We start from the raw sequence: 115343 nt of genomic DNA on the forward strand, positions 1-115343 counted from the left end.
GCTAGCGCCTCATCGTAGCGCTTTAGTTCATGTAGAGTAATACCGCGATTTGACCAGACTTCATGATTATTTTTATCGAGACATAAAGCCTTGTCATATGATGCTAGCGCCTCATCGTAGCGCTTTAGTTCATGTAGAGTAATACCGCGATTTGACCATGCTTCAGCATAGTCAGGATTAATCTCAATTGCCTTGTCATATGATGCTAGCGCCTCATCGTAGCGCTTTAGTTCATGTAGAGTAATACCGCGATTTGACCAGACTTCATGATTATTTTTATCGAGACATAAAGCCTTGTCATATGATGCTAGCGCCTCATCGTAGCGCTTTAATTCATTAAGAGTGGCACCTTTATTAAGCCAGGCTAAATTTTGATCTGGATTTAGCAATACCGCCCTATTGAAATAATCAAGTGCTAAATCATAATCATTTGACTCATTTGCGATTAAGCCTAAGTTCATGAAAGTTTCAGGATTATCTTCCTCTAATTCCATTGATTTTTCAGAGCACTGCTTCGCCTCTGAATATTTCTTGAGCTTAATTTGTGTTGCAGCTAAATTCGTGAGAGTCGAAGTCCTATCCGGAACTAATCTTAAAGATTCCAAGAACTTATATTCTGCCTCCTGAAATGAGCCTCTCTCAAGGAGATCTATCCCCTCGAAGAAGCATTTCTTTGCTAACTCAAAATTGTCCACAATAATTGCCTTGATTCATTTGTATTTTTGAACTCTAAGTCAACGGATTACTTAAATTAAGCAATCAGTACCTGTGGTTTTCGCCCAGAGGCTGTGCGGTTCTGACCTGCCAAATCGAGGTGAACCTGAATATCTATTAAACCCGCAATTTTCATTAGATCCACTACGGCTTCAGATTGATCAAAGCCGTGCTCAACAGCAATCAGCCCCCCAGGCTTTAAGAACTTATCCGCATCTGAAATGATTGCTTCGAGGCAGGTAAGACCGCTACTGAAATCAGTCAAGGCAGATTCAGGCTCAAACCTGAGATCCCCTTGAATGAGGTGTGGGTCTTGATTAGCAATATAGGGTGGATTACTGATAATCACATCAAACTGGTTTTCTGGATCTATTGCTTCGTACCAGTTGCCTTGTCGAAACTCAACCTGAGACATTAGATTGAGGGTTTGAGCATTTTGCTTCGCAATAGCCAGAGCTTCGGCCGATTGATCTGTTGCAATCACTGCTGCTAGTGGGCTTGCGCTTGCAATAGAGAGTGCAATGGCACCAGAGCCAGTACCCAGGTCTAATACCTTAGTGGGTTTATTAAGATTAGCGATTTCAGCAAGGGCAATATCTACTAAGAGTTCAGTTTCTGGGCGGGGAATGAGTACACCAGGACCTACCTGTAACTCAATATTATGAAAGCCCTTTTTACCCAAGATATAGGCAATCGGTTCACCATTAACTCTTCTGGAGACCAGGCTTTGCCATTCTTCTTGCGCCGCTATATTGAGCATCATATCGTCGCGAGACAGCAAAGCTGATCTAGGTAGCTGATAGTGTTTCTCTAGCAGGTGCGCTAGCAATATGCGGGCCTCGTTGGCTGGTAATACGCAGTTACTCAGCAGGTAACGTAAAGGCTGGCTAGCACTCATCCTATTGGTTAACTGTCGCCAAGGGCTGCAAGGAGTTCTGCTTGATGCTCGGAGGCTAAGGCATTGCAAAGATCATCGAGATCGCCGTCCATCATGGCATCAATCTTGTAGAGCGTGAGGTTAATACGGTGATCGGTTATCCGGCCTTGTGGAAAGTTATAGGTCCGAATACGATCACTACGATCCCCTGAGCCAACGAGTGACTTTCTGGTTTGCGCTTCAAGCTGATGCTTTTCCCGTTCGCGAGCATCCATGATGCGCGAGACGAGAACCTTCATCGCTTGATCGCGATTACGATGCTGACTGCGGTCATCTTGGCACTCAACAACTGTACCAGTCGGCAAGTGGGTAATACGCACCGCAGAATCGGTTTTATTAATATGTTGACCGCCAGCACCTGAAGCTCTAAAAGTATCAATACGTAGTTCGGCAGGATTAATTTTGACGGCCTCTAACTCGTCCGCCTCAGGCATCACTGCTACCGTACAAGCCGATGTATGAATACGTCCCTGAGTTTCTGTTTGGGGTACGCGTTGCACGCGGTGACCACCAGATTCAAACTTGAGGCGGGAATAAACAGATTGACCAACGAGACGTAAGACCACTTCTTTGTAGCCCCCAAGATCAGATTCAGCGGCGTTCACCACCTCTACTTTCCAGCCCTGACGTTCTGCAAAGCGCGTATACATCCGGAGCAAGTCGCCCGCAAAGAGTGCGCTCTCATCCCCACCAGTACCCGCGCGAATCTCTAAAAAGACATTACGCTCGTCATTCACGTCTTTAGGTAATAGTAGTTTTTGAAGAACGCCTTCAAGCTCTTCCATAGTGGCTTGAGCCTGCTTTTGTTCTTCATCAGCAAAGTCCTTCATCTCAGGATCTTTGCGCATTTCTTCTGCAGCTTGCGCATCTGCCTCAGCTTGTTTGTATAGACCAAATTGCTCCACTACCGTTGCAATATCAGAATGCTCACGCGTGAGCTTCCGATAGTTATCCATGTCTTTCGTGGATTCTTCGGTAGTTAATAAGGAATTGAGTTCGGCTAAGCGTGTATCTAGGTGGTCTAGCTTAGCCCGCATGCTGGGCTTCATCTAATGGTCTTCTGGCTTGGAATGCGAGGCGAATAATTTTGGAAGCAACTTGATCAGGGCGTCACGCTCAGCGCCATTGGAATGTTGTAAAGCATGTAGTGAACCATGCAAGAACTTATTGGTTAAGCCTTGCGCCATGGCATTGAGAACTTCCTGGGGATCATCGCCGCGCATTAATCTTTTCATGGCGCGATCGAGTTCGAGCTGTCTGAGATGTTCGCCTTGTTGCTGAATATCTTGAATGAGTGGAACCGTCTTACGACCCTGCATCCAATGCATAAAGTTACCAACACGATCTTCAATGATGGCTTCAGCCTGACTTACTGCGGCTTGACGTAAGGAGGCACCGGTTTGAATCATTACACCTAAATCATCGACTGTATAAAGGTAAACATCATTTAAGCGGGCGATCTCTGGCTCGAAGTCACGTGGCACAGCTAGATCAATCATCACCATTGGTTTATGGCGACGTTGCTTCAATGCACTCTCCACCATGCCTAAGCCAATAATGGGAAGTGATGAGGCGGTGCTAGAAACAATGATGTCAAATTCGTGAAGTCGATTTGGGAGTTCAGACAACTTGAATGATTCTGCTTCAATATCTTGAATAGAAATTGAGTCTGCTAATTCTTGTCCGCGTTCAATAGTGCGGTTAGCGATGGCAACGCCTTTAGGCTTATGCGCTACAAAATGCGTTGCACATAAAGTGATCATGTCACCAGCACCGATAAACAGAACGCGTTGGTCGGTAATGCTTTCAAAAATACGTTCAGCTAGTCGAACAGATGCAGCGGCCATCGAAATCGAATGAGCGCCAATCTCGGTTGAGCCACGAACTTCTTTGGCGACAGCAAAGGTTTTCTGAAAGAGTTGGTTGAGATAAGTGCCAAGTACGCCGGCATCATTTGCAGTGCGCACAGCATCTTTCATCTGACCCAATATTTGGGTTTCACCAATCACCATAGAATCTAATCCACAGGCCACTCTAAAAGCATGGCGTACCGCATCTGATTGCGGTAGTGAATAAATGTGAGGCTGTAAGCTACTGGGAGCCAGTTTTTGAGTTTTTGCTAACCAATCAAAAGTTGCTTCATGCAAGAGGCTGGCAGCATCAGCATCATTAGCAGCGCAATAGACCTCAGTGCGGTTGCAGGTAGACAAAATAGTGGCTTCTGGCAGGCCGGCCTGATTCGCGCCAACGAGATGTTGGCGAAGATCGTGCAACGCTTCTTGAAGAAATTCAGGGTCAAAGGCGACCTTTTCCCGAATGGCGACCGGCGCTGTGTGATGATTGATGCCGAGTGTCAACAACTTCATAATGGTGATTATAGATTTGATAGCAGCAACAATGGGGGTAGCAATGGGGTTATTGGCTTTTCTGGTGATCGGCGGCTTAACTGGGGCATTCGCCTTGGTTTTTTACCCTGGGGCGAGATCAGCTAAGCCCAGCGCCAAGAAACTCCTCATGGGCGCCATCATTGGGTGCCTGTCTGCTCTGACTAGCTCCTATTTAGGGCAATTTACAGGCTTATTTCAGTCGGGTCAGATGCTGGAATGGCTCAGTGCCATAGGGGCATCTTGCCTTGTGGGCTGCCTCTACGCGGCAGTAAATCATTAGTTAAATAGGATAGATTGAGGGGCAGTACTAGGGTTTTGTCCATATGTGGGAACCCAGCAAATAGGGGTTTCGTGGTGCTTCACTAGCCACTCATTAGCCTTCGTGAAATGCCCGCAACTTGCCTTTGCTCCCGGCTGTAAAAAAGGTCGATCTGTTTTGTAGACCCCCAATCCAGAGGGATGGGAGGATTTCAGAATCAATTGATCCTGGGCAGGCTCAATGAGGGGTAGCTTAGATTGGGCATGACCACCCCATAGCATCCACACTAAATGGGGCTTTTGCAGAGCCAAGGCGCTAATCAGTCTATCGATTAGGGATTTCCAGCCCAAGTTCGCATGGCTAGCAGCTTCACCCAATTTGACGCTGAGGGCGGTATTGAGCAGCAGTACGCCTTGCTCAGCCCAAGTGTGGAGATCGCCATTGGGAAGGGTGCCAAAGCCCTCTAGTGACAGCGCCTTGCTGATATTACGTAAGGAGCTAGGAAATTCTCTGGAATTAGTCGGAATATTGCTTGGAATGGAAAAAGCCAAGCCTTGAGCAAGTCCTGGAGAATGATATGGATCCTGTCCTAGGATCACCACTTTGACTTTAGCAACTGGCGTCAGTGCAAGCGCTTTAAAGAAATTTTGGGGCTCCGGGCGAATCTTTTCTACATCTTGATTGAGTTCACTCCTGAGATTGGTCTGTAGCACTTGCCATTCAGGAGATTCGAAATAATCCCCAAGAAGGGCTCGCCAATCTTCAGGAATATCAGCCGCAGAAAACGAAAACATTACTCAGCTGGCGAGAGGGCGTATTGGGTTGGAATTTGATCATCCTCAAGCACAACCATGCACTCATGCTCTAAGTCATCCCGGTAAAAGCAAATCTGAATCACCTGACCTGGGATTAATCCAGATAAAACCTGATCCCAGCGAGCAGTAGTAATCCGCTCACCATTGATGCTGGCAATCAGATCTCCTGCAGCCAGCCCTGCTAATTGCGCGGCTCCACCATCGAGTACATGGGTTACCTTGAGCCAGCCACTAAGCTCAGAATGGCGTAATCCTAATTGAAGTTTGATCTGCTCAAGCTTGGAAAGAGTTCTATGTTTTACTGAAATCGTTTTTGGATCCAGCCATTTCTGGATTGGAATATCTTCAAGGCCAAAAATATAGCGAGCTTTAAATTCATTCCAGGTTTTGCTGAATCCAGCGCCCAGCAGTGTGAGTATCAAGTCATCTAAGCCATCTTCAGCAATACCATCTAGCGTAACTCCATGGGTTTGCCAGATGAGCCGCATCAAGTCATCCAAGGATTGACGATTGTTTGTGAAAGCTCGTATCTTGAGATCTAAGCCTAGGGCGAGTAACGCCCCCTTACCGTAATAACTCACGACTGCATTGGGCGTGTTCTCATCAGCTTGGTAGTACTTAGTCCATGCATCAAATGAGCTATCCGCTAAGCTTTGCTTCAATCTTCCTGGCCCACGCAGAATGCCATTCCAATTATTAGCTACTAGCTTGAGGTAGGTTTTGAGGTCGATCCGTTTGCTGCGAAAGAGTTGCAAGTCGTCGTAGTAACTCGTAAAGCCTTCAAAAAACCACAATAAGCGCGTATGGTTTCTGCGATCGAGTTGATAGGGTTGGAACGCTATAGCCTGAATACGCTTCACTAACCATGCATGAAAATACTCGTGACTACAGAGACCCAAAAACTCACGATAGGATGACTCGTCCAAAAGGGTATTTACTAGGGGGAGCTGATCGCGACGGCAAAGTAAAGCGGTGCTATTGCGATGCTCAAGCCCACCATATCCAAAAAGAACGGCATTCACCAAAAATAAATAATTCTGGAAGGGCGCTTCCTTTGTCTTGGGTTCAAAGAGATTGATGGTGCAGGTGCAGATAGCTTGTAGATCAGTTGCTAAACGCTCCAAATCCAGTTCATGAATGCAACCCTGAATCGCCATACTATGAGATACGCCATTCGATTTCCAATGGGCAATTTGAAACTCGCCCATAGCAATCGGATGATCAAGAAGATCATCATAATTTTTTGCTAGATAAAATCCGTAGCCCTGACTATCTACTTTGGCTGGCTGCAAGCCCGTCTGAACGGTCCAATGATTTGCGCAAGTATCTTTGGGTGGAATCAATACCAGAGCGCATGGCAAAGACTCCTGACCCTTGACTGCCAAACATAAACTGCTTGGATTGATAAACGCACGTTCAGTATCCAGATAGGCTGCGCGTACGGAAGAATCAAAAGCATATACCGTGGTGAGAATATCTACCGCTCCTGCTAGCTTGGGTAAGCGCCACTGATCGTTATCGATCCGTTCTAACACCAGCGCTTCATTCGGGTTATCAACTGCAAATGCTTCAATCGTTTCAATTTGCTTACTGAAGTCTCGGATCAAATAACTCCCCGGAATCCATGCGGGCATTTGCAGGATCTGTCCATTAGGTAGGGGATTTTCAATGCGTAACTTCACATGAAAGCGGTGTCCATGCAGGTCTGCCGACCAAATGGTGTAGTGGATTGCAGGTAGGTCAGAGGTATTCAATTTGCTCATCAGCATCAGTTATTACTTCAGACTATTAAATTTCTTTTCAATGTCGGTGATTTGGACGGCGCCAGGAAAACGGCTGCCATCAGTAAAGAAAATAGTAGGGGTGCCTGTAATGCCATAGGTTTTGGCAAGGGCCATATTTTTATCTAGAGGAGTAGCGCAGTCACTTCTTCCACTTGGTGCTACGCCATTGATCATCCAATCAATATAGGCTTTTTGAGGATCAGTGGAGCACCAAATCTGTTTAGATTTTTGTGCTGAGTCCGGTGACAGAATGGGAATTAAGTAGGTATAGATAGTGACGTTGTCTAACTGCTGCAATGATTTTTCTAAGCGCTTGCAGTAGCCGCAATTGGGATCGGAGAAAACGGCTATCTGACGACTGCCATTGCCACGTACTGCTTTTAAAGCATTTGCAGTGTTGAGGTCTGACCACTTAATGCGATTCAGGTCTGCTTGCTTTTGCTCGGTGATATTTTTACCTGTGGCGATCTCAATGATTTCACCTTGGATTAAATATTTACTATTCGCATCGGTATAAATAACTTCATTCCCAATGAGCACCTCATAAATACCAGGGATGGGTGAGGCAGAAACACTTTTAATTTTGGTATTGGCCCCAATTTTCTTTTGTAGTTCAGTGCGAACTTGTTGCTCCGATTGCGCGTTGACCGTGCCCGCTAAAAAAGTGAGTAAGAAACTTACAGCGATAGCAGAAAATAATTTATTCAAAATCAGCATCTCCGAGGGCGCGTTCAATGAGGCGCCGTTTAATAAAGTGACTACGATTAACCATGCCTAAACCCCAGTTGCGTAACTGCCTTTCAGTGCTACTGCTTGCTGAGAATAGCTTCTTGAGTTTGTCTGTTAGCCAAAGCAGTGCGCTGGTATCGCCTTGACGTTGGCGCTCATAACGGCGCAATAAAACTTTATCGTTTGGCAGGCGAAAGGATTCTCGCTTGCTTAAGATATTTAACAGTGTTGCCACATCTCGCAATCCCAAGTTCAAGCCTTGTCCGGCTAACGGGTGCATTACATGGGCAGCATCTCCAATTAAGACAATTTTTGGATTTTCTTCTGGGCCAATAAAACGGCTTGCCCGAATTCTTCTCAATGGAAAAGCGGCTGGGGCTGAATTCAACCTGAGTTCTCCAAGCTGAGTGACGATTGCCCCACCTGCAATACGGGAAAATGTATCAGCCCATGCAGCTTGATCTAATTTTAAAAGTTCAGCAGCATTTTCAGGTGAGGTTGACCACACCATAGAGACTTGTTTGTTTGGCAATGGCAACATCGCCACAATATCCCCGCCTGGCAAAAACCATTGATAGGCTGTTTCCAAATGGGCATTGCTACAAATCCAATTAGCCACCACGGCGCTTTGTGAGTAGCTTTCTTCTTTTGTGGAAATACCCAACTCAGAACGTATGGGTGAATTGGCCCCATCCGCAGCAATCACTAATTGGGCATGCACGGCAGAACCATTTTTTAGATGAAGGCTTACTCCATCCCAATCTACTTGAATGTTTTCCACGGCATCGCTGATGCGCTCTAATTTATTTTGGAAGCGTGAGGCTTGATCTAGGGTGTGCTCGATGACATTGGATTCCCCAATCCAAGCTAACTGGGGTGTCCCCGCTTCAAAAGCAGATAGGTGAAGCTCATCTTGTTTTTCTCCGCGATCGCCAAAAATCCGCATATCTCGCACAGGCTGCATGCGGCCATGATCAATCGCATCCCAAATCTGTAGATGGGCTAGTAATTTTTGGGTGCTGGGAGAAAAAGCGTAAATACGTTGTCCCCATTGGTCTCCTTGGGGAACGGCAATAGTTTGCTCTAAGTCAGGGGCAATTTGAATTGTTTGCAGACCAAGCTGAGCTAGGCCCAAGGCGCAAGCCTTACCCGCTATGCCTCCACCCACCACTACGACATCGACTCTCCGTATTTGGGAGGTATTTTTGGGTAATTTAGCTGACGTATTTTGATGAACTTCTGACATATCTCGATGATATCGAAACTAGCCCTTTACAATACGGCTATGTCTTTGAAATGTGGCATCGTCGGCCTGCCTAACGTCGGCAAATCTACCCTCTTTAACGCGCTTACCAAGGCTGGGATCGCGGCGGAAAACTATCCTTTCTGCACGATCGAGCCTAATGTGGGTGTGGTCGAGGTTCCTGACCCCCGTCTTGCCGCTTTGGCTGAGATTGTGAAGCCTGAGCGCATCCTGCCTGCAGCTGTCGAATTTGTCGATATTGCGGGCTTGGTGGCCGGAGCATCCAAGGGTGAGGGCCTAGGAAATCAATTTTTAGCCAATATTCGTGAAACTGATGCCATTACCCATGTGGTTCGGTGTTTTGAGGATGCTAACGTGATTCACGTAGCCGGAAAGATCGACCCGATATCAGATATTGCGGTGATTGATACCGAGCTCGCTTTATCAGACCTCACTACTGTTGAGAAAACCCTTCAACGCTCAAGTAAGGCTGCCAAGTCAGGTAATGACAAAGAGGCAGCTGCTTTGGTGGCCGTACTGACCAAGGTGCAAGCCCATTTAGATCAAGCTCAGCCCGTGCGTAGCATGAAGCTGACTGAAGAAGAAAATCTTCTCTTGAAGCCACTTTGCTTAATCACTGCAAAGCCGGCGATGTATATCGCCAACGTGAAAGAAGATGGCTTTGCTAATAACCCTCATTTAGAAGCTGTGATTGAGCATGCTGCTAAAGAGGGTGCCCCAGTAGTGGCGGTGTGCGCAGCAATCGAAGCTGAGATTGCCGATCTAGATGATGCTGACAAAGTTGAATTCTTGGCTGACCTCGGAATGGAGGAGTCTGGATTGGATCGCGTGATTCGTGCGGGCTATAAGTTATTGGGTTTACAGACCTACTTTACGGCCGGCGTTAAAGAGGTTCGTGCCTGGACAATTCATCAAGGCGATACCGCTCCGCAGGCTGCCGGGGTGATTCATACGGATTTTGAGCGCGGCTTCATTCGTGCGCAAACCATTGCATTTGAAGACTTTGTCCAATTCAAGGGCGAGTCTGGCGCAAAAGAAGCTGGCAAGATGCGTGCCGAGGGCAAAGAGTATGTCGTTAAAGACGGTGACGTCTTGAACTTCCTCTTTAACGTCTAAAACAGCGCCGCTAAATAAAAAAGCCCTTAACTAGTAAGGGCTTTTTTATTTGCTTGAGAATATTTAGCTAGCTTTGACAGCCTTTTCTAGGCACTTGGAAATTTCTTCATAGCGCTTGATGGCAGCCTTACTGGGAACCACCTCTTTTTTCCGCCCATCTTCATTCGCGGCCATCTTGATATAGCCCATGGCGCTGAGGTTTTTCAGTCGCCCATGAAGAGTAGCCTGGGAGCCAAGCTCGGAAAGGGAAATAAGATCCCCCACCAAAATGGACTGTTTGGCATGAAAGCTCAGAATGATCTTATCTAGAAGACTTTCTTCAATATAGTCGAGCTTTTTCCCAGGATTGATGCGGTCAAGAACATCAATCAAGTTTAGAAATCGAATGTAGCAAGAAGATTTAATGGTGGACATATCTTTATATCAGTGATGTTTAAGGCTATGAGCTTTACAGCTAATACTAGTATATTCCCTAATTCATGGACTGGTAGTATGAGCTAATACTTCAAAAATAACCATGCCAATTGTCATGAAAAGAATATTCCTTGAATCGACTACAGGCTTCCTGGTTAGTGTGTTGGCCTATACGGCTTTATTTTATTTAAATAATTGGTTAACAAGCTACATTTCCTACGGTTTAGGCGTTAATTGGGTATATCTTCCTGCCGGCCTTCGCTTATTTCTTACTTTGATCTTTGGGTTGCCAGGCGCCCTGGGAATAGCCCTCGCATCATTTCTGATTAGTTATTTAGGCGAATTCCCACATGAGCTCACAACCTGCATCGGTGTGGGGCTGATTTCTGGTTTTGCGCCCTATCTAGCCAGAATCTTTGTATTAAGCAATCTCAAGATCTCACCCGATCTGGGTAACTTGAGTTTGCCTAAGTTGGCCATGTGCACCCTGATTTATGCGGCGCTAAGCGCGGGATTACATCAATGGTGGTTTGCAGTCCGGGGGCTAGATCAGACCGGAAGTATTAATCACTTCTTTGTCATGCTGATTGGTGATGTGCTCGGCACAATACTGCTCGTTGGACTGATTAAAGGCGGCCTAGATCTGCTCAAGCCCTCTAAGCTTGCTTAGTTAAATAACTCACTTAAGGCTGCGCCTGGATCTTCTGCCCGCATAAAGGCCTCGCCTACCAAAAATGCATTGATCTGATGATCGCGCATCAACTGCACATCGGCACGACTCATGATGCCCGATTCAGTCACTAGAGTTTTTCCTGCTGGCACCATCGATAATAGGGATAAGGTGGTTTGAAGGGTTACTTCAAAAGTTTTTAGGTTGCGATTATTAATTCCAAGTAGCGGAGTTTTCAATTCAAGCGCTTGCTCTAATTCAGGGGCGTTATGAACTTCTACGAGTACATCAAGACCTAGTTCATGAGCACAAGCTTCTAGCTCTTTCATTTGATTAAGATCTAAGCAGGCCACAATCAGCAAAATAGCATCAGCACCAATCGCACGCGCTTCATAGATTTGGTAAGGGTCGATCGTAAAGTCTTTGCGTAAAACTGGAATACTGCAAGCAGCCCGTGCGGCCTGAAGGTAAGCATTGGCTCCCTGGAAATAATCTTTATCTGTGAGAACGGACAAGCAAGCTGCACCATGATTTTCATAGGACAGTGCAATTTCACCTGGTTGAAAATTCTCTCTCAAGATTCCTTTGCTAGGACTGGCTTTTTTAATCTCGGTAATCACACCAGCTTTACCTACCGCAATCTTTTTTTCGATAGATTGAATGAAGCCCCGAGGCTTTAATGCCGCATCTCGATTATTTTCTTCGGCTTGATCGCGTTGATTGGCTAAAGAGATTTTTTTTGAATCTGAGGTGATCTCAATTTTTTTGGTAGAAACAATTTTGTCGAGAATGTCGCTCATGGGTATCTTAATTAATTTTGGGTGGCAGCCACGAATTGGTCTAGTTTTTGAAGGGCGGCGCCAGATGCAATAACTTCTTTTGCCATCTGAATACCGCTAGCAATACTAGGTGCCACATCGCCTACATACAATACCGCGCCAGCATTAAGACAGACAATATCACTCGCGGGGCCAGGCACTTTGTTGAGCACATCTAAAACAATCGCTTTAGATTCTTCGGCATTGGCAACTTTAAAACTATTGGTTGGAGCGGTGCTCAAGCCATAGTCTTGTGGATGAATTTCATATTCACGGACCTGGCCATCCTTTAGTTCGCCTACGAGAGTGGCGCCCTCAAGAGAGATCTCATCTAAACCGTCGCGGCCATAAACCACTAATGCATGATCCATACCCATGGCTTGTAATACGCGCGCCTGAATACCTACTAAATCAGCATGAAATACGCCCATGAGGATGCGCTTGGCATCGGCTGGGTTAGTTAGTGGGCCTAAGATATTGAAAATCGTACGCACACCCAAATCTTTACGAATCGGCACAACATTTTTCATAGCAGGGTGATGGTTCGGTGCAAACATAAAGCCTGCCCCCACCTCGGAGATGCATTTGGCTACTTGCTCTGGTGATAGCGATAGCTTCACGCCAAGAGACTCCAGAATATCTGCGCTTCCTGATTTACTGCTCACACTGCGATTGCCATGCTTAGCAATTTTTGCGCCGGCAGCTGCTGCAACAAACATAGCAGCCGTAGAAATATTAAAGGTATGAGCGCCGTCACCACCAGTTCCCACTACATCCACTAAATTTTTTCTATCTTCAACGTGTACTGGTGTCGCAAATTCGCGCATCACTTGAGCGGCGGCGGCAATCTCGCCAACAGTCTCCTTTTTGGTGCGTAGCGCAACTAGAAGGCCGGCGACCAATGCAGGTGGCATTTCACCGCTCATGATCAGACGCATCATGGCAGTCATCTCATCATGAAAGAGTTCACGATGTTCAATGCAACGTTGCAATGCTTGCTGAGGAGTAATAGGCATAGGGATCGACTGAATACTGTTGAGTTATTTGGCTTGCAAGAAATTCTTAAGCAGCGCATGACCATGCTCAGAAAGAATAGATTCTGGATGAAATTGCACACCCTCTACCGCCAATTCTTTATGGCGTACGCCCATGATTTCACCGTCGGAAGAAGTAGCTGTTACTTCAAGCACTGCAGGTAATGTACTCTTTTCAATCGCGAGGGAGTGATAACGAGTTACCTTGAATGGGTTTGGCAGATCTTTGAAAACGCCAACACCCGTATGATGAATATCATCTGTCTTGCCATGCATTACTTTTTGGGCGCGGATAATCTTCCCGCCAAAGGCTTCGCCAATGGCTTGGTGTCCAAGGCAGACACCAAGGATCGGAATCTGACCAGCATAACGTTGAATAGTAGCTACTGAAATCCCTGCTTCAGCCGGGCTACATGGCCCTGGTGAAATACAAATACGCGCAGGATTGATTTTGGCAATTTCTTCAACAGAAATCTCATCATTGCGAAAAACTTTGACCTCTTCCCCGAGTTCTGCAAAATACTGAACGAGGTTATAGGTAAATGAATCGTAGTTATCAATCATGAGGAGCATCGAGTCCTCCTTGTACTAAATCTGCCGCCATTAATACCGCTCTGGCCTTGGCTTCGGTTTCTTTCCATTCTGCAGTGGGATCAGAGTCGGCAACCACTCCAGCACCTGCTTGCGAATGCAATACGCCATCACGAATGACACCAGTGCGAATGGCAATCGCCACATCCATGTCGCCTGAGAAAGATAGGTAGCCAACCGCACCACCATAGACGCCACGTTTCACAATTTCCATTTCATCAATAATTTCCATCGCCCGAATTTTTGGGGCGCCCGATAAAGTACCGGCTGGGAAGGTTGCGCGTAAGACATCCATATTGCTCATATTGTCTAGCAATTCACCTTCAACAGAACTCACGATATGCTGAACATGAGAATATTTCTCGATCGACATGGAGTCAGTTACTTTAACTGTGCCTGTCTTTGCAATGCGTCCTACATCGTTACGAGCCAAGTCAATCAACATGACATGCTCGGCAATTTCTTTAGGATCGGCTAGCAATTCTGTAGCAAGACGCTCATCTTCTTCTGGTGTGGCGCCACGTGGGCGCGTACCCGCTAAAGGCCGAATCGTCACAATCTTCTGACTCTTACGTTGTTCTTGGCGTACTAAGATTTCTGGCGAAGAGCCCACTACCTGCAAATCACCAAAGTCGTAGAAATACATATAAGGCGATGGATTTAAAGAGCGCAATGCCCGATAAAGAGCAAGCGGCGACTCTGTGAATGGTTTGCTGATGCGCTGACCAATCACCACCTGCATGCAATCGCCAGCCAAAATATATTCTTTGGTTTTAAGAACGGCATTTTCAAAATCTGCCGCTTTGAACTTGCGTATCAATTCTGTTTTGGTGCTGGGTAGAGATGCTGGCATGCTCACAGGCTTGCTTAAGCAAGCTAGCAATTCTTTTAATCTAGCTTGGGCGGTCTCAAAACTATTGGCAACACCAGGATCGGCATACACAATCAAATAAATGCGACCTGCAACGTTGTCGATTACCGCTAACTCTTCAGTCAACATGAGTTGAATGTCTGGTACACCTAATTCATCTGGCAAATTGTGTTTTGCTAAACGCGATTCAATATAGCGAACCGTGTCATAACCAAAGTAGCCTGCAAGTCCACCACAGAAGCGGGGGAGACCGGCTTGCACTGCTACCTTAAAGCGCTTGAAATAAGCATCTACAAAATCCAATGGATTGTCGTGATTTGTTTCAATCACTTTGTCATTAAAGAGCACTTCAGTCCGTGGCGTATTTGGTGTGCCTACGGTTCTTAATACAGTTTTAGCAGGCAGGCCAATAAAGGAGAAGCGACCAAAGCGCTCACCACCTAAAACAGACTCCAGTAAGTAAGTGTTTTTTTGTCCAAAGGCTTGGGTGAGCTTGACGTACAGCGAGAGTGGTGTCTCTAAGTCCGCTAAAACCTCTTTCACCAATGGAATGCGATTGAAACCCTGTTTTGCTAGGGCTAAAAATTCTTCGTGCTGCATTACACTTTTCCTGACGTCGCTAATTCTGCGCGCATCGCTGTAATCACGTCGGCATAATTTTCTTTGCCAAAGATTGCGGAGCCAGCAACAAAGGTATCTGCACCAGCTTGAGCTACTGCCGCAATATTGTCGACCTTTATTCCACCATCGACTTCAAGACGAATATGACGCCCCGTTTCTTGTTGGTGACGATCTAAGCGTGCCCGAACTTGCGCAATTTTATTGAGAGTGCTCGGGATAAAGGATTGACCACCAAATCCTGGGTTCACGGACATTAGTAAAACGAGATCAAGTAGTTCCAGCGTATGGTCTAGGTGATCAAGTGGAGTAGCTGGATTTAACACTAAGCCCGCCTGACAACCTTGGTCTCGAATTAAATTAATTGTGCGGTTCACGTGAGGGCTAGCCTCTGGGTGAAAGCTAATCAGGTTTGCCCCCGCTTTTGCAAAGTCAGGAATTAGACGATCCACCGGCTCCACCATGAGATGAACATCGATCATGGCTGGCTTGCCATCTTTTCTTGCATGGGGGCGAATCGCCTCGCAAACCAAGGGGCCAATAGTGAGGTTGGGAACGTAATGGTTATCCATCACATCAAAGTGAATCCAGTCTGCGCCCGCCAAGAGAACATCTTGAACTTCTTTGCCTAGACGGGCAAAGTCAGCTGACAAAATGGAGGGGGCGATGACAAACTGGCTATCTGAGGGTGATTTCTGGCTATCCATCCCTAGATTCTAGCTTGCAGTTGACCTTAGGATGGAGCAGAATTCGAGCATGAATCCTCATGAAATCAGCATTACGGTCAAAACCCAGTATTTGCCCGACCAGTCGGACCCCGATAACCGCCAGTTTGCGTTTGCCTATACCGTCACTATCCGAAATACCGGTATGGCCAGCATTCAGCTCATTGCCCGCCATTGGTTCATTACCGATGGGGACAATGATGTCCAGGAGGTCCGTGGCCTAGGGGTGGTGGGTCAGCAACCCCTATTAAGGTCTGGAGAACAGTTTGAGTACACCAGTTGGGCTACTTTACCCACTCCGGCCGGCACGATGCGCGGTGAGTATTTCTGCGTTACTGAGGAGGCTCAGTTTTTCCAGGCCCCAATTCCAGAATTTGCCTTGGTAATGCCTAGAACTCTGCATTGAGCTTTCAAGCAAACTCTATTTTTTGCCCTTACCAGTCCAAAGGACAATAAAGAGCAGGAGGGCTAAAGCTAGGCCTCCCTCTACCGCAAACAAGATCATTGGGTATTCATCGAGTAAATTGGCAATCATGATTTCTATATCCAAATTAATGAGTCGCGAGAATACTGCGCGATTTCTTCTCTGCAGTGTATTCGTTATCAGTATTGCTAGCTTATTGGCAGCTTGCTCCACCCCCTCTACCCGAGGATCTGGCTACCGCTCTGGTGGTAGCGCTCCATCTGCTTACAGCTCTTCGATCGCCAGCTTTCGATCGGTCTCATGGCAAGACTTACCTGGCTGGCAGGAGGATGATTTAACGCAGGCTTGGCCAGCTTGGCTCAAGAGTTGTGACGCCTTGCGTAAACGCAATAGCGAGATTAACTGGCGCCAGGTGTGCTCCCAAGCATCGGCAATTTCAGGTCGAGACCAGCAATTGATTCGCCAATATTTTGAGGGGAACTTTCAGGTATATGAAGTTCGCAACAGTGCTACTGGCAATGAATCTGGGCTGATCACAGGCTATTACGAGCCAGTCATGAATGGCTCTCAGACCCGCACAGCTACTTATACGGTTCCCTTGTACGGCCTTCCCAGCGCTTGGAGAGGCTCTAAACCAAACCCCGCTCCTACTCGTGCAGACTTAATGAGTTCTGGAGTGCTGAAAGGTTCAGAAATCGCCTGGGTGCAAGATCCTGTGGCCGCCGCTTTTATGCAAATCCAAGGCTCTGGAAAAATTCGTTTGGAAGATGGGCGCGTATTGCGACTTGGTTTTGCCGGCACCAACGATCAGCCATTTAAGTCTTTTGCGCAGTGGTTACTAGATCGCAAGGAAATTACCCGAAGTGAGGCCACGATGCAGGGCATTTCCGCATGGGCCAAGCGTAACCCGAGTCGCGTAGAGGAGATGTTAAATGCCAATCCTCGCTTTGTATTCTTCAAAGAGCTGCCAGGTAATGTCAGCGCTGATCTAGGCCCCAATGGTGCTTTGGGTGTGCCATTAACGGCTGAACGCAGCATTGCTATTGATCTGAAGGCCATGCCTTTAGGGGCGCCGGTATTTTTAAATACAACTAAACCTTTAAGTAGCCAAGGCTTGCAAAAATTGGTGATGGCTCAAGATACGGGTAAAGCCATTGTGGGCGGGGTGCGGGCGGATTACTATTGGGGATCAGGTGATCCCGCGGGTGAATTAGCGGGACGCATGAAGCAAGATGGCAAGATGTGGCTATTGTTACCGCGCTGAACCTATTTTTTGAAAGAGATTGATGACTTACAACACCATATTGACCGAAGTAGATGGCAAGGTTGCCGTAATTACTCTGAATCGCCCTCAGGTATTGAATGCTCTGAATGATGAGCTCATGGATGAGTTAGGCGCCGCGCTCTTAGGTTTTGATGCTGACGACAATATTGGATGCATCATCGTCACTGGTAGTGAAAAAGCATTTGCTGCTGGCGCAGATATTGCGACGATGGCGAAGTATGGATTTGCCGATGTATATCGCGGTGACTTTATCTCTCGCAATTGGGAGGAGATGAAAAAAGTGCGTAAGCCAGTCATTGCAGCGGTATCTGGTTACGCCCTTGGCGGCGGTTGTGAGCTGGCGATGATGTGCGACACCATTATGGCGGCCGATAGCGCTAAGTTTGCACAGCCAGAAGTGAAATTGGGAATCATTCCGGGCGCTGGCGGCACTCAGCGTTTACCACGCGCAGTCTCAAAAGCAAAAGCAATGGACTTGGCTTTAACTGGTCGCATGATGGATGCCGCTGAAGCCGAACGTTCAGGCCTTGTAGCTCGTATTTTCCCTCAAGCGGATTTATTGAAAGAAGTTAAGGCAATCGCTAAGACAATCGCTGATATGCCATTGTTGACTGCAATGATGGTGAAGGAGGCAATTAATACCGCGTATGAAACAACACTCTCAGAAGGCATTCACTTTGAGCGTCGTTTGTTCCACTCTTGCTTTGCGACCAATGATCAAAAAGAGGGTATGGAAGCTTTTATGGAAAAGCGCCCAGCTAAATTTACCAACTCCTAGAACAATTTAGTACGCGGGACTGGTTTATTTTTCTAAGTAGCGTTGAGCTAGCTTGACCCAGTAACTCACGCCAACAGGAATCAATGCGTCATTAAAGTCATAAGAAGGATTGTGAAGATGGCATGGACCCATGCCATGACCTACCGCGCGGTGATCGCCATCACCATTACCTAAGAAGACATAACAACCGGGCTTCTCAAGCAACATAAATGCAAAGTCTTCGGCGCCCATAGTGGGGTCGATAGAAGTATTGACGTTTTGTGCCCCAACTAATTCACTCATTACTTCGCTGGCAAATTCCACTTCTTTGTCATGATTAATGAGTGGGGGGTAGTTGCGATTAAAACTAACCTCTGCTTGACAGTCAAATGCGCTAGATACATTGTGCGAGATTTCTCTCAAGCGTTGCTCAATCAAATCCAAAACTTCGATAGTGAAAGTGCGCACAGTTCCGCCGATAAAGGCGCTATCCGGAATGACGTTGCTCGTTTCACCTGCATGGAACTGCGTTACCGATAAGACCGCTGCATCCACTGGACGTTTATTGCGCGTAATGATGCTTTGTAGGGCTTGCACAACTTGAGCGCCCGCAAGAACGGGATCAGCGCTGTTGTGTGGCAAGGCGGCATGGCCTCCCTTACCTCGGACGGTGATTTCAAAAGTATTGCTTGAAGCCATCATCGGACCAGAAGTCACACCAAAATGACCTTCAGCAAGTCCTGGCCAATTGTGCAGGCCAAAGACGGCATCACAAGGAAATTGTTTGAATAGGCCATCATTAATCATTTCTTTTGCGCCAGCACCACCTTCTTCTGCTGGCTGAAAAATAAAAATGACTGAGCCTTTGAAATCGCGATGATTAGAGAGGTATTGAGCGGCACCTAAGAGCATGGCAGTATGGCCATCATGTCCACAGGCATGCATCTTGCCGGGATTCTTTGAAGTGTGTTCAAAGTTATTGTGCTCTTGTAGTGGCAGCGCATCCATATCTGCGCGTAAGCCGACCATTTTTCCAGGACCTAGGTCTCCGTCAAGTCTACCAACAACCCCCGTTTTTCCGAGGCCGCGATAGACTGTGATGCCCCAACTCGAAAGTGCTTCCGCTACGAGATCGGACGTGCGGTTTTCTTCAAAGCGCAATTCTGGATGCGCGTGAATATTGCGGCGAATCTCTTGAATGGCTGATGCGGAGTCGATGATTTCTGGAAGTAATCGCATAGCTTCATCTTATCTGAATTTAATGGGGCAGTTTTATATGCTCTGCAGCAAATCGTAAGGCCTCTAGTGAGTAGGGGGCATTCTGCGGTTTCTGAAGCTGCGCGGGTAGAGTGGGAATGACGCCTAAAAAAGGCGCAAAAATGCGGTCCTTCAAAGTTTGAATATTTTCCTCTAGGAGGGACATTTCCTCTGAAAGCGTATTAGCTACCCAGCCGGCAATAGTTAATTGACGCGACGCAATTGCTTCGCAAGTGAGAAGGGCATGGTTAATACACCCCAAACGCATACCCACAACGAGAATGACTGGTAAATCCATTGCCTGCGCAACATCACCCAAATCTTCCTGTTCGTTGAGGGGAACTAAAAACCCGCCTGCGCCCTCTACTACTACAGCATCAAATTCTGCGGTCAATGCATTGAATTCATCTAGGATGAGGGTGGCATCTATGCGAACATCACTTTTTTGAGCAACCAGATGCGGAGCAGCTGCTTCATCTAAAACAAAAGGGCAAAGACTTCGTTCATGTAGGTTCAGTCCTGAGGCAATACGCAATGTCTCTAGATCTTCGTTGAGTTTTTGCCCGCTGGCATCAACATAGGTACCAGCTACCACGGGTTTAAAGCCGATTGTGGGAATACCAGCTTCCCTCAATTTAAGAATGAGCGCCCCGCTAAGTAAGGTTTTGCCAACTTCAGTATCCGTGCCAGTGATAAAAAAACCAGTAGATGTGATTGGTGTCATGAATGATTCTCTACTGTTTTCTCAATCATTTTCAACGTCTGGATTAGCTCACGTAAGTCATCAACGCTATGGTTGGCGGAAAAGGTAATGCGTAGACGAGAGCTACCAACGGAAACGGTAGGTGGACGGATTGCCGGAATCCAATAACCAGCTTCATCTAAGAGCTTGGCTACTGCCAGTGCGTTAGCATTACTTCCTAAAATTACTGGCTGAATTGGTGTGGATGAGGCAATTTTTTCCCAGTTTGTGAAGGACATTTCATCGCGCCAAATTTGGATCAGCTGATTTAATTTTTTGCGACGTGCAACGCCTTCATTGCCCTCGATAAGTTCTAAACTTTTAAGCAGGGTATGCGCAATCGCTGGTGGTGTTGCTGTGCTGTAAATATAGGGACGACCCTTTTGAATGAGCCATTCAATAAAAGACGCACTTGCGCAAATAAATGCACCGCTGACCCCAGCTGCTTTACCTAGCGTACCGATATAAATAATTCTTTCTGACTGCACGCCTGATTGCTCCAGAATGCCATGACCCTGTTCGCCGAGCACACCAAATCCATGGGCATCATCCACCATTAAGAGCGCATCATATTGTTCTGCAATATGAAGTAGTTTCTCTACGGGCGCGATATCCCCATCCATGCTAAAGACACCGTCGACCACAATCAACTTAAGTGGGAGAGTGTCTTGCTTTAATGCTTGCTCTAGTAAAGGGAGATTTTGGTGATCGAATAAGGTCACCTTAGCTTTAGTTTGCGCACTCGCTAGGCGCACACCATCAATCAATGATGCGTGATTCAGTTTGGCTGAATAAATACTGACTTGACCCTGCTCTGCAAGTCTTGCAAGTCCAGTAATCGCATTAATATTTGCGAGATAGCCAGTGCTAAAGAAAAGCGCTCTTGCATTGGGAATATATTTACGCTCACAAGCGGCTAATTTTTTTTCAAGCAAGTCATGCGCAATGCTATGACCGCTAATCAGGTGTGATGCACCACTACCCACCCCATATCGTATTGCGCCTTCCGCCAGCGCAGTAATTAATTCAGGATGATTTGCTAGGCCTAAGTAGTCATTGCTACAAAAGGCTTTGAGTTCTCGCTGATCAACGCGGGCCCTGGTATCACAGGGTGTCTCAGTAGTACGCAGTTTGCGTCTCAGTAATTGCTCATCTAGGTCGGCAATCTGATGCTCTGCCATAACGCGAGCTTTAAAGCGTGTACTCATGCCAGCACCTGATCTAGAGCCCGTTTTACAGAAGCACCCATTTGCATTGCTTCATCAGCGGAGAGAATGTATGGCGGCATGACATAAATCGTATTGCCAATTGGTCTGATGAGGATGCCCTCAGCCAGGCTTGTTGAAAACATCTCGCGCGAAAAAGTATTGCTACGCTGAAGTACTTCCGGTTTGATATCAAATGCCAAGATCATGCCCTGTTGACGCCAATGTTCAATACGAGGATCTGTCTTTGCCCAAGCAAACGCATCAGCGAGATCTTTGCTACGTTCAATATTCTTTTCAAGAACAGATTCAGTTTCAAAGATATCTAAACAAGCAAGGGCTGCAGCGCAGGCCAGTGGATTGCCGGTATAGGAATGCGAGTGCAAGAATCCTCGTTGCATTTGATCGCCATAAAAGGCTCGATATATTTTGTCAGTCGTCATAGAGAGCGAAAGAGGAAGGTAGCCACCACTGATGCCTTTAGACAGCGTTAAGAAGTCTGGCCAAATTCCCGCATGCTCGCAAGCAAAAAACTTTCCTGATCGCCCGCAACCTACCGCTATTTCATCGGCGATGAGATGAATGTTAAAGCGATCACAGAGCACTCTTACTAGACGTAAATATTCTGGAGAGTACATTGCCATTTGCCCAGCACATTGAACCAGTGGCTCAACAATCATTGCCGCAATATTTTGATGCTCCGCCTCAAACAGTCCCTCTAATTTTTTGGCGGCATGTTTGGCAACATCATCAGCACCTTCACCAGGCTGTGCTTTTCTTGAATCTGGTGAGGGTACGGTAAAAACATCTTGCAATAGCGAGCCGTAAGCTTCCCGAAAGATCGCAACATCGGTTACTGCCAATGCACCTAAAGTTTCGCCGTGGTAACCATTTTCTAGGCAGACAAATTTTTTCTTTTGTGGCTGATCATTGAGTCGCCAGAAGTGATGACTCATCTTTAATGCGATCTCTACTGCAGACGCGCCATCAGATGCAAAAAACACGTGGCCCAAATGTCCTTGAGTTAAAGCAGATAGTCTCTCCGATAGCTCAACTACAGGAGGGTGGGTAAATCCCGCGAGCATGACATGCTCAATTTTTTCAAGTTGCCCAGTAATGGCTTGGTTGATGCGTGGATTGGAGTGGCCAAAAAGATTGGTCCACCAAGAGCTAATGCAATCGAGCAGAGCATTTCCCTTGTCATCAAAGAGCCAAGCACCCTTGCCCTTAGTAATGGCAATTAATGGCAATGACTCGTGATGCTTCATCTGAGTGCAGGGATGCCAAACGGCCTCTAGGCTGCGATCAATCAGGGAGGTTTGATTTGGATCAGAAATAAGCTTCATGTTTGGTATTTGACCACTAGTTTTTCCTAATCAAGGCCTGTATCTGTTATGTTTATGCCTTGAATTGATCTATTTTCTGGAATTCGACCATGCAGGCTACCCAAACTACTGAAAAACCCCTCACCCAAGTCAAGTCTCAAAAGGATTTGCATAAAGAGGTCGACGCATCGGGTGCTTGGTCGGTCGCCCAGATTGAGGCCTTATTTGCCCTCCCATTCAGTGAGTTGATGTTTAAGGCGCAAGAGACCCATCACGCTAACTTCCCTGATGGTGATGTGGAGCTGGCGACGCTCTTGTCAATCAAGACCGGTGGTTGCCCTGAGGACTGCAGTTATTGCCCTCAGGCGGCTCGTTATGACACGGATGTAAAGGCCAATAAGCTCCTGGATCTGGATGAGGTGCTTGAGGCTGCTAAGGCTGCTAAAGCGGCTGGCTCGAACCGTTTCTGTATGGGCGCTGCTTGGCGGGAGCCTAAAGACCGCGATATTGAAAAAGTAGCTGCCATGATTAAGGGCGTTAAGGCCTTGGGCCTTGAAACCTGCGCCACTCTGGGGATGTTGGAGGCTAATCAGGCTCAAGCCCTTCAAGAGGCGGGCTTAGATTTCTATAACCATAATCTAGACACCAGTGAGGACTTCTATCGCTCAGTAATCTCCACTCGGGGCTATCAAGATCGTTTGGACACCATTTCGAATGTGCGTGCCGTAGGCATGTCAGTGTGCTGTGGCGGCATCGTGGGTATGGGTGAATCCCGTGAGCAACGTGCTGCTTTCTTAGCCCGTTTGGCCAATTTAAGCCCGTATCCTGAATCAGTGCCGATCAACCATTTGGTGCCAGTAGCGGGAACCCCATTGGAAAATCAAAAGCCCTTGGATCCGCTGGAATTTGTGAGAACCATTGCTGTGGCCCGCATCACCATGCCCCGTGCGCGAGTGCGTTTATCGGCGGGTCGCCAAGAGCTTGGTAGGGCAGTTCAGGCCATGTGTTTCCAGGCTGGCGCCAATTCTATTTTCTATGGTGAGCAACTGCTCACTACCGGTAATCCCGAGGCAGAACAAGACCGTGAGCTCTTGGCCGAGCTGGGTTTAAAGACTAAGCAAAGCTGCAAAGCAGAGGTTTTGGTCTAGTTTCTGCAAGCCCATGGCGCTAATCGATCGCTTCATTATTGAGTTTGATACGGCTTTACGTTCGGTAGTTGGGGGTGCCCATGCCCATCGTCCAACCCCTGGTTCGGATAAGCAATCTACTGGTCTGTTGGATGCCAAAGAGCGGGAGCATGCCGCTGGTTTAATGCGTGTCAATCATGTGGGAGAAGTCTGTGCTCAAGCCCTCTACCAATCTCAAAAATTAGTAGCTCGTAATCCTGAAATTCGACAGATGTTTGATCACTCCGGCCAAGAGGAAATGGATCATTTAGCCTGGTGCGAAACGCGCCTCCAAGAATTGGGTTCGCACGCCAGTTATCTCAACCCAATTTGGTACGCCGGATCCTTTGCGATCGGCTTGGCTGCTGGCTTAGCGGGTGATAAGTGGAGCCTGGGATTTGTTGCTGAAACAGAAAAGCAAGTAGAGAATCACCTCGAGAGTCATCTCGAAAAATTGCCTTCAGAAGATGAGCGCTCTCGTGCCATTGTTGATCAAATGCGTATCGATGAAATTGAGCATGGACAGGCCGCCATTTCTGCGGGCGGTGCGGTCTTGCCAGAGCCGATTCAGAAGTTAATGCAGGTAATGTCAAAGGTCATGACGAGTACTGCTTACAAAATCTAGTTCTAGATTAATTATTTTGGGTATTTCTAATTAGAATACTGTTTATTAACACAGTATATTTGCTTATTATTAAGCTAAATAGCTAAGACCTATTCTTAAGTATATTTTCCAAGCTGTTGTTTCAAGTAGCATTTTTATAAGCACCATTTTATCAACACATGACGCTAAGTGTTTGTAATCACTAGGAAATTTCCTAAAAAATTACCCAAAAACACTTGACCCTCTTATTGCGATCCTCTAAAGTGGGAGGAAGTGTGAAAAAGTGGGGTAAATAGTGTTTCAAGGTGCGTCAGCTCTCAATTTAGATGCAAAAGGCCGCATGTCTGTGCCGGCAAAGCATCGTGACGCCTTGTTAGTTCAGGGTGAGGGCCGAATTACGCTCACAAAACACCCTGATGGATGCCTACTGCTGTTCCCTCGACCTGAATGGGAAACCTTTCGCTCCCGCGTCGCGCAATTGCCGATGGATGCCCATTGGTGGCGTCGAATCTTCCTTGGTAACGCTGCGGAAGTGGATTTGGATAGCGCAGGAAGAATTTTGGTGAGCCCAGAGTTGCGATCAGCTGCTGGCATTGAAAAAGAAGTGATGCTGCTCGGAATGGGTAGTCATCTAGAGCTGTGGGACGCCGCTACTTACGCTACAAAAGAACAGGCTGCCATTGCACAAGGTATGCCTGAAGCCCTGAAGCAATTTAATTTTTGATGACAGGGTGCCATGAACATAACTCATCGCCCAGTATTACTGGCCGAGGCGGTGACGGCGCTGATCAGTGGCCCACGCATCAACTCTCCCGAAGCTTCGAATCTACTCTTGATCGATGGAACCTTTGGGCGGGGCGGCCATACCCAGGCGCTACTTTCACAACTACCTGCGAGTGCTCGAATGATTTCATTCGACAAGGATTTGGATGCGATCGCGGTGGCAGAAAAAATCAACGACTCGCGTTTGCGAATCGTGCACGACAGTTTTGCGCAGATGGATCAGTACGCGGAGCCAGAATCCGTCGATGGGATTTTGTTGGATCTGGGAATCAGCTCTCCACAAGTAGACGAGGCGCATCGCGGCTTTTCCTTTCGGAAGGATGGTCCGCTCGATATGCGCATGAACACGGATCACGGTTTGACGGCAGCAGAATGGTTGGAGCGAGCATCACCAGAGGACATCACACGCGTGATTAAGACTTATGGTGAAGAGCGTTTTGCGTTTCAGATCGCTAAGGCTATTGTGGCAAAGCGAGAAGAGGGCTTGTCGCCAAAAACAACCTTGCAACTAGCAAGCTTGGTAGCTAGTGTTGTTCGTACAAGAGAAGTGGGGCAAGATCCTGCCACCAGAACTTTTCAAGCGCTACGTATTTTTATTAATCGGGAATTAGAGGATCTAGAGCTCGGATTAAAAGCTGCACTCAAATTATTGAAGCCAGGCGCGCGTTTGGCGGTAATTAGTTTCCATTCTCTAGAAGATCGTATTGTGAAGCAGTTCTTGCAGTCACATGCCAAGGTTGAGATACCGCGCGGTTTGCCCGTTCGCGATAGAGATCTACCCCAAAGTGCCCTAGAGATTATTGGCCGCGTAAAGCCAAGCGCTGAAGAAGTTAGGGAAAACCCCCGCGCTCGTTCGGCCATCATGCGCGTTGCTGAAAAACGCGCAGGAGTATTCGCTTGAACCGCGCAACGCTCACCTTGCTGGTATTGCTATTAGTCTGCGCACTATCTTTGGTGGCGGCACAGCAGCGTGCGCGTAAATTATTCATCTCCTTAGAGCGCGCACAAATTGAAGAGCGCAAATTAAACCAAGACTGGTTGCGCCTGGAGTATGAGCAGCGCAACTTATCTAAGTCTGCGCGGATTCGCGATGTTGCTCGCAATCAGTTACACATGGTTCCCATATCTCCAGAGCGTACTTTGTACTTGAAGGAGGCTAGATGAGGCCAGTAGGTTTTTCAACTACGCCTAATTTAGTGTTGCGTCTGCCAATGTGGCGGTCACGCCTAATGCTGTTTATGTTGTTCTTTGTATTCATGTTGCTGCTGATCCGCGCCTTCTGGATTCAGGGTCCAGGAAACGCCTTCTATGAAGCGAAGGGTGTACGCGGTACACAACGCGAGTTGGAGCTGCCGGCTTCCCGCGGAAAAATATTGGATCGCAACGGCCAAGTGATTGCTACGAGCTTAGAAGCTAAGTCAGTAATTGCCTATAACGATACTGTGCCCGATGATTTGTCTGCAGATAAGGTGCAGAAGTTAGCCAGCCTTTTGCAGATCAGCGAATCTGAGTTGCGGAAAAAACTAAAGGAAGAGCGCAAGCAGATTTTCTTGAAGCGCCAAGTTGACCCAGAAGTGGCACAACAAATTAGGCAATTAGAAATTCCTGGTATCGGCCTCAATAATGAATACCGTCGCTTTTACCCAGAAGGTGAGGCGATGGCACACGTCGTTGGCTTTACCAACGTGGAAGATCGTGGTCAAGAGGGTATGGAGCTCTCTAGAGAAAAAGAGTTGGCTGGACATCCGGGCGCGCGTCGAGTGGTAGTAGATCGCCTAGGCCGTGTTGTTGAGGATGTTGCGATTTTGCAGTTGCCGCAAAATGGTAAAGATTTGCAACTTTCTATTGATAGCAAGATTCAGTTTCTGGCTTATAACGCTGTTAAAAATGCAGTCGAGCAGCATCATGCAAGTGCAGGTGGTGCAGTCGTGCTAGATACCCAGACTGGTGAGATCTTGGCTTTAGCAAATTACCCAAGCTATAACCCTAACGATCGCAAGAAGTTAACTGGTGAGCAGTTGCGTAATCGCGTTTTAACTGACACCTTTGAACCTGGTTCGACCATAAAGCCATTGACTGTGTCAATTGCTCTAGAAAAAGGCGCTATTACTCCCAATACCAATATGGTAATTGGCGCCAAATATTTAGTTGGTCCAAAACCAATTACGGATACCCATCCTTACGGCAACTTGACTGTCGCTCAAATTATTCAAAAGTCTAGCAATATTGGTACAGCCAAAATTGCGATGAACAATCTATCTACAGAAGAGATGTGGAATTTCTACACCTCTGTTGGTCTGGGTCAGGCGCCCAAGATTGGCTTCCCTGGTGCTGTAGCGGGTACCGTGCATCCTTTTAAAAAATGGATGCCAACTGATCAGGCGCGGATTGCGTTTGGATATGGTATTTCAGCTTCGCTCTTTCAGGTGGCTCGTGCTTACACTATCTTTGCTCGTGATGGCGAATTAGTACCTCTCACAATTGAACGCAGTCCAGACTTTAAGCCTGGTACGCATGTCATTTCGGCTAAGACGGCAATTGAGATGCGCGGCATGATGGAATCCGTGACCGAGCCTGGTGGCACCGCAATCAAAGCGCAAGCCGAAGGTTATCGGGTTGGTGGCAAAACAGGTACAGCGCATAAATTAGTGGGTAAGGGCTATGGCAATAAGTACCGTGCTTACTTTGCAGGTCTAGCGCCAATTAGTGCGCCACGCATTGTGGTTGCCGTCATGATTGATGAGCCGACTGGCGGAAGTCACTATGGCGGTGACGTTGCCGCACCAGTGTTCTCTACTATTGTGAGTGAGACTCTGCGTACCTTAAATGTGTTGCCAGATAGCAATGTCAAACAGATGGCGCTGCAGGATAAAAATCCTGCAGAAATGCAGAGTGCTGCAGTCAAAACAAATGCAGCGGTTTTAAAAAGATGATGGCAATGGTAAATATTGAACCCCATCTCTTGATATCGCATTTACGTGATCTCACATCAGCGGATGCAAAAGTCACTGCTGATAGTCGTCAAATTCAATCTGGCGATATCTTCTTTGCATATCCTGTTGGTCATGGCAATGTCTTAAGGGATGGCCGCGATTACATTACGGCTGCTTTGGCAAATGGTGCAGCAGCAGTTGTATTCGATCCTGCTGATGGCGTTGCCAATGAATACTTAGATCGTCCAGAATGTTTTGCTGTTGAGAATTTATCAGCTATGGCTGGAGAGCTCTGTGCAGAGTGGTATGGCTACCCAAGCAGAAGATTAAATGTCATTGGCGTTACAGGTACCAATGGCAAAACCAGCATTACCCAATGGTTAGCGCAGGCTTTGGATGAACCTAGCCATCGAGCAGCAGTATTGGGTACTTTGGGTGCTGGATTCCCGGGTGCGCTGATTCAAACTGGATACACCACGCCAGATGCGCCGCGCTTACAAACTCAATTAAAAGAATTGCTTGATGCGGGTGCGCAGCAGCTTGCCATAGAGATTTCCTCTCACGCATTAGATCAAGATCGTATCGCTGGGCTGGATGTGCGCAGTGCAGTATTTACTAATTTGACCCAAGATCACTTAGATTATCACGGGACGATGGGGGAGTACGCTGCGGCAAAAGCAAAACTGTTTCAGTTGCCGCAACTTGAAAATGCCATTATTAATTTTGATGATGTATTCGGGCGCGAATTAGCTATGAAGCTTCTTGCTGGCGATGGTCCAAAAGTATGGGGCTACGCATTAAGCGGGAATGCATTTGCTGGATTTGAAAAATTTGGCGATTGTCTGAAACGAGTGTATGCAGAAAATACTCTATTTACAACTGCGGGTTATGAATCTCAATTCAACTGTGATACCTTAGGCTCCAGCGCTGTTCAGCTTGCGGTATTGGGAGAATTTAATCTCAGTAATTGCCTTGCTGTTTGGACAGTCCTATTGGCTCAAGGCTTGAGTCCAGACGAGGCTTCTAAGCGCATGAGTAAGTTGAGTGCTGTTCCTGGCCGCATGGAGTTGATGCGTTTGAATAAAACGCCGAAAGCTGAGGGTCCACTAATTGTTGTGGACTACGCACACACACCAGACGCTCTCAGCAAAGCTTTAAACGCATTGCGCCCCATTGCAAATCAACGTGATGGAAAGTTATGGTGTGTATTTGGTTGTGGTGGGGATCGAGATTTAGGCAAGCGCCCCCAAATGGGTCATGTAGCTCAAGAGTTTGCCGATCATATTGTGATTACGAGCGATAACCCAAGATCCGAAGATCCGAAGTCCATTATTACGATGATTCAATCTGGTATGTCAGGAAATTTGGCGAATGTTCAAGCACTGCCAGATAGAGCGGCCGCCATTATGGCCGCCGTTCGACATGCCGATATTAAGGATATTGTTTTGGTCGCTGGGAAAGGGCATGAGTCCACTCAAGAAATCAATGGCAAGAAATTTGATTTTTCCGATCATGAGCATATTCGTTTGGCAGCTGGGGGTGGCATATGAGTAAGCCGATGACTACTCTTGCTCAAGTGCATGCCATGCTGCCAGACAGTCAGTTGATTCACGCTGATAAAGAGTCTGCTCGAGCAATTCCCATTTCTTGTGTGGGCAGCGATAGTCGTCAGATTCAATCTGGTGAATTATTTATCGCCTTATCGGGTGAGCGTTTTGATGCACATCATTTCTTGGGTGAGGTCGCCACTGCAGGCGCTAGTGCAGCGCTCATTAGCGATAAAGAGGCATGCCCAGAAAATTTGCCCGCAGTGTATGTTCAGGATACAAAGCAAGCTTTAGGTGAATTGGCTAAAGCATGGCGTGCGCAATTTTCTATTCCAGTAGCTTTGGTAACCGGATCTAACGGGAAGACCACCGTAAAAGAGATGATTGCTTCAATCTTCAAGGCGGCTGCTAGTGAAGAGTGCACGCTAGTCACCAAAGGTAATTTAAATAACGATATTGGTCTGCCTTTAACCTTACTACGCATGCGATCAACCGATCGTTTAGCCGTCATTGAATTGGGAATGAATCACCCTGGTGAAACCGCAGAGCTCGCCGTCATTGCTCAGGCCAATATTGCTTTAATCAACAATGCACAGCGCGAGCATCAAGAATTTATGGCGACTGTAGAAGCCGTTGCAAAAGAGCATGCAGCTGCCGTGACTTCTCTTCCTGCGGATGGTGTCGCAGTATTCCCAGCGGATTCTGAATTTTCTGATCTTTGGTATCAAGCTGCCGCTGGACGCAAGGTAATTGACTTTGCTTTATCTACTGACGCTGCTTTAGCCAGGGCTGCTGTAACTGGCAAGTTGTTGGCTAGCGGAAGAATTGAGATTTCTACGGAACTCGGCAAGATTGAGGTTCAGCTCAATACCTTGGGAAATCACAATGTACGTAATGCATTAGCAGCGAGCGCAGTTGCTATAGGTGCTGGTTTAAGTTTGGAACAAATTAAAGCGGGTCTGGAATCTTTTGTCCCAGTAAATGGACGTATGCAGTCAAAGCCTTTAAATGCAGGTCGTACTTTGATTGACGATAGTTATAACGCTAATCCAGATTCTGTCAGGGCTGCTATTGATGCGCTCAAACAATCTGGAAATGCTTCCTGGTTGGTATTGGGGGATATGGGTGAAGTAGGCGATCAAGGCCCAGCGTTTCATGAGGAAGTTGGCGCCTATGCTGCTGAGCAGGGCATTAGTAGGTTATTCGCTCTCGGTGAGCAGTGCAAATTCGCAGTGCAAGGCTTTAATGAATCACAGAAAACTCAGTCCGCTAGCGGTGCTGCGCATTTCACTACCTTGGATCAGTTACTTGAAGAGCTCAATGTGGCATTGGCACATCAAGATTCAAGTAAGCAAACGCATTTAGATATTTTGGTTAAGGGATCTCGTTTTATGCGTATGGAGCGTGTAGTACAAGCCTTATTAGAGGAGGCTAAAACATGCTCTTAATATTGGCTCAATGGTTGCAAGATGATTTTGGATTTTTCCGAGTCTTTAACTACATCACTTTTAGAGCGGTGATGGCAACAGTGACGGCGCTCCTGATTGGCTTGGCATCCGGCCCATGGGTTATTCGGAAGTTGACTGCATTAAAGATGGGGCAGGCAGTTCGCACAGATGGCCCACAAACCCATTTAGTGAAATCTGGCACGCCTACGATGGGTGGTGTATTAATTCTTTTGGGTATTTTTATCTCCTGCGTGCTGTGGGCCGATCTGAGCAATCGCTTTATTTGGATTGTGATGATTGTGACTTTTGGATTTGGCATGGTGGGCTGGGTGGATGACTACCGTAAGGTGGCGCGTAAAGATCCCAAAGGAATGGCCTCAAGAGAAAAATTCTTTTGGCAAACATTAATTGGTTTGTTTGCGGCAATTTATCTAGCCTTTTCTGTATCTGAGGTCAATAACCTTAAGGTCTTACAGTTATTTTTTGATTGGCTTAAGAGTGGCTTTGCTTTGGATCTGCCAGCTAAATCAAACTTGCTGATTCCTTTCATGAAAGAAATCAGTTACCCATTGGGCGTCATGGGATTCATTATCTTGAGTTTCTTGGTCATTGTCGGCAGTAGTAATGCAGTGAATCTCACTGATGGACTCGATGGTCTAGTGATCATGCCCGTAATATTGGTTGGAGCGGCACTAGGTGCTTTTGCTTATGTGATGGGTAATGCGATTTACGCTAAATATTTACTGTTTCCTTATATTCCTGGCGCAGGCGAACTCATGATTTTCTGCGGGGCCATGGGTGGGGCAGGCTTGGCGTTCCTTTGGTACAACACACATCCTGCCCAAGTATTTATGGGTGATGTTGGTGCGCTCGCATTAGGCGGTGCACTCGGTACTATTGCCGTTATTGTTCGCCAAGAAATCGTACTCTTTGTAATGGGTGGGATCTTCGTGGCAGAAACACTATCAGTGATGCTGCAAGTTTTCTGGTTCAAATTTACCAAGAAGCGTTTTGGTGAAGGCCGTCGCATTTTTAGGATGGCACCACTGCATCACCATTTCGAATTAGGTGGCTGGCGCGAAACACAAGTAGTGGTTCGTTTCTGGATCATCACCATTCTATTAGTTCTCATTGGCCTCTCCAGCCTGAAATTACGGTAAGCCAAAGAATATGCATAACCTAGATCAAGCCTTCGCTAACCCTGCTCTCACCGCAGATGAGGGTTATCAAGCACCCCAACATTTCTTGATATTAGGATTGGGAGAATCTGGCTATGCCATGGCCAAGTGGTGTTTGCGGAACGCTGCACAGGTCAGCTTGGTAGATACGCGTGATCGTGAAAAGCTAAATGAGCGACAAAGAGCTTGGTTAGCAGATCTTGAATTTGCAGGGCTTAAAGAAAGTTATTTTGGGCCTCTGGATGATGTTAATTTAAAAAATATTGATGTCATCGGAATTAGTCCTGGTTTATCGCCACTGCAAGAACCAACCGCTTCTTTCCTGGCTAAGGCGCAAGATTTGAGCATTGATATCTGGGGAGAGTTGGAATTCTTTGCCAGAGCTATTGCTGCGTTGGATCGCATGGCTCAAGTTGAACAGTCTCAATATAAGCCTGCTGTACTAGCCATCACCGGCACTAATGGGAAGACAACAACGACTGCTCTGACAGGGCAATTGTGTGAGCGTGCCGGCAAGAGGGTTGCCGTTGCCGGAAATATCAGCCCAGCAGCTTTAGATAAGCTGATGTCTTGCTTGGATGAGTCTGATCAAGTTGCCGATATGCCTGAGATTTGGGTGCTTGAACTGTCTAGCTTCCAATTGGTTTACACCAGCACTTTCAATGCGACAGCGGCAACCGTATTAAATATTACGCAAGATCATTTAGATTGGCATGGTGACATGCAGGCCTATATGGATGCAAAAGCCAATATTTTTGGCCAAGATACTATTTGCATTCTGAATCGCGATGATTCACTGGTAATGAATTTACTAACTGATGAGCAAAAATCTCATAAATCCATTGTCACATTCGGTGCCGGCCGTCCAGATGAGCAGGGTGCCTTTGGAATTGAGCATGATCTACGTGCTGGTGGAATTGATTGGCTGGTCTGGGCTGAGGTCGACGAAGATCTTGAGCCTCAACCGAAGCGCCGCCGTAAAGCGGCTGTTATAGAGGCCGAGCCATTAAGACTAAAGCGTTTGATACCTGCCGATGCTTTACGTATTCGTGGTCGCCATAATGCTTTGAATGCTTTAGCCTCATTAGCCTTAGCGCGAGCAGCTGGTTTACCGATGAATATGCTTTTACATGGTTTGCGTGACTACCATGGTGAGCCTCATCGTGTTCAAAGCGTTGCGATTGTGTCGAATGTTGAATATGTTGATGACAGTAAAGGGACTAATGTAGGGGCTACAGTAGCCGCATTAAATGGCCTCAGCGCTAATGAATCTGGCAAGCGGATCTGGTTAATTGCTGGTGGTGAAGGTAAGGGCCAAGACTTTAGCCCTTTGCGTGATCCTGCAATGCGCTTTGTAAAAGGTGTTTTTCTGATCGGTAAAGACGCCCCAATCATCGCTGAGGCTTTGACCGACTCGGTGCCATGCACTATGAGTGAGACGCTCCAAAACGCAGTAGCTCAAGCTGCAAAACAAGCCCAGTCTGGCGATATTGTTTTACTGTCTCCAGCTTGTGCCAGCTTTGACCAATTTAGTGATTACGTAGCGCGCGCTGAAGCATTTGTTGCGGAAGTTCAAGAATTGGGTATGCAATTCGAAGGAGCTGACGCATGAGTTTGAAGGAAAAACTTTTTCCTGAGAATCGTTTGGGTCTAGGCCGCTTCTGGAATTTCTCCAGAGGTGGAATAGATAACTTCCGTAGTGGCTTGAGAGATGCGGTTTCTGGCGTTGAGCAAACTCGCTCACGCATGATGGACTATGACCAGTTATTGGTTTGGGCGGTATTGTCTCTAGCCCTGATCGGTTTAGTAATGGTCTACTCCGCATCGATTACCTTGGCCGATGGCCCTAAGTACGCAAATTACAGCAGTAACTTCTTCCTCATTCGCCATTGCATTTCATTAGCCATTGCTATTGGTGTTGGTATTTGGGCATTCAAGATTCCAACCAAAGTGTGGGATCGCTATTCCCCCATCATTTTTGGTTTCACGGTTTTACTTTTAATTGCTGTACTTATTCCTGGTGTTGGAAAAGGGGTAAATGGAGCAAAGCGTTGGATTCCATTGGGTCTCATGAATTTCCAGCCATCCGAGCTAATGAAGTTTGCTGCCGTAATTTTTGCTGCAAGCTATACAGTGCAACGCCAAGAATATCTCCACTCCTTTGTTAAAGGAATGTTACCGATGGGCATAGCCGTTGCTTTAGTTGGCGGCTTGCTGATGGCTGAGCCAGACATGGGCGCATTTGTCGTGGTTGCTTTAATTGCTTTTGGAATTTTGTTCTTAGGCGGTATTAATGCCAAGTTATTTGGTGGGTTGGTCTTAGTTGGTCTGATGAGTGGCGCCATCATGATTGCGCTCTCACCATTCCGTCGTGGTCGTATGTTGGCGTTTATGGATCCATGGCAGGTGGATAACGCAGCGAATAAAGGCTATCAGCTAACCCATTCTCTAATGGCATTTGGTCGTGGCGAATGGTTTGGCTTGGGGCTGGGCGGTAGTGTCGAAAAATTACATTACCTTCCTGAGGCTCATACCGACTTTATCATGGCGGTGATTGGTGAAGAACTCGGATTTGTTGGCGTAGTCGTGATGATCTTTTTGTTCTATTGGATCGTGCGTCGCGCATTCCTTATTGGCCGTACCGCTTTGCAATTGGATCGTAGTTTTGCCGGTCTTGCTGCTAAAGGTGTAGCGATATGGATTGGTTGGCAGGCATTTATTAATATGGGTGTGAACTTAGGCTTGCTACCAACTAAAGGCTTAACCCTTCCATTAGTGAGCTATGGCGGCTCAGGAATTTTAATGAATGCAGTAGCAGTAGCAATGCTACTTCGAATTGATTACGAAAATCGTATTTTGATGCGGGGTGGCAAGTTATGACCAAGCCATCCATTTTGATTATGGCCGGTGGTACTGGGGGACATATTTTCCCGGGCCTAGCTGTTGCTGAATACCTGCGCATTTGTGGTTGGAAGGTTTCTTGGCTTGGTAATCAGAGTGGTATGGAATATCGCTTAGTAAAGGCGTGCGACTTCCCATTCGAGGCGGTTGACTTTGGCGGCTTGCGTGGCAAAGGTTTGAAAGCCAAGTTAATGCTACCTTTGAATCTTGCCAGAGCTAGTTTTCAGAGTTGGAAAATTATGCGCCGTATTAAGCCAAATGTAGTTTTAGGTATGGGCGGTTACATTACTTTCCCTGGTGGCCTAATGACTAAGCTCTTAAAGAGGCCATTGGTTCTTCACGAAGCAAATTCTGTAGCGGGAAGTGCGAATCGTGCTTTAGCCAAGATAGCCATGCGAACCTTGACTGGTTTTCCAGATACGATGGCTCACGCTGAGTGGGTAGGAAATCCTATTCGTAAAGAATTTGAAAGCGTAGACGCACCAGCAAAACGTTACGCAGCACGCACCGGCCCTCTATCGATTCTGGTGGTGGGTGGCAGTTTAGGTGCCGCTGCATTAAATGAAACTATTCCAGCAGCCTTGGCGCTGATGGATAAGGATGCGCGACCGTACGTGATTCACCAGGCGGGCGATAAGCATCTCAGAGATCTACAGCAGCGTTATGCTGACTTGGGACTAACTGCCGATATTCGTCCTTTTATTGACGATATGCCAACTGCCTATGCTCAAGCAGATCTAGTAATCTGCCGCTCTGGTGCAATGACCGTTTCAGAAATTGCAGCCTGTGGTGTTGCATCCTGCTTGATTCCATTCCCGTACGCGATTGATGATCATCAAACTGCAAATGCACGTTTTCTAGCGGATGCAGATGCGGCCATTCTATTGCCGCAGCAGGATCTCAATCCACAGGATCTAGCGTCAATGATTCAAAACTTTAACCGCCATGATTTACAAGTGATGGCTGAACGCGCTCATGCTTTGGCTAAGCCCCATGCAACCCGGCGTGTGGCTGAAGTATGCGCAGACTGTGCAGGAGTAGGTATATGAAACATATCGTTCAGCAAATACATTTTGTTGGTATTGGCGGCGCAGGCATGAGTGGTATTGCCGAGGTGCTTCTGAATCTGGGATATCAGGTATCTGGATCTGATTTGACTGAAGGCGCTGCAACCAAACGTTTAAAAGATTTGGGCGCAGTCATTCATATTGGGCATGATCCTAAGAATATTGGTACAGCAGAAGCGGTGGTGATTTCTACTGCGGTTGCAGGGAACAATCCAGAGGTGCTTGCTGCTCGTGCAGCTAAAGTGCCTGTGATTCAGCGCGCTGTCATGCTTGGCGAACTCATGCGTTTAAAGCAGGGTATTGCGATTGCAGGAACTCATGGCAAAACGACTACGACCAGTTTGGTTGCTTCAGTCTTAGCGCAGGGTGGTTTAGATCCCACCTTTGTGATTGGCGGAAAGTTAAATTCTGCAGGCGCCAATGCCCGATTAGGCCAAGGTGATTTCATTGTGGTGGAAGCGGATGAATCCGATGCCTCCTTCTTGCAATTATTTCCAGCAATGGAAGTGGTTACTAATATTGATGCTGATCATATGGATACGTATCAGCACGATATGGCGAGATTGAAGCAGGCCTTTGTGCAGTTTATTCAGCGTATGCCTTTTTATGGTGTCGCAGTGCTTTGTATTGATGATGCCAACGTTCGCGACATTATTCCGTTTGTTTCTCAGCCAGTATTACGCTATGGCTTATCTGAGGATGCAGATATTCGTGCGAGCAATGTGCGTGCTGAAGGCACTCGGATGCACTTTACAGTCGACCGTAAAACTGTCCGCAGACATGGCAATAAGCCAGGCCGTATTGAAGTGCAATTAAATTTACCTGGCATGCACAATGTTCAGAATGCATTGGCAGCCATCGGTATTGCAACGGAATTGGGTGTTAGCGATGAGGCCATCGTGAAGGCTTTATCTGAATTTAGTGGTGTTGGTCGTCGCTTTCAAAGATATGGAGAAATTCCCCTGGCATCCGGTGGAAGCTTCACTTTGATTGATGATTATGGGCACCACCCTGTTGAAATGGCTGCCACTTTATCTGCTGCGCGTGGCGCTTACCCCGGCCGTCGCTTGGTATTAGCTTTTCAGCCCCATCGCTTTACAAGAACTCGTGACTGCTTTGGTGAGTTTGTGCAGGTACTAAAAAACTTTGATGCTCTAGTGTTGACTGAGGTTTATCCCGCTGGCGAAGCTAAGATTCCAGGTGCAGATGGTCAAAGCCTGATAAAAGCTGCTGTTGCGAACGATAAAACTGTCAATACATCATTAGACGCTGCGGCAGTGGTATTTGCCCCTAGCGTTGCTGAGATGCCAGAAAAATTAAGCGCCTTATTGCGTGATGGCGACGTCTTAATCACGATGGGTGCAGGCTCCATCTCAGGATTGCCTCAAGCATTGGCGGAGGCACAGCATGTCTAAGCAAAATAGAGCTATGAGCTCTTGGGGCGAGCGCGTGAAGCATGATCTCGCTAACTTGGATATTAAATCATTAGGCCGAGTGGGTGTCTTGCTGGGTGGTCGCTCTGGTGAGCGTGAGATTTCATTGATGTCTGGTGGCGGTGTATTAGAGGCCTTGCTTTCTAAAGGCGTTGATGCGCACCCATTTGATCCTGGATTGCGTTGCCCCACTGAATTAGCAAAAGAAAAATTTGACCGTATCTTTATTTCTTTGCATGGACGCTATGGCGAGGACGGCACCATTCAAGGATTGCTCGAGCTCTTAGATTTGCCTTATACCGGCAGCGGTGTGCTGGCCTCCGCATTAGCGATCGATAAAATTGCAACCAAACTTGTTTGGCTCAGTAGTGGTCTTTCTACTCCAGAGTTCCAGGAGTTGAAAGCCGATAGTGACTGGAGTGCAGTAGTGAAGCACTTAGGCCTGCCATTAATTGTGAAACCTGCGCATGAAGGTTCCTCGCTCGGTTTGACTAAAGTGAAATCCGTTGAGGAATTGCCCGCAGCTTATCTACTAGCTGCAGGAATGGATAAAAAGGTCATTGCTGAGACTTGTATTGTTGGAGATGAGCTGACTTGCCCCTTGGTTGGATTTGGTGCGGATGTCGAGGCTTTGCCCGTGATCAAAATTATTCCACCAGAAGCTAATTACGATTTTCACAATAAGTATTTCTCGGATGAGACTAAATACTTATGCCCAACTGACTTGGCGCCAGAGATAAATCAAGCAGTGCAAGATTTAGCTTTAGCTGCCTACCGTACTCTTGGTTGTAAAACCTGGGGTCGCGCTGATGTGATGCTGGATCAAAAAACAGGCAAACCCTATCTATTAGAAATGAATACCTCTCCAGGAATGACCTCACATTCATTGGTTCCGATGGCTGCAAAAGCGGCCGGAGTTGAGTATGCCGAATTAGTTCTCTGGGTGATTAGTCAAACTTTGAATACCAAGGGAGCTGCGCAGGTATGAGTCGGATGAGCGCTTTCTTAAACGGCTTCGGTGAAGTATGTGCTTCACTGGCATCACCGCTTTGGAATCATCCAGAGCGGATGCAAAAGCTGAGTCGTTTCTTGATGCGCTGTTTTGCGGTGATGGTTTGCGTTGGAATTCTAGTTTGGTTAAGTCAGCGTCCGGTATTTGCCTTACGCCAAGTGGTGATAGAGCCAGTAGCTGGACAAACACTCAAGCATATTAATAAGCCCGTAGTAAAGCAGCAGGTCTTAGAAACAGTCCAAGGAAATTTCTTTAGCGTGAAATTAGAGGATGTGAAGCGTGGTTTCGAGTCTATGCCTTGGGTACGTCATGCAAACGTTCGCAGAGTATGGCCCAACGGATTGATTGTCAGCATTGAAGAGCAAAAGCCCTTTGGTACATGGGGTGGTGCCGATAGTCACACCTTAATGAATACCCATGGCGAGCTCTTTGCGGGTCGTGTTTCTGATGTGGGAGATGGCATTCAGTTAATTGATTTCTCTGGGCCAGAAGACGCGAGTAAAGAAGTCATGCGCTTGTATGAAAAAGCAAATGCTTGGTTTAAGCCTTGGAGTGCAGAAGTAAAAAGCCTCACTCTCTCTGAGCGTTACGCCTGGCATGTGAAGTTATCCAATGGCATGAAAGTGGAATTTGGTAGAGATGAAGAGAATTCGGACAAAACATTAACTGAGGATCGTGTAGCGCGTCTCTTTAAGTATTGGCCACAGGTTCAAGAGAAGTGGGCAAATCGCGTAGATGCGATTGATCTGCGGTATGCAAATGGTTTTGCAGTGCATCTTGCTTCGGCAAGTTTGAAAAAGAATGAAGTAGACGGCAAAAAAAGTGAGCAGAAGCAATGAGGAATGAGAATGAGTAAAGACAACCGCGATTTATTGGTCGGATTGGATATTGGAACCTCCAAGGTGGTTGCTTTGGTTGCTGAGTTAGCGGCTGATGGCCAATTTAATGTGGTCGGCGTTGGCCAAACTGCATCTAAGGGTTTGAAAAAGGGCGTGGTTGTCAATATTGAAGCAACTGTTCAGTCCATTCAAAAGGCGCTTGAAGAAGCTGAGGTCATGGCTGATCGCCAGATCGTACAGGTCTTTACTGGTATCGCTGGAAATCATATTGTGAGTTTTAACTCGAGCGGTATGGTGGCTATTCGCGACAAAGAAGTTAGCGCGGGAGATGTTGAGCGCGTCTTGGAAACTGCTAAAGCAATCAATATTCCAACAGATCAGCAAATCCTTCACATCTTGGTTCAGGAATTCATTATTGATGGTCAAGAAGATGTGCGTGAACCTATTGGGATGAGTGGTTTGCGTCTTGAGGTCAAGGTGCATATTGTTACTGGCGCTGTTAGTGCTGCGCAAAATATTGTGAAGTGTGTACGTCGTTGCGGCCTCGAAGTAAATGATTTAATTTTGCAGCCCCTGGCATCCAGTTTGGCTGTATTAACTGAAGATGAAAAAGAGCTGGGCGTAGTGTTGGTGGATATTGGCGGCGGTACTACCGACATCGCAATCTACTGCCAGGGTTCTATTCGACATACTGCTGTGATTCCAATTGCAGGCGATCAAATTACCAATGACATCGCGATGGCATTGCGTACGCCGACTATTGATGCAGAAGATTTGAAAATTCAGTACGGAATTGCTCGTCAGGATATGGCTGATCCGACCACCATGATTGATGTGCCGGGTGTTGGTGATCGTGAGCCACGCCCAATGTCAAAACAAGCATTGGCCGCAGTGATTGAGCCACGGGTAGAAGAATTATTTACTTTGGTGCGTGGTGTAGTTCGTGATTCAGGTTACGAAGACATGGTGTCTTCAGGAATCGTACTGACTGGTGGTACCTCGTTAATGCCAGGAATGGTTGAGCTTGCTGAGCAAGTGTTCTTGCGTCCAGCGCGTATTGGCACACCTGAGTATCGCGGTCATCTGCACGAGGTTCTACGTAGCCCACGATTTGCTACCAGTATTGGTTTGTTAATGGAAGGTCAGGCGCAGCTATTGCGCGGCCGTCGAGTATCGCAATCAGGCGCGTTGCAAAGTGTGATTTCGCGCATGAAGGAATGGTTCGCAGGAAATTTTTAAGTTTTTCGTCGTCGTCAATGTTGTACTTATTACCTAGGAGGGTATATGGAATTTGAAATGTTAGATCAAGAAACAGCTGGCAAAACCATTATTAAAGTGGTTGGTGTTGGTGGTGCAGGCGGTAATGCCGTTCAGCACATGATCCGTCGCGGTGTTAATGGCGTAGAGTTTATTTGCATGAACACCGATGCTGGCGCTTTACAGCGTTCTGAGGCATCTGTGAATTTGCAACTAGGTTCTAGCGGACTCGGTGCTGGCGCAAAACCTGAAATCGGAGCGGCTTCTGCTGAAGAAGCGCGTGCTCGTATTGCAGATACATTGCAAGGTGCACACATGGTGTTTATCACTGCAGGTATGGGTGGTGGCACAGGAACTGGTGCAGCACCAATCGTTGCCCAAGTCGCTAAAGAAATGGGTATTTTGACTGTCGGTGTTATTAGTAAGCCATTTGATTTTGAGGGTGTTAAGCGTCTTAAGGTTGCAGAGAATGGTGCCGCCGAACTCGAGTCTTACGTGGATTCATTGATCGTAGTTCTCAATGAGAAACTTTTTGAAGTGATGGGTGAAGATGCCGAGTTTGATAAGGCATTTGCATGCGCTGATGACGTATTGCATAACGCTGTTTCAGGTATCGCGGAAATCATTAACGTACAAGGCCTGATCAACGTCGACTTTGAGGACGTGAAAACAGTCATGGGCGAACAAGGCAAGGCGATGATGGGAACTGCAACAGTTTCTGGCATGGATCGTGCACGCTTAGCCGCAGAAGCTGCTGTTGCCTCTCCATTGCTCGAAGGTGTTGATTTGTCTGGTGCGCGTGGCGTATTGGTTAATATCACCGCTAGCCGTTCATTGAAATTGTCTGAGACTCGTGAAGTTATGGCAGCAATTCGTGGCTATGCCGCAGATGATGCAACTGTGATATTCGGTACTGTGTATGACGAAAGCTTGGGTGATGCGTTGCGCGTGACTGTTGTGGCTACTGGATTGAATAATCCACAAGCACGTCAAAACCATCAACCGGAAGTAGTTTGGAGACAAGCCACTGGTACGCATGATGCGATGCCAACCATGGCCGACTTAAACAGCTTTGCTCCAGCAAGCGCTTCAGCAGCAATGAGTAAGGTAGGCCTAGATTCAGCTCTAAGCACCAGCGCAGGCTTGGCAATGACGGGTGCAGGCAGTGCGCCATCTATGGCTGCTCAACCAGCAACTGGCGGTGTTGATTACAGCCAATATGATTTGCCACGCGTATTCCGTAGTTCACGTGAAGCTACACCAGCCCCTACATTGGGTGCTGATAGCTCACCACAGGCGAAAACCATGTTGGATAAAGGGGCTGATTACTACGAAATCCCAGCTTTTTTACGTAAGCAAGCAGACTAAACCACTGCTCAATACAATAGCTTGTGCAGAATGCCAGCGCGGCGCCCCTCCGGACGACGAATCCCGCGCTAGCGTTGGCATACTCATGACAACTATTTCATTGGAGACTTTATGATCGCAATCGGACAAAAATTACCAAACGCTACTCTTTACGAGTTTTTAGATGAGGCTAGCGAAGGTTGCGCTATTGGACCTAATGCATTTGAAGTTGAAAAACTAGCCGCCGGAAAAAAAGTAGTGATCTTTGCATTGCCTGGCGCCTTCACACCAACCTGTTCAGCAAAGCATGTTCCTAGCTATGTTGAGCACTTTGATGCAATCAAAGCAAAAGGTGTTGATGAGATTTGGTGTATTTCGGTAAACGACCCATTTGTAATGGGTGCCTGGGGCCGTGATCAAAAAGTGGGTAAAAAGATTCGTATGTTGGGCGATGGCAGTGCCGAATTCACTAAGAAGCTTGGCTTGGAATTGGATTTGACTGCCCGTGGTTTTGGTGTTCGTTCAGATCGCTATGCCATGATTGTTGAAGATGGCGTAGTTAAAGCTTTAGAGCGTGAAGCGCCTGGCAAGTTTGAAGTAAGTGATGCTGCTTCAATTTTGAAGAAGCTTTAAGAAGTTATTCCTGAATTTAGATCAAGCTATGATGAAGCAACGCACAATCGCTACTCCGATTAAAACCGTGGGGATTGGCTTGCACTCTGGACGCAAGGTAACCTTATCTATTAAGCCTGCACCGGTAAATTCAGGAATCTTATTTGTACGTGTAGATACCCCAGAGCAATCAGTTATTCCGGCTACTGCTCTGGCGGTTTGCGATACCCGCTTGGCCTCGGTGATTCAAAAAGATGGGGTGCGTGTATCAACCGTCGAGCATCTGCTTTCCGCTTGTGCCGGCCTAGGACTTGATAATTTACTCATTGAGCTTGATGGTGAAGAAGTTCCCATCATGGATGGAAGTGCTGCTTCCTTTTTATTCCTAATGGAATCAGCGGGCATTGCCGAGCAAGAGGCACCTCGTCAGTTCGTAGTGATAAAAAAACCTGTAGAAGTGAGGGAGGGCGATAAGCTTGCACGCCTAGAACCTTTCTTTGGTTTTAAGCTGGACTTCACAATCGACTTTAAGCATCCGGCTGTGGATAAGACTGGTCAGCGATTTGTAGTGGATTTTGCTGAACACGCCTATCGTAGCGAGATTGGACGTGCCCGCACTTTTGGTTTTGCTCATGAGGTTGAAGCATTGCGGGAAATGGGATTGGCGCGCGGCGGAAGTTTAGATAATGCGATTGTGTTGGATGAGCATCGTATCCTTAATAACGAAGAATTACGTTATGAAGATGAGTTTGTGCGGCATAAAATTTTGGATGCCATTGGCGATCTGTATTTGGTTGGACACCCTATTGTGGGCTCCTATATTGCTGAAAAATCAGGGCATGCCCTAAACAACGCACTTTTGCGTAAGTTATTGGAAGATCCTAGCTCTTATGAAATTAGTAGTTTTCTAGAAAATAAGGCTCCAGAGGCCTACTCCAAAGAGAGTCAACCCCTCTTTTTCTAGGTTTATTTAGGTTTGCTTTGAAGTAGCCGTTCTACGGCCTTGCGCAGATCAGAATCTGGCGCTAATTTCTCAAGTAAAGACTCCCAAGAAGCCCTCGCAACCGCATTAAAACCTTTGGGCTTTTGGTTAGACTGAAGTCCCTCTCGGGGTTTAATTTCCCAGGTGGGCGGTGCTGGCTTTAGGCGTACCTTAATACCTGTACAGATCACCCCTTTTTTACCTAACTCATTGATTAAGCTAGGTAAAACTTGCTGAAGGCGGGTCGCAATACTCGCCCCATTGACCAATAGAAACAGCTCATTTTGACCGCCAGAACGCCATCCAACCTCAATTTTAGGCGCTAAGTTATCCAAATCCAACTCAAACAGAGCGGCTTTGAGGGCAATCTTGAGTTTGGCCAGATCTTCTGTTTTGGCCAAAATTCCGCCTAAGCCCTCAGAGTCACGCAAATACTCCAGCCACTCATGGGCGGCTTTCGTGCGGACAGGTTTGGGTGCGAAGTTCATATAAAAATAGGGTGCGGGTGATAAACTCAAGGTCTTAATTTACTTCAATATCCCATGGTAATCGGTCTTCTTAAAACCCTGGTCGGCAGTCGTAACGACCGCCTCTTAAAACAGTATCGCAAAGTAGTTGCCAAAGTTAGCGCTTTCGAGGCTAGCCTGCAAGCTTTGGATGATGCCGCACTGCAAGCAAAAACTGCTGAGTTCAAGTCGCGTTTGGCTGCGGGCGAGTCATTAGATGACATTGCTCCAGAGGCTTTTGCAGTAGTTCGTGAGGCGAGCTCGCGGGTGATGAAGATGCGCCATTTTGATGCGCAGATGATGGGTGGCCTTGCATTACACCAAGGCAAGATTGCTGAAATGGGAACGGGCGAAGGAAAAACCTTAACCGCTACGCTTCCAGTGTATTTAAATGCCCTGACTGGTAATGGTGTTCATGTCATTACCGTGAATGATTACTTGGCCCAGCGGGATGCTGAGTGGATGTCAACGCTCTATAACTTCTTAGGTATGAAAGTAGGTGTCAATCTATCTCAGATGGATCACACCACTAAGCAAGAAGCTTACGCAGCTGATATTACCTATGGCACTAATAATGAGTTTGGTTTTGATTACCTGCGTGACAACATGGTTCAAGACTTGGGTCAGCGCGTTCAACGTGGTTTAGCTTATGCGATCGTTGACGAGGTGGACTCGATTTTGATTGATGAGGCTCGTACCCCATTAATCATTTCTGGTCAGGCTGAAGATCACACTGACTTATACATCAAGATCAATGCCTTACCTGCTTACTTAGAGCGCCAAATCGGCGAAGAGAAAGCCGATGGTACTGGTGTTGAGAAACCGGGTGATTATTGGGTTGATGAAAAGTCTCAGCAGGTTTATTTAACAGAGCGTGGTCATGACAAGGCTGAGACAGTTTTAGTTGAGATTGGCGCTTTGAATGATGGCGACTCTTTGTACGCTCCGCAAAATATTACCTTGATGCACCACGTGTACGCTGCATTGCGCGCACATACTTTGTATAACCGTGATCAACAATATGTCGTTCAAAATAATGAGGTCATCATTGTTGATGAATTCACGGGACGCTTAATGCAGGGTCGTCGCTGGTCCGATGGCTTGCATCAAGCTGTTGAGGCTAAAGAGGGTGTTCCGATTCAGAATGAGAATCAGACCCTAGCCACAATTACGTTCCAAAACTACTTCCGGATGTACGGCAAGTTGGCTGGTATGACGGGAACTGCTGATACTGAAGCTTATGAGTTCAAGGAAATCTATAACCTTGAGACTGTAGTTATTCCTCCAAATCGTATTAGCCAAAGAAAAGATCGTCAGGACCAGATCTATAAGACTTCGCGTGAGCGTTACGATGCAGTGATCAAGGATATTGAGGATTGCTATCAGCGTGGTCAACCTGTATTAGTTGGCACAACCTCTATTGAGAACTCAGAATTAATCGCAAGTTTGTTAGATAAGCGTCAATTGCCGCATCAAGTCTTGAACGCGAAACAGCATGCTCGCGAAGCAGAGATCATTGCTCAAGCCGGTAGGCCAAAAATGATCACCATTGCTACCAATATGGCTGGTCGTGGAACGGACATTGTTTTGGGTGGCAACGTTGGCAAGCAATCTTCCTTGATTCAGGCAGATGCCAATTTTTCTGACGCGGAAAAAGCTGCCAAGATTAAGACCTTACAAGATGAGTGGCAAAGTCTGCATGATCAGGTATTAGTTGCCGGTGGTTTGCATATTATTGGTACAGAGCGTCACGAGAGTCGCCGTATTGATAATCAACTTCGCGGTCGTGCTGGTCGTCAGGGTGATCCTGGATCTTCCCGTTTTTATCTTTCTTTAGATGATTCTCTCTTGCGTATTTTTGCTGGAGATCGCTTACGCGCAGTAATGGATCGCCTCAAAATGCCAGATGGTGAGCCGATTGAAGCGGGCATGGTGACGCGTTCGATTGAGTCTGCTCAGCGTAAGGTTGAGGGTCGCAACTTTGATATTCGTAAGCAGCTCTTGGAATATGACGACGTTGCCAATGATCAACGGAAAGAAACTTATCGTCTGAGAAATGAAGTATTGGAAAGTAGCGATGCCGGTGATTTGATCGCTAATTTGCGTGAAGATGTATTGCGTGGCATTTGTGCGCTCTATGTTCCCTCGGAGTCGATGGAAGAGCAGTGGGACTTAGTTGGCCTGGAAAATGTATTGGCCAGTGACTGGGGCTTAACAGTTGATCTAAAAAATTGGGTTGAAAATGCCACGTCCATGGACGATGAGCAGATTGTGGAGCGTGTATTAACGGCTGCAAAAGAAGCCTATGATGCAAAAGTAGAGCTATCTGGACGCGCATCCTTTGCTGGATTTGAGCGCTCAGTTTTACTCTATAGTTTAGACACCCACTGGCGTGAACATTTGGCTGCATTGGATCATTTACGTCAAGGCATCCATTTGCGTGGCTATGCCCAGAAGGATCCAAAACAAGAATATCGTCGTGAAGCATTCGAGCTTTATGGCGAGTTACTCAATGTCATCAAGAATGATGTTGTGAAAAGCATCATGACCGTACAAATTCGGAGTGCCAGTGAATTAGATGAAGCTTCTGAATCTATGAACGAAGATTTAGCCAAACTCTCTGATGTGCAGTATCAGCATGCCGATGCAGATCTTGAGGTTGCTGGGTCAACTGGTGATCGTGGCGCTGCAATTGAAATTGCTCCGGCACCTTTGCGCACCGGCCCTAAAGTAGGTCGTAACGATCCATGTACCTGCGGTAGCGGCAAGAAGTATAAGAACTGTTGTGGTGCATTAAGTTAACGTCATATCCGCAACGATTGGAATAAAAGGCTCAGATTAATCTGAGCCTTTTTTCTTAGTGAAAGCCCTAGTGAGCTTGCATGCGAGATCTTTGAAGATCTGTCATCATTCTTTAAGATCAATATCAGGAGGTAGCATGACAATTTCTTTTAATCTCAATGGCAAGGTTGTCCAATTCGAAGGGGATCCAGAGACCCCAATTTTGTGGGTTTTGCGAGATCATTTAGATGTGACGAGCCCAAAGTACGGGTGTGGTGCTGCTTTATGTGGCGCTTGCACTGTTCACCTTGAGGGGAATGCTATTCGCTCTTGCTCTACTCCTATTTCAGTAGCTAGTGGCAAGAAAGTCACCACATTGGAAGGTTTACCAGAAAAAATGGGCCACGCCTTGCATGACGCCTGGTTGGAATTCGATGTGCCGCAATGTGGCTATTGCCAGACTGGTCAGATGATGTCAGCGGCAGACTTATTGGCGCGAAAGAAGCAGCCAAATTCTGAAGAGATTAAAAACGCAATGAGTGGAAACATTTGTCGTTGCGGCACTTATTCTCGAATTGAGAAGGCTGTAAAACGCGCAGCTGATAAATTGGCATAAGAGACTAAAACATGAAAAATAATTCTATAAAAAATATCAACCGTCGTCAGTTTCTTCAGCAAAGTACAGCGGTCACCAGCGCTTTTGTCCTGGGAATGTATCTTCCCATTACTAGCGATGCGGCCATCGCTGTCTCGAGTGAGCCAGCGTTAGCAAATGCATGGATACGTATTACCCCAGACAATCAAATCACGTTGATTTGCGCTCGTTCTGAAATGGGGCAGGATACTTACACATCCATGCCAGCATTGCTTGCGGAAGAATTGAATCTACCTTTGTCGATGATTAAGGTGGAGATGGCTGGTGTTGCGCCTGTTTATATTAATGCTTTGTTGGGTGGTCAAATTACCGGTGGCTCAACCTCAGTGCGCGAAGGTTTTGATAAGTTACGCACTGCTGGAGCCGCTACCCGCGCCGTCTTAGTTCAGGCTGCAGCGAATCGATGGAATGTTTCTATTGATCAATGCAAGGCAATGAATGGAAAGGTGACTCATTCTGGAGGTAAATCAGCCACCTATGGCGAGTTGGCCGCTGATGCCGCTAAGTTACCTTTGCCAGAAAAGCCAGCACTCAAATCACCTGCAAACTTTATGGTGATTGGTAAAGAAAAAATGCGTCGCTTAGATACCCCTGCAAAGATTGCAGGTAAGGCAGTGTATGGTATCGATGTGAAGATTCCAGGAATGGCTATTGCATCACTGGCACAGTGTCCAGTAATCGGAGGTGTACCTAGTACTGTCGATAGCTCCGCCGCTTTAAAAGTCTCTGGTGTCATTAAGGTAGTACAGATCTCGGATGGTGTTGCAGTTTTGGCTAAAGATTTTTATGCGGCACGCAAAGGTAGAGATGCGCTAAAAATTACCTGGAATGAAGGCGCTGGAGCCAATTTAAATAATGTGGAGATTCGTAAGCAGCTTGAGGCGGGTTTAGGTAAGAAAGGGGCCATCATTAAAACCGTTGGCGATCCCAATGGCGCCATTGCGAACGGCAAGGTCATTAGTGCGCAGTATTTCTTACCCTACTTGGCACACTCTACGATGGAGCCTGTGAATTGTTCTGCCGATGTTTCAAATGGAAAATGTAGGATCATTGGTCCCATTCAATTTCAGCAGGGCGCGCAAGCGGTTGCTGCCACCGCTGCAGGCGTTAAGCCAGAAGATGTGACGATTGAGACCACTTTCTTGGGTGGTGGATTTGGCCGTAAATTAGAGTTGGATTTTATTCGTCAAGCTGCTGAAATTTCACGTGCAGCAGGTATGCCAGTCAAGATGCTTTGGACTAAAGAAGACGATATTACTCATGACTTCTATCGTCCAATGTCTGTTCATAAAATGGAAGCGACACTGGGCGAGAATGGTCAAATCAGTTCCATGAAGGCGAAGATGGTTTCTCAGTCCGTGACGGCTCGCGCATTCCCTGGTTTTGTTAAGGATGGCTTTGATCCTTTCATGACTGAGGGGTCGAACAATCTCACCTATGACATCCCCAACTTGGAGATTACTAATGTGATTGAGGATGTTGGGATTAGGGTGGGTTATTGGCGCTCTGTGAGTAACGCCTTAAATGCATTTGCTGTTGAGAGTTTTATTGATGAGCTTGCTCGAACTGCCGGCAAAGATCCGGTTGCCTTTAGGTTAGCGGAATTAAAAAAGCAACCAAGAGCCTTAGCAGTTTTAAAACTTGCAGTAGAGAAGTCTGGTTATCAGGCTGGCAGTAAAAAATTTGGTGTTGCGCAAATGGAATGTTATGACACCTACTCTGCTTGCATCGTGGAGTTAGACGGGCAGGTTTCTGAGACTAAGGTTAAGAAGATCACCTTTGTCTCAGATTGTGGAATTACAGTGCATCCAGATCAAGCTAGGGCTCAGTTGACTGGAGGAGTTCTTTATGGCCTTGGAGCCGCTTTGAGTAATGAAATTACCATTCAAAATGGCCGAGTTCAGCAAAGTAATTTCAATAACTATCCAACACTTCGGCAAAATCAAGTGCCAGTGGTCGAGGTGCATTTAGTTCCTAGCCTAGAGAAGCCCGGTGGCTTAGGAGAGGTTGGGGTGCCTCTAGTTGCCCCAGCCCTAACCAATGCCATAGCGGCCGCTACCGGTAGGCGTATTCGGGAGTTGCCAATCAAGGGTTAGTGACCTGTGGTGTTTTATTGCTTCAAGCGCGCCATTGATTGGCGCGCTTGCTTTTGAAGCCTCATCTACAATTGTTAGATCATGACAGTTAACCTACCACTCCCCCAAAAAGACCAGCTAAAGCCTATTAAAGGTTTTCAAATGGGCATCGCCGAAGCTGGAATCAAAAAAGCCAATCGCAAGGATTTATTGGTGATGACTTTGGCGCCTGGCTCCCAGGTTGCTGGTGTTTTTACCTTAAATCGTTTTTGTGCTGCGCCAGTGCAGGTTTGCCGTGAGCATTTAGCCATGGACGGCTCTAAAGGCGAGATTCGAGCTTTAGTTGTTAATACGGGAAATGCCAATGCGGGGACTGGTGAGCGCGGTATGAAAGATGCTTTATCCACTTGTGCAGAGTTAGCAAAAGAATTGCAGCTCAATCCAGAACAAATTCTGCCGTTTTCAACTGGTGTAATTCTGGAGCCACTGCCAATTGATAAATTGATTTCTGCTTTACCCAGGGCGGTTGCTAATTTAGGTGAAGATCATTGGTTTGATGCTGCAGAAGCCATCATGACAACGGATACCCAGCCTAAGGCTGCGTCGATGACAGTAGAGACCCCAGCTGGGCTTGTGAATATCACGGGTATTTGTAAGGGTGCAGGCATGATTCATCCGAATATGGCGACTATGCTGGGCTTCATTGCAAGCGATGTTGGTTTTGCGCCAGGCTTACTCAGTCAATTGACTCGAGAGATTGCCGATCTTTCATTTAACGCTATTACGATTGATGGCGATACTTCGACCAATGATTCATTCATCATCATGGCGACTGGCCAGTCTACAGTGCAGATTCAATCAACTGCTGATGTCAGTTATAGCTTGGTTCGGACTGCATTAATTGATCTCGCACGCAAGCTTGCTCAAATGATTGTGAGAGATGGTGAGGGTGCAACAAAATTTATTACGATTGATGTGCAGGGTGGGAAGACTGAAGATGAGTGTCGTTTAGTCGCAGAGGCGGTCGCCCATTCACCCTTGGTAAAAACTGCCTTCTTTGCTAGTGACCCCAACTTAGGCCGTATCCTTGCTGCTATTGGCTATGCCGGCATTCATGATCTTGATGTGAACCAAGTGCAAATGTGGCTTGGAGATGTATGGGTTGCCAAGAATGGTGGCCGCAACCCTGATTACCAGGAGACAGATGGTCAAAGGGTAATGCAGGCTCCAGAGATTACCGTCAAAATTGACTTGGGTCGCGGATCCGCAGGGCAGACGATGTGGACCTGTGATTTATCACATGACTACGTTTCCATTAATGCAGATTACCGCTCTTAGGAATTTGGTATATGAATGAAAAATTAGAGCAACTACTAAATCACCTAGAAACTTTTCTTCCTAAGCAGTTAACTGAGGAGCAGTGGAAATCTTCCACTGCTTTTAGATGGCGTCGTCGCGACAGTATTTTTGGAAGTATTGGGTTTCTACAACCAGTCAAACATGTGGCAGATATTAGCTTCGAGGATCTAAAAAATATTGATCGTCAGCGCGATGCTATTCGTGACAATACGAAAAACTTTATTCAAAAAAAGCCTGCCAATAATATTTTGCTAACGGGTGCACGCGGCACAGGAAAGTCATCACTTATTAAAGCAAGCTTGCATGAGTTTGCCAGCCAGGGCTTGCGTCTGGTTGAGGTGGAAAAAGAGCACTTAGCCGACTTAGCTGACATTACCGATTTATTGGCTGATCGGCCAGAACGTTTTATTGTTTTTTGTGATGATCTCTCATTTGAAGATGGTGAATCTGGCTATAAAGCTATGAAGTCTGCCTTAGACGGTTCTGTATCTGCCCAAGTGGACAATATTTTGATCTATGCCACCTCTAACCGACGTCACCTCTTGCCTGAGCACATGAAGGACAACCTTAGCTATTCTCATAGTGATGATGGTGAGATACATCCAGGTGAGGTAGTTGAGGAAAAGATTTCTCTTTCAGAGCGTTTTGGTTTATGGCTTTCTTTCTATCCACCAAAACAAGATGAGTATCTAGAAATTGTTGCTCATTGGTTGCGTCATTTTGGCTTGAGCGATGCGCAGATTGAGGGCGCGAGAGCTGAAGCATTGGTTTGGGCCTTAGAGCGTGGTTCACGTTCTGGTCGTGTGGCTTGGCAGTTTGCGAAGCACTGGGCAGGCTCACATGCTGCTTAATACTCGAAACCCATGATTGACTCCAAGCGTCCTGTGACGGAAGTTGCTGCTGGGATCCTATTGGATGCAGAGGGTCGCTATCTTCTAGGTCAGCGCCCAGAGGGCAAGCCCTATGCAGGCTACTGGGAAGTTCCAGGGGGAAAAATTGAAACTGGTGAATCTGTATTCGCAGCGCTAAAACGTGAATTGCAAGAAGAGCTCGGAATTGACATTGAGTCCAGCGAAGAGCTGGTTGTTTTAGAGCACGACTATCCACATGCTTATGTACGCTTGCATGTCAGCATTATTCGAAAATGGACTGGAGTGCCTAAGGGATGTGAGGGGCAGGCGCTGTCTTGGCAATTGCTCGGGGATGCACTTCCAACGGTGGAGCCTTTATTGCCAGCTGCATGGCCCATGCTAGAAAAGCTTAAGCTACTTAGGTCTTAGAGCTGGCAGAGGGTGAGCCTAAAAGGTACATCTTCATTGATGATCTGAGGCTTTTTATCTCCATCCGCTCTTAAGAAGCGGATCGATAGCAAATATTTATTGGCGCTTATTTCTGAGAAAAGTGAGTCATCTTCTACAGCAATGCGCATCAATTGATAAACCTTGCCAGATGGTGCTTGTTGATAAGAACCTTGATGCGCAACTACCTCTTTAGCTTCACCAGACTGACGCAGTAATCTCAAGAAAATTTGGCAAGCTTCATGCCATGGCAACAGTGGGGCAACGTATTTTTCTAGTAATGCCCTACGTTGAGTCGAGGGGATATTTTTCCACGCATGGTAGCTTGGCAAATCAATTGGACTGGTTCCACCAGGAATATTTAATCGAGTCCGAATGGCATTAAGCCACTCACTCTCAGTAATGGACGCATTTGGCTTACCCATCGACTGATTAATATTCAGCGCCGCTTTATCAATTTCAGACAGTGTTTGTGCGAGCGCTTCCTGGTCTACTTTTTGGGAAGACTTTAGGCCATTCAATGCATATTTTTGGCGCTCAAATTCTTTAAGCAGCAGGGATTTGATGTCGCCTCGGGAGCCAATGTCACCCAAGTCAAATAACGTCGCAATCGCATTGTGGTGTAACTCGGGATCATCGGATCGAAGGAAGTGATTAAATCGGGCGAACAAATACTCCAGTCGAAGCATGCTTCGAACTAATTCATTGAAAGGGTATTCGTAAACAATCACAAGCCTATATTCTATGACGAACTCGGGCTCGCTCCCTAAATTTTGAGCAATTGTTGGTGCAGATTTAGAACTTCTGATTTGAGCCTATCCAAGCTACCCTCATTTTCAATCACAGCGTTAGCGGCGGCTAGGCGAGCATTTCGGCTGGTTTGCGCTTTAAGGATATTTTCCACTTCTAAGTGGGTCATATTGTTGCGGTGCATCACTCTCTGGATTTGAGTTTCTTCTGGACAGTCCACCACTACGAGATAGTCAATCAGCTTTACCCAATATCCGGATTCAACTAGGAGCGGAACCACAAAGACTAGGTAGGGTGTACCAGAGTTGGCAATTTCAAAGGCTTGCTTAGCAGTTTCCTGTTGAATTAACGGGTGGGTGATCTGCTCCAAGGTATGCCGGGCATTGGGATCTTCAAACACTAGAGTCCGCATTTTGGGTCGATTAAGAGCACCTTGGGGATCAATAAAATCACTCCCAAATGTCTTGGCAATTAAGGGAATGGCTTTTCCGCCGGGGGCGGTGATTTGATGAGAAATCAGGTCTGTATCAATCACTCCAGCCCCAAGCTCACCCAGCAAGTTGCTAACCACAGTCTTTCCAGACCCAATGCCCCCAGTTAAACCAATTAAAGGAATTTTTCCCTTTAAGGCTTTTAGATCAGCTTGGAGAGGATCAAAGTTGGAATGAGTTGAGGCCATAACAGCTCAATGATGCCAGCAATAGCTAAAAAGGGGCCAAAAGGAAAGGCTTGCTGCAACTGATGGCCGCGGGATTTAAGCCAGATGCTGCCGCCCACTAAGCCAGTAATGGAGGCGATCAGTAGGATGCTGGGGAGGGCGCCCCAACCCAGGCAAGCGCCCAGCGCAGCCAGGAGTTTGGCATCACCCATCCCAATACCATTTCGGTTTTTCAGAAGGCGATAGCCAGCATTTAATGCCCACAGCGAGCCATACCCTAGCGATGCTCCGAGGAGTGCCGATATTGGGGTCGAGAGGCGCAGGTCCGAGACCCCGTTAACGGCAATGCCTAGAAAAATCAGAGGAAGTGTAATTGCGTTCGGCAGGCGAAAAGTGCGCCAATCGATATAGGCCAAATACACCAAAGCCAGAATCAGCAGGGTTTTCATTATCCATAGGCTTACTTTTGGATCCACTAAACGATTTGTCCTAAATTAAAAATGGGGAGATATAGGATTATGACTAAGCTGCCAATAATGGCGCCAACAAAAAGAATCATTACGGGTTCTAAGCTTTGACTAAGTGCGTTGAGTTGACCGCTCAGCTGTGAGCCTAGTGTAGTAGCACGCTTATTGAGCATCTCAGCCAGCGCCCCACTTTCAGCTCCGATATGCAGTAGTAGCAATGTCTCAACATCAAGAAGTCGTGACTTAGGATCTGCTCTTTTGAGTGACTCTCCCAAAGGCCAGCCACGAGTGAGTTGTTTAAAAATCTCGGCACTAAAATCATGACTCACCCAGTGATTTGAGGATTGTGCGGTGACCCTAAGCGCATCTGGGAGTGGTAAACCAGTCTCTAGTAAATGCCCTAAGGTTCGACACCAATGACTCAGCGTCGCCATTCTAAACAGATTGCCAAAAAATGGCGTGCGTAACAAGAAGACATCGCAGTATTTTTGGAGTGCGCTTGATTTGAACCAGGCGCACATAAAGCCAGTAGCTACCATCAGCGTGCCTAAGACTATTTCTAGGGCGTAATTTTGGATACCCGTGGAGATGGAGATGAGGACTCTAGTTGGCGCTGGCAGCTCAGCCTGAAAATGGCCAAAGACCTCTTTAAATACGGGTACAACCCAAATCATCATTACTAGAACAAGTAGAAAAGAGGTGGCCAAAGTGATAACGGGATAGGTTAGCGACTGCTGTACCTTTCTTCGTAACTCAATTTGGGCTTCCAGTTGTTGTGAAATTGTCCTTAGCGCCAAACTAAGGTCGCCCGTTCTCTCACTTACTCTAATAAGGTTGGAAAACTCTGGAGAAAATTTTCCATCTTGTGCGCTCAAGCAAAAAGAAAAGCTATTGCCTTTGTGAAGTTGGATACGAATATCCCCCAACCAAACTTGCCATGATTTTGGTGCAGACTGAATCAATAGTTGCATGGCATTCAGTAGGGGGAGTCCAGCCTGCAGAAGAACGAGCAACTGCTGAGCAAAATGCAGTTGCTCGGACTTGCTGAGTTTGCTCTTAAAAAGCATTCTGACTAATGCCAACTGCCAAGCTCGGAATCTAGCGATATCCGGTCTATTGAGCCAGACTTCAGTAATTGCATTCCTGCTGAGTGGATATCTAGAGCTTGAAGCGATTCAAATAACTGTTTGCTCCCCAACACCTCATGGACGCCAATGCGACCGAAATAGCCCGATCCCTTGCAAAGGCCGCAAGGTGTTTTACTTGGATTTAAATGGCACTGTTTACAGCATTTTCGAATTAACCTTTGGGAGCTTACGAAACGAAGACAAGATTCTATGGATTCTTGCTCTATACCTAGGCTTTTGAGTCGGCTTAAAGCGCCCATCGCATTGCGCGTATGAAGGGTGCTTAGTACTAAGTGTCCTGTTTGCGCAGCTTGAATGGCAAGCTGGGCACTCGCAGAATCGCGTATTTCACCGATCATGATGACATCAGGATCTTGGCGTAGGAGTGCGCGAATGATTGTTGGAAAATCCAACCCCGCTTTTGGGTGGTAAGCCACTTGATTCACTCCAGGGAGTCGGATTTCAATGGGATCCTCAACCGAACAAATATTGCGTTGCACTTGGTTGAGTGCGTTTAAGCAGCTGTATAGAGTTCTCGTTTTGCCACTACCAGTGGGACCGGTGACAAGAATCAATCCATTGGTTTGGCTAAGAGCTTCTTGAACTATGCGCAGTTGTTCTGGCAGTAAGCCAATTTGATCTAGAGCTAGTTCCTCGAGACGACTAGGCAAGATTCGCACCACCGCCTTTTCACCATGCAAGGTGGGAAGAATAGACACTCGGCAATCAATATTAGGATGGCTAAAGTCATGACCAATAACGAGACGCCCATCCTGAGGTAAGCGTTTTTCTGCAATATCGAGACGTGCCAATATTTTGATGCGTGTAATTAAGCGCTCATGCAGATCAATGGGGTATTGATCTTGTAATGTGAGGCGACCATCTATTCTTGCGCGTACTACTGTTTCTTGAGATCTTGCCTCAATATGAATATCCGTAGCCCGACTATTTAGCGCATTAACAGCGATGTCATGCCAGGTCCGAATAATGTGAGAGTCATGCAGTAGTTCGCTCAATCTTGATTCGGTTGAGTAATGGGTCGGTATAGCTTCACTGTTTTTACACCGTGCTCATCGAACTGAACGATTTCCATTACTACGCCAGCAATTCGAATGCTGACATCGTAATCGGGAATCGCTTCGAGCTTTTCTAGGATGAGCCCATTCAAAGTGCGTGGTCCGTCAAGTGGAAGATCTAGATTAAGAAGGCGATTTAGGTCTCGTAAAGAGGCGCCACCACTCGCCAGGTAAGTGCCATCAGCAAGCCAATGGGGATCATTGGAAAGATTGGAGAAAGAGGTGGTGAACTCGCCGATTAATTCTTCAACGATATCTTCAAAGGTTACTAGACCAAGTACTTCACCATACTCATTCACCACCAGGCTTAAGCGCTGTTGGTTATCTTGGAAAAATTGCATCTGCTGTAAGACAGGTGTGCCGCTAGGAATGAAGTAGGGCTCATTTAGCAAGGATCTGAAGTCTTCATGGTGAAGCTCAGCATTGCCTAGCAATGAGAGCGCTTTTTTTACAGATAGAATGCCCACAATGCGCTCCGAGTCACCATCGCACACTGGCAGCTTGTTGTGATAGCAGGTTTCTAACTGCTCAACCACTTCATTAATAGGTCGAGAGAGATCTAACACTTCAATCTTGGAGCGGGGGGTCATCACATCATCAACCAAGATATTTTCAAGGTTAAAAAGATTGAGCAAAATATTGCGATGATGGGCGGAAACAAAGCGATTGGATTCCAGCACTAAGCTACGCAATTCCTCTTTACTCATTACTCGATTCTCAGTCGAGGTTTGTAAACCAGAGATCTTCATTAAACCAGATACAAAACTATTAATAAACCAGAGTAGCGGCTTGAGTACAAAGGTAAGGGGAAGGATGAACCATCCAACATTACTGGCAATTTTTTCAGGAAAGGCTGCGCCGATGACTTTTGGAGTGATCTCGCTAAAAACAATGATGAGTAGCGCAACGATTAATGTGGCAATTGACAATACCAGGCCGCTATCGCCAAAAATATGTAAGGCAATGCCAGTAACTAAGATTGGCAGGATGGTGTTGATGAGGTTGTTGGAAATCAGCAGGACTGAAAGCAGTGAATCAATGCGCTTTAATAATCTTTCAGCAATGGCAGCTCCAGCATTGCCACCATTAGCCATTGCACGTAGGCGATGACGATTGGAGGAAAGCATGCTGGTTTCGGCCATAGAAAAGAAGCCGGATAGTGCGAGTAAAAATAGGACTAATGCGACTTGGCCAATAAAGGGCCAATCATCAAAAAAAGTGTCCATTAGCTATGCCTGCAAAGAATAAGGAACAATCAATATAGCAAAGTGCTACTTCACTAGCTATAGCTGTATCGCAATCATGTGTAAATGCATTCCTTAATGTATGTCAGAATCTTCCCTATGACTACCCCTGCATCAACCGAGTATTGCGTGATACCCGCCCCTTTTGGGTGCCTAGGGGTGCAGACAGAGTTAGTTGATGATAGTTTGATGATCTCAAAAATCGATTATTTGCCACCAAGCACTGCATTAGTTGCCCCGAGAAATGAGTTAGCTAAAACTTTTTCAAGGCAATGTGTTCAATATTTCAAGGATGCCTCCTCAATATTTGATGTTCCGCTGAAGCCTGCTGGAACGGCTCATCAACAAAAGGTATGGAATGCCACGCTAGGGATTGAGGTGGGGAAAACTAGCACCTATGGTGAGATAGCGAAAAAAATTAAAAGTGGACCCCGCGCAGTCGGTACTGCTTGTGGTGCAAATCCATATCCCTTAGTGACTCCGTGCCACCGGGTTGTTTCTGCACAAGGTCTCGGAGGCTTTATGAAAGAAGATAGCCCAGGTTTTTATCGTCAGATCAAAATTTGGCTCTTAAAGCATGAGGGTGTACTTTAACGATTTGTTGCCGAGAGTTTTCTAAGTTGGCTGGATGCGGCATAAAAGAATGCTTTCATCAGAGGCTCATTGCCAGCTGCGATCTTTGTGAAGGCATAAAAAATCCAAACGGTATTTCTGGAAAGCTTCATCTCAGATTGCTTACTAAATTCTTTTCTAGTGGCAATCTTTTCAAGCGTCATCACCGCAAGCCCAAAGGCAAGGAAGCAGAAGCGTCTCATACCCATTTCATGTTCTGGAATCAAGAGAATATAGCTTAGTGAGTCTTGAAGTTTTTCATAGGCAATCTTGAGGAGCTCGGTTTGACTGATTTGTGCTGGCTTCCAGGAGACCCCGCGTGCGCTATCTTCTGGAGAGTCTTTCAGAATATTCGTCATTTGCAAGGCCTGACCAAAGGCGATAGCAAGCTGCTCATGCCCTGTAATCTGTTTTGCAAACCCAGGGGAGTAGTGGCTAAAGATGCTTGTGAGCAGCTCTCCAACGACACCAGCCACCACATAGCAATACTCTTCAAATTCCGCGAGGTCTTTTAGTCCATCTTGGGTTTGGCGGCCATGGAAGTGGGACATGCCGTCAGACATGATTGAAATGCAGCGGCTAACGGCGGCCTGATCTCTGTTCGGAAAGGTGTGCAAAATACGAAGAACAGTAGGTGTATGCGCTATTAAGTCGAGCTCATCGACATTGGAGTAACCCTTCAGGGCATTTAGGCAGGGGTCTACAAATGAGGCTACGGGAATCGTTCCTAGAACTGCCTCCAAAAACAGCTTAGATAAGCCCTGCTTCTCCAGTGGACTCAGTTCGGCCGCATCCTCGATGGTGTCGACAATCCGACATAACAAATAGGTGTTGCCAACCACCATCTCAATTGCTGGGGGCAGAAGGGGGATGGTAAGGGCAAAAGTGCGCGATACAGAACCCAAAATCGCCTTTTGATAGGCTAGGTCAGTATTGGGGTTCTCTATGCTGGAATTCACCCATGAATTATGTCAGACCAGCCTACCAAAATTTGTCCTAATGGATTAAATGACATAAGTAACAAGGCCATATAATTTGTCCAAATTCCTGAAGGAGAAATTGGGCGATGCTGATTTGGTTTGTCATCATCTATTGGGTGGTATCTGTAGGCATTGGTCTTTGGGCTGCGCTACGAGTTAAAAATACTGCTGACTTTGCTGCGGCCGGTCATAGCCTCCCCTTGCCTATTGTTACTGCCACGGTATTTGCTACCTGGTTTGGCTCTGAAACGGTTCTAGGTATTCCAGCCACCTTCTTAAAAGAGGGTCTCGGCGGAATTGTTTCCGATCCTTTCGGATCCTCCATGTGTCTGATATTGGTCGGACTCTTTTTTGCCCGCCATCTCTACAACCGCCGTATGCTGACCATTGGCGATTTCTTCAGAGAAAAATATGGTCGTACCGTAGAGGTTTTGGTGACACTCTGTATTGTCGTCTCGTATTTAGGTTGGGTGGCTGCGCAGATTAAAGCCCTCGGCCTCGTCTTTAACGTCGTATCTGAAGGCAGCATTTCTCAAACTGGTGGCATGTTAATTGGTGCGGGTAGTGTGCTCATTTACACACTCTTTGGCGGTATGTGGTCTGTTGCGATTACTGACTTTATTCAGATGATCATCATCGTGGTCGGCATGCTCTATATCGGCGGTGAGATGACAGTTCAAACTGGGGGTATTGGTGTTGTCTTGGAGCATGCTTCTGCTGCCGGGCTATTCTCCAACTTCTGGCCAGATATGAATCTCGCTTCCATCCTGGGCTTCGTAGCTGCCTTATGCACCATGATGTTGGGCTCTATTCCACAGCAAGATGTTTTTCAGCGGATTACCTCCTCAAAGAACGTTAACATTGCAGTGCAAGCAGCTCTATTGGGTGGCGTGCTGTATTTCATATTCGCTTTTGTGCCGCTGTACCTTGCTTATTCGGCAACCATCATTAGTCCGGATTTAGTGAAGCAGTATTTAAATACTGATCCGCAAATGATTTTGCCTAAGCTGATCTTGAATCATGCACCGCTCATTGCCCAGGTGATGTTTTTCGGCGCTCTACTGTCAGCCATCAAGAGTTGTGCCAGCGCTACCTTGCTGGCACCTTCAGTCACCTTTGCGGAAAATATCGTAAGAGGCTTCTTTAAGCATTTGACTGATCGGGATTTGTTAAAAGTGATGCGCATCACCGTGCTCTGTTTTGCGGTCGTGGTCACTTTTTTTGCAATTAACTCCCATTTATCGATTTTTAAGATGGTTGAGAATGCCTACAAGATCACCTTGGTAGCTGCTTTTGTACCGCTTGCTTTTGGAGTGTATTGGTCTAAAGCCAATTCTTTGGGAGGCTTGTTGGCAGTTGTTTGTGGCTTAACCATCTGGATCAGTTGCGAGATGCTTGCCCCCAACTCTATTCTTCCGCCCCAATTGGCGGGGCTTTTGGCAAGTATCGTAGGCATGCTTTTAGGCGGACTAGTACCGCGGACCAGATTGATTGCGAGCTAATCTAACTTGCTTAAATATTAGGCGTAATATTTTGTTGCACCGCAAAATATTCTCCTCTAATATGACACTAATTCAAAATTTTTTATCCTTATGGAGTTCTTATGAAAATCTGTGTAATCGGTGGAGGGGGCGCTATTGGCGGTTACCTTGCTGTCATGTTGGCGCGAGCCGGTAATAACGTGACTGTTGTTGCGCGAGGTGCCACATTGGCTGCAATTAAAGAGCGCGGCCTTGCATTAATTATGGATGAGCAGCCTGAGCCCTTGGTAGCTCAGGTAAAGGCAGTTGAAAAAATTCGGGATGCGGAAACACCTGATGTCGTGATTTTGGCGGTGAAGGCCCATCAGGTAGAGCCGATCATCGAAGATCTCGCCGCAATCATGGGCCCGGAAACCATTCTGATCCCGATGCAAAATGGCATTCCTTGGTGGTATTTCCAAAAATTGGGTGGCGACTATCAAGATCACTCAGTTGAAACGGTCGATGCTGGTGGCGTTGCAAAAAAAGCAATCAACCCAAACAACATTATTGGTTGCGTAGTGTATCCAGCCACCTTTACTCAAGCTCCTGGTGTCATTCGTCACGTCGAAGGCAATCGCTTTCCATTGGGTGAGTTAGATGGCAAGCAGACTGAGCGTATTCAGAAGATGTCTGAAATGATGGCTGCTGCTGGATTTAAGTCACCCATCTTGGAGGATATCCGCTCTGAGATTTGGCTGAAGTTGTGGGGCAATATGACCTTTAATCCAATCAGCTCTCTGACTCACGGAACATTAGAAGGTATTTGCCAATATCCACTGACTAAAGAGTTGGCTCGCAATATGATGGCTGAAGCGCAAACCATTGCCGAGAAGTTGGGTGTGACTTTCCGTGTAGACATCGAGCGTCGTATTGCTGGCGCTGAAAAAGTCGGCAAACATAAAACATCGATGTTGCAAGATTTAGAAGCAGGCCGTAGCCTAGAGATTGACGCCTTATTAGGTTCTGTGATTGAGCTTGGCAAGATTACAGAAACACCAACACCTTGCCTTAATACTGTCTTTGCGCTAACAAAGTACCTTGATGAAAATGTTCAATCCTCTAGAGGTAGCTTGGCATTGCCATCTGTTTCGGGTTATTAAGAATCTACAGAAATATCGAGATTTATATCTAAAGTAATCGAGTATTAAAAAACCCTCACCACTAATTATGGTGAGGGTTTTTTGTTTTTAGGTCGGAATTTAGGTTAAAGCTTATTCAAAACGATTGTCTAGGCGCCCAACACCATCAATGATGATGCTGACATTACTGCCAGGCTTCATTGAGCCGACACCAACAGAGGTCCCGCAGGCGATGATGTCGCCAGCTTGCAGTGGTACATCTTGAGAGATCAAACTGACTAATTTTGCTGGTGGAAAAATCATGTCAGCGATTGGATAATTCTGACGCTCTTGATCATTCAATATTGTTTTAATTGTCAGCTTGCTTGGATCAACATCGGTTGTGATGTAGGGACCAAAGACGCCAAAGGTATTAAAGCTCTTGGAGCGCGTCCACTGTGCGTATCCGGGATCGCGATTCAGAATCTCAATTGCGGTCACATCGTTAATGCAGGTGTAGCCAAAAATGGCATTGGCTGCCTGAGTTTCATCTACTTCATGACAAGCTTTGCCAATAACGATCCCAAGCTCACCTTCATAAACCACTTTTCCGGAGTAAGACTTTGGCGTGCGAATGACTTGATTGGCTGCTAAGAAAGAGTTGTTACCTTTCAGAAAATATAAAGGCTCTACTGGCACTGCATGCTCAAGCTTGGTGACAAGTGCATGAAAGTTATCCACCATGGCTACCATTTTGGATGGGGTGCATGGTATATCGATAGTGACATCGGATAGCTTTAAAGTCTCGCCAGTTGCCTGGGGATTATTAAATAGATCGCCGGTATACACGGCAATCTGATCGCCCTGTACTTGTCCTAAACCCAATTTGCCTTGATGCTGAAATCTGAGCCATTGAGCCATAATGAATTCTCCTGATAGTTAATATTTGATAAGCAATATCTTACAGGGATGGATTGATGACTAAGAATTCTGAATTGCTATTTGCACCTGAATTGGATCAGGCAGTTCGTTATATTGAGCGGACGCGTAATTACTATCTTGGCTTGGGATATGAAACGCCCTATGTTTGGGCGCATTACATAGATGTTCCTTTTACGCCGCTACAAAAGCCCCTCAATCAATCGAACCTGGGCTTAGTAACTACTGCAGTTCCCTTTGATGCTAGTAAAGGTCAGCAGGGGCCTGGTGCACCCTATAACGCTGTGGCTAAGTTTTATGACCCTTATATTTGGTCGATTGATGAGGATGCAGACTTGCGTATTGCGCATGTTGGCATTGATAGACGTAATGCCAACATGCAGGATAGTCATTGCTGGTTTCCATTGGGAGCGGCGAAACGGGCTGTTGCGAAGGGGCGCGTCCAATCCTTATCTAAACATTTTTATGGATTACCAACGAATCGCAGCCAACGGCATACCCTGGAGACTGATGCGCCGTTGATCCTCAATAAGATGCGTGAGGATAGTGTCGATGTTGCTGTATTGATTCCGAATTGCCCGATTTGCCACCAAAGCCAAAGCTTATTGGCGCGTTATTTGGAGGCTGCTGGTATTCCTACGGTCATCATGGGTGCGGCGAAAGATATTGTGGAGTATTGCGGAGTACCCCGCTTACTCTTTAGTGATTTTCCACTGGGTAATGCCGCAGCATTACCCCATAATCTTCAATCGCAAGACTCTAATTTTGAATTAGCCCTTCGTTTGCTTGAAGGCGCTCCAGGGGCGCGAACAACGGTGCAGTCTCCTTTGATCTGGGCTTCTAATCCCGCTTGGAAATTAGACTATGCCAATTTAGAGCGACTGAGCGCTGAGGAAATTGCGCGTTTGCGTGACGAGGCTGAAAGGGCGCGTATTACCGCTCGTGATATCAGGGTAAAAAGCGTTGGCGCTTAAGTTTGCCTAGACAGTGAGTATTTACATAAGGCATGCAGAGCTGTTGTTGCCTCATTTTCAGGGAAGCCTTTGAGGCATTCGAGTGCAAGATCAACCTCTCGTTTTGCAGCAGCTTGGGTGTAATCCAGCGCGCCAGAATTTTGAACTGCGCTCAGAATCTGTTGGAATACATCATCCGGCAGATCTTGATTTTGTTCGATGGCCGCACGAACTAGTAAGCGTTCTTCAGTGCTGCCATTTTCAAGGAGATAAATGAGCGGAAGTGTAGGTTTGCCCTCTCTTAAATCGTCGCCAGCATTTTTTCCCATTTGGGAGGCATCGGCGGTGTAATCCAGCAGATCATCCATTAATTGGAAGGCAGTGCCAATATGACGACCAAAAGCAGCGGATTGCACTCTTTGTTTAGCGTCAGTAGCAGCCAAAATCGCCCCAAGCTCGGTGGACGCTTCAAATAATTTGGCAGTTTTATAGCGAATCACCCGTAAATAACTCTCTTCATCTACTTCAGGGTCGTTCATATTGAGAAGTTGTAAAACCTCGCCTTCAGCAATCGTATTGGTGGCATCAGACAGGATTTCCATTACTCGCAGGTCGTTGGGTCCGACCATCATCTGAAAGGCTCTGGAATAGAGAAAATCGCCCACCAGCACGCTTGCCGCATTGCCAAACGCAGCATTGGCGGTTTCTCGACCCCTTCTCAGGGTAGATTCATCGACAACATCATCATGCAGCAAGGTGGCTGTGTGGATGAATTCCACCACTGCCGCCAGCTCGAGGGCATGAGGGGTTTCTTTGCCATTGGCTAAAGCTTTGCAGACTAGGAGCAAAAGGGCTGGCCGAACCCGTTTTCCACCTGCCTGGATGATGTAAGTTGAGATTTGGTCAATTAAGGCGACTTTTGAGGCCAATCGAAGGCGAATAACGTCATCTAAGGCCTTGAAATCTAAGGCAATTGGGGCCAAAATTTGGCTTAATTCATTGGTTTTGACAGTGCTCGTCATGCAAGATATAATAATGGGCTTAGCTCATCCAGGGTGGATTAGCTTAAATGTAGATATTAATTGAGGTTTCAAACCATGTACGCGGTCATAAAAACCGGTGGCAAACAGTATAAAGTTGCTGCAGGCGAAAAATTGAAAATAGAACAGATACCAGCGGAAATCGGCAGCGAAATCACTCTTGACCAGGTCTTAGCCGTAGGCGAAGGCGCTTCACTCAAATTGGGTGATCCATTGGTTAATGGTGCAGCTGTGATGGCCACTGTCGTCTCCCAGGGACGTCACGATAAAGTGACAATCTTTAAGATGCGCCGTCGCAAGCATTATCAAAAGCACCAAGGCCATCGTCAGAATTACACAGAAATTCTGATTAACACGATTAAAGCCTAATTTAGGCTAACGGCTAAATAGCAGGAGAAAGATATGGCACAGAAAAAAGGCGGCGGCTCAACACGAAATGGCCGCGACTCAGAATCGAAACGCTTAGGCGTTAAGGTATTTGGCGGCGAGCAAATCAACGCTGGCAGCATCATCATTCGTCAACGTGGTACACGAGTACATCCGGGTATGAACGTTGGTATTGGTAAAGATCACACTTTGTTTGCTTTAGTTGATGGACAAGTGGAATTTGGCGTTAAGGGTGCTTTGAAGAAGGCCCAGGTTTCAGTTCTCCCGCGTTCATAAGACGCCTGACTGAGACACGTTTGATTCAGATTTATTCCGAATTTAACTCTTAGGAACAGGCCTCGCTAAGCGAGGCCTTTTTTATTCATGAAATTTATAGACGAAGCTCGTATTGAAGTCATAGCTGGCCAAGGTGGCGCCGGGAGTGCCTCCATGCGCCGCGAAAAGTTTATCGAATTCGGTGGTCCCGATGGTGGTGATGGCGGTAAAGGCGGAAGCGTTTGGGCTACTGCTGATCGCAATATCAACACTTTGATTGACTATCGCTACGCTAAAACGCACACTGCAAAAAATGGTGAACCCGGCCGTGGCGCTGATTGCTATGGTCGCGCAGGCGACGATATTGAGTTGCGTATGCCAGTTGGCACCATCATTTCTGATTATGAAACTGGTGAGCCAATTGCTGACTTAACTACCCATGGTGAGCGTCTTTGCTTGGCGCAAGGCGGTGTTGGTGGCTGGGGAAATATTCACTTCAAAAGTAGTACGAACCGTGCTCCTCGCCAGAAGACTAATGGCAAAGAGGGTGAGCGTCGTAAGTTAAAGCTTGAGTTAAAAGTATTGGCTGATGTGGGTTTATTGGGTATGCCTAATGCTGGTAAATCTACTTTGATTACTGCTGTGTCTAATGCGCGTCCAAAAATTGCGGATTATCCCTTTACAACACTGCATCCGAATTTAGGTGTGGTGCGTGTGGGTGCTGAGCGTAGCTTTGTGATTGCCGATATTCCAGGATTAATTGAGGGTGCCGCAGAGGGTGCTGGCTTAGGTCATCGTTTCTTAAGGCACCTACAGCGTACTGGTGTGCTTTTGCATTTAGTAGATATCGCACCATTTGATGACAACATTGATCCGGTTGCTGATGCGGTAGCTATTGTGAATGAATTACGTAAGTACGATGAAGCCTTGGTTGAAAAGCCACGGTGGTTAGTGCTGAACAAAGTCGACATGATTCCCGAGGAAGATCGCAAGAAAGTGGTTGCTGATTTTATTAAGCGGTTTAAGTGGAAGGGCCCTGTATTTGAGATCTCCGCTTTAACTGGTTTGGGTTGCGACAAGCTTTGCTATTCATTGCAGGATTATTTGGATTCTGTTCGCAAGGATCGGGATGATGCAGATGAGCGAGCTGCTGATCCGCGTTATCAAGAGCAAGTTCAGCCAGAAGATAAGACTCCAGATTAAATAGTACTCATTTGAGATCTGTATTTGATATGAACACTCAGAAACCTAAACGAATCGTAGTTAAAGTAGGTTCAAGCCTTGTCACCAACAATGGGGAAGGTTTGGATCGCGCTGCCATCGGTATGTGGGCTGAGCAAATGGCTACTTTATTAGCGGCCGGTCACGAAGTATTAATGGTCAGTTCTGGTGCGATTGCTGAAGGAATGCAACGTCTTGGTTGGGCGAAGCGTCCGAAAGATATTCATCAACTTCAGGCTGCAGCTGCCGTTGGTCAAATGGGTTTGGTGCAGGTTTATGAAAGTTGTTTTGCGCGTTTTAATTTGCGTAGCGCGCAAGTGTTGTTGACTAACGCGGACTTGGCCGATACAGAGCGTAATGCTAACGCCAAGGCGACTTTAGATACTTTGCTAAAGCTTGGCGTTGTTCCAATCATTAATGAAAACGATACTGTAGTTACTGATGAAATTAAATTTGGCGATAACGACAGCTTGGCTGCTTTAGTCACCAATTTAATTCATGCGGATCTATTGGTGATTTTGACTGATCAAGGTGGTTTATTTACAGCTGATCCTCGTCAAGATGCATCTGCAACCTTGCTAAGCAATGCTGTTGCTGGCGACCCCGCTTTAGAGAAAATGGCTGGCGGTGCCGCTAGTGAGCTCAGCAAGGGCGGGATGCTGACCAAGGTGTTGGCTGCAAAGATTGCAGCGCAAACAGGGGCGGCAACGGTCATTGCCTCTGGGCGAGAGCCTCAAGTCTTAACTCGCCTCATGAACGGCGAGTCTATTGGGACTCTTCTTAGCGCTAAACCGTAATAAAGATTTACTGAATTCCGAAGGAATTAGTGGGTTGCGTGCCGCCAGTAAATTTGCTGGGATCCAATGATTGCAGGATTGTCTTGATGTTTTTCACTTGGGTATTCAGATCGCACAAGGCCCCTTGGGCTAAGGCCGCTTGGTAACGATTTGGCACTGAACGTTTAATTTCTTTCCACGTACCTAGAGGATTTTCCTGCCACTTGCCATTATCAAAGGTGCCATAGAGTCGCCATTGGTATGAGTCGCAACGAATACCCTCGTACTGAGACTGTTGGCTACCGCTTGGACTGGTGAGTACAACGATATAGCGCGTGATACCGTCCGCCCCGATCAGAATTGAGTCAGTATCGATGGCAAATTTGAATGTTGTAGTCATCGAAACATAAAAAGGGACTAGCGTAGATTTATTTGGGGGATTTAAAGGCATTGCCGTTGTACCCTCTTTAAAAATCATTGGCGCAAAAGGATCCACGCCGCTTTCTAGGGGGTCGCCCGCACATCCAGCCAGGATCAAGCTGAAGGCTAAGCCAAGGGTTGCAAATCGAAGGTTGCGAATAGAGAGTTTGTTCATGGCTTATCAGTGGGTTTTGCTTCTGTGGGCTCATCTTCCTCGCCCCCGTAAAGGGATTGAAACAAATCGAGCGGAGATCCCCAGGCAAGTTGCTGCATACGAATGCCGCGGGATAAGTAGCGTGCAAGCTCGGAAAGCGCTAGTTGATAGACTTCACGCTTGAAATCGATAACGGAGTCTAGTTGAATCCAAAAAGGAACCCAGCGCCAGGCATCAAACTCTGGATGTTCTGAGGCGCGCAGGTGAATATCGCTGTCTAGACCAACTAAACGCAGTAAAAACCAGATTTGCTTTTGGCCACGATAGCTTGCGCGATGATTTTTGGAGGCATGTTGGCGGCGCAAGAACTCCTCTGGGACGTCATAACGAAGCCAGTCCCTAGTTCGCCCAATAATTTGGACATGTTCCGGCAGCAAGCCAACTTCCTCATGCAATTCGCGGTACATGGCCTGCTCTGGGCTCTCACCATGTTGGATCCCGCCCTGCGGGAACTGCCACGAATGCTGCCCAACGCGTTTTCCCCAGAAAACCTCGTTATGGCTATTGAGGAGGACTATGCCGACATTGGGTCGATACCCTTCACGGTCAAGCATGAGATCGTGCCTCAAATCCTTTAAAATCAATGATTTGATTATATCCATACATGAAAGCTTCACAGTCATTTCTCGCCACGCTAAAAGAAGCCCCTTCCGACGCTGAGGTGGTTTCGCACAAACTCATGGTGCGGGCCGGTTTAATTCGTAAACTCAGTGCCGGTATTTATAACTATTTGCCTCTGGGTTTGAAGTCCATTCGCAAGGTCGAAAACATCATTCGCGAAGAAATGAATCGCGCAGGTGCAATTGAGTTGCTCATGCCAATGATTCAACCTGCGGAGTTATGGCAAGAGACGGGTCGTTGGGAAAAGATGGGGCCAGAGTTGCTCCGCATTAAAGATCGTCATGACCGTGACTTTTTAATTCAGCCTACTTCTGAAGAGGTGGTAACAGATTTAGCGCGTAACGAAATTAAGAGTTACAAGCAGCTCCCAGTAAATTTTTATCAAATTCAGACAAAGTTCCGCGATGAGCGTCGCCCACGTTTTGGAATTATGCGTGGTCGCGAGTTCAGCATGAAAGATGCCTACTCCTTTGATCGTGATGCCGAGGGCTTAAAGAAGTCCTACCAAATCATGTTTGATGCTTACACCAGAATTTTCAAACGTATGGGCTTGAAGTTCCGTGCGGTAACGGCAGATAATGGCGCTATTGGCGGATCAGGTAGTCAAGAGTTTCATGTGATTGCTGATACTGGTGAAGATGCAATTGTGTATTGTCCAAACTCGGATTACGCAGCCAATCTTGAGGCCGCTGAATCAGTGTCATTAATTGAAGTACGTGGCACTGCAACTCAGACCTTGACTAAGGTTCCAACACCTGACCAAACGAACTGCGCTGATGTTGCTCAATTTTTAAAGTTGCCACTAGAGCAGACTGTGAAATCATTACTATTTGCTGCTGACCAAGAAGAGGGTCCAGCAAAACTATTTATGGTGCTGGTACGTGGTGACCATGAGCTCAATGAAATCAAGGCGAGCAAGATTCCCGGCATGGTCGAATCACGCTTTGCCAGTGAGGCTGAGATTAAACAAGCATGCAATGCGCCAGCGGGTTACTTAGGCCCTGTCGGAGTTTCTCCTCATGTAACCGTAGTTGCGGATCGTACCGTTGCCAATATGACTGACTTTGTGTGTGGCGCTAACGACTCCGGCCATCACCTCACTGGCGTGAACTGGGGTCGTGATTTACCAGAGCCCCTAGTGATGGATTTGCGTAATGCGGTAGCAGGAGATCCTTCTCCTGACGGCAAAGGGGTTGTTGATATTTGCCGCGGTATTGAGGTGGGTCATGTATTCCAATTGGGAACTCGTTACTCAGAAGCTATGGGCTGTACCTACCTTGATCAACAAGGTAAAGCGCAACCGATGGTGATGGGTTGCTATGGTATCGGTGTAACTCGCTTGCTAGGTGCCGCAATTGAGCAAGGTAATGACGAGCGTGGAATTATTTGGCCCATTTCGATGGCGCCATTTGAAGTGGTCATCTGCCCAATGGGCTACGACAAATCCGAAGCCGTGAAAGCCGCGGCTGATCAATTACATGATGAGTTGATTGCCGCTGGAGTCGATGTTGTGCTCGATGATCGTGGCGAAAGACCAGGCGCAATGTTTGCTGATTGGGAGTTGATTGGTGTGCCGTTCCGCGTAGTGATTGGCGATCGTGGCTTAGCTGATGCCCAAGTGGAATTTAAAGGCCGCACGGATGCTGACTCACAAAATATTCCACTAGCAGAAATTAAGGTGAAAGTGATTGCTGCGGTTGATGCTGCTAAGAAATTAGTTTCTTAAGGCTAAGCGTTTTTTAACTATTATTTTTTAAAGAGTCCGCCAATACCTTTGGCGGCTCCTTTTGCAGCCATGGATGCCATGGTGCGTGCCATCTTGCCACCCTTGAACTGTTTCATCATGGTTTGCATTTGTTCAAACTGCGCTAATAGGCGATTGACTTCTTGAACTTCGACGCCTGCACCAGCTGCAATGCGGCGTTTTCGAGTCGCTTTAAGTAATTCAGGTTTAGCGCGCTCTTTGGGTGTCATGCTGTCGATGATGCCGCGCATGCGCCGGGTTTGTTTGTCAGCAGCACTCAAGTTCGTCTTGGAGGCCGCTTGTGCCATATGACTTGGCAACTTATCCATCAAGCTAGCCATGCCACCCATTTGTTGCATCTGTGCGAGTTGATCTCGGAAGTCTCCCAAATCAAACCCGCCTTTGGAAATCTTGCTAGCTAATTTTTCCGCCTTGGCGACATCGACGTTTTGTTGAGCCTGTTCTACTAAGGCAAGAATATCGCCCATGCCCAAAATACGGTTTGCCATTCGGTCGGCATCGAATGCTTCGAGGCCATCCATTTTTTCGGCAACACCAATGAACTTGAGTGGCACGCCGGTAACTTGACGGACGGAAAGTGCAGCACCACCACGTGAATCGCCGTCTAGCTTAGTCAGGATTACACCAGTGAGTGGCAGGGCTTCATGGAAGGCTTTGGCCGTATTGACAGCATCTTGACCGAGCATGGCATCGACCACAAACAGTGTTTCAATCGGATTGAGATTGGCGTGCAAGGTTTTGATTTCTTGCATGAGCGCTTCGTCAATACCTAGACGGCCAGCCGTATCGACTATGAGGACATCAAAATAATGACGACGGGCCCAATCCAGCGCGGCAGCAGCAATTTCACTGGGCTTTTGATTGATATTGCTTGGGAAAAATTCAGCGCCAACTTGTTTGGTAACGGTTTCTAGCTGCTCAATAGCGGCTGGACGATAAACGTCACAAGAAACCGTGAGTACTTTCTTTTTCTTTTTTTCCTGGAGAAACTTGGCTAATTTGCCTACTGAGGTAGTTTTACCGGCACCTTGTAGGCCTGCCATCAGAATCACTGCAGGCGGTTGAGTTGCTAGATTCAGTTCTCCGCTTTGCGTGGTGTCACCGCGCATCACCTGAGCCAGTTCACGCTGAACGACCCCTACTAGCGCCTGACCTGGGCTGAGGCTGCCCACCACTTCTTCACCAAGGGCTTTAAATTTAATTTGCTCTAGTAGAGATTTGACAACTGGAAGCGCAACGTCTGCCTCCAATAAGGCCAGCCGGATCTCCCGTAGCATTTCCGCAGTGTTCGTTTCGGTAAGGCGAGCTTGCCCCCGCATTGTTTTAACTACGCGAGATAGGCGGTCGGTGAGATTCTCTAGCATTTATCGATTAGACTTTCCAGATGGATATTTTAGGTTACTCAGGCTCGGGATGGCTCCCATCTGCACTTTATTTGCTTCTTTTGGTCTTTTTAAGTTCGCGACCCAAGGGAAAAATTGAATCCCCGGCTTTTATGGGCTTGATTCAGGCATTGATCCTATTGATCTTATTGGTACATGGTATTCAGTTACACGACTCCGTCTTCACGCCAGAGGGATTTGTATTTGGTTTTGCCCAAGATCTCTCTCTCATTGCTTGGGTAGGACTCGCTTTTTATTGGTTTCAGTCTTGGTTCCTGCCAATTTCTAGTTTGCGTTGGCTTGTTTTGTGTTTTGCGCTGATCTGCTCAGCCTTGCCTGCCATTTTCTCTGGCACCCTGATTTCTCCAAAAGCGGTATCTGATCCCTGGTTTAAGGGGCATTTTATTGTTGCCACTATCTCGGTTGGTTTGTTGAGCTTGGCTGCGATGCATGCCATGTTGATGAGTGTTCAGGATAGGGCTTTACACCGTCAATTGGCCATCATTCCCAACAGTCGCATAGCTCATTGGCTAGAGGATTTGCCTCCACTAATGACGATGGAAAGTCTTCTTTTTAACTTACTCTATGTAGGTGTTGCACTGCTGAGTTTGACCGTATTTTCTGGCCTGCTCTTTTCGCAAACCTTATTTGGTAAGCCACTTGTTTTTGATCACAAGACCATTTTTGCCTTGATCTCCTGGTTCTTATTTACTGGACTCCTGATAGCTCGTTGGCGTGTTGGCTTACGAGGGCGCGTGGCTGTCCGTTGGGTCTTGAGCGCTTACACCGCCTTGCTCCTAGCCTATGTTGGCAGTCGATTTGTTTTGGAAGTGATTCTTCAGAGAGCATGACGTTTTGATTAAATGGCTTCTACTACTTGCTGCCGTTGGGGTTTTCTACCTTTGGTTAAAAGGAAAAAAACAGGTAAAGCTCAATACTGATGAAGCCGCCAAGATAAAAGCGGAGCGCAGCAAGGTGGCTGAGCCTGAGATTATTGTTCAGTGCCGGTGTTGTTCCGTACATCTTCCCAAGTCAGAAGCGATTGAATATGAGGATCGTTTTTATTGTTCGAAGGACCATCTCAATAGTCTTGATGCTCAGGGTTGGCTGGGTTCCGCTGCTTGGAGAATTTCACCTAACCAAGATATGCGACCCGAAGGCCTGGCCCCAGATTTAGTGGTGATTCATCACATCAGCCTGCCGCCTAGCGGTTTTGTGGATCGTAGTTCAACTCAATTTATTGTGGATTTTTTCCAGAATAAGCTCGATTACTCACTCCATCCTTATTTTGAAGAGATTGCTGACCAGAAAGTATCAAGCCACTTTTTGATTTCTCGTTGTGGCGAGGTTTTTCAGTTTGTTTCTACCCAAAACAAAGCCTGGCATGCTGGACTTTCTTCCTTCTTAGGTCGAGAAAAGTGCAATGACTTTTCGATTGGGATCGAGTTAGAGGGCGATAGTGACCATCCCTTTGAAGAAATTCAATATGCAGCCCTTGCTACATTGAGCACCCAAATCCAGGCTATTTATCCAAACCTCCAATTTGCAGGGCACAGTGATATTGCTCCAGGAAGAAAAACAGACCCAGGCGTCCAATTTGATTGGAAAAAATTTCAAGCTAAAAGTGATATTTCTGCCACAAAACTACCTTTTGGCTCAGAGCCGCGCTAGACCTAAAACTAGTATGTGAGCACACGCTCACTTTCTTGCCCTTTAGCTAAAAAGGGCTAATAATTTCGCACCAAAATTGCTCCTAAATTGTTGGAAAACTTAGGAAAAATACTTATAAATATTCGTCGGAAATGTCTTACCAAATTCCGAATATTTCCCTATACTTAGTACCAAATGCACTTCGAGACACTAGATGTAGTGTTTGAATACAGCAATACCCTATTGTTTTTTAACGATTTTTGTCCAAATAACTATATATAAGCAGGAGAACTATGACATATGCCAACCCCCAGACAGCAGGACAGACTGCCGGCACAAATAACCCCGGGATGAACCCTTCGGAATCCATGAATCAGGCTCCCTCTGCTGGCTTTGTAGCTGGCGGAGTAGGTGGCGGCCAAGCCACTCAATTGTCTGATTACAAAATTATTCGCCGAAATGGCTCAGTGGTGGCATTTGAGCCATCCAAAATTGCCATTGCGGTTACAAAAGCATTTTTAGCGGTTAATGGCGGTCAGGGCGCAGCTTCTGCACGCGTTCGAGAACAAGTTGAGCAATTAACCCACGCAGTAGTTCGTGCCTTGTTGCGTAGTCGCCCAAATGGCGGCACCTTCCATATTGAAGATATTCAAGATCAAGTTGAATTGGCATTAATGCGTAGCGGTGAGCATAACGTTGCCCGCGCCTACGTTCTCTATCGTGAAAAACGCAATCAAGAGCGCGCGGCACAACAAGGTATTGCGCAAGAAACTCAAGCGGCTACTCAAACTGGTGAATCTGGCCTGAAAGTGACTGATAACGGCGTAGAGAAGTGGCTGGATATGGCTGCTTTGCGCACAATTATTGAGGCGGCTTGTGAAGGTCTTGGTAATAACATTGATGCAAGCCCAATCATCACCGAAACCATCAAGAATTTATATGATGGTGTGCCGATGGCCCAAGTGTATGACTCCGCAATTTTGGCATCACGTACATTGATTGAAAAAGATCCTGCATACAGCCAGGTTACTGCACGAATTTTGATGCACGTGATTCGTAAAGAAATTTTAGGTCGCGAAGTGTTGCAAGGTGATATGCAGGCTGAATACAGCACTTACTTTGCCAAGTATATTAATGAAGGTATTTCTGCTGAACTCTTGGACCCACGCATGCGTGAGTTTGACCTGCCAAGATTGGCTGCGGCATTGAATGCAAGCCGTGACTTGCAGTTCAACTACCTCGGTTTGCAAACTTTGTATGATCGCTATTTCTTGCACATTGAAGACCGCCGTATTGAAATGCCACAGGCTTTCTTCATGCGCGTTGCAATGGGCTTGTCATTGAATGAGTTGGATCGTGAGCGTCGTGCTATCGAGTTCTATGAAATCCTTTCTACATTTGATTTCATGTCCAGCACACCAACCTTGTTTAACTCAGCGACAACACGTCCTCAGTTATCAAGCTGCTACTTAACAACAGTAGATGATGATCTTGATGGCATCTACGAAGCTTTAAAAGAGAATGCGCTCTTGTCTAAGTTTGCTGGTGGTTTAGGCAATGACTGGACAAACGTACGCGCCTTGGGAAGCCATATCAAAGGCACTAACGGTAAGTCACAAGGTGTTGTGCCATTCTTAAAAGTAGTGAACGATACAGCGGTTGCAGTGAATCAAGGTGGTAAGCGTAAGGGTGCAGTTTGTGCTTACCTAGAAACATGGCACTTAGATATTGAAGAGTTCCTCGAGTTGCGTAAGAACACAGGTGATGATCGTCGCCGTACGCATGACATGAATACTTCCAACTGGATTCCTGACTTGTTCATGAAGCGTGTAATGGAGGGTGGTGACTGGACATTGTTCTCGCCTTCAAATACACCTGACTTGCATGACAAGTACGGCAAGGCATTTGAAGAGACCTATGTTGCCTATGAGAAAAAAGCAGATGCTGGTGAATTGAAACCATTCCGTCGTATTCCTGCGCAACAATTGTGGCGCAAGATGTTGGGTATGTTATTTGAAACGGGTCACCCATGGATCACATTTAAAGATCCATGCAACATTCGTAGCCCACAACAACACATTGGTGTAGTCCACTCTTCTAACTTGTGTACTGAGATTACTCTGAACACAAACGAGAGCGAAATCGCAGTATGTAACTTAGGCTCTGTGAACTTGACAGCGCATATGACTACCGATGCATCAGGCAAGATGATTTTGGATCACGAGAAGCTTCAAAAAACCATTCGTACTGCAATGCGTATGTTGGATAACGTGATTGATATCAATTACTACGCTGTTGCTAAAGCACGTAACTCCAATTTGAAGCACCGTCCAGTGGGTATGGGCATCATGGGCTTCCAGGATTGCTTGCACATGCAGCGTATTCCATACGCAAGTGATGAGGCTGTGAAGTTTGCAGATTCTTCTATGGAGGCAGTGTGCTACTACGCTTATCAGGCATCCAATGAGTTGGCTGAAGAACGTGGCGTTTACAGCACCTATAAAGGTTCATTGTGGGATCGCGGCATTCTTCCACAAGACTCAGTAGCCTTGTTGGCGGCAGAGCGCGGTGGTTACCTTGAGGTAGATAGCTCTTCCACCATGAATTGGGATGGTTTGCGTGCGCGCATCAAGCAGCACGGTATGCGCAACTCCAACTGCGTTGCAATCGCACCGACTGCAACGATTTCGAACATTATTGGCGTATCTGCTTGTATCGAGCCTACATTCCAGAACTTATTTGTGAAATCGAACCTGTCAGGCGAGTTCACGGTAGTCAATGAGTATTTGGTGCGTGATTTGAAAGATCGCGGACTTTGGGATGAAGTCATGATTGCTGACTTGAAGTACTTTGACGGCACTTTATCTAAGATTGATCGTGTTCCACAAGATTTGCGTGATTTGTACGCTACCGCATTTGAAGTGGAGCCAAGTTGGTTGGTTGAAGCTGCATCACGTCGTCAAAAGTGGATTGATCAAGCGCAGTCACTCAATATTTACATGGGTGGTGCATCTGGCAAGAAATTGGATGACACTTATAAGTTGGCCTGGTTGCGCGGTCTGAAGACGACTTATTACCTCCGCACAATGGCTGCAACGCACGTTGAGAAATCTACCGTGACTAGTGGTCAGCTAAATTCAGTATCGAGCGGTGGTGGCGTAAATGGAACGGATGCATCTGCAGCAGCGCAAGAGTTGGATGGTCCCGCTTGCACAATGCGCCCAGGTGATGCTGGCTTTGAAGAATGTGAAGCATGTCAGTAAGCTATTTGCTAGCTGACTTAAAAATAAGAATTAGGAGAAAGTTATGTTGAATTGGGAAGAAGAAGTTGCTCCTGCGCTAGCAAAAGCTGGGCTGGCACAACAACCGGCGGTAGTTGAGTCGCAACGTCCGCAGCCAGACCAAGTTGCAATTGCGGCCCCTCAAAATGTTGCGCCTGCACCTTTGCAAGCCGCTGCATTGACTGGTGGCGCAGCTCTACGTGTCAACGCAGCTGATAAGCGTGTGATTAATGCTAAGACTGACGTAAATCAGTTAGTTCCATTTAAATATAAGTGGGCTTGGGAGAAATACCTAGCTGGTTGTGCAAACCATTGGATGCCACAAGAGATCAATATGAATCGCGATATCGCGCTTTGGAAGGATCCCAATGGCTTAACTGAAGATGAGCGTCGCATTATTAAGCGCAATCTCGGTTTTTTCACGACAGCGGATTCCTTAGCGGCAAACAACATCGTTTTAGGCACATATCGCCACATTACCGCTCCAGAGTGCCGTCAATACCTATTGCGTCAGGCGTTTGAGGAGGCAATTCATACTCATGCCTATCAATATATTGTGGAATCTTTAGGTTTAGACCAGAGCGAAATCTTTAATGCGTACAACGAGATTGAGTCAATTCGCGCCAAGGATCAGTTCTTAATTCCGTTTATTGATGTTTTGACTGATCCTAATTTCAAAACTGGCACATTAGAAACTGATCAAATGTTGCTCCGTTCACTCATTGTTTTTGCTTGCGTGATGGAAGGTTTGTTCTTTTATGTTGGTTTTACGCAAATACTTGCAATGGGTCGTCAAAACAAAATGACGGGTGCTGCTGAGCAGTATCAATACATCCTTCGTGATGAGTCTATGCACTGCAATTTTGGTATCGATTTAATTAATCAAATCAAGCTGGAGAACCCGCAGTTATGGACTTCCGCGTTCAAAGATGAGATCAAAGCAATCTTCGAAAAAGCAGTTGAATTAGAGTACCGTTATGCAGAGGATACGATGCCTCGCGGAGTGCTCGGATTGAACGCGCCGATGTTCAAAGGTTACCTAAGATACATCTGTAATCGCAGATGTTTGCAAATAGGACTTGACGCGATGTTCCCAAATGAAGAGAATCCATTCCCATGGATGTCAGAAATGATTGATCTGAAAAAAGAGAGAAACTTTTTTGAGACACGCGTTATTGAGTATCAAACCGGTGGTGCGCTAAGTTGGGAATAAGTAGTTAATTAGAAAGCGCATAGCCGGCTAAATAGGAGATTAGACGGTTGGATAGTTTTAAAAGTCAGCAAAACCAGACTCAAATCCGAAAACCCTTGTCCAAGGGTGTCTGGACTACTCTCTCTATTTTTTCCAGCAAATTTAAGAAGCCGTTGCCCTTTGGGGTCACGGCTTTTTTTCCAGGATTCATTAGCGTGCAGCACTTAGCATCAAGCCGCGCGCCGATGAATGGCTCGCTCGTCGGCTCCAATAGGTTGCAAAACCAGGCGGAAATGAATGGTCGGGTCTTCTTAATCGGTAGTTTGTACTAATCCTCACGTGAAGGAGCATTACTATGGCAATCGCCAAGAAAAAAGTTGCTGCAAAGAAGCCTGCTGCTAAAAAAGTAGCTGCAAAGAAGCCTGCTGCTAAAAAAGTAGCCGCAAAGAAGCCTGCTGCTAAAAAAGTAGCTAAGAAGAAGCCTGCTGCTAAAAAAGCTGCTGCTAAGAAGCCTGCTGCTAAGAAAGTTGCTAAGAAGAAGCCTGCTGCTAAGAAAGTTGCTCGTAAAGTAGCTGCTAAGAAGCCTGCTGCTAAGAAAGTAGCTAAAAAAGCTGTTGCTAAAAAGCCTGCTGCTAAAAAAGTAGCTCGTAAAGTAGCAAAAAAAAAGTAAGTAAGCCTGCGGCGAAGAAAGCGGGCAAGGCTGTAAAAAAGCCCGTGGCTAAAAAAGTTGCTGCTTCAACAACGTTGAATCCAGCTGCTGCTTGGCCCTTCCCAACTGGCACACGCCCATAAGCTCTGCTTGTAGGCGGGTGAAGTTCAAAGGGATCTCTCGCGAGATCCCTTTTTTATTGCTAGTGCTGTAATAGATTGGTTTTAGAGTGCAAATCCAAATGCGGATTTGAATTGAGCGGCGATTTCGTCTTTACTCATTTGATGATTTTGTGGTCCCTGATGGGTAATCTTGATTGAGCCCATCAAGCTGGCCAATCGACCAGTAGTATCCCAATCCATGCCATTTTCTAGTCCAAACAGTAAGCCACCCCTAAATGCGTCACCGCAACCGGTTGGGTCAACCACTTTTGCTGCTGGTACTGGTGGAATTGCGATGCATTTACCCTCAAAGTAGATATCCGCACCTTCAGCACCCTTGGTAACGATGAGGGCTTTGACTCTTTCGGCTACTTTTGGCAGGCTCAGACCTGTTCTTTGGGAAAGCATTTCGCCTTCATAGTCATTTACAGCAAGGTAGCTTGCAATATCTACGAGCTCTAACAGTTCTGGACCATTGAACATTGGCAAACCTTGGCCTGGATCAAATACAAATGGAATCCCCGCTTCAGCTAGCTGGTGGCAGTGTTCCCACATTCCTTGACGACCATCTGGAGCAACGATTCCGAATTTAGCCGCAGCTTTCGCATTCTTGCTGCGCTCAGAAACCACTGTGGAAACTTGGTTTAAATGAGACTCGCCCATTGCACCAGGATGAAAGGCGGTAATTTGGTTGTTAGCTTGATCGGTAGTGATCATGGCTTGGGCAGTAAATGCCTGCTCAATCTGACGAATATGCGTTACATCAATCTTGAGCTGCGCAAGGCGAGTGAGATAAGGAATTGCATCGCCACCAACGGTTGCCATGATGACAGGGTCGCCACCAAGCAGATTGAGGTTGTAAGCAATATTGCCTGCACAACCACCAAATTCACGGCGCATTGTCGGAACTAGGAAGGCGACGTTGAGGATATGAATCTGCTCTGGCAGGATTTGATCGGCAAATTTGCCTTCAAAGTTCATGATGGTGTCGTAAGCGATAGAACCGCAGATCAAGCTGGCCATAAATAATTACTTTCTAATAAAAATCAATTGGAATGAGTGTGAAATAGGGTTTGCCGTCTATTTTTCAGGGTAAAAAATTCTGACGCGATAGCCTGCAGCATTTTGAGGAAGCGTAATCAGTAATTCAGAATGAAAAATTTCTCCAGAAGGTGCGCCCTGTCTTAAAAATTCAGGATGTGATTCTTGCCAAGCGCTTGGTAACCACTCTTGCGGAGTAAATTGCATCGTTTTGATTTCAGATTCCTCTGCATCGGTGAGAGAAATTTCTAAATTTGGGAATAAAACAGAGATCGCAAGACGATTTTGTATTTCAACTTGCAGTGCAGATTGATTTGAAGCGTTTTTAAGGCCCTCTCGCGCGTTTTCAGGCGAAAGAGTAACCGAAGTTATTTTCCAAGCGGCAAAATCGCTTACAGAGCGATTTACACACCCTAGTGCACGACACAATTGTTCATCCAACTTCTGCAGAAGAGAAAAAGCACTTGTTGCAATCGCGGGAGAGCTGCCATCAACACGAGTTGCTAGCGTTGGCAGTAGAGAATTTCTAGAAAGATGCTCGCCAAAAACAATCAGCAAGAGGAAAAAAAGACTGAGAAGAATTAATTTAAGACTTTTTTTTTGAGCCGGCACCGAGGTGTCTGAGTTTTTAGCAGTCAAGCTTGCTTCATCACCCTTTGCGGGTAGAGTGCCGTGCAAGCAGACCCAGCCTTCACTTTCTTTCCAGACCGAAAGGGTTAACCATTGGCTGTAAGTAGCAATCACTTCTTCTGCTTGACGAGCCAGAACGCCTGAGAGAACAATTTTCCCACCCGGGCGCATCTTGTTTACCAAGGCTGGAGCTAAAACTTGTAGTGGATTAGCCAAAATATTAGCCATCACGATGTCGTATTTGGTTTCTGCTGCAAGTTCTGGCGCATTTTCGTTTGGCAGAACAAAACGAATAGTCGTATTGTTAATTTCTGCGTTGCTACGTGCTGCAACCATGGCTTGTGGATCAATATCAGTGCCAACCACAGGTTTGCAACCCAGTTTGGCGGCGGCAATGGCCAGAATTCCAGATCCACAGCCATAATCTAAGAGACTTTGGTTCTCAAGTTGTGTGTTTTGTTCAAGCCAAAGTAAGCAAAGATGGGTCGTTGGATGGCTGCCAGTCCCAAATGCCAGTCCTGGATCTACTGCTAAACAAATTGCATTTGGATCTGCAGGTGCTTCATGCCAAGATGGCACCACCCAAATACGTTCACCAATCTGAATCGGGGCAAATTGACTTTGGGTTAAACGAACCCAATCTTGCTCTTCAACGATCTTTTGTTCTGGCGCTGGAAGATTGAATCCAGCTTCCTTGAGAGATGCTAGTAGCTCGGGAATGAAGTTCTCTGCATCTGAGTTATCCAACTCAGGATTAAACAGCGCGGTTACCGAAGAGCGATCCCATGCTTGAACTTCTGGTGATAGCCCGGGTTCGCCATAAAGTGGGTTTTCATCGTAACCACCTGCAGCATCATCTTCAACAGTGACAGAGAGTGCGCCCACTTCCAACAAGGCATCACCCAAAGGCTCTGCAATCTCTGCTGGGACCGTGAAAACAAGTTCACGATAGGACATGCTTACTCCAAATCAACATCAATTGACCTTCGGTTTAGGGCTTACCGCGACTGGCGGCTTGCTCTTCGAGGCGGTGCTCCAGATAGTGAATGCTGGTTCCACCTTCCATGAAGTTCGGATCGAGCATCAGTTCACGATGAAGAGGGACATTGGTTGTAATGCCATCAATCACCATCTCAGAAAGTGCGATTTGCATACGACGGATCGCTTGCTCGCGAGTATTGCCGTAAGAAATCAACTTACCAATCATGGAGTCGTAATTGGATGGCACTACATAACCGCTATAGGCATGTGAGTCGACACGAATACCAGGACCTCCTGGCATATGGAATGAACCAATTTTGCCTGGGCTTGGTGTGAACTTGAATGGATCTTCGGCATTGAGACGACATTCAATGGCATGACCACGGAAAACGATGTCTTTTTGGCGATAGCTGAGTTTTAAGCCGGCAGCGATACGAATTTGTTCTTGAACGATATCAACGCCAGTAATCATTTCAGTCACTGGGTGCTCTACTTGAACGCGGGTATTCATCTCAATGAAGAAAAATTCATTGTCTTCATACAAGAATTCAAAAGTACCGGCGCCGCGATAGCCAATTTTTCTACAGGCTTCAGCACAGCGCTCACCGATTTTGGCGATCAAGCGACGATCAATACCTGGCGCCGGAGCTTCTTCAATCACTTTTTGGTGACGACGTTGCATTGAGCAATCGCGCTCGCCTAACCAAATCGCATTGCCATGGGTATCGGCCAAAATCTGAATCTCGACGTGGCGAGGTTTCTCCAGAAACTTCTCCATATAGACTTCTGGGTTGCCAAAAGCACGACCAGCTTCTTCTTTGGTCATGTTTACTGCATTTAGTAAGGCAGCTTCGGTATGCACGACGCGCATACCGCGACCACCACCACCACCCGCAGCTTTAATAATGACTGGGTAGCCCACTTTTTTTGCAGTAGCAATAATTTCTTTTGGATTGTCGGGTAATGCGCCTTCAGATCCAGGAACGCAAGGAACGCCCGCTTTAATCATGGCGCGCTTAGCTGAAACCTTGTCGCCCATCAGGCGAATCGAGGCTGCAGTAGGACCAATGAAGGCAAAACCCGATTTCTCAACACGTTCAGCGAAGTCGGCATTCTCGGAGAGAAAACCATAGCCTGGATGAATTGCTTCAGCATCAGTCACTTCCGCTGCTGAAATGATGGCGGGCATATTAAGGTAGCTAAGTGGTGATGGGGCAGGCCCAATGCAGACTGCTTCGTCTGCAAGCTTCACATATTTAGCTTCTTTATCTGCGGTCGAGTAGACCACCACAGTTTTAATTCCCAACTCGCGACATGCGCGTTGGATACGGAGAGCAATTTCTCCGCGATTGGCAATCAGAATCTTATCGAACATGTCGGCTCTGAGTTAAGTAACGGTGGATTGGAGTAGATCTAAAGATGATCAAGTATGAAGAGTAATTAAGCGATGATGAATAGCGGTTGGTCAAACTCAACACCTTGACCGTTTTCACACAGAATTTGCTTAATAACACCTGCTTGCTCAGATTCGATCTCATTCAGGAGCTTCATCGCTTCAATAATGCAGAGCGTTTGACCCACTTTAACTGTGTCGCCTACTTTGACGAAATCTGGAGACTCAGGATTAGGTGCGCGGTAGAAAGTGCCTACCATCGGTGAGCGTGCTACAAAACCAGTTTCAGCAGGAGCCTCTTCAGCTACTGGGGTAGCCTGTGCGACTGCGGGAGTAGCTTGCGTTGCCTGAACAGGCGCTGGATTGGCATAAACCACTTGACCAGCGGGTGCTGGAGATCCAGCATTCACAATACGAACACGATCTTCACCTTCATTAACTTCTAATTCAGAAATTCCTGATTCAGAAACAAGGTCAATTAGGGTTTTCAGTTTTCTCAGATCCATGGAAAAGCTTCCTCTCTTGTAATGCTTAATTAATCTTTATTTTTGTAAACGCGCGATTGCTGCTTGTAGTGCTAATTCGTAACCAATGGCACCCAAACCACAAATCACGCCAGTGGCGATGTCAGATAGGTAAGAATGCTTCCTAAATTCTTCACGTTGGTGAATATTCGATAGGTGTATTTCAGTAAAAGGGATCGCAACTCCAGCCAATGCATCACGTAAAGCAACGCTGGTATGGGTAAAAGCACCTGGATTGATGATGATGAAATCCACCCCATCTTGTTTAGCCTTTTGAACTCGGTCAATTAGTTCGCCTTCATGATTACTTTGAAAGGTGGATAAATCGACTGAATTGGACTTAGCGATTGCGCCAAGCTTTGAATGAATATCTTCTAGAGTAGTTTTGCCGTAAATCTCTGGCTCACGGCTTCCTAGCAGGTTAAGGTTAGGGCCTTGGATAACGAGAATTGAAGTATTTTTCGACATAGATCGATATTTTTAGAGGCAGTTAGGTTTAATTACATTAATAAAGCTTTTCTCTAAAACTGCTTACTCTATGAAGAATTCTCTTCACCAAGCACAGGGAAAGTATACCCCTAGAATCTTTGGATAGATTCAAAAATGATTCAAAAAAATAGCCCTTTTTCTAATTTTAAGAGCAGATATTGCTAAATAGAGGGTCACCTAAGGGTGAATAAAGATCTTAAAAGTAGCTTATAAAGCTGATTTAATAGCACTTCTGAGCTCTTCTTCGCTTATCTTTCCTAATTTGCTGTTTGTGGCCTTACCTTGTGGATTGATGATGATGGTGTACGGAAGTGCGCCTTGGCTATTCCCCATCTGCTTGGACAAGTTGCTGCCTTCTAGGCCACCAATGACGATTGGGTAAGAAACAGGCGTTTTTTCAAGGAATTCACGAATGTTAGAGGGTGAATCAATGCCAATGCCGACAAATAAGACATTTTGACTCTTAAATTCTTGCTGTAGTTTGTCCAAAGTAGGCATTTCTTCCACGCAAGGGGGGCACCAGGAAGCCCAAAAGTTCACAACCAAGACTTTTCCGCGCCATTGATCAGTGTCAACCGATTTTCCATTGGGCGTTTGCCATGGGTTGGCAAAAAAGGCTTTGATAGCGGGATCATTTGCTAGGCCAGCTGTATAAATCCATTGCGAAGTCAGGACTCCTGCCACGAGGGCTGCAAGACTAATTCCGGCGATGCTAATCCACTGTCTTCGGTTCATTGCTACTCCTTAGCTAAAATTCCCCAATGCATATTCATATCTTGGGCATTTGCGGTACTTTCATGGGCGGCATTGCCGCAATCGCTCGGCAAGCCGGACATCGCGTTACTGGCTGTGATGCCAACGTGTATCCACCTATGAGCACACAGCTTGAAGCACAAGGCATCGAGCTCATCGAGGGATTCTCGCCTGATCAATTATTACAGTTTGAAACGATGCCAGATTTATTTGTGATCGGTAATGTCGTTTCTCGTGGCAATCCATTGATGGAGGCCATTCTGAATCAAGGGCTTCCTTACACCTCTGGACCACAATGGCTGGGCGAGCAAGTGCTGTTTGGTCGACATGTGTTGGCTGTTGCCGGCACGCACGGTAAAACAACTACCTCAGCGATGTTGGCTTGGATTTTGGAGTTCAATGATTACAAGCCAGGTTACTTAATTGGTGGGGTGCCTTTGAATTTCACGGTATCTGCCCGTTTAGGCGAAAGCAAATATTTTGTTATTGAAGCTGACGAATACGACACGGCCTTTTTTGATAAGCGCAGTAAGTTTGTCCACTATCGTCCGCGCACGGCTTTATTAAATAATCTTGAGTTTGATCACGCTGATATTTTTGCTGATCTTGCTGCAATCGAAACACAGTTTCATCATTTAGTGCGTACTGTTCCGGGAAACGGTCTTGTCGTCGTGAATGGTGAGGAGCCTGCTTTAGAAAGAGTAATCGCACGAGGTGTTTGGGCGCCGGTGGAAAAGTTTGGTCAAGATAAGCAAAATGCCTGGTCTTTGATTTCGCAAGATGCTGATGGCTTTATTGTTTTGCAAAATGGCAAAGAGGTCGCCACTGTAACTTGGGCTTCAGACTCTGGTGTTATGGGTCGTCATAATCAACTGAATGCATTAGCTGCTATTGCATCCGCAAATCACATTGGCATTTCACCAGCTAATTCTGCGCGGGCTTTAGCTGAATTCAAAAATGTGAAGCGTCGATTAGAGACGATTGGTGTAGCAAACGATGTGACCGTCTATGATGATTTTGCGCACCACCCAACAGCGATTACTACTACGGTAGATGGCTTACGTCGTCGTGTAGGGCAGTCTCGAATTTTGGCAGTGTTAGAGCCTCGATCCAATACGATGAAACTCGGTGTCATGAAAGCCCAGTTGCCTAATAGTCTAGAGGCAGCCGATAAGGTTTTTGCCTATGGCGCTAGCGTTGGTAAAGAATCTTTGGGATGGGATCTGAAAGAAGTTCTATCCCCCTTAAATACAAAAGACAGTGATCGTGCTATGGCCTTTGATGATCTATCTGCATTGGTTAAGGCTGTTGCCAATGAAGCAAAGCCTGGTGATCATATTTTGGTGATGAGTAACGGCGGATTTGGTGGAGTGCACCAAAAAATATTGACTGCAATTCAAGAGAGAGTAGGGTAATCGGCATGAGATTAAAAGACAAAGTCGCCATCATTACTGGTGCTGCAAAAGGTATCGGATTTGCAACTGCGAAGCGATTTGCCGAAGAGGGTGCAAAAGTCATCATTGCGGATGTGAATCCAGATGCAGTTAAAGTCGCTGCCGATCTGATTCCTGGCGCTGAAGGTTATGTCGTCAATGTGACAGACCGCGCGAGTATTGAGGCGGCAGTTGATCAAATCATGCAACGCCATGGCCGTATTGATATCTTGATTAATAACGCTGGCATTACTCAGGATGCGCGCTTGGTCAAAATGACTGAAGCGCAATTTGATACGGTGATTGATGTCAATCTCAAAGGTGTGTTCAATTGCACTCAGTTGGTGGTGCCGCATATGTTGGAAGCTGGTAAAGGCGCTGTTGTTAATGCTTCGAGCGTCGTTGGAATTTATGGAAACTTTGGTCAGACCAACTATTCAGCTACAAAGTTTGGCGTGATTGGGTTTACAAAAACTTGGGCACGAGAATTAGGTGCAAAAGGTATTCGGGTAAATGCAGTGTGCCCAGGATTTATTGCTACTGAGATGGTGAAAGCCATGCCAGAAAATATATTGAAAGATATTGAAAGACGCAGTTGGCTAGGTCGCTTGGGCACTCCCGAAGAAATGGCGAACGTATATCTGTTTCTTGCAAGTGATGAGGCCAGCTATGTCAATGGCGTAGCGCTTGAGGCCAGTGGCGGGATCTCACTCTAAGCATGCATCTTTTATATGAAGAGGGTGGCGACATCAAAGTCGCCACAGTCCAGTCTGCCTCGGGCGCTGGAGAAGCGGAGTCATGGCAAGCGACTAGCCTTTCTGGCAAGAAGATTAAGTTAAAAGCCAAAGAGGTTTGGTTGCGCTTTGAAAAGCCAGAACCGCAAGCGCTGATGGATGAGGCTCATGCTTTATCCAAAGAGATTGATTTGCAATTCTTGTGGGATTGCGCGCCTGATGAAGAGTTTGGTTTGGTGGATGTTGCTCAGGAGTACTTTGGAGCACAAGCAAGCATTCCTCAGCAGACGGCATTAGCGATTGCCTTGCAAGGTGCGCCAGTATTTTTCCGTCGCAAAGGGCGGGGACGTTTTCAAAGGGCGCCACTCGAGCAATTGCAGGCTGGCTTAGCTGCGCTTGAACGCAAGCAAAAAGAGTTAGAGCAGCAAGCCTCATGGCAAAAAGAGCTTGTTGCTGGTGTGTTTCCGGAAACACTTCTGTCTCAAGCAAATCAACTCCTGTTTTCTCCGGATAAAAACACCTCTGCCTACAAAGCATTGATTGCAGCATGCTCTGAATCAGGGGAGTCGCCAGCGCAGTTGATGATCCGCTGCGGCGCGATTGATTCGCCCTTGCAATATCACCAAGGTATGTTCTTAAAAGCCCATTTCCCTCAGGGTGCCGCGCATGACCAAAGCTTAGTGGTTGAGCAAGCCGCATTAGACGCCGCTATTTCGGAATTACCTTTAGCTGAAGTGAGCGCGTTCTCGATTGATGATTCGGGTACTACTGAAATTGACGATGCTCTATCCGTTACTCTGCTTGAGGGAGGTGGGCATCGTATCGGTATTCATATTGCGGCACCAGGTTTAGTTATCAATAAGGATAGCGACTTAGATCGGGTCGCGCGTACTCGGATGTCTACCGTATATTTTCCTGGTGACAAGATTACGATGTTGCCGGATACGGTGATTGCGCAGTTCTCATTAGATGAGGGTGCTCCTCGCCCAGCTTTATCGATTTATGTGGATATCGATCCGGCTGGAGTAGTAGATAGAGATTCTTTACAGTTGCGTGCGGAGATGGTTCCGATGGGATCTAATCTTCGCTTGGAGAATTTAGAACATCTCGTAACGGAAGAAAGTTTGGCTGATGAATCCGCTAGCTATGCTTATCGTCAAGAGCTCAGTACTTTATGGGTGGCGGCGAAGTTATTGCATGCAGGCCGGCAAGAGCAGCGGGTAGTTAATGGATTGCGTGCCGAGCAATTGGGAGCGTTAGATCCGAATGCATTAGCAAGAGACTTCCATTTTCAAATTAAAGAAGTGGATGGCAGTCAACGGGTTGAGATCACTCCTCGCCAACGCGGCTCAATTCTAGACACTATCGTTGCTGAGTGGATGATTTATTGCAATAGCGCTTCAGGACGTTTGCTAGCGGATCATGGATTGCCAGGGCTATTTCGCACCCAAAAGGGTTGGGGTCCACTGCGCACTCGTATGCAGACGACGCCTGGCCCACATGAGGGGTTGGGTTTGGACTATTACGCTTGGTGCACCTCCCCTTTGCGTCGTTATTCCGATTTAGTAAACCAGTGGCAGTTGATTGCGATAGCGAAGCATGGCATTACTGCCAAGATGGTGGCGCCATTTCCTCCGCGAGATGCTGCTTTGATGGGTATCGCCGCTGACTTTGAGGCTTGTTATTCAGCTTATGGCGAGTACCAAGATCGCTTAGAGAAATATTGGTGTTTGCGCTGGGCTTCTCAGGATGAAGTGCCTAAGCAGGTCTTTGTAAGGCATCTCAAAGAAGGTATGTCTCGAGTAGAGCCCGTCCCATTGCATTTACCAATTCCAGAGTTGGCTACTCACCCTCGTCTGACTCGAGCTGAAGTGAGTATTGCTGATGTAGATCTGTTGCAACTCACTGCGGGAGTTCGGGTTGTTCATATAGAAACTCCAGAAGTTCCTGAGAGTGATGCCAGTCTCGCCTAAGCTAATAGGATTAGTAGGGCGCTTAGATGGTAGTTGGCGCCGGTATCCGTTTGGCTATGCATTAGGCCTGTCTATTCTGGCTCACCTCCTCTTTTTATCATTTCGATGGGGCATGGGGGAGATTGAGAATCGTCGTTTAAACACGCCACTCAGCGTTGTCCTAGTGAATGCCAGTAATCAAGTGGCACCCAAGCAGGCTAATAAATTAGCGCAAGCAGATTTATATGGGGGTGGCAACACGCCCAATCAAGACGCTAGCGCGCTTCACCGCGCAAGACTCGGTGCAGATGCTCGTCTCGAAGTTTTGGAAAAACAGCAAAAACAAATGCTGGCAAAGCTTGAAGCAGATCGAGCGCTATCGGGCGGTCGTAAAAGTGGTGACGAGAAAAGGGCCGCAACTCAACTGAACTCTTTAGAGGCTGAGTTGGCAAAGCGTTTGCAAGTTAATGGTCGCGAGCCTCGTCGTAAGGTCTTGACCGGTGCTAGTACAAAGGCGGTGGTATTTGCGCAATATTACGATGCTATGCGTCAGAAAATAGAGGCTTATGGCAGTGCATTTTTCCCACGAGCCAATGGCCGGCCCTTGTATGGAAGTTTGGTCATTGTCGTAAGCGTAGATGCTCAAGGACGGATTGCCAATAATGCGCAAGGCAGAGATGGTTTGAGTATTGGGCGAAGTTCTGGCAATCCTGAGTTAGATCGCCAAGCCCTAGCCATTATTCGCGCTTCCGCCCCCTTTGGAGCCTTTACAGTAGAAATGCGCAATCAGATTGATATCTTGGATTGGGTCTCGACTTTTGATTTCACACGAGATGGATCTGATCGTTTAGATTTGCGCCCTTAATTCAGCAACGTATTGCGAAATTTCGCTTATCCTGTAGTCAATATGAGCCATCCCACTTCCACTGAGCTGCACACTGATCCCAGTCAATTTCCTGGTGTAGATGTCTATGTGGTTGCAGGTAATCCGATCTCTCACAGTAAATCTCCCGCTATTCATCAACGCTTTGCTCAGCAGTCAAATCAAGTAATGCACTACGGACATTTACAGCCTGCGCTTGATGAATTCAAAGCTGCCGCGCAATCTTTCTTTGCTGCTGGCGGTAAGGGGATGAATGTGACCGTGCCATTTAAGTTGGATGCTCAGGCGCTTGCAGATGTATTAACCCCACGCGCGCAACTTGCTGGTGCTGTAAATACTTTACGCATTGAAGGTGGAAAAATATTTGGGGACAATACTGATGGTGCTGGTATGGTAAGAGACCTATTAGCTCAGGGTATTCAAATTAAAGGTGCCCGAATTTTATTATTGGGCGCGGGTGGCGCTTCTCGCGGAGTGCTTGGTCCTTTGCTGGAGCAATCACCCAAAGAGCTCATCATTGCCAATCGATCCAATGCTAAGGCTGATGAATTAGTTCAATTATTTAGCGGCTTGGCTACCTCACTGAATGTTGTATTGCGGGCGGTTACCTTGAGTGAGTTGGAGGATTCGAGCAAAACAAACGCCGCTGTTGATTTGGTGATTAATGCTACAGCCGCCGGTCTCTCTAATGAGTCCCCCATCAATGATGCGGCAGCCAGCAATCTCTTTACTCCACAGTCTTTTGCCTACGATATGGTCTACGGCAAAGTCACAGCATTTATGCAACAAGCATTGCATCGTGGCGCACGGGTTAGTGATGGCTTGGGTATGTTGGTAGAGCAAGCAGCAGATGCCTTCTTAATTTGGCGTGGCGCGAAGCTTGCTGATGCAATTGATTCTCGCGCGGTATTGGCGGAACTGCGTACTTCCTAATCTTTAGCTGAGCTTCGATGCGCTGGCTTCGTTACCTTCTGAAGTGTTTACTTGGCGGATTTATCGCTATGCAAATCTATTTTGTAATTCAGATTGGAATGTGGGCAGCGCTTGATCCTAGTAGTACTGCGTTTCAGAGGGCCGAACGTTGGCGACTGTGTGGGCTCAATTGGTCTTGTCCAATACAGTCATCTTGGGTTCCTTACGACAAAATCTCTAATAATCTCAAGCGTGCTGTTTTAGTGAGTGAGGATGATATTTTCTTTCAGCATATGGGTGTGCGGTTTGAGGATATGCAAAAAGCCTGGACAAAGAATCAGCAAGGTAGCGCTAGATCTAAAACTGCTTTGCGTGGTGGCTCCACGATTACGCAGCAGCTCGCAAAGAATCTCTTCCTTTCTTCTGAGCAAAATTATTTTCGTAAGGCGCAGGAACTCATCATTACAGGTCTGCTTGAGGTCATGCTACCTAAGCAGAGATTGTTTGAAATTTATTTGAATTCAGTGGAGTGGGGCGAGGGCATCTTTGGAATCGGCGCTGCCTCTCAGCATTACTATGGCATTAAGCCCGCATCACTTGATCGAGAACAGTCAGCAGCTTTAGCCTCCGCATTGCCAGCACCGAAGTGTTTCGACAAAGTGCAATACTGCCGCAAGGCCAATATTCACTTCCCTACAAGACAAGACTTTATTTTAGAAAATATGGATAGGGTGGCTTTAACACCCATGCAGAGAGCCAAACCCCGCTAGTTTTATTTGCTAGTCGCTGCTCGCAGGGCATCTCTCGTAGTAATAGCTACTTTTCTAGCTGCCTCAGCAAAATCATTGCCAGAGCTGGCATACAAGATTGCTCTGGAAGAGTTGATCATCATGCCTCTACCCGGCTGATTCGGAATGCTGCCAGCTTTGACGGTGGCATCAATATCACCGCCTTGAGCGCCAATACCAGGGATCAGTAAGGGCATCTCGCCCACAATAGCTCGCACCTTGGCTATTTCTTCGGGGAAGGTTGCACCAACTACGAGACTGATTTGGCCAGAGGCATTCCATTTTTGTGCGGCTAGCTTGGCAACATGTAGGTATAGAGGTTCGCCACCAGGTGACACATTCAAGAATTGAAGGTCGGAACCACCTGGGTTTGAGGTACGACATAAAACAATCACGCCTTTACCAGCATGCTTTAGATAAGGCTCGATAGTGTCAAAGCCCATGTAAGGGTTGACGGTGACCGCATCTGCGCCATAGCGCTCAAAAGCCTCTAAGGCGTAGTGATCTGCCGTACTACCGATGTCACCGCGCTTGGAGTCCAAGATGACAGGGATATGGGGATATTTGTCTTTAAGGTATCGAGTCAGTTTTTCAAGTTGGGCTTCAGCTCTTTGGGAGGCAAAGTAGGCGAACTGGGGCTTAAAAGAACAGGCGGTATCTGCAGTAGCATCAGCAATCTCGCGGCAGAACTCAAAAATTCCCTCAGGCTTACCTTGGAATGACGCAGGCAAGCGCTTGGGATCTGGGTCAAAGCCCATACACAACATACTGCCTTGGGAAGCCCATGCGGACTGGAGTTGTTGGGTAAAGGTATTTGGACTGGAGTTCATTGGGATTGGCTTATTTTAGTGAAACTGTCATGTTCTATAGGATAAACTAGCGCACATTCCTTAGGAGTTCACCATGATCAACTTGTTCGTCCTGCAAAATGGCCGCCTCTCTCAAGAGCAAGTGGAAGATCGCAATGAATTGTTGCAATACTCCAACCCTATCTGGATCGACGTCGTTGATCCTGAGGAGGAGGAGCTTCTCTGGATTAAAGAGGCTTTTGGCGTCCTTTTGCCTGAATTAGATGATTTGGGTGACTTAGAAGCTTCCGCACGTTATTTCGAGGCTGACGACGGCCACCTCCACATCCGCACTGATTTCTTGTTGGATGAAGAAGAAACTTCACGCAACGTACGAGTTGCTTTTGTCATGACCAAACAAGTCTTGTTCTCTATTCATGATGAGGACTTGCCAGTATTCCGCTTGGTGCGTTTGCGCGCGCGTTTACGCCCAGGTTCGGTGAGCAATGCGAAAGACGTTTTACTCGACTTGTATTCCACTGATGCCGAGTATTCTGCTGACGCTTTAGAAGAGGTTTATGAAAACCTAGAGCAAGCAGGTAAACGCGTTCTGCAAGATGACATTACCGATAATGATGCAGAAGAAGTGCTCGAAACGATTGCTAAGGAAGAGGACACCAACGGACGCATTCGTCGCAACGTGATGGATACCCGTCGTGCACTATCTTTCTTAATGCGTAGCAAATTATTGTCTGATGAGCAGCAAGAAGAAGCGCGTCAGATTTTGCGAGATATTGATTCACTAGAAAACCATACCGCGTTCTTGTTCGATAAGATTAACTTCTTGATGGATGCGACAGTGGGTTTTATTAACTTGAACCAAAGTAAAATCATCAAGATCTTCTCGGTGGTATCCGTTGCCTTAATGCCGCCTACTTTGTTAGCGAGTGTATGGGGAATGAACTTCCGCTACATGCCAGAGCTTGAACAAACTTGGGGTTATCCAGTTGCCATTCTTTCAATGGTGATTTCTGCGATGATTCCTTTATGGTACTTCCGCCACAAAGGCTGGCTGAGCTCACGCTAATTTTGTAGTGCTCACTATTGTACTAATGCAATAGCCCACTAGGCATTTTTTGGTTTGAGTAATTCTAAAAATTGAGAGAGTGCAAAATCACGCGCTTGTTCTCGTACTATTTGACGATCGCCCTGAAAATGCTTGGTCAGTGTGGCGGTATTAATCACATCATATCCAACGCTCTCTTTGATTGCCCAGCCAAAGCAGACGGTACCAACTGGTTTTCCTGCTGAACCACCTGTTGGACCAGCGATGCCAGTAATGGAAATGGCGGCGTTGACATTCGCATTGCGTAGCGCGCCTTCGGCCATGGCTTTGGCGACTTGTTCGCTGACTGCGCCAAATGACTCAATCGTTTCCATTGGAACATCTAAGCATTCGGATTTCGCGGCATTGCTGTAGGTGATATATCCCCGCTCCAGCCAATCGCTAGAACCTGCTAAGTCCGTGAGGGTCGCGCAGACAAGGCCGCCAGTGCAGGATTCAGCTAAAGCAATTTTCCAACCCCGATTGATGAGAGTCAGGGCTACAGCTCTGGCTAACTCATGCTGAGGATCATTATTATTTTTCATAGGACGTAGCTCAATCCAATCTGTAACAGTGTGATGGTGAGTAGGGTAAAAAATGCAGCGGCTAAATCATCGGCAATGATTCCAAAGCCGCGCCATAAAATTAAGCCACTACTTGACCGGGCAGAATCATTGCCACCTTCTAAGTGTTTAAAGTGTCGATCGATCATTCCAATCGGCCCAGGTTTCACGGCATCAAAAAATCGGAATAGTGCAAATGCCAAAATTTGCATCCATAAGTTTGCCGGCATGATGAAAATCAATACGAGCCAGAAGGCGACTATTTCATCCCACACAATTCCGCCAAAATCTTTTTTACCTAACTCTTCGCTCACTTGTCCGCAGATCCAGCAACCCAGCAGAACTCCTAGGCTAATGATCCATAACCATGCTTCTGTGGATAGAAAATACTCGCCCAGCAGAAATGCAGCCCAAGCCCACAGTGTTCCTACGGTGCCTGGCGCGAATGGCGCTAAACCACTACCCAAGCCGAAAGCAAGGGCGCGACTCGGTTTGCTAAATACCCACTTGAAGCTAGGAATCAATGTGGGGGAGCTCGGTGTATTGGATTGGGTATTCATGCGAAATGATCAAAGGATTTCAGTAGTAAATCCGCTGCTTGAGCATTTAATTCTTTTCCATTGCTATCAATGATGTGTATTGCAGATCCTGAGTGTTGCATAGATTTGATGCTACCAATTTGGGTAAGCGGAATATCTAGGTCTGCACTGATTTTGGCAATGGCATCCCTTTTACCAATTGGGGCCGTAAAGCACAGCTCGTAATCATCCCCGCCACTCGCAGCATATAGATTTTGAATGACTGGTGACTGCTTGCGCAGTGTGGCAGATTTTGGGAGGCGGTCTAAATAGATTTCAGCATCTTTATTCGATTGCTTGAGGATATGTTTTAGGTCGCCCAGCAAGCCATCTGAGATATCTAGGGCCGAGTTGGCAAGATCTCTTAAGGCAATGCCCAAATTAATTCTGGGGATGGGTTGATGCATGCGAACCTCAACGCTCGCTAAATCTTCACCGGGTAATTGAATTTCATGACGCAGTGCAGCAAGAGCAAGCCTGGCATCGCCAACAAAACCCGACACCCAAATATCATCGCCGTCCAATGCCCCCGATCTATAAATGGCCTTGTCCTTCGGAATACTTCCAAAAGCAGTGATGCAAATATTGAGCGGGCCAGCGGTAGTGTCACCTCCAATGAGTGGGCAAGCATATTGGTTGGCGATTGAAAATAATCCCTTGCTGAAGGCCTCTAACCAAGCTGGATTGGACTCTGGTAAGGCCAGCGCTAGAGTGAAGCCTTCAGGCTTGGCGCCCATGGCAGCTAGGTCTGAGAGGTTGACAGCTAGGGCTTTCCAGCCTAGCCATTCTGGATTAGCATCTGCAAAAAAATGCCGTCCGCAGACCAGCATATCGCTGGTAATCGCAATTTCTTCAGCTGAGGTGGTCTTTAGAAGGGCGCAGTCATCGCCAATTCCCAGTTTCACTGAGCTGGGGTGATTGGCAAGCATCAGATCTGACTGCGTTTTAAAGAAACGCTGGATCAGGTCAAATTCGCCAATTGAGGAAGATTGAGAATGCATGCCCCATTTTATGGCTCTTGGCAGTCTTGCATCCGAGAGGAATAGAATTAGAAGCTTGAATAAGTCTGATTGATGAGTGAACTGATGAGTAAACCAAGCAATAGCACCAAAGAACAACAAATAGCGGATTTAAGAGCAGCTGCTCTCCACTATCACGAGTTTCCTGTTCCGGGAAAAATCGAAATTGCCCCAACCAAGCAGTTAACCAATCAGCGGGACTTAGCGTTAGCCTATACGCCAGGCGTTGCCGCAGCCTGCGAAGAGATTGTTAAAGACCCTGCTAATGCATTCCGTTACACAGCACGCGGTAATTTGGTTGGTGTGATTACCAACGGCACGGCAGTCTTGGGTTTAGGAAATATTGGTCCATTGGCAAGTAAGCCAGTGATGGAAGGTAAGGCAGTACTCTTTAAGAAATTTGCTGGCATTGATGTTTTCGATATTGAAGTGAATGAAAACGATCCAGATAAGTTAGTTGAAATTATTGCAGCACTTGAGCCAACTTTTGGCGGTATCAATTTAGAAGATATCAAAGCGCCAGATTGTTTTGTGGTCGAACGCAAGTTACAAGCTCGCATGAAGATCCCTGTCTTTCATGATGATCAACATGGCACTGCGATTGTGGTTGCTGCGGCGATTCTCAATGGCTTAAAAGTAGTTGGCAAAGATGTTGCTAATGTGAAGTTGGTTACATCTGGCGCTGGTGCCGCAGCTTTAGCTTGTTTGGATCTATTAGTTGATCTTGGTATCCCCCGAAAGAATATTTGGGTAACAGACTTAGCTGGTGTTGCTTATAAAGGCCGTAAAGAATTAATGGATCCTGAGAAAGAGCCGTTCTGCCAAGAGACAGAATTGCGTACGCTCGATCAAGCAATTGAAGGTGCGGATATTTTCTTAGGTCTTTCTGCTGGCGGTGTTCTCAAGCAAGACATGGTGAAGAAGATGGCGCCTAAGCCATTGGTTTACGCCTTAGCAAATCCAACTCCTGAGATTCTTCCTGAGGAAGTGAAAGAAGTTCGTCCTGATGCTGTGATGGCGACTGGTCGTACTGATTATCCGAACCAAGTCAATAATGTTTTGTGTTTCCCATTCATCTTCCGTGGCGCATTAGATGTTGGTGCTACTACCATTACGCGTGGCATGGAAGTAGCGGCAGTGAAGGCTGTGGCAGAGTTGGCGCAGGCTGAGCAGAGCGAAATAGTGACCTCGGTATATGGCATTGAGAATTTATCTTTTGGTCCAGAGTATTTAATTCCGAAACCATTTGACCCGCGTCTGATTACCGTCATCGCACCTGCGGTTGCTAAAGCGGCAATGGATGATGGTGTCGCTCAACGTCCAATTAAAGACTTTGATGCTTACCGCAATCAGTTGCAACAATTTGTGTACCACTCTGGTACTTTGATGAAGCCACTGTTTAGTATTGCGAAACGTGTGCCTGCCGCTCAAAAACGTATCATATTTGCCGAGGGTGAAGATGAGCGCGTACTGCGTGCAGTTCAAATCATTATTGATGAGCATTTAGCTACCCCAATTTTGATTGGACGCCCAGCCGTCATTGAGCATCGTATTGGCAAGTTTGGGTTGCGTATTAAAGCTGGCGAAGACTTTGAGATCGTAAACCCAGAGAATGATTCACGCTTCCGCGATTTCTGGCAAACCTATTTGGCTTTGACTGAGCGCAAAGGCGTTACCGAATCATTTGCTAAGTTAGAAATGCGACGTCGCAACAGTTTAATTGGCTCAATGTTGATTACTAAAGGCATGGCTGATGGCATGATTTGTGGAACCATTGGTAATTCATCGACGCATTTGAAATATGTCGATGAAGTAGTAGGTCGTGAGCCTGGTGCCAATGTTTATGGCGCTATGTCTGGATTGATTTTGCCAGGTCGCCAAGTATTCTTGGTTGATACCCATGTCAATATTGATCCAACTGCAGAGCAACTAGCTGAATTGACATTAATGGCTGCGAGTGAAATGCGTAAATTGGGTATAGCTCCCAAGGTTGCACTCCTGTCCCACTCGAACTTTGGTTCAAGCAGTGCTCCATCCGCAATCAAAATGCGTGAAGTATTGGCTTTGATTCAAAAAGCAGATCCAACTCTTGAGGTGGATGGTGAAATGCATGGCGATAGCGCTTTGGATGAAACCATTCGTGCTAGCGCAGTTACTTCATCCACTTTAAAAGGCGATGCCAACTTGCTAGTGCTGCCTAATATTGATGCCGCAAACATTTCTTATAACTTGTTAAAGACCGCTGCTGGTAATGGTATTGCGATTGGCCCACTACTCTTGGGTGCTGCTAAGCCGATTCATATTCTCACGCCATCTGCTACTGTGCGACGTATCGTCAATGTGACTACTTTGGCGGTAGTTGAGGCAGCAAGTAACGCTAGGGGTGTGGCTTAAGAATTAAATATTGGCTTTTATTTATGTTAGTTAGCAATAACTAACATAAATAATTATTATATAAATCAATGGTTTATATAAAATGCACTGTAATTGGGCTTGATTTGATGACGTGTTAAGGGTAACCTAGCATCCATCATGAATAATCGCTCTGAAAACAGCACTACAGTAGGCTTTGACGAACACAGTCGGGCTGAAAGTTGGGATAGTAACGATCGACTTGAAACCGAGTCTCCGGCAGCCAACATCTACGCTGAGGGTGGTTTATCTCGTTTACAAACCTATGCAGCAAATCAAGTTTCGGGGAAAAAAGTGACAGCTTCTTGGCGTGCCGCTTTGGCCGTTCGCGATGCCGGACCGCCGGCAATGTTGCGCAGTGTGCGCCCTAATATCGTTCAATCTATTCGTGCTTTCCGCACTCCTGACCTTCAGGAAGCGGCCACTGAGCTTGGCCAACATTTCATTTACGCAAATTGTGCAAATGCAATGACAAAAGGCGAAGTTTTAGAAGCGATTGCGATTGCTTACACCTTCACAAAGCAGCAGGCGAAGAATTTCGATCCTTTGCTCGATGCTTTGACAACGACTGTTGATAAGTCTGGCCCACAGCCAGGATTCGTAGTGGTGCTCGAAGGCTTGCCTTGCACACAGAAGTTTGACAAAGAAGCTCGTGAGACTCTGCTTGACGTGTTCCGTGATGCTGTTGACTTCTGGTCTGAGCGTCGCACACCCTATCGCGTGTTTTACTCTTTTGCTTAGTCACTGAGTTTTAACAAGTTAAGCGGTAAAGCCAGAAAATAGCAAAAATCGCCTCTATTTGAGGCGATTTTGTATTTCTGGACCCCAAACGCTGTGTACGGCAGTAATTGCCACAATTCCAGCAGTCTCAGTCCGTAGGACTCGGTCACCCAAAGAGACAATTTGATAGCCGGCCGCTTCAGCTTGAGCCTCTTCTTCTGGAGAATGCCCACCTTCTGGCCCAATCATCAAAATTAGATCCTGTGGTGGGCTATCAATTAATACTGAATACAGGCTTTTATCAGTATCAGGGCTTAAAAGTAGCTTAAGTTGAGCTTTTTGTGGCTTCTGTAGGTAACTTTCAAAACTTTGTACAGGCTCTACAGTGGCTAACACTGTGCGATCACATTGTTCGCATGCGGCTTGAACGATGCCCTCCCAGTGTAGAAGGCGTTTTTGAGCCCGCTCAGCATCACTTGAGCGCGTTAATTTGATTACTGAGCGCTCACATTGCAATGGTGCAATCACCTGAGCGCCGGTCTCTATGGCCTTCTCAACTACCCAGTCCATCTTGTCACCCCCAGCAAGTCCTTGTGCCAGGGTAATGGCATAAGGACTCTCGCGATGGATATCTTGGTGAATGTCGCTAAGCTCTGCCTCTCCCGATTTATTGCTTAGCGAGAGGAGCTTGGCCTGGGCAATATGACCCTTTCCATCGAAGATGGGGAAGAATTCACCAACTTGGATGCGACGGACGCGCAAGTGATGCGCAAGCTCTGGAGTGAGGATATTTGGCTTTTGGGTTTCCCATGGGCCGGGAAGATAAAATTGAGGCATTACTGAAATATAGCTAATTAATTTCCAAGAGACCTAATTTACGATGTCAAACCTTCAAATTCGCATGGCCAACGCCATTCGTGCTTTATCCATGGATGCAGTTCAACAAGCCAATTCTGGACACCCTGGTATGCCGATGGGTATGGCTGATATTGCAGTCGGCCTCTGGAATGAACATTTGCAACACAATCCAACAGATCCGCATTGGATGAATCGCGATCGCTTTGTTTTGTCTAACGGCCATGGCTCAATGTTGCTGTATTCACTTTTACATCTCACCGGTTACGACTTGCCGATGAGTGAGTTGAAAAATTTCCGTCAGTTGCATAGTAAAACTGCGGGCCATCCTGAGTATGGTGTTACGCCCGGAGTAGAAACAACTACTGGTCCTTTGGGCCAAGGAATTTCTAATGCAGTGGGTATGGCGCTTGCCGAGAAATTATTAGCAGCGGAATTTAATCGCCCAGGTTATGACATCGTTGACCATTACACCTATGTATTTTTGGGTGATGGTTGCTTGATGGAAGGCATCAGCCATGAGGTATGTTCTTTGGCTGGCACACTGAAGCTAAATAAACTCATCGCACTTTGGGATGACAACGGTATTTCGATTGATGGCAAAGTAGTTTCTTGGTTTAACGAAGATACGCCAAAACGTTTTGAAGCTTACGGTTGGAATGTGATTCGCGATGTAGATGGTCATAATGCAGAGACTGTATCTAGTGCAATCGCTAAAGCTAAGAAGAGTGATAAACCAACCTTGATTTGCTGCAAGACTGCTATCGGTCAAGGCTCTCCTAATATGGCGGGTAGCGACAAGGTGCATGGCTCTCCATTGGGCGCAGCAGAAATTGCTGCAACCCGTGTAGCATTGAATTGGCCCTATGCGCCATTTGAAATTCCAAAAGATATATATGAGGCTTGGGACTTCAAGAAACGTGGACAAGCTGCTGAGCATGAGTGGAATAAAGAGTTCCAGGCATATAAAAATAAATACCCAGAACTCGCTTCTGAATTGCAACGTCGTATGCAAGGCGACCTATCTAAAGACTTCACTAAAACTTTAGATGCTTATCTCAAGACTTGTGAAACCAAAGCGGAAACGATTGCTACTCGCAAAGCAAGTCAAAATGCGATTGAAGCATTGGCGCCAGCATTACCAGAGTTCATGGGTGGATCAGCAGATTTAACAGGTTCTAACTTAACCAATTGGTCTTCATGCAAGCCAGTGCGCGCTGACCAATGGGGTAATCATATTAATTACGGTGTTCGTGAATTTGGTATGAGCGCCATCATGAATGGCATCGCTTTGCATGGTGGGTACATTCCATTTGGCGGTACGTTCTTAACTTTCTCCGATTACAGCCGCAACGCATTGCGGATGGCCGCATTAATGAAGTTGCGTAGCATCTTTGTCTTTACGCATGACTCTATTGGCTTGGGAGAAGATGGCCCGACACACCAGTCTGTTGAGCATGTAGCGAGTTTGCGTTTGATTCCGAATTTGATGGTTTGGCGTCCATGTGACACCACTGAGAGTGCGGTTGCATGGGGTGCTGCGATTGAACGCAAGCATGGCCCAAGCGCTTTAATTTTCAGTCGTCAAAACTGCCCATTTGTGCCACGCAATAGTCAACAGATCAAAGATATTGCGCGTGGTGGATATGTGCTGCGTGATCCGAAGAAATCCAAAATTGATGCAGTCATTATTGCTACTGGCTCCGAGATTGCTTTGGCATTACAAACAGCGGAACGTTTGGAGAGTGAAAGCTCAGGCAAGATTGGTATTCGCGTGGTATCGATTCCATCAACTACGGTATTCGATCAACAAGATGCCGCTTACAAGGCCAAAGTATTGCCAGCGGATATTCCACGTATTGCGGTTGAAGCGGGTGTGAGTGATTTCTGGTGGAAGTATGGTTGCGCAGCGGTTCATGGTGTTGATACCTTCGGTGAATCCGCACCAGCACCAGTCCTTTATGAATATTTTGGTTTGACAGTGGATGAGATTGCTAAAACAGTAATGCAATGTATTGCCAAGAAAAAATAATTTGTCTGTTTAAGAATTTAATATTAGCAAGGGGAATGGAATGACAATTCGTGTCGCAATTAATGGTTATGGTCGTATTGGTCGCATGGTCTTACGCGCTTTGTATGAAGATCAGGTCAATGGCAAGCCAAGACGGGATATCAAAATCGTAGCAATTAACGCGATGGGTGATATCGATATTAATGCGCACCTGACGCAATATGATTCTGCACACGGTCGTTTTCCTGCTGAAGTAAAAGTTGATGGTGATTGCATGGTGGTGAATGGCGATCGCATCAAGATGTTCTCTACCCGCAATCCTCTAGAGACTCCCTGGGGTGAATTGGGTGTGGACTTGGTGCTCGAGTGCTCGGGTAAATTTACTTCCAAAGAAAAAGCGATGGTGCATATTTCTCAGGGCGCGAAGAAAGTATTGATCTCCGCTCCAGGTGAAAAAGATGTGGATGCCACGATTGTGTATGGTGTTAATCAGCAAGTTCTCAAACCAAGCGATGTCGTGGTTTCTAACGCAAGCTGTACTACCAACTGCCTTGCTCCCTTAGTTAAACCATTGCTAGAAAAGATTGGCATCGAGTCTGGCTTGATGACGACTATCCATGCTTTTACTAATGACCAAGTTCTAACTGACGTGTATCACAAGGATATGCGCCGTGCGCGCTCTGCTGTTACCAGCATGATTCCGACTAAGACAGGCGCTGCAAAGGCGGTTGGTTTGGTATTGCCAGCATTAGCAGGGCGTTTTGATGGTTTTGCGATGCGCGTGCCAGTGATTAATGTGTCTGTTGTGGATTTAACTTTTGCCGCTAGTCGCGCTACCAGCGTGGACGAGGTGAACTCGATCCTCAAAACAGCGAGTGAGGGCGAGTTGAAGGGTATTTTGGGTTTCAATACCTTGCCATTGGTTTCCATCGACTTTAATCACGACCCACGCCCTAGTATTTACGATGCTTCTCAGACCCGTGTCTCAGCGGATGGCAAACTTGTGAAGGTTTTGGCTTGGTATGACAACGAATGGGGTTATTCAGTTCAAATGCTCAATGCTGCTGAAGCATTGATGGCTGTAAAGTAAGTAATTAAGTGGGTATTAAGGCTAAAAGTCTTTAAAATCTGGCTTTATATGTAAAAAAGACCTCAATAGAGGTCTTTTTTCATTATCTGCCATCAAATGCGCTCAAGGTTTGGGTTTATTGCGGCAATTCTTCTTTTGACAGTGGCCATACATGGCCAAGGAGTGCTCCTGGAGCTTAAAACCCAAGTTTTTAGCAATATCCCGCTGCCTTTTCTCAATAGCTTCGTCCACAAACTCTTCTACATGCCCGCAATCTAAGCAGACTAGGTGGTCATGATGTTGACCCTCATTGAGCTCGTAAATAGCCCTGCCATCACCCTTGCTCGACTCAAAATGACTGCGAAGTAGCAGGCCAGCCTGCTCAAACTGGGTGAGCACTCTGTAGACCGTTGCTAAACCAATCTCTTTATCGTCCTTGGCTAAAGCCATAAAGACGTCTTCAGCGCTAAAGTGGGTACCGCCATTTTGATGAAAAAAGTCCAGGATTTTCATGCGTGGACCAGTCGCTTTAAGGCCAATGTCACGTAAATCTGCTGGAGTGGGGTTTTGGTTCATATTCATGGGTTTGGGAGCTAAAATCAATGTCTTAATGATACGGCCTGCCATGCAAAATTGCCCTCAACTATTTACTCGTCTATTGAACTCCATTTTTGGGGTTTTTAGCCTCGCCCGTTCAGCGTTGCTGATCACTGCCGTTGGTATGGTGATGGTTACTGCTGGTTGCACTAGTGCGGTAAATGACACTCAACGTGCTTGGATGAATAAAGTGTTCAGACCTTACGTTCCGGATGTGGTGCAGGGCAACTTTATTTCTAGCGAGCAATACGCCAAGTTACAAGTTGGCCAGAGTCGCGAACAAGTTCGCCAAATTCTGGGGACACCTTTACTTGCAAGCTATTTCCATGCCAACCGATGGGATTATGTTTTTGAATTTAAGCGCGCTGGCCAAGTGATGGGTAAAGAGCGTCGTGTAACGGTCTTTTTCGAAGGCGATAAATTAGTCAAGTTCCAAGGGGATGCGCTGCCAACCGAAGTTGAATTGGTTGCTGAGATTGATGGCTATGCAAAAACGAAGCGCTCATTCTGGGATGTGATGACTGGGTCTAATAAGCCTCCAGTAACTCCACCTCTACAACAGCCTGAGTTGCTAGTGCCTAGTCCAACTGATAATTTGCCAGCTGGGGCGCCTGTACCTGCGGCTGATACTAGCAGTTCTTTTTGGGACTTTTTTAGTTTTTCAAAAAGTTCGCCAGAAGCTAAGCCTGAACCTCAACAGTTAGGCCCTGGTGCTCTTAACGTTCCACAGGCTAGTGAAGCTAAATAAAGATAACTGTTGTGTTGATGCCGAATGAATTCTTTCGGCAACCTTTAATAAGAAACGAAGATACAAATGATGAGAATCGCAATTGCTGGTGCAACCGGCCGCATGGGAAAAATGTTGATCGAGGCTGTGCTGAATTGCGCGGATGCCGAGCTAGTTGGAGCGCTTGAGCATGAGTCTTGCCCTTTGCTTGGTGAAGATGCTGGTGCGTTCTTGGGTAAAAAAACTGGCATAGCAATTACATCTGATATTGCGAAAGCTTTGAGTAATGCAGAGTTCTTAATTGATTTCACTCGCCCAGAAGGCACGATGGCGCATCTAGCTGTGGCGCAAAAGACTGGCAGCAAAATGATTATCGGTACTACTGGACTGAGCCCAGAGCAAATCGATAGCCTCAAGAAAGCTTCTGCAAATTTAGCAATCGTATTTGCTCCAAACATGAGTGTGGGTGTCAATGCAACATTTAAGTTGCTAGAGATTGCCGCCAAAATGTTGAGCGAAGGTTATGACATTGAAATCATTGAAGCCCATCATCGCCATAAGGTGGACGCTCCATCAGGCACCGCACTCAGAATGGGTGAAGTGATTGCTGATGCGCTTGGTGAGAAATTAGATGATGTCGCGGTATATGCTCGTGAAGGACATACTGGCGAGCGCAAAGAAGGCTCAATTGGTTTTGCCACTATTCGTGGTGGAGATATCGTTGGTGATCACACTGTCTTATTTGCAGGCGAGGGTGAGCGTATTGAGATTAGCCATAAGTCTTCTAGCCGTCAGTCTTATGCGCAAGGTTCTTTGCGAGCTGCACGCTTCTTACAGGGCCAAAGTTCTGGCTTGTATGACATGCAAGATGTGCTTGGCCTACGTAAGTAAACGAAATAAATCAGAATAGAAGAAAAGAGTTGTATTGAATGAGTAAGGATTACGATCACCGCAGTATTGAAGCTGCAGCCCGCGCTGATTGGGAGCGTGTGCAAGCCTATAAGGTAGCCGAGAACGCGGTAGATGCTTCCGGTAAGCCAAGACTAAAATACTACGCCTGCTCGATGTTGCCTTACCCCTCTGGTAAGTTGCATATGGGCCACGTTCGCAATTACACGATCAATGATGTAATGGCGCGACAGTTGCGTATGCAGGGCTATAACGTACTGATGCCTATGGGCTGGGATGCGTTTGGTATGCCTGCTGAAAATGCGGCTATTCAGAACAAAGTACCACCAGCTAAATGGACCTACGACAACATTGCTTATATGAAAAAGCAAATGGCGGCGATGGGCTTGGCAATTGACTGGTCGCGTGAAGTCGCAACTTGTAGCCCTGATTACTATCGCTGGAATCAATGGCTCTTTTTGAAGATGCTCGAAAAGGGTATTGCTTATCGCAAAACTCAAGTTGTTAACTGGGATCCAATCGATCAAACAGTATTAGCAAATGAGCAGGTGATTGATGGGCGCGGTTGGCGCTCTGGTGCTTTGGTTGAGAAGCGTGAGATCCCAGGCTACTACTTCAATATCACCGCTTATGCAGAACAGCTACTTTCTGGTTTAGATGGTTTGGGTTGGCCTGAACGCGTCAAAACCATGCAGCAAAATTGGATTGGTAAAAGTCGTGGCGTGCGTTTTGCGTTCAAGCATGAGATCCAAGATGCGCATGGTAACTTTGTTCAGGATGGTCAGTTGTATGTATTTACAACCCGCGCTGACACCATTATGGGTGTCACATTCTGCGCAGTAGCTGCTGAACATCCATTAGCAACATTGGCGGCCTCTCATAATCCCGAGTTAGCTGCATTTATCGAGAAATGCAAAACGGGTAGCGTGATTGAGGCCGATCTGGCTACTCAAGAAAAAGAAGGTATGTTCACAGGTCTGTATGTGACGCATCCGCTCACCAAGGAGCCTGTACCAGTTTGGGTAGGTAACTATGTATTGATGTCTTACGGTGATGGCGCAGTGATGGGTGTGCCAGCACATGATGAGCGGGACTTTGCATTTGCTCTTAAATATGATTTGCCGATCAAGCAAGTGATTGCTTTGCGCTCTCCTTCCGACATGTTTAATGCTAGCCATTGGCAAGACTGGTATGCACAAAAGGAGGATGCTGTCTGTCTCAATAGCGGTAAGTACGATGGCTTGTCTCATGAAGCGGCGGTTGACGCCGTAGCTCAAGATTTAGAGAAAATGGGTATTGGTGAAATCAAAACCACCTACCGTTTGCGGGATTGGGGCATCTCTCGTCAGCGCTATTGGGGTACACCCATTCCGATTATTCATTGTGGTGGTGAGCAGAATCCAGGTTGTGGCGCAGTACCTGTGCCTGAAGCAGATTTACCCGTAGTGTTACCAGAAGATTGCGTGCCCGATGGTAGCGGCAACCCGCTTAATAAGCGTGCCGACTTCCTGAATGTGAAATGCCCTCAATGTGGCAAGCCTGCACGCCGTGAGACTGACACGATGGATACTTTCGTGGACTCTTCTTGGTATTTCATGCGCTATACCGGTCCAGATGCGAAGACCATGGTGGATGAGCGTAATGAGTACTGGATGCCAATGGATCAGTACATTGGCGGTATTGAGCATGCGATTTTACATTTGCTCTATGCGCGCTTTTGGACAAAGGTCATGCGTGATCTCAATCTAATTACCTTTGATGAGCCTTTCCAAAACTTGCTGACGCAGGGCATGGTGCTCAATGAAACTTACTACTCTGAAGAAGCTTCCGGGAAAAAGACTTGGTTAAACCCTTTGGACGTTGAGCTGGAGCTTGATGAAAAAGGTCGCCCTCAAAGCGCGAAGTTGAAAGGCGATGCTTCTGGCACCCCAGTCATCATTGGCGGCGTTGAGAAAATGTCCAAGAGTAAAAATAATGGCGTTGATCCTCAAGCATTGATTGATCAATATGGAGCCGATACTGCACGCCTCTTTGTGATGTTTGCCGCTCCTCCAGAGCAGCAGCTTGAGTGGTCTAGTGCTGGTGTAGAAGGTGCCTCTCGTTTCTTGCGTCGTGTGTGGATGCATTCCAGTAGTCAGGCTGATGCAATCTGTGCCGCTAGTGAAGTATTGCCAGGTGATTTGAATGAGGCTGAAAAAGAATTGCGTCGTGAGGTGCACACCATTCTGAAGCAGGCGAACTTTGATTACCAGCGTCGCCAATACAACACCGTAGTTTCTGCGGCAATGAAGATGCTGAATGTCCTAGAGCCTGTGAAATTAGGTGACAAGACTGCGATAAGACCAGCGGTATTGCGTGAGTGCTTAAGTATTTTGATTCGGGTGCTTTACCCAGTGGTTCCTCACCTGACGCATGCCCTCTGGAATGAATTGGGTTGCGATAAATCCTTTGGCACTTTATTGGATGCGCCATGGCCTGTAGTAGATGAAGCCGCGCTGATTCAAACCGAGCTGACCATCATGTTGCAAATTAATGGCAAGTTACGTGGCGATATACGCGTGCCGGCTGATGCTACTAAAGAGCAAATCGAGGCACTGGCTTTGCAGAGTGAGCCTGCAGTAAAGGCCTTAAACGGTGCGGCCCCCAAAAAAGTGATTGTGGTGCCAGGTCGCTTGATCAATATTGTTGCTTAGATCGCTAACGAACTATTTTGAACAGAAGCTAAACACATGCGCGTAAACCACCTTCGACGTACCATGCTTGGGTTTCTTGCCTTGGCTCCAGTCAGCGGTTTGATAGCCTGCGGATATCGTTTGCGTGGCATGGTCGATTTGCCTTTTAAAGTTATTGCGATCACTGGTAACCCATCACCACCCCTACGCGCAGATTTGCAGATAGCTATTTTGACGGGCACTGATGCGAAGGTGGCGATCAATCCTAAGGATGCCGATCTCATCCTAGAAATTACTAGTGATGTTAATGGTCGTGAGATCTTGGCCTACAACTCAAATGGTCAAGTTTCCGCCTATCGCTTAAATATTCGGGTTGGATTTAGAGCGTATGACAATGCTGGTGCAGACGTGGTGCCTGAGGCTGAAATTTATATGGCGCGTGATATGGACTTCTCGGTGTCTACTGTTTTGGCGACCGATGTCCAAATGCAGCAATTTCTTACTTTGATGCGTAGAGATTTGGCGGTGCAGATTCTGCGTCGTGTTTCCGCTTCTGCGCGAGCGCCACAGGCTCGAAGCTTTTAAAGAATGACGATTAAATCGCATGGTTAAGAGCGATGCCCTACAGGTTCATTTGAAGTCGCTTAATTCTGCGGCCTCACTAAAGCCGCTATATGTTTTTAGTGGCGATGAACCCCTCCTGATGATGGAGGCAATGGATCAGTTGCGTGCTACCGCTAAAAAAATGGGCTATACCGATCGGGAAGTGTTGCTGCAAGAGCGTGGGTTTGACTGGAGTGCGCTTTTAAGTGCTGGTCAAACTATGTCTTTGTTTGGAGATAAGCGCTGGGTAGAGTTGCGCATACCAACTGGCAAGCCTGGACGTGATGGTGCGGATGCACTCAAGCAGTTCTCCGCTCAAATCGAGTCTCAGTCAGTAGGGTCTGAAGGACCGGATACGATTTTTTGCATCATCTTGCCTAAGCTCGATGGCAAAACCAAAACCTCTGCATGGTTTAGCGCCCTCGATGAAGCGGGCATGGCAATTCAGTTAGATTCCTTGGACCGCACTCAATTGCCCCAATGGATTTTGGGCCGCCTCAAGAAGCAGGGTCAAGAAGTGCAGTCAGGTCCAGAGGGGCAGCGCGCCTTAGCCTTCATTGCTGAGCAGGTAGAGGGAAACCTCATCGCAGCTCACCAAGAAATTCAGAAGTTGGGTCTATTGCACCCTACTGGCGTGTTAACGGAAGAGCAAATTCGGTCTGCCATTTTGAAAGTCGCACGCTATAACGTTTTTGAGTTGACTGAAGCCATGTTGGCTGGTGACCTCCCACGCCTTAATCGCATGTTGGACGGCCTCAAGGGTGAGGGTGAGCCCTTGGTATTGATTCTGTGGAGCGTGACCGAAGAGCTTCGGATACTATCAAAACTAAAGGCGGCGAGCGATGCAGGGGAGTCGGTACAGAATTTAATGCGTACTAACCGCATCTGGGGCAATAAAGAGCGTTTGTATCCCCTGGCTCTAAAACGAGTGCAGCCTTTGAAGTTGCGCAAAGCGATGCAAGTAGCCGCAGGTTTGGATCGCCAAGCTAAAGGATTGCCTGCCGCGGAATTACCGGCAGATCCTTGGGATGGTTTGCGTTTAGTGGGTAATTTGTTGCGCTAGATGAATCTGCGTAAAGAGTAAATAGTGAAGATTAAAGCTTAGATAAAACAATATTAATTTAGACATAGCAAAGATATGAGTAATTCAACGAATACCATTCAGCAAATGATGCAAGATATTGGCCGACGTGCTCGCGAGGCTTCACGCGCAATGGCGCGAGCATCTAGTGATCAGAAGAACCAGGCGCTATTACATATCGCGAAGTTGATTCGTGAGCGCCATGAGGAAATTCAGCGGGTGAATGCGCTTGATGTTGCTCGTGCAAAAACCAATGGCCAAGATGCCGCATTTATTGATCGTCTCACCATGACTCTAAAAACGATTGAATCGATGGCTTTGGGTTTGGAGCAAATTGTTTCCCTGGAAGATCCGATTGGCAAAATGACGGCATTGCAAAAGCAAGCTTCCGGTATTGAGCTCGGTCAAATGCGTGTTCCCCTTGGCGTGATTGGCATTATTTATGAGTCTCGTCCTAATGTGACTATTGATGCCGCAGCGCTGTGTCTCAAGTCGGGTAATGCGGTCATTTTGCGTGGTGGGTCGGAGGCAATTGATTCCAACGCTTTATTAGCGCAATTGATTCAAGAGGGGCTGGATGCCGCTAATTTACCAATGGATGCTGTGCAGGTTGTGACGACAACAGATCGGGCCGCTGTTGGTGAAATGATCACCATGACGGAATATATCGATGTGATAGTACCTCGTGGTGGCAAGAGTTTGATTGCCCGCTTGATGGCGGAGGCGCGCGTTCCTATGATTAAGCATTTGGATGGTATTTGCCACACCTATATTGATGCGGATGCAGATGTGGCCATGGCGATCAAGGTTTGCGATAACGCTAAGACCCAACGCTATGCACCTTGTAACGCAATGGAAACTCTTTTGGTAAATAAGGTAATTGCCCCACAGGTTTTGCCAGCGCTTTGTAAGATCTATCAAGATAAAGGTGTCGAGCTGCGTGTTGATGCTCTGACACGGAAAACCTTGGAGGCGGCAGGATTTGGGAATCTCGTAGATGCGACCGAAGAAGATTGGCAAACAGAATATTTGGCGCCAATTTTGTCGATCAAGACCGTGGCAGACATTGATGAGGCGATGAGCCATATTGAGCAATACGGTAGCAAACATACCGATGCCATTATTACCAATAATCAAGCGCAAGCTAATCGCTTCTTACGTGAAGTAGATAGCGCAAGCGTGATGGTGAATGCCAGCACCCGTTTTGCCGATGGCTTTGAGTATGGCCTGGGTGCGGAGATTGGCATCTCCAATGACAAATTACATGCCCGTGGCCCTGTAGGTCTAGATGGCCTCACTTCCCTTAAGTACATCGTCATGGGTCATGGCGAGATTCGTACTTAATTAAGTCTTATTAAAGAACAGTAGAACGGAAACTATTTATTATGGGCAATTCATATTTATGGGCTAAGACTTTTCACATTGTCTTGATTGCCTCTTGGTTTGCGGGTTTGTTTTATCTCCCACGAATTTTTGTGAATCTGGCGGATGAAAAAAATCCTGAGGCTTATGCACGTCTTCTCGGAATGGCTAATCGCCTCTTTCGCTTTATGACAATTTTGGCTGTGCCAGCAGTTCTACTGGGCCTGACTCTTTGGCTACATTTTAAGATTGGCGCTGGTGAAGTGTGGATGCACGCCAAAATGTTTTTTGTCATTTTGGTGATTGGTTATCACCACGCTTGCTGGAGCTTGCTTAAAAAGTTCCGCAATGGCGTCAATACTCGTTCAGGAGTGTGGTTTCGCTGGTTTAACGAAGTTCCAGTCATTCTGCTATTGGTAGTGACAGCGTTAGTAGTTATTAAGCCTTAATACTGAATGCTGATTACCGACTCCTCACGGTTTATTTTTTTACTTCACCCTTTTTAGATTGCTAGCCTCATGAGATTTTTTGTTGTTTGTCCAGGTGGACTGGAAGTGCCTCTCGCGCAGGAGCTAGCAAGTATTGCGCAGCGCCCCGACTGTAAAGCCTTGGGTGCTTGGGTGATTGACCCTACACCTACGAGCCCCACAGGTGGAGTAGGTTTAGCGGCACCTATTTCTGCTGCGATGGCTTTGAATCTGCATTCGCGAATTGCGAGTCGAGTATTGCTGCAAATGGCTGAATCGCCCTATCGCCAGGAAGAGGATTTATATAAGTTAGCGAGTGGTTTGGCTTGGGAGGAATGGTTTTCTTCTAAACAAACCTTGCGCGTGGATGTGACTGCGCATCGCTCACCATTGAAGAGTTTGAATTTCGCAACCCTGAAGATTAAGGATGCGATTGTTGATCGCTTACGTGATGTCACGGGCGATCGTCCCAGTATTGATACTGCTTTTCCGGATGTACGTGTTCAGGCTCATTTGACTGCAACGCATGCCACTATCTATTTGGATACTTCTGGTGAGGCCTTATTTAAACGCGGCTGGCGTGATGAGAAGGGTGATGCGCCTCTCAAAGAGAATCTTGCGGCAGGTATTCTGTCGATCACTGGCTGGAAACCTTCGCAAACCCTATTTGATCCGATGTGCGGCAGTGGAACCTTTTTGGTTGAGGCTGCACAAATCGCTTTGGCCATTCCGCCGGGAGCAATTCGGGCGGGGATGTATGGTGATGACGCAAAGCCGAGTCGCTTAGCCTATCGCCCATTAGTGACTTCAGCCCATGGCTTTGGCTTTCAGAGGCTCAAACCATTTAATGAAGCTGCTGAACAAAAACGCTGGGGATCTCTGAAAGAGGCTGCTCAGACTGAGATGATGGAAAAGCGCAAGCAGTTCCCAGACTCAGAATCGTTGGGCATTAGCGGTGGTGATATTAATGAGCGATTAGTTGCCATGTTTAAGGGTAACTGGCAGCGTGCACAGTTACCTGGTTTACCAGTAACCCGCCAAATTGATGCATTGGCTAGCAAGCCTCCAGCTAATGCTAAAGATGGCGTGATGCTACTCAATCCTCCTTACGGTGAGCGCTTGGTGATTAAGGGTGGACGAGGTCAAGACCGCTCTGCGGGTGGTGACATGGAGCAGGGTTCTTATGAACCAGCTGAGGAGCCAGAAGATCGCTACGCATTTAATCTGGAAACAGGGCGTCAGAGCGCTAAACGCTCTAGCCGTGAATCCCTGAAGAAGCTACAAGCTCAAGAAGAGCAGGATCCCAAGTTTGTGGAATTTCTGAGGCAATTTGGTCAGCACCTCAAGGATGCGTTTGGCGGCTGGAATGTCTTTGTACTCACGGCGGATATGGGATTACCAGGCCAGTTACGCATCAAGGAGTCAAAGCGTACCCCTCTATTTAATGGCCCCCTAGAATGCAGGCTGTTTAAATTTGAGATGCATCAAAAACGCGAAGCTGCGGTGGATTTAAAATAAAAAGCTAGATACGAGGAAGACGGCAATGGAATTTAAAACATATATGTGCTTAATTTGTGGCTGGGTTTATGACGAAGCTACAGGCCTACCTGAAGAGGGTATTGCGCCAGGTACGCTTTGGAAAGATGTGCCTATGAATTGGACTTGTCCTGAGTGTGGCGCACGCAAAGAAGACTTTGAAATGATGGCGATCTAAAGTTTCCGACAAATTAATAACTAAAAATACTAGAGCGAAAGCAGGGCAGCATTTTGGGACAAAACGAAATCTTATTTGAGCGTGCGCAAAAAACGATTCCTGGGGGTGTGAATTCTCCAGTACGTGCTTTTCGCCAAGTAGGCGGTACACCCCGTTTCGTTACCAAAGCCAAGGGCCCTTATTTTTGGGATGCCGAAGACAAACGTTATATCGATTTAATTATGTCTTGGGGTCCCATGATCGCGGGACATGCTAATCCTGAAGTGGTTGAAGCAGTAAAGCAAGCTGCAGAAACGAGCTTTAGTTATGGCGCCCCTACCGAAGGTGAAATTGAATTAGCGGAACGCATTTGTGAGTTAGTGCCCAGCATTGAGCAGGTTCGTATGGTATCGAGCGGTACTGAGGCAACGATGAGCGCCTTGCGTCTTGCCCGCGGCTATACCGGTCGTGATCTCATTATTAAATTTGAGGGTTGCTATCACGGTCATGCTGATAGTTTGTTGGTTAAGGCGGGATCCGGCCTTTTAACTTTTGCAGACTCAACACAAAACGCACCTTCTTCTGGTGGCGTTCCTCATGATTTGGTTAAGTACACCTTGGTATTGCCCTATAACGATGTGGCAGCCCTGAAGGAGGTATTTCAGAAGCAGGGTGATGAGATTGCTGCAGTCATTATTGAGCCGATAGCCGGTAATATGAACCTCATCAAGCCTTCAGCAGAATTTCTGTCGGTGCTGCGTCAGCTCACTAGCCAGCATGGCAGTGTATTAATTTACGACGAAGTCATGACGGGCTTTAGAGTGGCATTGGGCGGTGCTCAATCTTTGCAAGGAATCACTCCTGACCTCACTTGTCTTGGCAAGGTGATGGGTGGTGGCATGCCGATGGCTGCCTTTGGTGGAAAAAAAGAAATCATGTCTAAGCTTGCTCCCTTGGGTAATGTGTATCAAGCAGGCACCTTGTCAGGTAACCCGGTAGCGGTAGCGGCAGGATTAAAGACGCTGGAGATTGTCTCTCGAGAAGGTTTTTATGAATGCCTTACTGGCCAAACTGAAAAACTGATGGCAGGCTTAAAACTTGCTGCAGATGAAGCCGGCGTCCCTTTTGCGGTAGACAGTGTTGGTGGCATGTTTGGGTTTTATTTTGCTAATGAAGTCCCGACCTCTTTTGAGGCGGTGACTAAAACCGATATAGAGGCATTTAAGAAATTCTTCCACTTGATGCTAGATCAAGGAGTGTATTTAGCGCCCTCTGCTTACGAGGCTGGCTTTACTTCGATTGCTCACGATAATGCCGTGTTGGAAGAGATTATCACTGCAGCGAAAGCGGCATTTAAGAAGCTCTAGTTTTCTACTTTATAAAGTAAAAGGGCTTACATTCTGAGTGGATGATCGTATCCACTCACCTGAATGATTTGTAACTTCTTGCTTGACTTGCCCGACTCTGGAATTTCCATAGCGGTTAGCTTGCCACCCCAGACACACCCAGTATCTAAACCAATGACATTCTGCTGTCGAAGTAAGCCTAAGGTCGACCAGTGCCCAAAATAGATTAGAGCATCTTGGGTTTTTCTCTTAGGGTTTTTGAACCAAGGGATGTAGCCCTTGGGACCATTCTCAAAACCTTCTTTGCTATCAAATTCCATCATGCCTGCAGGAGTGCAAAAACGAATACGGGTTAGCGCATTCGTGATGACCCGTAAACGCTCATATCCCTTGAGGGAGTTACTCCACTTATTCGGAGTATTGCCATACATATTCGCTAAAAAATCTTTATAGGATTTACTGCGAAGCGCTTTTTCTACTTCTTGTGCGCATTCAATCGTTTGCTGAAGATCCCATTGGGGTAAAACACCGGCATGGACGGTTAATACTTTGCCATTACTGAGGGCCATTGGTCGATGGCGCAACCAATTGATTAATTCAGTTTTATCAGGTGCATCTAGGATGGGCTGTATGGTATCCAGTCCCTTGGTTTTGCGGATGCCAGCATCTACAGCCAGCAAGTGCAGATCATGATTTCCGAGAATACACTCGATGCGTTGTTCTTCTTGTAATTGCTTGAGGTAGCGCAAGGTGCCCAAGGAGTCCGGTCCGCGATTGACAAGATCGCCTAAGAAAATCATCTTAGACCGAGCAGGTATTTTTTTGACGAGCTGCTTTAAAGAGGGTGCACACCCTTGAATATCACCGACGGCATAGATCTTGCTCATGCCCTATCTTAAATCGGAAAGTATCAACATCCTAAATATCTCAGTCAGCCAGAGATTCGGGGCTAACCTTTTTAACTACGCTATAGCGCACTAAGGTCTTTTTACGTGCTTCGTCATGATTGACGATGGGTAGGGGGTAGTCACGTCCCAGAAGAATACCGGCCGCCTCTAGTTCAATGTGACCAGCCTCCCAAGGCGCATGAATGGACTTCTTGGAAAGTTTATCGAGTTGTGGCAGGTACCGGCGAATGAATTTACCTTCGGGGTCAAACTTCTGAGATTGGGTAATGGGGTTGAAGATGCGGAAATAAGGTTGAGCATCGCATCCTGAAGAGGAGGCCCACTGCCACCCACCATTATTGGAAGATAGTTCAAAATCATTGAGGTGTTTTGCAAAATACATTTCACCCCAGCGCCAATCAATACCTAAATCCTTAGTAA

General features: G+C 46.7%; 109 protein-coding genes and 3 pseudogenes (1 of these 112 cut by a window edge). 66 read left to right on the forward strand and 46 right to left on the reverse strand.

The features are described from left to right. The 4 genes from ICN42_RS03160 to hemA form a co-directional block, all read right to left on the reverse strand. Positions 1–605, reverse strand: a 605-nt coding sequence (locus tag ICN42_RS03160) for a tetratricopeptide repeat protein (protein WP_216250717.1), incomplete at its 3' end; no start/stop codon positions are given. 146 nt (positions 606–751) lie between these two features. Next, a complete protein-coding gene (prmC, locus tag ICN42_RS03165) occupies positions 752–1612 on the reverse strand; it encodes a peptide chain release factor N(5)-glutamine methyltransferase (RefSeq protein WP_216250719.1) in 861 nt (286 codons plus the stop codon). 8 nt (positions 1613–1620) lie between these two features. After that, on the reverse strand, positions 1621–2700 hold the full coding sequence (prfA, locus tag ICN42_RS03170) for a peptide chain release factor 1 (protein ID WP_216250722.1): 1080 nt from the start codon (positions 2698–2700) through the stop codon (positions 1621–1623). Further along, a complete protein-coding gene (hemA, locus tag ICN42_RS03175; RefSeq protein ID WP_216250724.1) occupies positions 2701–4017 on the reverse strand; it encodes a glutamyl-tRNA reductase in 1317 nt (438 codons plus the stop codon). A 43-nt stretch (positions 4018–4060) separates the two neighbouring features. On the opposite strand from hemA, the gene ICN42_RS03180 reads away from it, so the two are divergent. Beyond that, on the forward strand, positions 4061–4318 hold the full coding sequence (locus ICN42_RS03180; RefSeq protein WP_216250727.1) for a hypothetical protein: 258 nt from the start codon (positions 4061–4063) through the stop codon (positions 4316–4318). On the opposite strand, the gene ICN42_RS03185 is transcribed toward ICN42_RS03180, so the two are convergent. From ICN42_RS03185 to ICN42_RS03200, 4 genes are read right to left on the reverse strand one after another with little or no spacing between them, the layout of a single operon-like run. Continuing rightward, positions 4315–5091 carry a uracil-DNA glycosylase gene (locus ICN42_RS03185; RefSeq protein WP_216250730.1) on the reverse strand — a complete coding sequence of 259 codons (777 nt, stop codon included), beginning with the start codon at positions 5089–5091 and terminating at the stop codon, positions 4315–4317. The two genes, ICN42_RS03180 and ICN42_RS03185, sit on opposite strands and share 4 nt — an antisense overlap. Then, positions 5091–6875: a M61 family metallopeptidase gene (locus ICN42_RS03190; protein ID WP_216250731.1), complete on the reverse strand. Its 1785-nt coding sequence runs from the start codon at positions 6873–6875 to the stop codon at positions 5091–5093. Before ICN42_RS03190 ends, ICN42_RS03185 begins: the two co-directional genes overlap by 1 nt. Before the next feature lie 12 nt (positions 6876–6887). Then, a complete protein-coding gene (locus ICN42_RS03195; RefSeq protein ID WP_255539217.1) occupies positions 6888–7604 on the reverse strand; it encodes a DsbC family protein in 717 nt (238 codons plus the stop codon). Then, on the reverse strand, positions 7597–8871 hold the full coding sequence (locus ICN42_RS03200) for an FAD-dependent monooxygenase (protein ID WP_216250737.1): 1275 nt from the start codon (positions 8869–8871) through the stop codon (positions 7597–7599). The genes ICN42_RS03195 and ICN42_RS03200 overlap by 8 nt, the downstream gene beginning before the upstream one ends. Before the next feature lie 39 nt (positions 8872–8910). Between ICN42_RS03200 and ychF the strand changes: the two genes are divergently transcribed. Next, positions 8911–10005: a redox-regulated ATPase YchF gene (gene ychF / locus ICN42_RS03205; protein ID WP_216250740.1), complete on the forward strand. Its 1095-nt coding sequence runs from the start codon at positions 8911–8913 to the stop codon at positions 10003–10005. Positions 10006–10068: 63 nt separating this feature from the next. Here the strand turns inward: ychF and ICN42_RS03210 are convergent, their stop codons facing one another. Beyond that, on the reverse strand, positions 10069–10419 hold the full coding sequence (locus tag ICN42_RS03210; protein WP_216250744.1) for a hypothetical protein: 351 nt from the start codon (positions 10417–10419) through the stop codon (positions 10069–10071). A gap of 115 nt (positions 10420–10534) precedes the next feature. On the opposite strand from ICN42_RS03210, the gene ICN42_RS03215 reads away from it, so the two are divergent. After that, positions 10535–11089 (forward strand): hypothetical protein, encoded by a 555-nt coding sequence (locus ICN42_RS03215; protein WP_216250746.1) that lies wholly within the window; start codon positions 10535–10537, stop codon positions 11087–11089. Here ICN42_RS03215 and trpC read toward each other — a convergent pair. From trpC to rpe, 5 genes are read right to left on the reverse strand one after another with little or no spacing between them, the layout of a single operon-like run. Continuing rightward, positions 11086–11889 carry an indole-3-glycerol phosphate synthase TrpC gene (trpC, locus tag ICN42_RS03220; RefSeq protein ID WP_216250760.1) on the reverse strand — a complete coding sequence of 268 codons (804 nt, stop codon included), beginning with the start codon at positions 11887–11889 and terminating at the stop codon, positions 11086–11088. The two genes, ICN42_RS03215 and trpC, sit on opposite strands and share 4 nt — an antisense overlap. An 11-nt stretch (positions 11890–11900) precedes the next feature. Then, positions 11901–12923, reverse strand: a complete 1023-nt coding sequence (trpD, locus tag ICN42_RS03225; protein WP_216250761.1) for an anthranilate phosphoribosyltransferase — start codon at positions 12921–12923, stop codon at positions 11901–11903. A 24-nt stretch (positions 12924–12947) separates the two neighbouring features. Next, on the reverse strand, positions 12948–13514 hold the full coding sequence (locus ICN42_RS03230) for an aminodeoxychorismate/anthranilate synthase component II (protein ID WP_216250763.1): 567 nt from the start codon (positions 13512–13514) through the stop codon (positions 12948–12950). Further along, positions 13498–15003 (reverse strand): anthranilate synthase component I, encoded by a 1506-nt coding sequence (trpE, locus tag ICN42_RS03235; protein ID WP_216250765.1) that lies wholly within the window; start codon positions 15001–15003, stop codon positions 13498–13500. Before trpE ends, ICN42_RS03230 begins: the two co-directional genes overlap by 17 nt. After that, positions 15003–15728 carry a ribulose-phosphate 3-epimerase gene (gene rpe, locus ICN42_RS03240; RefSeq protein WP_216250768.1) on the reverse strand — a complete coding sequence of 242 codons (726 nt, stop codon included), beginning with the start codon at positions 15726–15728 and terminating at the stop codon, positions 15003–15005. The genes trpE and rpe overlap by 1 nt, the downstream gene beginning before the upstream one ends. Before the next feature lie 49 nt (positions 15729–15777). Here rpe and apaG point away from each other — a divergent pair, with 49 nt between their 5' ends. The 3 genes from apaG to ICN42_RS03255 all read left to right on the forward strand — a co-directional run bounded on the left by apaG (position 15778) and on the right by ICN42_RS03255 (position 18233). Continuing rightward, positions 15778–16152, forward strand: coding sequence for a Co2+/Mg2+ efflux protein ApaG (gene apaG, locus ICN42_RS03245; RefSeq protein WP_216250771.1), 375 nt, complete (start codon positions 15778–15780; stop codon positions 16150–16152). A gap of 148 nt (positions 16153–16300) precedes the next feature. Further along, the gene (locus tag ICN42_RS03250) at positions 16301–17434 is read left to right on the forward strand and encodes a murein transglycosylase A (RefSeq protein WP_255539218.1); all 1134 of its coding nucleotides are present in this window, start codon (positions 16301–16303) and stop codon (positions 17432–17434) included. 22 nt (positions 17435–17456) lie between these two features. Beyond that, positions 17457–18233 (forward strand): enoyl-CoA hydratase, encoded by a 777-nt coding sequence (locus ICN42_RS03255; protein ID WP_216250776.1) that lies wholly within the window; start codon positions 17457–17459, stop codon positions 18231–18233. 24 nt (positions 18234–18257) lie between these two features. Here the strand turns inward: ICN42_RS03255 and ICN42_RS03260 are convergent, their stop codons facing one another. The 4 genes from ICN42_RS03260 to bioA are packed head-to-tail and all read right to left on the reverse strand — an operon-like array spanning position 18258 to position 22762. Continuing rightward, positions 18258–19451, reverse strand: a complete 1194-nt coding sequence (locus ICN42_RS03260; RefSeq protein WP_216250779.1) for a M20 aminoacylase family protein — start codon at positions 19449–19451, stop codon at positions 18258–18260. Positions 19452–19470: 19 nt separating this feature from the next. Further along, positions 19471–20193: a dethiobiotin synthase gene (gene bioD / locus ICN42_RS03265; RefSeq protein ID WP_216250782.1), complete on the reverse strand. Its 723-nt coding sequence runs from the start codon at positions 20191–20193 to the stop codon at positions 19471–19473. Continuing rightward, entirely contained in the window at positions 20190–21419 is a 1230-nt protein-coding gene (locus ICN42_RS03270; protein WP_216250784.1) for an 8-amino-7-oxononanoate synthase, read from the reverse strand. The genes bioD and ICN42_RS03270 overlap by 4 nt, the downstream gene beginning before the upstream one ends. Continuing rightward, positions 21416–22762: an adenosylmethionine--8-amino-7-oxononanoate transaminase gene (gene bioA, locus ICN42_RS03275; protein WP_216250787.1), complete on the reverse strand. Its 1347-nt coding sequence runs from the start codon at positions 22760–22762 to the stop codon at positions 21416–21418. The genes ICN42_RS03270 and bioA overlap by 4 nt, the downstream gene beginning before the upstream one ends. A gap of 89 nt (positions 22763–22851) precedes the next feature. On the opposite strand from bioA, the gene bioB reads away from it, so the two are divergent. From bioB to lpxC, 19 genes are all read left to right on the forward strand, one after another. Continuing rightward, positions 22852–23889 (forward strand): biotin synthase BioB, encoded by a 1038-nt coding sequence (gene bioB / locus ICN42_RS03280; RefSeq protein ID WP_216250790.1) that lies wholly within the window; start codon positions 22852–22854, stop codon positions 23887–23889. Positions 23890–23902: 13 nt separating this feature from the next. Then, positions 23903–24532: a 2-polyprenyl-3-methyl-6-methoxy-1,4-benzoquinone monooxygenase gene (gene coq7 / locus ICN42_RS03285; RefSeq protein WP_216250793.1), complete on the forward strand. Its 630-nt coding sequence runs from the start codon at positions 23903–23905 to the stop codon at positions 24530–24532. 274 nt (positions 24533–24806) lie between these two features. Then, positions 24807–25235: a division/cell wall cluster transcriptional repressor MraZ gene (gene mraZ / locus ICN42_RS03290; protein ID WP_215387830.1), complete on the forward strand. Its 429-nt coding sequence runs from the start codon at positions 24807–24809 to the stop codon at positions 25233–25235. Between the two features lie 12 nt (positions 25236–25247). After that, complete coding sequence (gene rsmH / locus ICN42_RS03295; protein ID WP_216250797.1) at positions 25248–26195, forward strand: 16S rRNA (cytosine(1402)-N(4))-methyltransferase RsmH; 948 nt, start codon at positions 25248–25250, stop codon at positions 26193–26195. Next, positions 26192–26458, forward strand: a complete 267-nt coding sequence (gene ftsL, locus ICN42_RS03300) for a cell division protein FtsL (RefSeq protein WP_088527827.1) — start codon at positions 26192–26194, stop codon at positions 26456–26458. The genes rsmH and ftsL overlap by 4 nt, the downstream gene beginning before the upstream one ends. After that, positions 26455–28227: a penicillin-binding protein 2 gene (locus ICN42_RS03305; protein WP_216250800.1), complete on the forward strand. Its 1773-nt coding sequence runs from the start codon at positions 26455–26457 to the stop codon at positions 28225–28227. Before ftsL ends, ICN42_RS03305 begins: the two co-directional genes overlap by 4 nt. After that, complete coding sequence (locus ICN42_RS03310; RefSeq protein ID WP_216250803.1) at positions 28224–29777, forward strand: UDP-N-acetylmuramoyl-L-alanyl-D-glutamate--2,6-diaminopimelate ligase; 1554 nt, start codon at positions 28224–28226, stop codon at positions 29775–29777. The genes ICN42_RS03305 and ICN42_RS03310 overlap by 4 nt, the downstream gene beginning before the upstream one ends. Then, positions 29774–31222: a UDP-N-acetylmuramoyl-tripeptide--D-alanyl-D-alanine ligase gene (murF, locus tag ICN42_RS03315; RefSeq protein WP_255539219.1), complete on the forward strand. Its 1449-nt coding sequence runs from the start codon at positions 29774–29776 to the stop codon at positions 31220–31222. The genes ICN42_RS03310 and murF overlap by 4 nt, the downstream gene beginning before the upstream one ends. Next, a complete protein-coding gene (mraY, locus tag ICN42_RS03320; protein ID WP_216250806.1) occupies positions 31213–32382 on the forward strand; it encodes a phospho-N-acetylmuramoyl-pentapeptide-transferase in 1170 nt (389 codons plus the stop codon). Before murF ends, mraY begins: the two co-directional genes overlap by 10 nt. Positions 32383–32392: 10 nt before the next feature. After that, positions 32393–34012, forward strand: a complete 1620-nt coding sequence (gene murD, locus ICN42_RS03325; RefSeq protein ID WP_216250810.1) for a UDP-N-acetylmuramoyl-L-alanine--D-glutamate ligase — start codon at positions 32393–32395, stop codon at positions 34010–34012. After that, on the forward strand, positions 34009–35280 hold the full coding sequence (ftsW, locus tag ICN42_RS03330; protein WP_216250812.1) for a putative lipid II flippase FtsW: 1272 nt from the start codon (positions 34009–34011) through the stop codon (positions 35278–35280). Before murD ends, ftsW begins: the two co-directional genes overlap by 4 nt. After that, on the forward strand, positions 35277–36350 hold the full coding sequence (gene murG, locus ICN42_RS03335; protein WP_216250816.1) for an undecaprenyldiphospho-muramoylpentapeptide beta-N-acetylglucosaminyltransferase: 1074 nt from the start codon (positions 35277–35279) through the stop codon (positions 36348–36350). The genes ftsW and murG overlap by 4 nt, the downstream gene beginning before the upstream one ends. Then, positions 36347–37783, forward strand: coding sequence for a UDP-N-acetylmuramate--L-alanine ligase (gene murC / locus ICN42_RS03340; RefSeq protein WP_216250819.1), 1437 nt, complete (start codon positions 36347–36349; stop codon positions 37781–37783). Before murG ends, murC begins: the two co-directional genes overlap by 4 nt. Positions 37784–37796: 13 nt before the next feature. Then, complete coding sequence (locus ICN42_RS03345; RefSeq protein ID WP_255539290.1) at positions 37797–38789, forward strand: D-alanine--D-alanine ligase; 993 nt, start codon at positions 37797–37799, stop codon at positions 38787–38789. After that, the gene (locus ICN42_RS03350) at positions 38786–39652 is read left to right on the forward strand and encodes a cell division protein FtsQ/DivIB (protein ID WP_255539220.1); all 867 of its coding nucleotides are present in this window, start codon (positions 38786–38788) and stop codon (positions 39650–39652) included. The genes ICN42_RS03345 and ICN42_RS03350 overlap by 4 nt, the downstream gene beginning before the upstream one ends. 9 nt (positions 39653–39661) lie before the next feature. Beyond that, positions 39662–40891, forward strand: a complete 1230-nt coding sequence (ftsA, locus tag ICN42_RS03355; RefSeq protein WP_216250826.1) for a cell division protein FtsA — start codon at positions 39662–39664, stop codon at positions 40889–40891. Between the two features lie 45 nt (positions 40892–40936). Next, on the forward strand, positions 40937–42277 hold the full coding sequence (gene ftsZ / locus ICN42_RS03360) for a cell division protein FtsZ (protein ID WP_216250840.1): 1341 nt from the start codon (positions 40937–40939) through the stop codon (positions 42275–42277). Between the two features lie 111 nt (positions 42278–42388). Then, positions 42389–42889: a peroxiredoxin gene (locus ICN42_RS03365; protein ID WP_216250843.1), complete on the forward strand. Its 501-nt coding sequence runs from the start codon at positions 42389–42391 to the stop codon at positions 42887–42889. Positions 42890–42917: 28 nt separating this feature from the next. Next, positions 42918–43832 carry a UDP-3-O-acyl-N-acetylglucosamine deacetylase gene (gene lpxC / locus ICN42_RS03370; protein ID WP_216250846.1) on the forward strand — a complete coding sequence of 305 codons (915 nt, stop codon included), beginning with the start codon at positions 42918–42920 and terminating at the stop codon, positions 43830–43832. A 2-nt stretch (positions 43833–43834) separates the two neighbouring features. Here lpxC and ICN42_RS03375 read toward each other — a convergent pair whose 3' ends face one another. After that, the gene (locus ICN42_RS03375; RefSeq protein WP_255539221.1) at positions 43835–44368 is read right to left on the reverse strand and encodes a hypothetical protein; all 534 of its coding nucleotides are present in this window, start codon (positions 44366–44368) and stop codon (positions 43835–43837) included. A 24-nt stretch (positions 44369–44392) separates the two neighbouring features. Here ICN42_RS03375 and secA point away from each other — a divergent pair, with 24 nt between their 5' ends. From secA to ICN42_RS03405, 6 genes are all read left to right on the forward strand, one after another. Further along, complete coding sequence (gene secA, locus ICN42_RS03380) at positions 44393–47158, forward strand: preprotein translocase subunit SecA (RefSeq protein ID WP_216250849.1); 2766 nt, start codon at positions 44393–44395, stop codon at positions 47156–47158. Positions 47159–47294: 136 nt separating this feature from the next. Further along, positions 47295–47753, forward strand: a complete 459-nt coding sequence (locus tag ICN42_RS03385) for a (2Fe-2S)-binding protein (protein WP_216250852.1) — start codon at positions 47295–47297, stop codon at positions 47751–47753. Positions 47754–47764: 11 nt separating this feature from the next. Further along, positions 47765–49888, forward strand: a complete 2124-nt coding sequence (locus tag ICN42_RS03390) for a xanthine dehydrogenase family protein molybdopterin-binding subunit (protein WP_216250855.1) — start codon at positions 47765–47767, stop codon at positions 49886–49888. Positions 49889–49969: 81 nt separating this feature from the next. After that, positions 49970–51205, forward strand: coding sequence for a bifunctional glutamate N-acetyltransferase/amino-acid acetyltransferase ArgJ (gene argJ / locus ICN42_RS03395; protein WP_216250858.1), 1236 nt, complete (start codon positions 49970–49972; stop codon positions 51203–51205). A gap of 11 nt (positions 51206–51216) precedes the next feature. Beyond that, positions 51217–52077: an ATP-binding protein gene (locus ICN42_RS03400; RefSeq protein WP_216250860.1), complete on the forward strand. Its 861-nt coding sequence runs from the start codon at positions 51217–51219 to the stop codon at positions 52075–52077. Between the two features lie 12 nt (positions 52078–52089). Next, positions 52090–52506 carry an NUDIX domain-containing protein gene (locus tag ICN42_RS03405; RefSeq protein ID WP_216250863.1) on the forward strand — a complete coding sequence of 139 codons (417 nt, stop codon included), beginning with the start codon at positions 52090–52092 and terminating at the stop codon, positions 52504–52506. On the opposite strand, the gene zapD is transcribed toward ICN42_RS03405, so the two are convergent. The 6 genes from zapD to ICN42_RS03435 are packed head-to-tail and all read right to left on the reverse strand — an operon-like array spanning position 52503 to position 57828. Beyond that, positions 52503–53255, reverse strand: a complete 753-nt coding sequence (gene zapD, locus ICN42_RS03410; RefSeq protein WP_216250867.1) for a cell division protein ZapD — start codon at positions 53253–53255, stop codon at positions 52503–52505. The genes ICN42_RS03405 and zapD overlap by 4 nt on opposite strands. Before the next feature lie 35 nt (positions 53256–53290). Next, positions 53291–53953 (reverse strand): dephospho-CoA kinase, encoded by a 663-nt coding sequence (gene coaE / locus ICN42_RS03415; protein WP_216862426.1) that lies wholly within the window; start codon positions 53951–53953, stop codon positions 53291–53293. Further along, a complete protein-coding gene (locus ICN42_RS03420) occupies positions 53908–54381 on the reverse strand; it encodes an A24 family peptidase (RefSeq protein ID WP_216250871.1) in 474 nt (157 codons plus the stop codon). Before ICN42_RS03420 ends, coaE begins: the two co-directional genes overlap by 46 nt. A 26-nt stretch (positions 54382–54407) precedes the next feature. Then, a complete protein-coding gene (locus tag ICN42_RS03425; protein ID WP_216250874.1) occupies positions 54408–55466 on the reverse strand; it encodes a type II secretion system F family protein in 1059 nt (352 codons plus the stop codon). A 5-nt stretch (positions 55467–55471) separates the two neighbouring features. After that, the gene (locus ICN42_RS03430; protein WP_216250877.1) at positions 55472–56542 is read right to left on the reverse strand and encodes a GspE/PulE family protein; all 1071 of its coding nucleotides are present in this window, start codon (positions 56540–56542) and stop codon (positions 55472–55474) included. After that, the gene (locus ICN42_RS03435) at positions 56539–57828 is read right to left on the reverse strand and encodes an HlyC/CorC family transporter (protein ID WP_216250878.1); all 1290 of its coding nucleotides are present in this window, start codon (positions 57826–57828) and stop codon (positions 56539–56541) included. Before ICN42_RS03435 ends, ICN42_RS03430 begins: the two co-directional genes overlap by 4 nt. Before the next feature lie 117 nt (positions 57829–57945). Here ICN42_RS03435 and ICN42_RS03440 point away from each other — a divergent pair, with 117 nt between their 5' ends. After that, a complete protein-coding gene (locus tag ICN42_RS03440) occupies positions 57946–58440 on the forward strand; it encodes a methylated-DNA--[protein]-cysteine S-methyltransferase (protein WP_255539222.1) in 495 nt (164 codons plus the stop codon). Here the strand turns inward: ICN42_RS03440 and ICN42_RS03445 are convergent. Continuing rightward, positions 58437–59417: a squalene/phytoene synthase family protein gene (locus ICN42_RS03445; protein ID WP_216250886.1), complete on the reverse strand. Its 981-nt coding sequence runs from the start codon at positions 59415–59417 to the stop codon at positions 58437–58439. The genes ICN42_RS03440 and ICN42_RS03445 overlap by 4 nt on opposite strands. A gap of 107 nt (positions 59418–59524) precedes the next feature. Between ICN42_RS03445 and ICN42_RS03450 the strand changes: the two genes are divergently transcribed. Next, positions 59525–60940 (forward strand): sodium:solute symporter family protein, encoded by a 1416-nt coding sequence (locus tag ICN42_RS03450; RefSeq protein ID WP_216250890.1) that lies wholly within the window; start codon positions 59525–59527, stop codon positions 60938–60940. Positions 60941–61041: 101 nt separating this feature from the next. Further along, positions 61042–62061 (forward strand): 2-dehydropantoate 2-reductase, encoded by a 1020-nt coding sequence (locus ICN42_RS03455; protein WP_216250893.1) that lies wholly within the window; start codon positions 61042–61044, stop codon positions 62059–62061. Between the two features lie 111 nt (positions 62062–62172). Here ICN42_RS03455 and ICN42_RS03460 read toward each other — a convergent pair whose 3' ends face one another. After that, positions 62173–62940 (reverse strand): fumarylacetoacetate hydrolase family protein, encoded by a 768-nt coding sequence (locus ICN42_RS03460; protein WP_216250896.1) that lies wholly within the window; start codon positions 62938–62940, stop codon positions 62173–62175. Between the two features lie 56 nt (positions 62941–62996). Here ICN42_RS03460 and ICN42_RS03465 point away from each other — a divergent pair, with 56 nt between their 5' ends. After that, the gene (locus ICN42_RS03465; RefSeq protein WP_216250899.1) at positions 62997–63932 is read left to right on the forward strand and encodes a reductase; all 936 of its coding nucleotides are present in this window, start codon (positions 62997–62999) and stop codon (positions 63930–63932) included. On the opposite strand, the gene ICN42_RS03470 is transcribed toward ICN42_RS03465, so the two are convergent. Then, on the reverse strand, positions 63929–64933 hold the full coding sequence (locus ICN42_RS03470) for a polyprenyl synthetase family protein (RefSeq protein WP_216250911.1): 1005 nt from the start codon (positions 64931–64933) through the stop codon (positions 63929–63931). The genes ICN42_RS03465 and ICN42_RS03470 overlap by 4 nt on opposite strands. 75 nt (positions 64934–65008) lie before the next feature. On the opposite strand from ICN42_RS03470, the gene rplU reads away from it, so the two are divergent. The 4 genes and pseudogenes from rplU to proB form a co-directional block, all read left to right on the forward strand. Further along, positions 65009–65320: a 50S ribosomal protein L21 gene (gene rplU, locus ICN42_RS03475; protein ID WP_041484800.1), complete on the forward strand. Its 312-nt coding sequence runs from the start codon at positions 65009–65011 to the stop codon at positions 65318–65320. 33 nt (positions 65321–65353) lie between these two features. Beyond that, positions 65354–65614 carry a 50S ribosomal protein L27 gene (gene rpmA / locus ICN42_RS03480; RefSeq protein ID WP_015420374.1) on the forward strand — a complete coding sequence of 87 codons (261 nt, stop codon included), beginning with the start codon at positions 65354–65356 and terminating at the stop codon, positions 65612–65614. An 87-nt stretch (positions 65615–65701) separates the two neighbouring features. Next, positions 65702–66796: a GTPase ObgE gene (gene obgE, locus ICN42_RS03485; RefSeq protein ID WP_216250914.1), complete on the forward strand. Its 1095-nt coding sequence runs from the start codon at positions 65702–65704 to the stop codon at positions 66794–66796. 29 nt (positions 66797–66825) lie between these two features. Further along, a pseudogene (proB, locus tag ICN42_RS03490) lies at positions 66826–67605 on the forward strand (glutamate 5-kinase); the annotation flags it as partial. A gap of 13 nt (positions 67606–67618) precedes the next feature. Here proB and ICN42_RS03495 read toward each other — a convergent pair. Both ICN42_RS03495 and ICN42_RS03500 read right to left on the reverse strand, forming a co-directional pair. Next, entirely contained in the window at positions 67619–68185 is a 567-nt protein-coding gene (locus ICN42_RS03495) for a CNP1-like family protein (protein ID WP_216250919.1), read from the reverse strand. After that, positions 68182–68778, reverse strand: a complete 597-nt coding sequence (locus tag ICN42_RS03500; RefSeq protein WP_216250922.1) for an RNA pyrophosphohydrolase — start codon at positions 68776–68778, stop codon at positions 68182–68184. Before ICN42_RS03500 ends, ICN42_RS03495 begins: the two co-directional genes overlap by 4 nt. A gap of 50 nt (positions 68779–68828) precedes the next feature. Between ICN42_RS03500 and ICN42_RS03505 the strand changes: the two genes are divergently transcribed. Next, positions 68829–70571 carry a proline--tRNA ligase gene (locus tag ICN42_RS03505; protein WP_216250925.1) on the forward strand — a complete coding sequence of 581 codons (1743 nt, stop codon included), beginning with the start codon at positions 68829–68831 and terminating at the stop codon, positions 70569–70571. A gap of 20 nt (positions 70572–70591) precedes the next feature. Here ICN42_RS03505 and ffh read toward each other — a convergent pair whose 3' ends face one another. Then, on the reverse strand, positions 70592–71974 hold the full coding sequence (ffh, locus tag ICN42_RS03510) for a signal recognition particle protein (protein WP_216250928.1): 1383 nt from the start codon (positions 71972–71974) through the stop codon (positions 70592–70594). 20 nt (positions 71975–71994) lie between these two features. Here ffh and ICN42_RS03515 point away from each other — a divergent pair, with 20 nt between their 5' ends. The 5 genes and pseudogenes from ICN42_RS03515 (at position 71995) to ICN42_RS03535 (ending at position 78907) form a co-directional block, all read left to right on the forward strand. Then, positions 71995–72843, forward strand: a complete 849-nt coding sequence (locus ICN42_RS03515) for an inner membrane protein YpjD (protein WP_216250944.1) — start codon at positions 71995–71997, stop codon at positions 72841–72843. Positions 72844–72847: 4 nt separating this feature from the next. Next, positions 72848–73663 (forward strand): 1,6-anhydro-N-acetylmuramyl-L-alanine amidase AmpD, encoded by an 816-nt coding sequence (gene ampD, locus ICN42_RS03520; RefSeq protein WP_216862427.1) that lies wholly within the window; start codon positions 72848–72850, stop codon positions 73661–73663. Positions 73664–73935: 272 nt separating this feature from the next. Further along, positions 73936–76905: a ribonucleoside-diphosphate reductase subunit alpha gene (locus ICN42_RS03525; protein ID WP_216250946.1), complete on the forward strand. Its 2970-nt coding sequence runs from the start codon at positions 73936–73938 to the stop codon at positions 76903–76905. A gap of 43 nt (positions 76906–76948) precedes the next feature. After that, complete coding sequence (locus tag ICN42_RS03530) at positions 76949–78136, forward strand: ribonucleotide-diphosphate reductase subunit beta (RefSeq protein ID WP_216250949.1); 1188 nt, start codon at positions 76949–76951, stop codon at positions 78134–78136. 334 nt (positions 78137–78470) lie between these two features. After that, a pseudogene (locus ICN42_RS03535) lies at positions 78471–78907 on the forward strand (histone H1-like DNA-binding protein). 81 nt (positions 78908–78988) lie between these two features. Here the strand turns inward: ICN42_RS03535 and ICN42_RS03540 are convergent. The 7 genes and pseudogenes from ICN42_RS03540 to ICN42_RS03565 form a co-directional block, all read right to left on the reverse strand. Next, positions 78989–79948, reverse strand: a complete 960-nt coding sequence (locus ICN42_RS03540) for a carbohydrate kinase family protein (protein WP_216250952.1) — start codon at positions 79946–79948, stop codon at positions 78989–78991. A gap of 57 nt (positions 79949–80005) precedes the next feature. Then, entirely contained in the window at positions 80006–80578 is a 573-nt protein-coding gene (locus ICN42_RS11885) for a DUF3426 domain-containing protein (RefSeq protein ID WP_370626014.1), read from the reverse strand. Positions 80579–80632: 54 nt separating this feature from the next. Beyond that, positions 80633–81553 (reverse strand): annotated as a pseudogene (gene prmA / locus ICN42_RS11890) (50S ribosomal protein L11 methyltransferase); the annotation flags it as partial. 34 nt (positions 81554–81587) lie between these two features. Further along, positions 81588–82952, reverse strand: a complete 1365-nt coding sequence (accC, locus tag ICN42_RS03550) for an acetyl-CoA carboxylase biotin carboxylase subunit (protein ID WP_216250957.1) — start codon at positions 82950–82952, stop codon at positions 81588–81590. A 65-nt stretch (positions 82953–83017) separates the two neighbouring features. Beyond that, positions 83018–83476, reverse strand: coding sequence for an acetyl-CoA carboxylase biotin carboxyl carrier protein (gene accB / locus ICN42_RS03555; RefSeq protein ID WP_216250961.1), 459 nt, complete (start codon positions 83474–83476; stop codon positions 83018–83020). A 36-nt stretch (positions 83477–83512) separates the two neighbouring features. Continuing rightward, positions 83513–83962: a type II 3-dehydroquinate dehydratase gene (gene aroQ / locus ICN42_RS03560; protein WP_216250963.1), complete on the reverse strand. Its 450-nt coding sequence runs from the start codon at positions 83960–83962 to the stop codon at positions 83513–83515. Between the two features lie 228 nt (positions 83963–84190). Further along, positions 84191–84718: a TlpA disulfide reductase family protein gene (locus tag ICN42_RS03565; RefSeq protein ID WP_216250967.1), complete on the reverse strand. Its 528-nt coding sequence runs from the start codon at positions 84716–84718 to the stop codon at positions 84191–84193. 26 nt (positions 84719–84744) lie between these two features. Between ICN42_RS03565 and mpl the strand changes: the two genes are divergently transcribed. Genes mpl through mtgA form a run of 6 tightly spaced genes read left to right on the forward strand, consistent with a single transcriptional unit; the run spans position 84745 to position 91420 of the window. Continuing rightward, the gene (gene mpl / locus ICN42_RS03570; protein WP_216250968.1) at positions 84745–86151 is read left to right on the forward strand and encodes a UDP-N-acetylmuramate:L-alanyl-gamma-D-glutamyl-meso-diaminopimelate ligase; all 1407 of its coding nucleotides are present in this window, start codon (positions 84745–84747) and stop codon (positions 86149–86151) included. Between the two features lie 5 nt (positions 86152–86156). After that, a complete protein-coding gene (gene fabG, locus ICN42_RS03575; protein ID WP_216250971.1) occupies positions 86157–86885 on the forward strand; it encodes a 3-oxoacyl-ACP reductase FabG in 729 nt (242 codons plus the stop codon). A gap of 2 nt (positions 86886–86887) precedes the next feature. Then, the gene (locus tag ICN42_RS03580; protein WP_216250976.1) at positions 86888–88876 is read left to right on the forward strand and encodes a ribonuclease catalytic domain-containing protein; all 1989 of its coding nucleotides are present in this window, start codon (positions 86888–86890) and stop codon (positions 88874–88876) included. Then, the gene (locus ICN42_RS03585; protein ID WP_255539223.1) at positions 88860–89720 is read left to right on the forward strand and encodes an energy transducer TonB; all 861 of its coding nucleotides are present in this window, start codon (positions 88860–88862) and stop codon (positions 89718–89720) included. Before ICN42_RS03580 ends, ICN42_RS03585 begins: the two co-directional genes overlap by 17 nt. Positions 89721–89762: 42 nt before the next feature. Then, complete coding sequence (gene aroE / locus ICN42_RS03590; protein ID WP_216250979.1) at positions 89763–90671, forward strand: shikimate dehydrogenase; 909 nt, start codon at positions 89763–89765, stop codon at positions 90669–90671. Positions 90672–90688: 17 nt separating this feature from the next. Beyond that, positions 90689–91420, forward strand: a complete 732-nt coding sequence (gene mtgA / locus ICN42_RS03595) for a monofunctional biosynthetic peptidoglycan transglycosylase (RefSeq protein WP_216250982.1) — start codon at positions 90689–90691, stop codon at positions 91418–91420. Positions 91421–91422: 2 nt separating this feature from the next. Here the strand turns inward: mtgA and pyrF are convergent, their stop codons facing one another. After that, on the reverse strand, positions 91423–92268 hold the full coding sequence (pyrF, locus tag ICN42_RS03600; protein WP_216250985.1) for an orotidine-5'-phosphate decarboxylase: 846 nt from the start codon (positions 92266–92268) through the stop codon (positions 91423–91425). Positions 92269–92341: 73 nt separating this feature from the next. Here pyrF and corA point away from each other — a divergent pair, with 73 nt between their 5' ends. Next, positions 92342–93313, forward strand: a complete 972-nt coding sequence (gene corA, locus ICN42_RS03605; protein ID WP_216250988.1) for a magnesium/cobalt transporter CorA — start codon at positions 92342–92344, stop codon at positions 93311–93313. A 38-nt stretch (positions 93314–93351) separates the two neighbouring features. Here the strand turns inward: corA and ICN42_RS03610 are convergent, their stop codons facing one another. Genes ICN42_RS03610 through thiL form a run of 3 tightly spaced genes read right to left on the reverse strand, consistent with a single transcriptional unit; the run spans position 93352 to position 95473 of the window. Continuing rightward, on the reverse strand, positions 93352–93876 hold the full coding sequence (locus tag ICN42_RS03610) for a CinA family protein (protein WP_216250992.1): 525 nt from the start codon (positions 93874–93876) through the stop codon (positions 93352–93354). Further along, entirely contained in the window at positions 93873–94454 is a 582-nt protein-coding gene (locus ICN42_RS03615; RefSeq protein WP_216250995.1) for a phosphatidylglycerophosphatase A, read from the reverse strand. The genes ICN42_RS03610 and ICN42_RS03615 overlap by 4 nt, the downstream gene beginning before the upstream one ends. Then, positions 94451–95473: a thiamine-phosphate kinase gene (gene thiL / locus ICN42_RS03620; RefSeq protein ID WP_216250998.1), complete on the reverse strand. Its 1023-nt coding sequence runs from the start codon at positions 95471–95473 to the stop codon at positions 94451–94453. The genes ICN42_RS03615 and thiL overlap by 4 nt, the downstream gene beginning before the upstream one ends. Before the next feature lie 84 nt (positions 95474–95557). Here thiL and ICN42_RS03625 point away from each other — a divergent pair, with 84 nt between their 5' ends. Continuing rightward, a complete protein-coding gene (locus tag ICN42_RS03625; protein ID WP_216251001.1) occupies positions 95558–97885 on the forward strand; it encodes an NADP-dependent malic enzyme in 2328 nt (775 codons plus the stop codon). Positions 97886–98023: 138 nt separating this feature from the next. Next, positions 98024–98644: a barstar family protein gene (locus tag ICN42_RS03630; protein WP_216251003.1), complete on the forward strand. Its 621-nt coding sequence runs from the start codon at positions 98024–98026 to the stop codon at positions 98642–98644. Between the two features lie 54 nt (positions 98645–98698). On the opposite strand, the gene ICN42_RS03635 is transcribed toward ICN42_RS03630, so the two are convergent. Continuing rightward, positions 98699–99460, reverse strand: coding sequence for a 16S rRNA (uracil(1498)-N(3))-methyltransferase (locus ICN42_RS03635; protein ID WP_216251006.1), 762 nt, complete (start codon positions 99458–99460; stop codon positions 98699–98701). Positions 99461–99503: 43 nt separating this feature from the next. Here ICN42_RS03635 and tkt point away from each other — a divergent pair, with 43 nt between their 5' ends. Beyond that, on the forward strand, positions 99504–101510 hold the full coding sequence (tkt, locus tag ICN42_RS03640; protein WP_255539224.1) for a transketolase: 2007 nt from the start codon (positions 99504–99506) through the stop codon (positions 101508–101510). A 40-nt stretch (positions 101511–101550) separates the two neighbouring features. Continuing rightward, complete coding sequence (gene gap / locus ICN42_RS03645; protein ID WP_215328738.1) at positions 101551–102579, forward strand: type I glyceraldehyde-3-phosphate dehydrogenase; 1029 nt, start codon at positions 101551–101553, stop codon at positions 102577–102579. Positions 102580–102681: 102 nt separating this feature from the next. Here gap and fur read toward each other — a convergent pair whose 3' ends face one another. After that, complete coding sequence (gene fur / locus ICN42_RS03650; protein WP_216199846.1) at positions 102682–103140, reverse strand: ferric iron uptake transcriptional regulator; 459 nt, start codon at positions 103138–103140, stop codon at positions 102682–102684. A 43-nt stretch (positions 103141–103183) separates the two neighbouring features. On the opposite strand from fur, the gene ICN42_RS03655 reads away from it, so the two are divergent. The 10 genes from ICN42_RS03655 to hemL all read left to right on the forward strand — a co-directional run bounded on the left by ICN42_RS03655 (position 103184) and on the right by hemL (position 114036). Beyond that, a complete protein-coding gene (locus ICN42_RS03655; RefSeq protein WP_216251009.1) occupies positions 103184–103903 on the forward strand; it encodes an outer membrane protein assembly factor BamE in 720 nt (239 codons plus the stop codon). A gap of 69 nt (positions 103904–103972) precedes the next feature. Further along, positions 103973–104773, forward strand: a complete 801-nt coding sequence (gene dapB / locus ICN42_RS03660) for a 4-hydroxy-tetrahydrodipicolinate reductase (RefSeq protein WP_216252877.1) — start codon at positions 103973–103975, stop codon at positions 104771–104773. 38 nt (positions 104774–104811) lie between these two features. After that, positions 104812–107484 (forward strand): leucine--tRNA ligase, encoded by a 2673-nt coding sequence (gene leuS, locus ICN42_RS03665; RefSeq protein WP_216251010.1) that lies wholly within the window; start codon positions 104812–104814, stop codon positions 107482–107484. A gap of 36 nt (positions 107485–107520) precedes the next feature. Next, positions 107521–108048, forward strand: a complete 528-nt coding sequence (gene lptE / locus ICN42_RS03670; protein ID WP_216251012.1) for an LPS assembly lipoprotein LptE — start codon at positions 107521–107523, stop codon at positions 108046–108048. 19 nt (positions 108049–108067) lie between these two features. Further along, positions 108068–109129, forward strand: coding sequence for a DNA polymerase III subunit delta (gene holA / locus ICN42_RS03675; protein WP_216251015.1), 1062 nt, complete (start codon positions 108068–108070; stop codon positions 109127–109129). 75 nt (positions 109130–109204) lie between these two features. Then, a complete protein-coding gene (locus ICN42_RS03680) occupies positions 109205–110491 on the forward strand; it encodes a glutamate-5-semialdehyde dehydrogenase (protein WP_255539225.1) in 1287 nt (428 codons plus the stop codon). Positions 110492–110532: 41 nt separating this feature from the next. Further along, positions 110533–110958, forward strand: coding sequence for a CopD family protein (locus ICN42_RS03685; RefSeq protein ID WP_216251033.1), 426 nt, complete (start codon positions 110533–110535; stop codon positions 110956–110958). A 69-nt stretch (positions 110959–111027) separates the two neighbouring features. After that, positions 111028–112494 carry a class I SAM-dependent RNA methyltransferase gene (locus tag ICN42_RS03690; RefSeq protein ID WP_216251037.1) on the forward strand — a complete coding sequence of 489 codons (1467 nt, stop codon included), beginning with the start codon at positions 111028–111030 and terminating at the stop codon, positions 112492–112494. Positions 112495–112519: 25 nt separating this feature from the next. After that, positions 112520–112690, forward strand: a complete 171-nt coding sequence (locus tag ICN42_RS03695; RefSeq protein WP_216204167.1) for a rubredoxin — start codon at positions 112520–112522, stop codon at positions 112688–112690. 53 nt (positions 112691–112743) lie between these two features. Then, a complete protein-coding gene (gene hemL, locus ICN42_RS03700; protein WP_216251040.1) occupies positions 112744–114036 on the forward strand; it encodes a glutamate-1-semialdehyde 2,1-aminomutase in 1293 nt (430 codons plus the stop codon). Positions 114037–114062: 26 nt separating this feature from the next. On the opposite strand, the gene ICN42_RS03705 is transcribed toward hemL, so the two are convergent. Both ICN42_RS03705 and ICN42_RS03710 read right to left on the reverse strand, forming a co-directional pair. Further along, the gene (locus ICN42_RS03705) at positions 114063–114902 is read right to left on the reverse strand and encodes a symmetrical bis(5'-nucleosyl)-tetraphosphatase (RefSeq protein WP_216251042.1); all 840 of its coding nucleotides are present in this window, start codon (positions 114900–114902) and stop codon (positions 114063–114065) included. 40 nt (positions 114903–114942) lie between these two features. Continuing rightward, on the reverse strand, positions 114943–115343 hold the end of the coding sequence (locus tag ICN42_RS03710) for a deoxyribodipyrimidine photo-lyase (RefSeq protein WP_216251046.1). 1090 nt of this gene lie beyond the right edge of the window; only the last 401 of its 1491 coding nucleotides appear in the window; its start codon lies beyond the right edge, outside the window; the stop codon is at positions 114943–114945.

The sequence above is a fragment of the Polynucleobacter sp. 71A-WALBACH genome (assembly GCF_018882365.1).
Classification (GTDB): Bacteria; Pseudomonadota; Gammaproteobacteria; order Burkholderiales; family Burkholderiaceae; genus Polynucleobacter.

Excerpts from the sequence above, each read along its gene's own strand:
- prmC (WP_216250719.1), bottom strand. The coding sequence starts at position 1,612 with ATGAGTGCTAGCCAGCCTTTACGTTACCTGCTGAGTAACTGCGTATTA.
- prfA (WP_216250722.1), bottom strand. The coding sequence starts at position 2,700 with ATGAAGCCCAGCATGCGGGCTAAGCTAGACCACCTAGATACACGCTTA.
- hemA (WP_216250724.1), bottom strand. The coding sequence starts at position 4,017 with ATGAAGTTGTTGACACTCGGCATCAATCATCACACAGCGCCGGTCGCC.
- ICN42_RS03180 (WP_216250727.1), top strand. The coding sequence starts at position 4,061 with ATGGGGTTATTGGCTTTTCTGGTGATCGGCGGCTTAACTGGGGCATTC.
- ICN42_RS03185 (WP_216250730.1), bottom strand. The coding sequence starts at position 5,091 with ATGTTTTCGTTTTCTGCGGCTGATATTCCTGAAGATTGGCGAGCCCTT.
- ICN42_RS03190 (WP_216250731.1), bottom strand. The coding sequence starts at position 6,875 with ATGAGCAAATTGAATACCTCTGACCTACCTGCAATCCACTACACCATT.
- ICN42_RS03200 (WP_216250737.1), bottom strand. The coding sequence starts at position 8,871 with ATGTCAGAAGTTCATCAAAATACGTCAGCTAAATTACCCAAAAATACC.
- ychF (WP_216250740.1), top strand. The coding sequence starts at position 8,911 with ATGTCTTTGAAATGTGGCATCGTCGGCCTGCCTAACGTCGGCAAATCT.
- ICN42_RS03210 (WP_216250744.1), bottom strand. The coding sequence starts at position 10,419 with ATGTCCACCATTAAATCTTCTTGCTACATTCGATTTCTAAACTTGATT.
- ICN42_RS03215 (WP_216250746.1), top strand. The coding sequence starts at position 10,535 with ATGAAAAGAATATTCCTTGAATCGACTACAGGCTTCCTGGTTAGTGTG.
- trpC (WP_216250760.1), bottom strand. The coding sequence starts at position 11,889 with ATGAGCGACATTCTCGACAAAATTGTTTCTACCAAAAAAATTGAGATC.
- trpD (WP_216250761.1), bottom strand. The coding sequence starts at position 12,923 with ATGCCTATTACTCCTCAGCAAGCATTGCAACGTTGCATTGAACATCGT.
- ICN42_RS03230 (WP_216250763.1), bottom strand. The coding sequence starts at position 13,514 with ATGCTCCTCATGATTGATAACTACGATTCATTTACCTATAACCTCGTT.
- trpE (WP_216250765.1), bottom strand. The coding sequence starts at position 15,003 with ATGCAGCACGAAGAATTTTTAGCCCTAGCAAAACAGGGTTTCAATCGC.
- rpe (WP_216250768.1), bottom strand. The coding sequence starts at position 15,728 with ATGGATAGCCAGAAATCACCCTCAGATAGCCAGTTTGTCATCGCCCCC.
- apaG (WP_216250771.1), top strand. The coding sequence starts at position 15,778 with ATGAATCCTCATGAAATCAGCATTACGGTCAAAACCCAGTATTTGCCC.
- ICN42_RS03250 (WP_255539218.1), top strand. The coding sequence starts at position 16,301 with ATGAGTCGCGAGAATACTGCGCGATTTCTTCTCTGCAGTGTATTCGTT.
- ICN42_RS03255 (WP_216250776.1), top strand. The coding sequence starts at position 17,457 with ATGACTTACAACACCATATTGACCGAAGTAGATGGCAAGGTTGCCGTA.
- ICN42_RS03260 (WP_216250779.1), bottom strand. The coding sequence starts at position 19,451 with ATGCGATTACTTCCAGAAATCATCGACTCCGCATCAGCCATTCAAGAG.
- bioD (WP_216250782.1), bottom strand. The coding sequence starts at position 20,193 with ATGACACCAATCACATCTACTGGTTTTTTTATCACTGGCACGGATACT.
- ICN42_RS03270 (WP_216250784.1), bottom strand. The coding sequence starts at position 21,419 with ATGAGTACACGCTTTAAAGCTCGCGTTATGGCAGAGCATCAGATTGCC.
- bioA (WP_216250787.1), bottom strand. The coding sequence starts at position 22,762 with ATGAAGCTTATTTCTGATCCAAATCAAACCTCCCTGATTGATCGCAGC.
- bioB (WP_216250790.1), top strand. The coding sequence starts at position 22,852 with ATGCAGGCTACCCAAACTACTGAAAAACCCCTCACCCAAGTCAAGTCT.
- coq7 (WP_216250793.1), top strand. The coding sequence starts at position 23,903 with ATGGCGCTAATCGATCGCTTCATTATTGAGTTTGATACGGCTTTACGT.
- rsmH (WP_216250797.1), top strand. The coding sequence starts at position 25,248 with ATGAACATAACTCATCGCCCAGTATTACTGGCCGAGGCGGTGACGGCG.
- ICN42_RS03305 (WP_216250800.1), top strand. The coding sequence starts at position 26,455 with ATGAGGCCAGTAGGTTTTTCAACTACGCCTAATTTAGTGTTGCGTCTG.
- ICN42_RS03310 (WP_216250803.1), top strand. The coding sequence starts at position 28,224 with ATGATGGCAATGGTAAATATTGAACCCCATCTCTTGATATCGCATTTA.
- murF (WP_255539219.1), top strand. The coding sequence starts at position 29,774 with ATGAGTAAGCCGATGACTACTCTTGCTCAAGTGCATGCCATGCTGCCA.
- mraY (WP_216250806.1), top strand. The coding sequence starts at position 31,213 with ATGCTCTTAATATTGGCTCAATGGTTGCAAGATGATTTTGGATTTTTC.
- murD (WP_216250810.1), top strand. The coding sequence starts at position 32,393 with ATGCATAACCTAGATCAAGCCTTCGCTAACCCTGCTCTCACCGCAGAT.
- ftsW (WP_216250812.1), top strand. The coding sequence starts at position 34,009 with ATGAGTTTGAAGGAAAAACTTTTTCCTGAGAATCGTTTGGGTCTAGGC.
- murG (WP_216250816.1), top strand. The coding sequence starts at position 35,277 with ATGACCAAGCCATCCATTTTGATTATGGCCGGTGGTACTGGGGGACAT.
- murC (WP_216250819.1), top strand. The coding sequence starts at position 36,347 with ATGAAACATATCGTTCAGCAAATACATTTTGTTGGTATTGGCGGCGCA.
- ICN42_RS03345 (WP_255539290.1), top strand. The coding sequence starts at position 37,797 with ATGAGCTCTTGGGGCGAGCGCGTGAAGCATGATCTCGCTAACTTGGAT.
- ICN42_RS03350 (WP_255539220.1), top strand. The coding sequence starts at position 38,786 with ATGAGTCGGATGAGCGCTTTCTTAAACGGCTTCGGTGAAGTATGTGCT.
- ftsA (WP_216250826.1), top strand. The coding sequence starts at position 39,662 with ATGAGTAAAGACAACCGCGATTTATTGGTCGGATTGGATATTGGAACC.
- ftsZ (WP_216250840.1), top strand. The coding sequence starts at position 40,937 with ATGGAATTTGAAATGTTAGATCAAGAAACAGCTGGCAAAACCATTATT.
- ICN42_RS03365 (WP_216250843.1), top strand. The coding sequence starts at position 42,389 with ATGATCGCAATCGGACAAAAATTACCAAACGCTACTCTTTACGAGTTT.
- lpxC (WP_216250846.1), top strand. The coding sequence starts at position 42,918 with ATGATGAAGCAACGCACAATCGCTACTCCGATTAAAACCGTGGGGATT.
- secA (WP_216250849.1), top strand. The coding sequence starts at position 44,393 with ATGGTAATCGGTCTTCTTAAAACCCTGGTCGGCAGTCGTAACGACCGC.
- ICN42_RS03385 (WP_216250852.1), top strand. The coding sequence starts at position 47,295 with ATGACAATTTCTTTTAATCTCAATGGCAAGGTTGTCCAATTCGAAGGG.
- ICN42_RS03390 (WP_216250855.1), top strand. The coding sequence starts at position 47,765 with ATGAAAAATAATTCTATAAAAAATATCAACCGTCGTCAGTTTCTTCAG.
- argJ (WP_216250858.1), top strand. The coding sequence starts at position 49,970 with ATGACAGTTAACCTACCACTCCCCCAAAAAGACCAGCTAAAGCCTATT.
- ICN42_RS03400 (WP_216250860.1), top strand. The coding sequence starts at position 51,217 with ATGAATGAAAAATTAGAGCAACTACTAAATCACCTAGAAACTTTTCTT.
- ICN42_RS03405 (WP_216250863.1), top strand. The coding sequence starts at position 52,090 with ATGATTGACTCCAAGCGTCCTGTGACGGAAGTTGCTGCTGGGATCCTA.
- coaE (WP_216862426.1), bottom strand. The coding sequence starts at position 53,953 with ATGGCCTCAACTCATTCCAACTTTGATCCTCTCCAAGCTGATCTAAAA.
- ICN42_RS03420 (WP_216250871.1), bottom strand. The coding sequence starts at position 54,381 with ATGAAAACCCTGCTGATTCTGGCTTTGGTGTATTTGGCCTATATCGAT.
- ICN42_RS03425 (WP_216250874.1), bottom strand. The coding sequence starts at position 55,466 with ATGCTTTTTAAGAGCAAACTCAGCAAGTCCGAGCAACTGCATTTTGCT.
- ICN42_RS03435 (WP_216250878.1), bottom strand. The coding sequence starts at position 57,828 with ATGGACACTTTTTTTGATGATTGGCCCTTTATTGGCCAAGTCGCATTA.
- ICN42_RS03440 (WP_255539222.1), top strand. The coding sequence starts at position 57,946 with ATGACTACCCCTGCATCAACCGAGTATTGCGTGATACCCGCCCCTTTT.
- ICN42_RS03450 (WP_216250890.1), top strand. The coding sequence starts at position 59,525 with ATGCTGATTTGGTTTGTCATCATCTATTGGGTGGTATCTGTAGGCATT.
- ICN42_RS03455 (WP_216250893.1), top strand. The coding sequence starts at position 61,042 with ATGAAAATCTGTGTAATCGGTGGAGGGGGCGCTATTGGCGGTTACCTT.
- ICN42_RS03460 (WP_216250896.1), bottom strand. The coding sequence starts at position 62,940 with ATGGCTCAATGGCTCAGATTTCAGCATCAAGGCAAATTGGGTTTAGGA.
- ICN42_RS03465 (WP_216250899.1), top strand. The coding sequence starts at position 62,997 with ATGACTAAGAATTCTGAATTGCTATTTGCACCTGAATTGGATCAGGCA.
- ICN42_RS03470 (WP_216250911.1), bottom strand. The coding sequence starts at position 64,933 with ATGACGAGCACTGTCAAAACCAATGAATTAAGCCAAATTTTGGCCCCA.
- rplU (WP_041484800.1), top strand. The coding sequence starts at position 65,009 with ATGTACGCGGTCATAAAAACCGGTGGCAAACAGTATAAAGTTGCTGCA.
- rpmA (WP_015420374.1), top strand. The coding sequence starts at position 65,354 with ATGGCACAGAAAAAAGGCGGCGGCTCAACACGAAATGGCCGCGACTCA.
- obgE (WP_216250914.1), top strand. The coding sequence starts at position 65,702 with ATGAAATTTATAGACGAAGCTCGTATTGAAGTCATAGCTGGCCAAGGT.
- ICN42_RS03495 (WP_216250919.1), bottom strand. The coding sequence starts at position 68,185 with ATGAACAAACTCTCTATTCGCAACCTTCGATTTGCAACCCTTGGCTTA.
- ICN42_RS03500 (WP_216250922.1), bottom strand. The coding sequence starts at position 68,778 with ATGCTTGACCGTGAAGGGTATCGACCCAATGTCGGCATAGTCCTCCTC.
- ICN42_RS03505 (WP_216250925.1), top strand. The coding sequence starts at position 68,829 with ATGAAAGCTTCACAGTCATTTCTCGCCACGCTAAAAGAAGCCCCTTCC.
- ffh (WP_216250928.1), bottom strand. The coding sequence starts at position 71,974 with ATGCTAGAGAATCTCACCGACCGCCTATCTCGCGTAGTTAAAACAATG.
- ICN42_RS03515 (WP_216250944.1), top strand. The coding sequence starts at position 71,995 with ATGGATATTTTAGGTTACTCAGGCTCGGGATGGCTCCCATCTGCACTT.
- ICN42_RS03525 (WP_216250946.1), top strand. The coding sequence starts at position 73,936 with ATGACATATGCCAACCCCCAGACAGCAGGACAGACTGCCGGCACAAAT.
- ICN42_RS03530 (WP_216250949.1), top strand. The coding sequence starts at position 76,949 with ATGTTGAATTGGGAAGAAGAAGTTGCTCCTGCGCTAGCAAAAGCTGGG.
- ICN42_RS03540 (WP_216250952.1), bottom strand. The coding sequence starts at position 79,948 with ATGGCCAGCTTGATCTGCGGTTCTATCGCTTACGACACCATCATGAAC.
- accC (WP_216250957.1), bottom strand. The coding sequence starts at position 82,952 with ATGTTCGATAAGATTCTGATTGCCAATCGCGGAGAAATTGCTCTCCGT.
- accB (WP_216250961.1), bottom strand. The coding sequence starts at position 83,476 with ATGGATCTGAGAAAACTGAAAACCCTAATTGACCTTGTTTCTGAATCA.
- aroQ (WP_216250963.1), bottom strand. The coding sequence starts at position 83,962 with ATGTCGAAAAATACTTCAATTCTCGTTATCCAAGGCCCTAACCTTAAC.
- ICN42_RS03565 (WP_216250967.1), bottom strand. The coding sequence starts at position 84,718 with ATGAACCGAAGACAGTGGATTAGCATCGCCGGAATTAGTCTTGCAGCC.
- mpl (WP_216250968.1), top strand. The coding sequence starts at position 84,745 with ATGCATATTCATATCTTGGGCATTTGCGGTACTTTCATGGGCGGCATT.
- fabG (WP_216250971.1), top strand. The coding sequence starts at position 86,157 with ATGAGATTAAAAGACAAAGTCGCCATCATTACTGGTGCTGCAAAAGGT.
- ICN42_RS03580 (WP_216250976.1), top strand. The coding sequence starts at position 86,888 with ATGCATCTTTTATATGAAGAGGGTGGCGACATCAAAGTCGCCACAGTC.
- ICN42_RS03585 (WP_255539223.1), top strand. The coding sequence starts at position 88,860 with ATGCCAGTCTCGCCTAAGCTAATAGGATTAGTAGGGCGCTTAGATGGT.
- aroE (WP_216250979.1), top strand. The coding sequence starts at position 89,763 with ATGAGCCATCCCACTTCCACTGAGCTGCACACTGATCCCAGTCAATTT.
- mtgA (WP_216250982.1), top strand. The coding sequence starts at position 90,689 with ATGCGCTGGCTTCGTTACCTTCTGAAGTGTTTACTTGGCGGATTTATC.
- pyrF (WP_216250985.1), bottom strand. The coding sequence starts at position 92,268 with ATGAACTCCAGTCCAAATACCTTTACCCAACAACTCCAGTCCGCATGG.
- corA (WP_216250988.1), top strand. The coding sequence starts at position 92,342 with ATGATCAACTTGTTCGTCCTGCAAAATGGCCGCCTCTCTCAAGAGCAA.
- ICN42_RS03610 (WP_216250992.1), bottom strand. The coding sequence starts at position 93,876 with ATGAAAAATAATAATGATCCTCAGCATGAGTTAGCCAGAGCTGTAGCC.
- ICN42_RS03615 (WP_216250995.1), bottom strand. The coding sequence starts at position 94,454 with ATGAATACCCAATCCAATACACCGAGCTCCCCCACATTGATTCCTAGC.
- thiL (WP_216250998.1), bottom strand. The coding sequence starts at position 95,473 with ATGCATTCTCAATCTTCCTCAATTGGCGAATTTGACCTGATCCAGCGT.
- ICN42_RS03625 (WP_216251001.1), top strand. The coding sequence starts at position 95,558 with ATGAGTAAACCAAGCAATAGCACCAAAGAACAACAAATAGCGGATTTA.
- ICN42_RS03630 (WP_216251003.1), top strand. The coding sequence starts at position 98,024 with ATGAATAATCGCTCTGAAAACAGCACTACAGTAGGCTTTGACGAACAC.
- ICN42_RS03635 (WP_216251006.1), bottom strand. The coding sequence starts at position 99,460 with ATGCCTCAATTTTATCTTCCCGGCCCATGGGAAACCCAAAAGCCAAAT.
- tkt (WP_255539224.1), top strand. The coding sequence starts at position 99,504 with ATGTCAAACCTTCAAATTCGCATGGCCAACGCCATTCGTGCTTTATCC.
- gap (WP_215328738.1), top strand. The coding sequence starts at position 101,551 with ATGACAATTCGTGTCGCAATTAATGGTTATGGTCGTATTGGTCGCATG.
- fur (WP_216199846.1), bottom strand. The coding sequence starts at position 103,140 with ATGAATATGAACCAAAACCCCACTCCAGCAGATTTACGTGACATTGGC.
- ICN42_RS03655 (WP_216251009.1), top strand. The coding sequence starts at position 103,184 with ATGCAAAATTGCCCTCAACTATTTACTCGTCTATTGAACTCCATTTTT.
- dapB (WP_216252877.1), top strand. The coding sequence starts at position 103,973 with ATGAGAATCGCAATTGCTGGTGCAACCGGCCGCATGGGAAAAATGTTG.
- leuS (WP_216251010.1), top strand. The coding sequence starts at position 104,812 with ATGAGTAAGGATTACGATCACCGCAGTATTGAAGCTGCAGCCCGCGCT.
- lptE (WP_216251012.1), top strand. The coding sequence starts at position 107,521 with ATGCGCGTAAACCACCTTCGACGTACCATGCTTGGGTTTCTTGCCTTG.
- holA (WP_216251015.1), top strand. The coding sequence starts at position 108,068 with ATGGTTAAGAGCGATGCCCTACAGGTTCATTTGAAGTCGCTTAATTCT.
- ICN42_RS03680 (WP_255539225.1), top strand. The coding sequence starts at position 109,205 with ATGAGTAATTCAACGAATACCATTCAGCAAATGATGCAAGATATTGGC.
- ICN42_RS03685 (WP_216251033.1), top strand. The coding sequence starts at position 110,533 with ATGGGCAATTCATATTTATGGGCTAAGACTTTTCACATTGTCTTGATT.
- ICN42_RS03690 (WP_216251037.1), top strand. The coding sequence starts at position 111,028 with ATGAGATTTTTTGTTGTTTGTCCAGGTGGACTGGAAGTGCCTCTCGCG.
- ICN42_RS03695 (WP_216204167.1), top strand. The coding sequence starts at position 112,520 with ATGGAATTTAAAACATATATGTGCTTAATTTGTGGCTGGGTTTATGAC.
- ICN42_RS03705 (WP_216251042.1), bottom strand. The coding sequence starts at position 114,902 with ATGAGCAAGATCTATGCCGTCGGTGATATTCAAGGGTGTGCACCCTCT.